The organism is Haloarcula pellucida, assembly GCF_014647235.1.
Taxonomy (GTDB): domain Archaea; phylum Halobacteriota; class Halobacteria; order Halobacteriales; family Haloarculaceae; genus Haloarcula; species Haloarcula pellucida.
This window is the reverse complement of the sequence record NZ_BMOU01000001.1, coordinates 655,832-767,968: the sequence shown is the minus strand read 5'-3', so window position 1 is coordinate 767,968 and position 112,137 is coordinate 655,832. Positions and strand designations below refer to the sequence as shown.

The following is a 112,137-nucleotide window of genomic DNA, read 5'->3' as shown; positions in this document are numbered from 1 at the left end:
ACATCGAGAACGTAGACCGGGCGGACGCCGCGTACCACGCGCGGGTCGTCGTCGACCTCGTCGAGTCGGTCGTGCCGCCGTCGGACTTCCGGCAACTCCGCGACCAACTCCCCGAGAGCGACGACGACGAAGGCTGGGGCAACCTGTTCGAAGTCGTCGACGCCGGCGGGTGGGGTGACGCACAGGAGGCCCAGACCGGCGGCGGGCCACAGGAGTAACGTGGATACTCGGGTCCATGACGCTTCGACTCGGTCTGACCGGCGACGTAATGCTCGGCCGTCTCGTCGACGAACAGCAACTGGCCCGGGTGCCGGGGGCGGTGTGGGGCGATATGCTGGACCGGCTACAGACCCTCGACGGCCTCTGTATCAATCTCGAGTGTTGTCTCTCGGCGCGCGGGCAACAGTGGCGTCGCACTCGGCGGACGTTCCACTTCCGAGCGACGCCGGACTGGGCGGTTCCCGCGCTGGAGGCCGCGGGCGTGGACTGCTGTGCGCTGGCGAACAATCACGTCCTCGACTACGAGGAACCGGCGCTCCTCGACACGCTCGACGAGCTGGACGACGCAGGTATCCCCCACGCCGGCGCCGGTCGGACCGAATCGGCTGCACTCGAACCCGCGTTCTTCCCCGTCGGTGACCGCACCGTCGCCGTCGTCTCCCTGACCGACAACACGCCCGAGTACGCAGCGACGGCGACCACGCCCGGGACGGCCTACGTCGAGATAGACGTCGACGACGCCGAGACGCGCCGGACCGTCGAGACGGCGCTCGGACAGGCGCGCTCCCGGGACCCGGACCTGCTGATTGTCTCCCTGCACTGGGGGCCGAACATGGAGACGGAGCCCCCCGAAGCGTTCCAGCAGTTCGCCCACTGGCTCGTCGACGACGGTGTCGACGTAATCCACGGCCACAGCGCCCACGTCTTCCAGGGGGTCGAGGTGTACGACGGCCGTCCGATTCTCTACGACACGGGCGACTTCGTCGACGATTACGCCGTCGACCCGTCACGGCGAAACGACCGAAGTTTCCTGTTCGAGCTATCGCTGACGCCGTCGGGGAGTCCCGCCGAACTCCGTCTGTACCCGACCGAGATAGCCGACTTCGCGGTCCACGAGGCCAGCGACGAGGCGGCGTCGTGGAGTCGCGAGCGAATGCGTTCCCTGTCCGAACCGTTCGGCACCGCCTTCGACCGGGCCGGCGAGGCGCTCGTCTGTGCGCTCGGCGGTTAGCTTCATCATCGGGGGTCGTCTATCGGTGACCATGCGTCTCCAGCTAGACACTGACGAACGCGTCACGGTGGTCGACGTCACCGACGACGTGGCCGCGGCCGTCCCGGACGACGTTGCAGAAGGCGTCTGTACGGTGTTCGTCCGCCACACGACCGCCGGTGTCTGCGTCAACGAACGCGAGCAACGACTGCTTACCGACCTCGAAGACGCGCTCGAACGCCTCGTGCCGGCAGACGAGCAGTACAGCCACGACAGACTCGACGGCAACGCCGACGCCCACCTGCGAGCGATGCTCCTCGGGTCCAGCGTCTCCGTCCCGGTGCGTGACGGTGACCTCGCACTCGGCACGTGGCAGTCCGTCCTGTTCGTGGAGTGTGACGGTCCGCGTACGCGCACAGTGGACGTGACGACGACGCCGTCGTAGCGAGCGCCGGTTGGCCGTACCTATCGCCATACGGGTGACCGCGTACGCGTCGACGGCACACGCGGCGTCGTCGAACGACTGAACGAGAGCGACCCGGAGGCGCCCGAGGCATAGACTTAGGGACGGCCCGGCCCAACTACGAGCCATGCCGACAGGTACCGTCAGGTTCGTCCACGACGAGGAGGGGTACGGATTCATCGAAACCGAGGCACGCGAGGAGGACGTTTTCTTCCATCGGTCGGCCATCGATCCGGACCTCACTGAAGGCGAGGCGGTCAAGTTCGACGTCGAACAGGGCGACCGGGGCCCGCGTGCCGCCAACCTCCGGCGCGTCTAGTCACGACACGTCGACGCGCCGTCGTCGCGTTCGCTTCCGTAGCGTCAGTCGAAGGACGCCGTCCTCGTCGTAGGAGGCCTCGACGGCGTCGTGTTCCACCTCTTCGGGGAGGTGAACGACTCTGCTTCGGCCGGGCAGTCCCCGCTCGCGCCGGAGATACGTCCCCTCTGTCACGTCGCCGTCGGCGTCGGCGACGATGCGGACCCGGTTCCGCCAGACGGTGACGTCGACGTCCTGTTTCCTGATACCGGGCAGTTCGGCGGCGACGAAGTACTCGTCGCCGTGGTCGACGACGTCTACCGGGAAGGGGACGCCGGCCGTCGGTGGTCTCGTGGTCGCCCGTCGCCGGGACGGACTGGTCTCTCGTCGTGGCGTCATGCTGGCACGTAGGTAGAGGGATCGGAGCGTCTTAACGATAAGCGTGGCGACGAAGCGGACGCTCAGTGGCCGTCCACCCGCCGTCGACGGGATGGTGCGCCCGTTCTGTAGCGTCCACGCCCCCCGACGCCGACACTCCCGACGAGTCCGCACACGGTCCGAAGTGACACCGTGCGGCCACGTGGCGAAGACGCCGTTTACCGACGTTTTCGGCCGCCGGCACGCCGGAGTCGGACCACACTGGTCCCGTGGCACTCCACGCCCGGCAAACGCCGACTTACCTCGTCAAGCGGCCTCGAACGCCGCCGATTACATTCCCTTACCGGACCTTCGAAGGAAGTAATTCGCGTATGCTCATATGAGTGACTGTACAAAGTGAATCCGTCGCAGTCCTGGTCGAGGCCTCCACTGGTCCTGACCTCGGCCACGACGCGACGATACCGACACTCGCGACCCAGGTCGGAAGCGAGTCTCGACGGCCAAAGCGGAGCGCAGTGGTGCACGTCCGAACCCAAGACCGGGCCGTGTGTCTGGGAGTCACCGGTCCGTGTGTGCCACCGCCTTCCGGGCGGCGCAGTCAGCGTGTGTACTGCACCGCCGACCCACACTCGTCCGAGCGGACGCGCCGGGGCTGGTACCGGTCGGCTGTCGGTTCACTCGTCGGCCGCGCGTTCTGCCGCCGCTTTTCCTCGCGTCGTTCCGGTGCCGCTCGTTCTTCCAGTTCCTCGTCCGGTTCCCGCTCTCGCTCGTCCTCGTCACGCCGCTCTTTGGTATCGCCCGAATACGCGGATAGAGACGCCCCAGCACCACGATGGTGGTGCGCTGTCACGGCTGTGGCCGGCGACCGTCGTGTTGTCGTGGGTACCCACCGGGAACCGTCGCGACGACTCCGTTCGCCACCTGAAAGTCCAACTTGTCGCCGACGACGACACTGTGGGACGCGGTAGCACCGCTATACTATTACCACGTCACACCGACGAACACAGCACCAGAGGTACCTCTGGTGATATCCGATGGCACACCAATATAGCTGTAGCGCCTGTGACTTCATGGTCCGGTCGGAGAGCGAGGACGAAGTCGTGGAGCTAGTACAGAACCACGCCGGCGAGAAACACGACATGACCGTCGGCGAAAACGACGTTCGGGACGGGATAGAGAACGTCGACGTCACTGCTGACGCCGGGTGACACCGACGCTACCCGTGGTGGTCGTGACCGCCGTGCGTAAACGGCCCGGCGAACGCACGCTGGACCACCTCGGGCAAGGCCGGGTGGACGTGGACTGACTCGCGGATGTCACTCACCGTCCCGGACCCGGCCTTCATCGCGACGACGACTTCCTGAATCAGCGCCGAGGCGTCCGGGCCGACGACGTGTGTCCCCAGTATCTCACCGTCCGGCGCGACGAGTGCCTTCACGAGCCCCTCGGCTTTCATCGCGTTACCGCGGGCGGTGTCCTCGTATCGGTACGTCGAGGTGGCGTACTCCCTATTCGCGGCCCGGAGGTCCGACTCACGGTCGCCGACGCCGGCCACCTCCGGCGAGGCGAACACGGCGAACGGCATCGCGGTGTAGTCGACGGGCGAGCGGTCCTCGCCGAACAGGTTGCGGATGACCGCTCGCGCCTCGTGGTTGGCGCTGTGTTTCAGGAGGTACTCGCCGACGACGTCGCCCAGCGCCCAGACGCCGTCGGCGGTGGTCCGGAGGTACTCGTCCGTCTCGACGAAGCCGTCGTCGTCCACCTCGACGCCGGCGGCGTCGACGTTCAAGATGTCCGTGTTGGGCCGCCGACCGGCCGCGAGAAGCAACGCGTCGCCGGTCGCTGTCACCGGGTCGGCGCTCTCCTCGACGCTCCCCGATTCGCCGTCGGGGCCGTACTCGAAGGGCCGGGCCGTCAGCGTCACCTCGCCGTCGGACTGTGAGACGGCCGTCGCCGCGTGACCCGTGTGGACGGTGAAGCGGTCGGCGTAGCGGTCGGTGAACCACGCTGCCACCTGTTCGTCGGCCTCCGGAAGCAGATGCGGGCGGCGGCCGACGATAGTCACGTCGCTGCCGAACGTTCCGAAGAAGTGGCCGAGTTCGGCGGCGATGTAGCCGCCGCCGACGACGAGCAGATGGTCCGGCGGCGTCTCTAGCCGGAGCGCGTCGGTACTCGTCAGGTAGTCCACGTCCTCGATACCGTCGATGGGCGGTATCGACGGTCTGGTGCCCGCGGCTAGCAGGACCGTCTCGCCCCGGAGTCGGGTCCCAGTGTCGGTCCCGTCGACTATCGCTATCGTTCGCTCGTCGACGAACCGGCCCTCGCCTTCGAACAGCGTGTGCTGGTCCGAGTGGCGCAGGCCCCGGCGGATGGCCGCCGCGTCCTCGCCGACCGTCTCGTTCACCTCCCTGACGATTGTCTCGAAGTCGACGCCGTCGACCGTCGCGTCGACGTGGAACTCGTCGGCGCGGCGGACCGTCTCCACGACGTCGGCGTGGTACAGCAGCATCTTCGAGGGGATACAGCCACGGTTGAGACAGGTCCCGCCCAGCGGTCCCTTCTCGACGACGGCGACGGACTGGCCCCGGTCGGCCGCCACGCTCGCCACGCTGAGACCGGACCCGGACCCGACGACCACGAAGTCGAACGTTTCCATACCGTTGATTGTTTGCCACACACTATCAATGTCTGTCCCGTCGGCACCGGTCGGCGCTGTCGACTATCGAGCCCGTACCTCGGGGGCGCCGTCGCCGACGTGCCAGCGGACGCGACCGTCACGTGGTCGCGCGAGGGGACTCGTCGACGCGAAGCCGACCGACGACCCGGTGACCCTGCCATCCGAACCAGCACGTCGAACCCCGGACCTGATACAGATTTTTGACGGTGGCGTCCCACGCTCGTGTATGTTCGACGACCGGTCGTCGTTGTCACGGACGCCCCACCACGCCGTCGCGCTGGACTGTCTCGAAGCGGCCATCGAGGCGGCCGCGCCGGACCGAGCGGCCCGGGAAGCGGTCGCGAGAGACGGCGAGACGCTTCGTGTCGGCGACAGCGAGTACGACCTGACTGCGTATCGCGAGGTGGTCGTCGTCGGCGGCGGAAAGGCGAGCGTCGGCGTCGCGCGGGTGATAACGGAGGTCCTCGACGACCGACTCACGGGCGGTGTGGTCGTGGCCGAACACCCCGACACGCTCGATACCGTCTCGGTCCGCGTCGGCGACCATCCCGTCCCGTCAGAGCGGACCGTCACGGCGACAGCGGCGGTCTTAGAGACGGTTCGGGCCGCCGACGCGTCGACGCTCGTCCTGTTCGTCGTGACCGGCGGGGCGAGCGCGCTGTTGACAGCGCCGGCGGGCGACCTCTCGCTTGCGGACCTCCGGGCGACGACGACCGGACTGCTCGAAAGCGGTGCGCCAATCGAGGCCGTCAACGCCGTCCGCAAGCACCTCTCGGCCATCAAGGGCGGCCAACTCGCTCGCCTCGCCGCGCCCGCGACCGTCGTCACGTTCGCGCTCAGCGACGTGGTGGGAAACGACCTGTCCGTCGTCGGGAGCGGGCCGACCGTCCCCGACGAGACGACGTACGCGGACACGCTCGACGTACTCGACCGCTACGACGTAGCCGTACCCGCTGCCGTCAGGACGCACCTGGAGGCCGGCGCGGCGGGCGACGTTCGGGAGACGCCCGGCGTCGGCGACGCGGCGTTCGACAGGGCCGAGACACACCTCGTCGGGACGAACTCGGAAGCGCTTGAATCGGCGGCAGCGGCGGCCGCGGACGCCGGTTACGATCCGCTCTTGTTGACCTCGCGGCTGCGCGGGCCCGCGCGCCACGTCGGCCCGACGGTGCTCTCGGTCGCCGAGGAGATAGCCGCGACGGGGAACCCGGTGTCACCGCCGGCCGTGGTCGTCGCCGGCGGCGAGACGACGGTCACCATCGACGGCGGGGGCGGCCGTGGCGGCCCGAACCAGGAACTCGCACTCGCCGTAGCGCTCGAACTGGACGGGCCGGCGGTGTTCGCCGCCGTCGACACGGACGGCGAAGACGGGAGTTCCGACGCCGCGGGCGCGATGGTAGACAGCGAGACGGTGCCCGACGGCGAGCGCCGCCGCGCGAACGAGGCGTTACGTGGGCACGACGCTGGGGGCTATCTCGACGGCGTCGCGGCGACGCTCTACACTGGGCCGACTGGAACAAACGTCAACGACGTTGTGGTTGTGGTAATTCCTGAGCCATGAGTGATCACGCCGGCGGCGCATCGTTCACAACCGTTCGTAAGCACCACCTACCACGAGACGGGTCGGCGATCGACCACTCCCCGCTCGGGCTTCGATACCGAGCCACAGCCATCGAGTCGACCGGTTGTAAGGAGATTTTAACAATACCGATGGCTCCCATCGCCTCTGGTGCCGGCACGATGTCGCGCCGTTGTGACGGTGCGCTATCAGTCGGCGTACCTGCAAACACCATCCGAAGGTACACCAACCCACTTGTGTCCGACGCAGACCACCGAGGGGTCGGCTAGCCTACCCGTGTACCCCATCCGACCCGTACAACCCGGCTGGCCGACCCCGTCTTCACTCCGATTCGACTGCCCGGCGAGACGCGTCTTCCCGTGTCGCCGGTTACGCTGTCAAGTGACCGACGAACCGGTCGTCGACCACCCTCTCGCGTCGACGTGTACGGCCGCTCCGATCGGAGACCGACGAGAAGTGAGTGTCCCGATGCAGTAACGAGCGGCGTCGTCAGTCGTCGGTTCGGGTGTCGACTAACCAGTGAACGCCGGAACAGAACGCGAACGTCGCCACTACCAGGCCCAGCAGCGTCAGCAACACGCCGTCGGTGAATCCCACGATGGCCGATAGTCCGAGGATGGCGATGCCGATACCGGAGACGACGGCGTAGTAGTGGTGCCAGTCGACGACGGCCTCGTCGCTCGGCCGATCCAGATACTCCATCAGGTGTTCTGCGGCCGGTGCCAGCGCCACGTGGCCGCGGTCCTGATTGAAGTCGACGACGCCCATGTCGTCCATCTTCGGGAGATGGCACTGGTAGAGACCGACGTAGACACGTTTGCGCTGGCTCGACGTCAGCGCGTCCATCGTCGTGTCGTTCTCTATCGCAGCGACGTGTTCGGCCAGTTTCCCGAGCGCGACGCGCTCGTCGGAGTCGAGATCGCGGAGGTAGTGAAGTACTTCGCGTCGCCGACTGTTCTTCAGAATCTCGAATATCAAATCCAGCGATAAGTCGTCTGGTTCGCTCTGTTCGGTCTCGGTGTCGCTCGCCGCTGTCTCCACTGATGCGGTGTCGTCGGGAGTCGGATCCTCTATGCCAGCGCCGGTGGTGGGTTGGTCCTGCGTGCTCATGTTGAAGCCCTCCTCGGTCCGGCAAACGGGCGGCGGTGTCAGCCACGCCGACGGCAGTGCGCTGGCCACACCCCCAGATGTAGCCGCGACAGTTGCGCCCGTCCGAACCCAAGAGCGTGTCAAATGACACACGCTTTTGGCACTTAATACTTTGTTACTTATTATATCTGATAGATTGTGGGGTACGTTACGCGTCGAGAACACACCCACTATACTGTGGTAGTGGCCGATTGCCAGTTCGCTGGCGAATCGCGCTACGAACGCCCGCGTCCGATGGTGTAAACGGGTATCGACGCGTTTTCGACGACGTCGCGCGTGTCGACCACGATACCGTTCTCGAACGCGTCGTACGCTATCGTGTCGTAGGCCTCGTGGGCCGTGACGAGGACGACCGCGTCGAACCGCGGTGCGGTCGATTCGATGTCGTCGTGTGCGAGCGGAGTCGCGGTTAGGTCCTGGACGTCGCCGACGTCGACCACGGGGTCTGTCGCGTAGACGGACGCACCGAGTTTCGAGAGGTAGCGCGCGATTTGACTGGCCGGTGCCTTTCGCGTCTCGTCGACGCCCGCGCGGTAGGCGACCCCGAGCAACAACACGTCGGCGTCCGCGACGTCGAGGCCGCGGTCACCGAGCAGCTGCACGACCGAACTCGTGACGAAGGCCGGCATCGCGTCGTTGACGGAGCGACTGGTCTCTATCAGCGGGAGGTCCGTCTCGACCTGCGACGTGAGAAAGTGCGGGTACAGCGGGATGCAGTGCCCGCCGACGCCGGGCCCCGGATCGTGGATGTCACAGAACGGTTGCGTGTTGGCCACCTCGATGGCCCGGCTCACGTCGACGTCGAGTGGGTCGACCACGCGTGCGAGTTCGTTCGCCAGCGCGATGTTGACGTCGCGGTAGATGCCCTCGAACACTTTCACGCACTCGGCGGTCGTCGCGTCGCCCGCCCGGACGACCTCGTTGCTCGTCACCTCGTCGTAGAGCAGACTCGCGACGCGTTCGCTCTCGGCGTCGACGCCGCCGACGACTTTCGGATACGCGCCGCGGATGTCTTCGAGCGCGCGACCGCTGGCCGTCCGTTCCGGACAGAACGCGACGCCGAACTCGCCGGGGTCCAGTCCGCTCCGCTCGGCGAGTCGCGGCGCGACCACGTCGCGAGTGGTCCCCGGGGGAACCGTCGATTCGACGACCACGAGGTCACCGTGTGAGAGCCCTTCAGCGATGGCGTCGACGGCCGCAAGCAGCGCCGAGAGGTCCGGATCCTTCGTCTCGTCCAACAGCGTCGGAACGATGACGACGTGTAACCGTGCGTCGGCGGCCGCGCCGGCAGGGTCGCTCGTCGCCCGGAGCGACCCGTCCGCGGTCGTCTCGGCGACCAACTCCGCGAGCCCCGGTTCGCCCTCGACCGGCGACTCGCCACGCTGGACGGCGGAAACGACGTCGGGGTCGATGTCGACGCCGGTGACGTTCCCGGTGAGGTCGGCGAAGACGGCCGCAAGCGGGAGCCCCATCTTCCCGAGGCCGTAGACCGCGACCGGAAACGCGCCCTCGACGAACGCCTCCTGGAGCGCCCGGTCAGCGCTGTCGGCGGCGTACAGCGGGCGCTCAGGTCGTACTGCAGTCACTGATACTCACCTCCTCCAGACCCAGACTCCGAGAGGACGCGACGTCGCTGATGTCGCGGGCTATCGACAGTGCCCGGAGCCCGTCTTCGCCGGTGATGCGCGGCGTGGTGCCGTCGCTGACGCACTCGACGAACGACCGGAGTTCCCGCTTGAGCGGTTCGTCGCTCTCGACGGCCGGCCGTTCGATGATGCTCTCCTGCGTGTACCGAACGTCGCCGTTCTCGGTGTGGTAGGAGGGATCGGAGTGGCGGTAGATGCGCATCGACTGGTCCATGAAGTCGACGGCGACGTGACACTCGCGGGTCGTCACGGAGAGGTCGCGGATGCGCTCTTGGGTGATTCGACTCGCGGTCAGCGAGCAGACGGTCCCGCCCGCGAACTCCATCTGCGCGTCGGCGTAGTCCCCGTCGCAAGCCCCGACGGCCGTCACGCCCACTACCTCGTCGTCGAACAGCGAACAGACCACGTCGATGTCGTGTATCATCAGGTCCATCACCACGTCGTCGTTCACGTCCCGGGAGACGGGGGGTCCGAGTCTGCGCGCGGAGGCGGCGATCGGTTCGACGTCCGCGAGGACGTCCTGCAACACGTCGACGACGGGATTGAAGCGCTCGATGTGGCCGACCTGTAACGTGACGCCCACCTCCGCGGCGCGGTCGATGAGTTCCTGTCCGTTCTGTAGGTCACGGACGAACGGTTTCTCGATGAGGACCGAGACGCCCGCCTCGATTGCCTCCATCGCGACGTCGTAGTGGAACCGCGTCGGGACGGCGACGGAGACGAGGTCGACGACCTGCAGCAGATCGGAGGGGTCGGCGACGGACGTACCGTACTCCGCGGCCGTCTCGGCGGCGGAGACGGGGTCGGCGTCCGCGACGCCGACGAGGTCGACGCCCGGTATCTCGTTGTACACGCGGGCGTGATGTGTCCCCATGCTTCCGACGCCGACGACGCCAGCGGCGAGTGGTTCTGTGCTGTTCATCGTGGGACCTCTCTGAGGGCGATAATCATTGTCTGAGTTCGGTGAGAGCGAGGGTGATAGCGCGAACGTCCCGTGACGACAGGCCGGGGTGTACAGGGAGCGACAGCACCTCCTCGGCGGCCCGTTCCGCCTCCGGGAGCGACGCGTCCACGTCGTCGTAGGCCGGTTCCTCGTGAATCGGCGTCGGGTAGTACACGGTAGAGGGCACGCCGTAGTCGTCGAGGTGGGCCCGCAAAGCGTCCCGGTCGGCACAGCGGACCGTGTACTGGTGATAGGAGTGTCGACAGTCGTCCGGTTCGACGGGCGCGACGAGGTCGGTGTCCTCGACAGCGTCGTCGAACGCCGCGGCGTGGTCGCGTCTCGCCGCGACGTACGCGTCGAGTTTCTCCAGTTGCACTCGCCCGATAGCCGCACACACGTCCGTCATCCGGAAGTTGTGGCCGACGGTGGCGTGGTTGCCGTCGTCGTCGCGGCCGTGGTCGATGAACTGCCGGAGGCGGTCCGCGACGGCGTCGTCGTCGGTGACCACGATACCGCCCTCCCCGGTGGTCATGTTCTTCGTCGGGTAGAAACTGAAGCAGGCGGCGTCGCCGAGGCTCCCGACGGGGTCGCCGCGGTAGGTCGCCCCGTGGGCCTGACAGGCGTCTTCGATGAGGACGGCGTCGTGTCGGTCGGCGATGGCCCGCAACTCCGCCATCGGAGCGGGACAGCCATAGAGGTGGACGGCGAGGATGGCGTCGACGCCGTCGACCGCTTCGGCCGTCGTCGCGACGCTCGCGGGGTCCAAGTTGTACGTCTGCGGGTCGACGTCGGCGAACACCGGCGTCGCTCCGACGTGTCTGACCGCGTTCGCCGTCGCGACGAACGAAAACGGCGTGGTCACGACGGTGTCGCCGTCACCGACACCGAGGGCTTCGAGGGCCGCGTGGAGCGCCGTCGTACCGTTACTCGTCGGCACGCCGTGTGCAACTGTACAGTACGTCGCGAACTCCTCGCCGAAGGCGTCTACCTCGTCGCCGCCGCTCAACTGGCCGGACTGCAACACGGACCGAATACGGCGCAACTCGGCCTCACCGACGTCCGGTGCAGCTATCGACATCCCGGTGTCGATCGATCGGGCGTCGGTCACGTCCGCTCACCGCCAACAGGCGACCAGTGCCGACGCCGCTCGGTCAGCTTCGATTGTACAGCTATCACGGTTTGCGGCAGGCAAAGTGAAGTCATTGTTATGCGCGCCCTGTGTCACGAAGGTGCAGACTTCACTCGGGCCCGGGGGTGACCGTATCCGCCGCCGAGAAGGGCTGGATACTACGTGGCTACCCACTCGTTTCGCCCGGGATACCGAGCGAACTCCGTATGATATGTGATACGTAACAAAGGTCGGTGCCTGTGATGGTCTCTCAACAGTGGCCTCACGACCCAGACGCCCGAGCCCTCGACGTCGTCAAGCCCGGAGGGAGTGATGACAGGACAGCACCAGCGGATATCACGCGATACCGTCTTCGAGGTGCTGAGCAACAGCCGTCGCCGCTTCATCCTCGCGACGCTCAGGCAGTCCGAGTCTCCCATGAAGGTAACGCGCCTCGCCCGGCTTATCGGTGCGTACGAGGACGACGTCCCGCCGTCGGAGATAAGCGCGACCGAGGAGAAACGCGTCTACGTCTCCCTGTACCAGTCACACATCCCGAAACTGGAAGCTACCGGGTTCGTCGAGTACGACGAGGAGGCGCGGTCGGTCGCCGAGACGGACGCGACAGGCGAGATCGACCGCTATCTCGGTTCGGTCCCGCCCGCGGTACACTGGCCGCGACTCAACGGCATCGTCTCGCTCGTCGCCGGGACCGCCTTCCTCGCCTCGGCCGCCGACGTCGGCGTGCTGACGGGGCTGTCGCCGCACACGCTCGGCAGCGTCGTCGTCCTCGTTTTCCTCTCGGTCACAGTCGCACAGTACGCCGACCACAGACGGCGCAGTACCGCCCGTCCCCCCGAACTCAGAGAACAGTAATGGCACGATACACCACACACCAGACCGGGTCACACGCGGCAATCGACGCGATTGGACGACCGTACGGACCCGACCGAACCAGACGAACAGCGTCCCGAGAGCACGTCCCGCCGGTTCTGCCGTCGCCGACCGGGGATCCGGTGGCGACCAACGGGGTGCGTCCCGATGACTGAGTCGGACCCGTGGGACGAGGTCAGCTACGTGATAAGCTCCCGGTACCGCGTCGAGACGCTCCGTCGATTGGCAGAGGGACCGGCGACGCCGTCGCTCATCGCAGACGAGACTGAACTCAGCATCGCACACGTCTCCCGGGCGCTTCAAGAGCTACGGGACGCCGGTCTCGTCACGCTGCTCGTCTCCGAAGACCGACGGAAGGGGCGGGTCTACGGTATCACGGACCCGGGGCTCGACGTCTGGACCACCATCGAGACAGAGAACATGCTGTGAGCGGGTCTCAGGTGGTCGTCGAATCCGACTCCTCCTCAGCGTCGGCTATCGCCTCTTTTGGGAGTAGCTGTTCCGGACGCCGCCGGTGTTTCGGGGTGTGTGCGAACTCCGTGATGCGTTGCCACTCGTCCGACGTCAGATGACCACTCATGCAGTATGCTACTGACTCGCACACACACTTCGTAATTTATCGGTTAGCCCTAGAAAGGGGAACTTTCCCCGGAGGATCCGGGTCAGTTCTGTTGGACGGTGATGCCCACCTTGGAGACGCGGACGGTGGCCCCCTCGTGTTCGAAACGGAACTCTATATCCGTGTCATCGTTCTGGAACAACGTATCGAGTGCATCCGGGTCGATAGATTCCGAGATGGGTGTCATCTCTATCGGGTTTTTTCCGATGGTCGATGCGAGCTGTCGCGCGACTGCGGTACTGACGTCCTCTTCAGGCCGAATTTCGATGGTGTCGTCGACACCCCCTGTGTCACATATCTCCATACGAAACGGCACACAGTATCGCTATTTATAATTTTTGTCGTGTTTGTAAATTATGTAACTGTTTATTCGCGCTCACGGCTCGGGAGAAACGACCGGCCCGTGTTCCACAGGTCGCGGACGAACGGGCCCGGATCGTCCCTGTCGAGGACGTCGAAGTGGGGCTGGGTGACCAGCGACGAGAGCGTCGCCGCCGCCGTCCGGCCCAGCGACGGTCTGGGGACGAACGGGTACGTCTCGGTGACGACGCTGAGGAGGTGGACCGCTTCGCCACGCAGGAGGTGTGACGCCGTTCCCGGGGTGTACTGCGGGTGGAACGGCCCGCTCACGCCGTTTGCGAGGTGCCAGTAGTACAGCGGGTAGTCGACGCCTGCGTGATGGTCACAGGGCATCGACGACCAGAACCGAGGGTTTATTTCGAGCATCTTGAACGCACCAGTCTCCTCGTGGCGGATGAATCCGACGGAGGCCGGTCCGTGCCACTCCAGTTCGTCGAGCAGCGCCAGCGCCGCCTCCCGGAGGTCCGGGATGTCGACGGCCTCGTGGTAGATGCTCGGCCCGCGCGGGTACTTGTAGCCGCGACGGAGCGCCTTCTGTGTCGTGAGAACGCAGTCGCCCTCGTCGTAGAGCGCCCGGACGGTGTACTCTGTGCCCGGGACGAACTCCTGTACGATGGGGACGTGACCCATCCGCTCGATGAGGTCCTCGACGTCGGGGGGCTCGCCCGGTTCGATGTATTGCGTGTTCGGTGTCGGATGAACCGCGTCCGGTTGCATCCCATCGACGTAGTGGTCTGTGACCAGTCCGTACCGGGCTTTCGAGATGAGCCGGCGGTCCCAGTCGCGCACCTCGTCGAGGAGCCACGTCTCTGGGACGTCGACGCCGGCGCGCCGGGCCGCTTCGACGAGTGCCACCCTGTCGTGGGCGACTGTCAGCGTCTCGAGGTCCGGCCACACCGGACGAACGTGTTCTGCGAACGCCTCCCGGTGCTTCGAGAGGACGAACACGTCTTCTTCCCGCACGGGTGCGATGGTCTTGACCGACGGGCGAGCGGCTACATCCAGCAACACGTCACGGTAGTCGTGCAGGGACGTGTGGGGGTCAGGAAGCGAGACGCGTTCGTCGACGTACTTCGAGGCGAACGTCGGCGGGGACGGACGCTCCGATGCAGCTATGGTTCTGATTCCTCGCTGACCGAGTGCTCTGACGAGACTCAGTGACGCGGCGGACGTGTTCGATACGACGACGGCCGAACCGCTTTGTCTCTCTGTCTCTTCCATAGCGATTCGACGGAACGACCAACAAATGTAAGCAACACAATATCCGGAATAAGCTCGGCTTTCACAGCGGTGGTCTCATTCGTCGGCGGCGAGTGTCAGCGAGAGTCCCTCGCGGAGGGTCACCGACGCCTCGAAGCCGAGGTGGTCGCGAGCGTCTGCCACGGCGGCCTCGCTCCGGTCGATGTCTCCCTCCCGGGGCGGGACGTGCTCTATCGGTACGGTAGCACCCACCACGTCCCGCACCGTCTCGGCGAGGTGAGTGATGGTGACGCTCTCGCCCGTCCCGACGTTGAACGGGCGGCCGACGGTGTCGGTGGTCGCCGCCCGCAGGTTCGCACGTACCACGTCCCCGACGTAGACGAAGTCCCGGGTCTGCTCGCCGTCGCCTTCGACCGTGAGGGGGTCGCCGGCCTGTGCCTGTCGGACGAAGGTACCGATGACGCCGGCGTACTCCCCGTCGAGGCCCCGCGGCCCGTAGACGTTGAAGTACCGGAGCGGCACCGTCGGCAGGCCGTACGTCTCCGCGTAGAAGGCGGCGTACTGTTCGTTGAGTCGTTTCTCGAAGCCGTACGGCGAGGCGGGGTCGACCGAGTCGTCCTCCGAGACGGGGACAGCGGCGGGGTCCCCGTAGACGGCGGCACTGGAGGCCAGTACGACACGGGCGTCGTGGCGGCGCGCGCACTCGAGGACGCCGACGGTCGCCGATCCGTTCAGGTCGTGACAGGCGACCGGCCGCTCGACGGACTCGGGGACGCTGACCATCGCGGCTTCGTGGAACACCACGTCGGCCCCGGCCATCGCCTCGTCGACGGTCGATTCGTCCCGGACGTCTCCCTCGACGACGGTGACGCCCTCGGGGAGGGAGTCGCGTGACCCCGTCGAAAAGTCGTCTAAGACGGTCACGTCGTTCGTCGGCGCGAGGGCGGCGACGAGGTGGCTCCCGACGAACCCCGCACCGCCCGTGACGAGCACCGCTCGGTCGCTGAGCGAGTCCAGTGCCATCTCGACCGATGGGTGCGTGGACTCGGCGTAAGTTATGCGGTGGCGAACCCCGCATTGGGTGTGCCTACGGGTCCAGCGCGGCGGGACGCGGGCGTCGGTCACGTCGGCGTCCGACCGCCGCTCGCCGAACGGTGAGTATAACAATGACTGTCACTCTGAAAGTCGTCGCTGATGACGGAACAGGTCCCGTTCACGGACGTCTACGTCGACCGCGACATCGTCGACAGCGTCGTCGAGACGCTCGAATCGCGACGCTACGTCAAAGGCCCGCGAGTCGAGGAACTCGAAGCACAGTTCGCAGAGACGTGTGGCGTCGACCACGCCGTCGGCGTCAGTAGCGGGACGGCCGCACTGTATCTGGCGATGAAGAGCGCCGGCATCGGCGAGGGCGACGAGGTACTGGTCCCCGGCCACACCTTCTTCGCGACGGTCAGTCCGGTCGTCGAACTCGGCGCCGACCCGGTGTTCGTCGACGTAGACCCCGAGACGTACACGATGAGCGGGACAGACCTCGCGCGTACGGCCGCCGCCGCCGAGGACCCGGCGGCCGTGGTCCCCGTCCACCTCTACGGGCACCCCGCCGAGATGCAGACCGTCCGGAGCGTCGCCGACGCCCACGACCTGACGGTCATCGAGGACGCCTGTCAGGCCCACGGGGCGACCTACTGCGGCGACCCCGTCGGGAGCCTCGGCGACGCCGCCTGCTTCAGTTTCTACCCGTCGAAGAACATGACCGTGGCCGGCGACGGCGGCATCCTCGTGACGGACGACGAAGGTCTGGCTCGGACGGCCCGGGAGCTACGCAACCACGGCCGCGACACAGACGGCAACCACGTCCGAGTCGGACTGAACCATCGACTGGACGAGGTCAGTGCCGCCGCCGGCCTCGAACAGCTATCACATCTGGCCGACTGGAACGCCGACCGGGCGGCCGCCGCGAACCGCTACCGCGACCGCCTGGCCGATGTCGACGCCGTCCAGCTTCCGGTCGAACGCGACGAGGCCACCCACGTCTATCACCTGTTCGTCGTGCAGGTACCCGACAGAGACGGTCTTCGGGCCTATCTGGACGACGAGGGGGTCCAGACCGGCATCCACTACGACCCGCCGGTCCACCTGACGCCGGCGATGCGGGACCACCTCTCCGAGGTTCCCTCCCTCCCCGAGACGGAACGGCTCTGTACGCGCATCGTCTCGCTTCCGATGCACCCCCGCATCACGGACGAGGAGATCGACCGCGTCTGCGAGGCTATTCGGGGGTACTACGCATGAGGTACGGCGTCGTCGGCACGGGCTACTGGGGGAAAAACCACGTCCGGGTCGCCCGCGAACTGCTGGACGAGGGGCGACTTGACGACGTGGTCATCTGCGATCAGGACGAGCGCCGCGTCGAGTCGCTCGCGGACTCCTACGACCTGCCCTACGTCACCGATATCGCGGAGATGGACGTCGACGCCGCGACGGTGGCGACGCCCTCGACGACCCACCGGGCCATCGGGACGGACATGCTGGAGCGTGGCATCGACCTCCTCGTCGAGAAACCGCTCGCGTTGAACGCCGCAGACGCGTGGGACCTCGTCGAGACGGCCGAGGACAACGACTGCTCGCTGGGCGTCGGGCACATCTTCCGCTACCACCCGGCGCTCCGGGCGCTGAAACGCCGCGTCGACCGCGGCGAGCTCGGCCGCATCAAGTACCTCCAGACGCGGCGGTTCTCCTTCCGTGTGCCCCGCCAGACGACCGGCGTGCTGTACTCGCTCGCCGTCCACGACGTCGACGTCTACGACTACCTGCTGGACGCGCGCCCGGACACGGTGCACGGGCGGTTCGACTCGTTCGTCCGCGAGGACATCGTCGAGACGTCGACGCTGACGCTGGGGTACGGTAACGTCACCGGCGTCATCAACTCGTCGTGGCAGATTCCCGTCTTCGATAAGACGCGTGACCTCGTCGTCGTCGGGTCGAACCGCTCGGCGTACATCGACTACCTGGAGAACACGAAACTGGAACTGTTCGACGCCGAGGTGTTCTCGGACCCCGAGGACGGCCTGAAGTCGAGAAACGACGGCGCTATCGTCCACACGACGGACGACGAGGAACCGTTAAAGACCGAGGTAGAGGCGTTCGTCGACGCCAGCGAGAGCGGCCAGCACCCACCCGCCAGCGGCGAGGTCGGGGCCCGCGCCGTCGAGACGCTGGAACACGCCGAGCGCTCGGCCGCGAAGAACGAAGTCGTCACGGTCGACCGGCCCGGACTCGCGAAGCAGTTCTGAGTGGCGCTGTGGAATCTCGTGAGTGGGTCGTCGACAGTCGGCCCGGATTCTCGGGCATTCACTGGTGTAGGCGTCGCAGAAGTCGGATGGGTCGTAGGGAACACCCGACGGAAACGAGATGGCCGCGAAGCCACTCCTACGATTCTAGCGGAAGGATTTCGATGGCGTTGATCTGCGGATTCTCGACGACGTGTGTGAAGTCGACGTCGATGGTCCCGTCACTGGTGACCGTGAAGGACTTCATCGCGCCGGTTTGGTCACCGTACGCTTCGATAATGTCGAAGTTTTCGACGGTCTGGTCCTCGACGCTGATGTCGAACACCCGGTCGCCGACGAAACTCGTTCCGCCATAGCCGTCGTAAAAGTACAGGCGAACTTCGGCCTGCTCTCCCTCTGGCACCGGGAACTCGTATTGCATCTCGTCCCCAGAGCCCGGGTCCCAGCGTTCTGTCTCCCATATCTGACTGGGCGTCCCGCTGGGGACCGAGCTATCTATCGAACTCGGCTGGCCGTGCGAAGACGTGTTATTACCCCCTGCGACCAGATAGTCCGTCAGCGGGTCCCACTGGTCTCCGTTCGAGGCAGTGAAGCCGCCGCCCGCGTTCGCCTGATACAGCGGACGAATTACTGGCGCGGTCGCACAGAACCGAATATTACCGATAGCCTTTCCATTCGACGGGGTGACCGAACCGCTCATCTTCTGGCCGACCGACGTGTGCTCGCAGTCTGGGCCGGCTTTCACCACGATATCCGTTATCGTGTACGGATAGGAGTCCCACTCGAGTGACTCTATCTCGTCGTCCTCGTCGAGCGTAATCGTGGGGAACGAGAAATTCGACGCCGGGTCCAGATCCGTATCAGTCTTCTCGAAGACGAGTTCGTTCTTCCCGTCGTCGTCGGTATCCATTGCTTCGTATTTCGCTACGAGTTGGCTCCCATCGGGATTCGAACAGGTCCCTTTCCCATTACTTTGTGTTGCCGCAGCAGTCCCAGTAAGACCAGTAACACCAATTGCCCCGGCGACGGTCCCCTTGAGGACTGCACGGCGAGACGTCTTTCGCTTTTCTGTCATGAGTTGTACGCTACACGTCCTGTGTAACGACAACCAGTCCAGTCCATCACCCGTTTGTTATAGTGCTGTTTCGACGATTATCTCGATGCTAACGGCTATGTCGCTGACTTGGAACTCGAAACCACACACGCTATCTAACGGTCCGGATCGGCCGTAGACCCGGGGACGAGGGATGCGGCAGCTCCCTTCTGTCAGTCTTGCGCCAGCGGTTGCTCCGCGGTTCGCTCGACGTCGAACTCCGGGACGGCTGCGTCGTCGAAGATGTCCGTGTACGAGGCGGCCGTCAACTGGACGCGGTGCCCGCCCAGTTCGGTATACGCCGGCTGGAACGGCGGGAAGTCGAGGGCGCGAATCTTGTCGTACACCGCTAACTGAGTCGCCTCGTCGTCGTCGGCCAGCCGTTCGGGCGGGATCAGTTTCTCGCCGTCCAGACTCTCCTTGGTGTAGAAGTACCGCTCGCCGTCGTAGGCCGCCTGCGGCGTCGCTAGCCGGCGAACGTCGCCGTCTTTGAGCGTCGGCAGGTGTTCACGGAACATCGCGACGGAGGCCTCGGTGACGCGGTCGTACAGCGTGCGGGCGGTGTCCGTCTCGCGGATGGGGACGAAGTCCCGAGCGAGGACGTCGCCGGCGTCGACCGCCGGCGCCATGACGTGGAACGTCGTCCCGTACTTCCAGTGGTCGTCCTCGCGGGCGTTCATGATGGCGTGGCTGAAGACGTTGCTCCCGCGGTAGCGGGGCAGTTCCGCCTGATGGAGGTTCAGCGGCGCGACGTTCGGGTGGTCGAGCAGGTCCTCGCCGAGGATGTTCGGGTAGTAGACGCTCACGAGGTAGTCGACGTCGTAGTCGAGGACGTCACGCTCGTCCGCGCGCGTGACCACTGTGTGTCCGAGGCGCTCGGCCCGGTCGTACAGGCACCCGTCCCACCACGTGTCCTCGTCGGGGCCGTAGGTGACGACGAGTTTCACGTCGAAGTCGTCGTCGCCGGTGAGTCGTTCGAGACATCGTTCGCCGAGTGGGTGGCTCCCCATGAACGCGACCGAAGGCATGGCCCGTCCTAGCCCAACAGCAGTCGTAGTTATAGAGTGCCTGTTAGCTCATGAACGACAGGACGGCGCGCGGTTCGAGCAGACCGCTGGCGACCGAGAGCGCGGTCCAGATGGTCCCGCCGAGGACGATAGCGCCGACGAGCGTGAACAGTCCCGTGACATACGGCATCACGGTGTAGACGACGCCGCCCATCACGACGGCGATGGCGGTGACGCGGGCGAGGTGGTTCACGACGGCCACCGCGTCGAACGGGAGTTCCTGATGGAGGTAGTAGATGTTGACCATCCCGTAGCCCGAGTACGTGATAACCGTCGCGATACCTGCCCCCAGCGCCCCCAGCGACGGGATGAGCGCGAGGTTCAGGGCGACGTTACCGACGGCGCTGGTCCCGCGAGCCACGGCCCGCACGCGGGCGAGGCCGAGGTAGTCGAGCGTGTTCGCGGTAATTTTCTCTATCGCGCGCATGATGACGAAGACGCCGTACAGTTGAATCAGCGGGACCGCACCGAGGTAGTCCGGCCCGACGACGAAGCGGACCATCGGTTCGGCGACGACGAAGAGACCGGCGGCGCCCGGGACGTACAGCAGGAGGATGTTCCGCAGCGACTGCTCGTAGATGTTCGCCGCCCGGTCGCGGTTCTCTGCGGCGGACTGCTCGCCCAGCGTCGGCGTGACGGCGTACCCCAGCGACTGTGCGGGGACGATACAGAGGTCGGCGACCTGTCGGGCGAGCGTGTAGAACGCCACGGCCACCGGCGTCGCCAACATCCCCACGAGGACGGTGTCTATCTTGCTGTCGAGGACGACGCTCGCTCGGGTGGCCGCCGTCGGGACGCTGTACCGGAGCAGTCGACGCCGGAGGCCGGTCTCGGCGGCGCCGGTCCTCGGCAGATGACGGTAAAAGCGCACGTACAAGAGAACGAGGCCCAACGCGGCCGTCAGGCCGAACCCGAGGACGTAGCCCGCCATCGCGCCGACGACGCCGTAGCCGAGGACGACTAGCGCCACCGCCGCACATAGTCGGACGACGCTGTTGGTCGCGGTGAGGACGGCGCTGTACGTGACGGCGTTAAAGGCCTGAAACACGGACCGCTCGTAGCTGATGAACGACCGACCGGCGACGTAGAGGCCGCCGACGGTCAGGACGGGCGCTACCTCGGGTCGACCGAGCAGGGACGCGAGGGGGCCACTGGCGAGGGAGATGGCCGCGGAGACGCCGAAGGCCATCGCGAGGACGCCGTAGAACGACCACCGCATGATGTGGCGGACCTGCGTGTCGTCTTTCTCTAGGTACTCGTTGACGTAGCGGGCCGTCGCCTTCGTGAGGCCCAGCGTGCCGAACAGTTCGGCCACGCCGACCACCGAGACGGCGAAGTACAGCAGTCCGTACTGCTCGGGGTCGAGCAGGTACCGCGTGAAGACGAGGAGGAGCGCCCCGTTGGCGACGGCGTGGACGACCCGAGAGAGCAGCGTCGCTTTGAACCCCTTGGCGATGCGCTCCCGGAGCGTCATCGGAGACAGTCCTCACCCCGGACGAAGTAGAGTCGGTAGTCGCCGTTCGACTGGACTCGGTAGACGTCGGGGTTCTGCCGGAACGACCGGAACGCCTCGGCGGAGTATCGGAAGCCCTCGTACAGCCCGATCTCCTTCTTGTAGTCCCTGGTGGTCAGCGGCACGTACCGGCAGTGGGAGTAGTGCGTCGACTCGTTGTTGCCGAACACCGCGAAGGGTATCTTCTCCTCTTTCCCGGGGAAGTGCTCGCCGGTCGGCGTGTAGTCGGAGTAGGTCGTCCCGTAGTAGGCGTCGACGAACCGGCGCGGGCCGCCGCGCGGCCCCGCGAACCACACCGACGGGTCGCGGTTCTCGAAGGTAGTGACGTGCCCCTCGTAGTACGTCTCCGGGACGTGGTCCGAGTCCTTGTACATGTGCGGGGACTGGTGGAGAGTCATCGCCTGTGGCACCACCATGAGGACGACGACGACGGCGACGGCGGCCCGCCAGTTCTCCGTCGAGAAGTCCAGTCCGAACGGGATACCGTCGGCGACGGCTACCGCGGCGAGGATGGTGACGAACACCATCATGAATCCGAGATAGCGGAACGGTTGACGGGTGACGCTCGTGATGAAGAAGATGCCAAAGAGGGTGAACACCGGTACGAACCCGAAGGTGAGGTAGCGCAACAGCACGTTGCGGTCGGGATATTGGTCGTCCAGTCGGTCCGACATCGCCGCGAGCATCACGAGGCCGGCGACTATCGAGAGGACAGTGCTGACGAGGAACACTTTGGCGAACAGGACGCCGATGCTGCTTCCGATGGCCGAGAGGGAACTACTGGACTGGGAGATCTCGTCGGCTGGGTTCGCCCCGTACAGCAGGCCGTTGACGACGGTTCCCATCGTCCCCGTCGCACGCTCGAACCGAGGCGTCCACAGCGCGAAGAACAGACCGACGACGACGGCTTGCGGCGCCAGCGAGCGATGGCCGGTGATGCGCTCCTCGAACCGGAAGTGGCCGTATAGCTGTGCGAGTACCTGGAGGCCTAACCCGGCGACGATGGCGAACAGGACGTTCGACCCGGCTTGTGGGTGGACGAGGATGGCCGCGATGCCGACGAGCGTCAGAATCACTCCCAACGGGGTCACGACGCGTACCCCGCGGACGGTCAGCAGCGACTCCCTATCACCGAGGTAGCGGAGGAGGACGTACAGGGCGAAGGGCGTGAAGAAGATGGCCTCGCTCGTCGGGTACGGGAAGATGTAGGTGTGGATGTTGTTGATGGGGAGAAAGAGCAGTGCGAAGAACGTCCCGACGGCGACGGCGTTCGAGCGGGCCGCGATGCGGGCGACGCACAGCGCGGTGAAGAGGACGTACAGGCCGACGAAAAAGAGGACCACCAACTGGAGCGACCGGCGCGGCGGCAGTCCGGAGACGCTCGTCAGCGTGACGGCCGTGCTGTGGATGCCCGGATAGAGGAAGTTCACGGGGTTCAGCGACCCCTCGGCGATCATCCGGGTCCAGCCGAGGTAGCTGAGGGCGTCCCCGACGCCGTAGTAGTAGTAGTCGCGAATCATCGGTAGCATCGCCGCGGAGAGGCCGACGAGCGTCCCGAGGAGGAGCGCGAGCCGGTGGCGCGCCGTCGCGACTGGTGCGTTCAGACTGACGAGGACGGCGGTGACGAAGGCGACGACGACACCGACCCAGAACGTCGTGGGCGTCGCGCTGTAGATGGATATCTCGTAGCCGGTCGGTACGGCGCCCGCGGCCACGGAGACGCCGACGGTGAAGGCGATATACCCGACGAGGAGAGCGGCGACGTGACGGCGTCGTTTCGAGGACATGACGGCTATCTGGAACCTGCTCCGGAGTGTTTTGCCATTGTTATGGTCTCTCTGTGGGCGGTATGGTCGTATTTCTGTTCATTATTCTGTCACGTCTTCGTAGACGGCGACGATGCGCTCGCCCATCCGTTCCAACGCGATAGCGTCGGCGTACTCGCGGCCGTTCGAGCGCTCGCGCCGGTCGAGGATCTCCGCGAGCGCGGCGGTCAACGCCGCGTCGTCGTCGCTGACCGCACTCGGCTCGACCGGGTCGAGGCGGGTGCGGACGTCGCCGACGTCCGTCGAGACGACGGGAAGGTTGCAGGCCATCGCTTCCTTGACCGTGTTCGGCGACCCCTCACGGCGCGAGGTCATGATCATCGCGTCGGCAGCGTTGAGGTAGTAGGGCATCCGGTGGTGCGGGACACCGGTCGCCGTCCGGAGCGACACGTCGACGCCGATGCGGTCCCGGGCGCCGTCGACGATGCGTTCGGCGCGCGGGTAGTTCTTCACGTCCCGCTTTGGTGGGTACGGAAAGAGGACGATGCGTTCGTCCTGCGGCCAGCCGAGTTCCTCCCGTGCAGTCGACTGGTCCATGGATCGGAAGACGGAGAGGTCGACGCCGTGTGGGATGACCAGACACTCCCCCTCGTATATCTCTGCCATCCCCTCGGACATGACGATGACCTCGTCACAGAAGCGAGCGAACCGCTGGGTGACCGGGCCGTACTTGCCCATGAGGTCAGACCCCCACAGCGAGAGGACGACCGGGAGCTTCGGTTGGGCGACGGCCATCGGCGCGGTGAGGCCGTAGTTGGCGTGGATGAGGTCGTAGTCGTCCAGCGAGTGTGCGAGTACCGAGGGATAGAACTTCGCGTAGTCGAGGACGGAGCGTTTCCCGTCCTCGTTGGCGTCGATAGACTCCGAGCGATTCCGGCCGGGGACCGAGAGCGTCGTCAGGTCGATCCCCCGTCGCTCTAGCTCCTGGACCTGTGCCCGGAAGAACTGGGCGTCCTCGTTCGTGACGAGGTTGAGCACCCGAATCTCGGTCACCGTGTCACCGCCGTGAAGGCCGACTTCGCGATGTTCATCGCCGCACTGTCCGTCTCGATAGCGTAGTACGGGACCAGTTCGCCGGCGAACTTGCCCTTGTAGTCACAGAGCCGTCTCGTGTTCGCCCCCATCAGGTCATACGCCGTGACGTCCTCGAAGGCCGGGTCGGTGAGGACGTCCTCGATGACCCGCCAGTGGACGAGGCTGTTGACGCTGATGCCGTCGTGGTCGGCCCGCGCACCCCCCTGCCAGAAGTACGCCGCGTCGGGCCCGTACAGGACCGTCACGCCGGAGATGAAGGAACCCTCGTCGTCCCGGGCGACGTAGGCCCGCGCCCGGTCGTCGAGGCCGGTGACGAGGTCACGGACGTAGGCCCACGTGAGGGGGAAGCCGCGGTTCTGGTCGACGTACCGCTTCCGGGTCGTCTCGAACACCTCTCTCGTGGCGCCGAGGCCCTCGACCGAGACGGTGACGTCGCTCTCTCGCCCTCGCCGGATGTCCCGACGGAGGCTCTTGCTGAACGATTCGAGGACGCTGTCGGGGTCCGTATCGGCGAGGTCGACGACGTACGTGAACTGCGTCGACAGGTCGAAGTCGGCCCACTGGAAGGGGCGAGGGTCGCCGTACTGCCGGGGTGTCAGCAGGCGAACGAGCGACAGTGCGCTCGTCGCGCCGAGGTCGTCGAGAACCGCCTCGACGAACTGTTTGTTGACCCGCTCGCGCTTGCGCTGTTTCGGGCTGGTCGGCATCACGATGGGGCCCAGTCGCGGGATGTTCATGCCGGGCGGCGGGGACATGAGCGTCCGGCCGACGGTCCGACGCGTCTCGACGATAGGAAGCAGGCCGACGGGCTCCTGCCCTTTGAACCCGCCGAAGAGGATGAGGGTTCCGTCGGCGTGTGTCTCGATAGCCGACAGCGCCGCTGGGAGATGGAAGACCTCGTACCCGCTCGACGGAAGTGCGTCCCCCCACTCTGGGAGTGTCAGTCGTTCGACTCGCATCTTGCGCTCCTGAGTCACCTGTCGACGGTATTGGTTATCTAGTTCCTACGCACGCAGTGTACAGTTCGCCGGGTGCGCCGACCCACGCACCGCGGTCGAGTGCGGCCCGCACTAACCGACGGTAGAGGCGTCCATACCCCGGGTGATCGCGGCTGAAGTATCGCGGGTGCCACAGCACCGTCATCACCGCGCCGTTCGCTTCAGCCTCGTCGAGTAAGGCCGCACAAGCGGCCCAGGCCCGGTCGAACGACGCCGCCGGGTCGGGGAGTGCGGCCTCCATCACCGTCAGCGGGAACACCACGAAATCGTCGTCGAACGGCCGGAACGGCCGGTAACCGTCGGTGAATCCGTACTCGGTGGGGCTCCCGAGCGTCGCATCGTACTGCAGACCGATGGCCCGGTAGTGTTCCCACGTCTCGGGGCGCTCCAGACGGAGGTAGTGCTGCCGGCCGCCGAGGACCGGTTCGCCCAGCACCGATTCGAGGTGTGCCTTCTCCGAGCGGAGGCGCTCTCGGTCGTCGACGGATTCGTAGGAGCCGTGGAGGCCGACCTCCCACCCGCCCGACCGCAGGGTTTCGAGGAGGTCCCGTATTCGCTCGTCCTCGATGTCGTACCGGCCGGCGTACAGTTGCCAGCCCGTCATCGTCAGCCACTCGCGCGGCGACCGGTCGGTAAAGAGCGACTGCTCGTCTAAGACGTAGAACGCCGACCTGACTCCCTGTTCTCGCTCGAAGTCGAGGAGGTCGTCGAACGTCCAGTACGGGGTCCTGCTGGGAGCGATATCGAGCAGGTGACTCGGATCACGCCGCGTGAGTGCGTAGAATAGGGACTGGTAGGTCTTGTACGGCCGGTCGATGTCGTGCGTGAGACAGAGCGCGAACTCGTGACCGTCGGGCACCCACTCGGTTCGTTCACGTTGGACGCTCATCGGCCCGCTTCCAGCGTCTCCTCGACGACGACGTCGGTGACGTCGACGCGGTCTGCGAGCAGTCGTTCCCGGCGCAGGTCCCACTGTGCCGCGGACTCCGGGTTCTCGGCGATGTCTTTCACGCGAGCCACCGCCGCTCGTTCGTCGGCCACGTTGACGATGAGGCCGCGCTCGTCCAGTTCCTTGAACATCGAGATGTCGTCGTCGCCGACAAACGAGTTCGACCGGACCGCGGGCGTTCCCAGCAACCCGGCTTCGAGCGCCATCGTCTGGGAGTCCCCGACGTAGCCGTCGGCGTAGTACAGCAGGTCGTGGATGTCCTCCGGCGGGACCGGGAGTCGGTACGCCTCGAAGTAGGGCGGGAGTTCGGACTCGCTGGTGATGTACACCCTCCCGCGCTCAGAGAGGTAGTCCACGAGGTCGCGTTTGGCCTCGCGGCTGAAGCCCGAACGACCCACGTCGTGATGGGCCGCCCACGAAACGAACCGGAGGACGTAGTACGGTTCGTCGACGGCGACGCCGTGGTCACGCAGGCTCGACGGGTCCGGATCGAAGCGGTCCGGATGGAGGTAAGCGAGTTCGTGGTAGCCGTCGTAGCGGCGGTGTTTCTCCCCGAGGTCCATCTCGAAACACGCTGGCGTGCAGATACGCGACGTGAACGGGACCGTGAACCGTCGGAGCGAACGCGTCTCCACCTCGTCGTCGGTGAACGTGACACTCGGGGTTCCGGTCAGTCGGGCCGCCTGCGCGGCGACGGGGCTGAGATGGCTTACGACGACGTCAGAGCCGAACGCGCGGATGGCCCGAATCAGTTTCAGTTCCCGGAGCGCCCACTCCAGAATGAGTCGCGGCGTCGAGTCCGCCTGCGTCGAGAGCACCCGATAGTCGATGTCGTATGCGTCCAGCAGGTCCGTCGTCACCTCCTTCTCGCGGGCGGTGACGTACGTCTCGTGGCCCCTCGCTTCCAGTTCCCAGATGGCGTGCTTGAACAGGTGGACGTGGGCCGGGTGACCAACCTCGAAGTGGACGTTCATCGCAGCAGCGTCAGCCCCCGTTTTCCGACGTTGGTGACGGCGTCTTTTGCTGCCTCTGCGACCAGTTCCGGCGTCGAGTCGGCCCATCGGTTGGGGTGTGTCAACAGACACGCCCGGTCGACCCGACGATTCCGAAGGAGCGTCTGGAGGTCCGCCGTCGAGTCGGCGCTGACGTGTTTCTTACCTTCGCCCATCGTGTGGTCCTTTATCTTGAGCGCGCCGTCGCGCCACGTCCGCCCAGTGTCCGAGAAGTAGGTCACGTCGGTGAAGTCCATCGAGAGGTACGCCTCTCCGACGATGCCGTACGGTTCGAGGTCCGCCGGGTCGTCCCACATGTCTCGGTTGTCGTGGGCCGTCAGCGGGTTGCCGTGCATACAGACGGTGTCGACGGTGACGTGTTCGCGCAGGCGAGCGAGGTGGTCGGCGAAGGACGCTCTGGCGGCCTCGACGTCGCCGTCGGCGCGGTCTAAGTCCTCGTAGTGGTAGCCCACTTCGTGGCCGAGCGCTTCCAGACGGTCGAGTATCTCGGGGTCGAACACCTTCTCGATGGTGCGGACGTAGTACGTACTCGAAACGTCCCGTTCGGCCTCGATGCGTGCGAACCGGACCGAGTTCTCGGGCTTGCGGTCCACGTCGTGGCGGAGAAGCAGGAACCGCTCTGGCAAGTCCTCGCGCAGAATGTACTCCCTGACCGTCAGGAAGTCGTATCCGGCCTCGATACCGGTGTCTAGCAACTCCGCGTAGGCATCGTCGGTGAAGTCACGCGTCATCGGTAGGCGTTCGCGGCGTCGAGGTGCTCGGGTAGCGGGCGATGTTTCGCCGGCGAACCGACCGCCAGCGTCCGGGGCGGCACGTCGTCGGTGACGACGGCACCGGCCGCGACGAACGAGCGCTCGCCGACGGTGACGCCGGGCAGGAGCGTCGCGTTCGCGCCGATAGAGACGTCGTCTTCGAGAGTCGGGCCGACGAGGTCGACGCCCATTCGGAGGGGATACGGGTCGTTCGTCAGCGTCGCTCGCGGGCCGAGGAACACCCGGTCGCCGACGACCGTCTTCGGCGGGACGTAGACGCCGGTCTGCATGCTCACTTCGTCACCGACGTCTGTCTGCCCGTCGATGACCGTCTGCGTCCCGACGACCACGTCGTGGCCGAGCGTCGTCTCCTCGCGGATGACGGCGTTGTGTCCCGTCTGTAACCCGTCACCGATGACGACGTCGGGGTATATCACCGACCCGGAGCGGACGACGCCGTCGTCGCCGATGCTGACAGGGGTCTGCTCACCCTCCGGCGGCAGGATGTGTGCCGACTCGGCGATGCGGCACCCATTCCCGAGTTGACACTTACTCATGGAATCGGCCTCCGTGAGGGCTGTCGGTACGTCTCGAATCGGTCGACGCTGTGGGACCCGGTCATCTACGCTCTGTCGGAGATTTCCGCCAGTTCCGGGCTTTGTTATGGGCGTCCTGTGAATCCGATAGCCGCTATTGGCCGCCGTCGACGTGTCGTAACCTGACGCTACAGACGGCTTACCGGCCCGTCACCGTCGCATAACCAAGGTGGGTGACCGCCACTCGGGAACAAATGGGAACTGTCGTCGTCTCCGTCGATGCGGAACTCGGTTGGGGCTTCCACGACTATCCGGCCGAGGACCGTCCGATAGCACGTATCGAGCGGGCACGCTGGGGCTGGCAGCGCCTCGTCGACCTGTTCGAGGAGTTCGACGTCCCGGCGACGTGGGCCGTCGTCGGCCACCTGTTCGAGGAGTCGTGTAACGGGGCCCACGTCGGTCACCCCTCGCCGCCGGGGTGGTTCGCACACGAGCGTGACCCGGACCCGATGCCCGAAGAATTCCGTTTCGCGCCGGACCTGATTCGCCTGCTCGTCGAGGGACCGGTCGCCCACGAGGTGGGGTGTCACACCTACTCGCACGTGCTGTTCGGCGCCGACTACGCGACGCCGGAACTCGCCGACGCGGAGTGTCGGCGGGCCGTCGAGGCCGCCGAGGCCGCCGGCGTCTCGCTCCACTCCTTCGTGTTCCCGCGCAACCGAGTCGGCCATCGGGACGCCCTCGCGAACGCCGGATTCACCGCCTATCGTGGGACGGCACCCTCGCCCGGCGTCGACGGACCCGTCGTCGGCGCCGCTCGAAAGCTGGCGCGGGCGACGGTGGTCGAGGACCCGCCGCCGCTCGTGACCCCGACTGTCGACGAGTACGGCCTCGTGAACGTCCCGGCGTCGATGTACCTCTTCGAGTTCGAGGGGGTCGCACGACAGGTGTTCTCCGCGACGGTCGGCGACCCGGTCGTCAAGCAGGCTCGCCTCGGTATCGACGCCGCGGCGAGAAAAGATGGCGTCTGTCACCTCTGGTTGCACCCGAACAACGTCACCGGGGAGAGCGACGTCGTCCGTCTCCGTGCGATACTCGATTACCTCGACCGAACGCGTGCGTCCGACGACCTCACTGTCGAGACGATGTCCGACGTCGCGCGGCGGACGTTACGGGCCGAATCGCCGCCTATCGCCGACGGCCACACGTCGTAGTACACCGCATACGCGACGTTGCGACGGCTCACTCGCTCCCGGACTGTGCGACCGACGCCGAGTCATCGTCTGCCGACCCCCCTTCTGCGGGGACCGCGTCCTCCTGTAACCGCTGTTCGGCCGCGTCGCGGTCCTCGGGATACCCCACGTCGACGCGCCAGCCGTCCATGCGGATGGCGTCGATGGTCCGGCCGGAGTGAAGCAGGAGGTCGATGGCGTCGCTGATCTCGTACTCGCCGCGGTTCGAGGGCTGGACGAGGTGACAGGCGTGGAAGATAGCCGGGGTAAAGGTGTAGAAGCCGGTCATGACGAGGTTAGAGGGTGGGTCCTCGGGTTTCTCGACGACCTCGGTTATCTCGCCGTACTTGTTGGTGTCACAGACGCCGTACCTGCTGGCTTCTTCCCACGGCACCTCCTCGACGAGGAAGGCCGCGTCGGCCCGCTCCTCGCGCTGGCGTGTTATCACGTCACAGAGGTTGGCCTCGAAGATGTTGTCCCCCAGCAGCAGCATGAAGTCGTCGTCGACGTGTTCCTCGACCGTGAGGAGGGCCCTCGCGAGGCCGTTCTGTTCGCGCTGGTGGGTGTACGTGATTGGCACGCCCTCGAACTCGTCTTCGTAGTAATCGATGATGGCCTGTTTCTTGTAGCCGACCACGACGTACAGTTCCTCGGCACCGAGGGCCAGTACCTGTTCGAAGCAGTGTGTGAGGATGGGCTTGCCCGCGACTTCGACCATCCCCTTCGGTTTGTCCTCGGTGAGCGGGCGGAGCCGCGTTCCCTGACCGGCGGCCAGTATCACAGCGTCCATCGTACCGGTGAGGCGGGGTCCCGAGAGAAAGGTATGGTGCGCCTTCGCTCGGTAAGCGGCGTTTTCAGACCTCGATGTCGTTGTCTTCCGTCTCGAGGCTAGAGAGTCCGAGCAGTCGGCGGGCCGCCGACGGGGTGGCGACGTCGCGGAGCGAGTACCGTGCCCGTTCGGCGGCCTGTCTGACGAGTTGGGCGTTGCGCTCGACCGGCGTCTCCGGGGCGACAAAGAGGTTGTCCTCCATCCCGACGACGGGGTGGGCCCCGAGGAAGAACGCCATGGCCGTCAGCGGATACTGGTTCGGGCCGGTCGCCCGCACGAGGCACGTCGCCCGCTCGGGGGCCGCATCCAGCAGCGAGACGACGGTCATCGGCGTCGCGACGGTCCCGTCCCCCGCTCCGAACAACAGCGTCAGGACCGGTGGGTCGTCGAGGGCGGACTGCTCAAGCAGTCGGAAGACCTCCTGCAGGTCGCGGCCGTTGGTCACCAGCAGATTCGGTCGGATGTCGCGTTTCACCAGTTCCTCGACGAGTCTGTCGACGTCACGACGGGACGTCTCGGAGCCGTCGCGGTAGCCGTACTGCGCCGGACCGACTCGGACGGACGCCAAATCCGGCGCCGGTCCCTCGTCTATGATTGTGAGGAAGTCGCCCGCCGAACACGCCGGTTCGACGGCGTACTCGACGAGCACGTCGTCCTGACAGAGGTCTCTGACCGCCGAGCCAAACGCCGGCAGCCGTGACGGGGCCGGGTCGCCGTCTGCGCCACGCCCGTGGAGGTGGGCCAGCGTCGCGCCGAACGAGGCGGATTCGTACACCTGTTCTGCGACGTCCTCGGGGGTCACTGGAAGCGAGTCGTTCACGTCTGTCGAATACCGGTAGCCCGTCGGCGCGACACCGAGTATCGTCTCGTGGCCGCGAATGTAGTCGTCGTATGTCATCGTCACCCACACCTATAGTGGTGTGTGTGAGCACACCACCTTCCGGTGGATAGTTATGGAGTTCTTTAATTCGGCCTCATTCGCGCAACTCCACGAGGGCGTCGGCGCTTGCGACGATGAACGCGTCCTCCAGCAGATGGGACTCCTCTGCGGGCAGGAAGACGTACTTCTCGTCGGTCTCCGACTGGATGACGGTGAGTTCCTCCATCTCGTAGTCTAAGTTCTCGTGGGGGTCGGGATCGTCGGGGACGTCGTCCCACTCGTTGTTCGAGAACATGATCAGCCGTGGTAGATGTACAGTTCACCGTCGCCCTGCACGTCGACGTCGCGGAGGCGTCCGCTGTAGTAGTAGGCATCGACGCCGTTACCGACGTGTCCGGTGACGACTCTGCAACCGATGGTGTCTTCTCTCTCGTCGGCCGCCGTCCCGCTGTTGACGACTTTCGTCCGCTCCTCGTCGACGACGACGTCGCCGGTGACGGAGAACGTGTAGGTGGCCGCTTCCTCGGCGTCGCCGGTCCCGTCTATCTCGATGCGGTTGGGGTATCCCTCCGGAGTCGAGGACTTCTCGGTGCCGGTGTCGCTTCGCGAGTCGCTCGCGTTGGACGACGACTGGCTTCGCTGCTGACTGGCTCCCTCGGTGCTGTCCGTGGTACTCGTCTCGGTGGATTCAGACGTAGCGGTCTCGGTGGGTTCGGGGGTGGCGGTCGCCGTGGGTTCAGGCGTGGCCGTCTCCGTCGGCTCTGGTGTGGCTGTCTCCGTCGGTTCCGGCGTGGCGGTCTCGGTGGGTTCGGGCGTCGCCGTCTCCGTCGGCTCTGGTGTGGCGGTCTCGGTGGGTTCTGGAGTGGCCGTTTCGGTCGCCGTGGGTTCGGGCGTGGCGGTCTCCGTGGGTTCGGGCGTGGCGGTCTCCGTGGGTTCTGGAGTGGCCGTCTCGGTCTCCGTGCTCTCCTCGGTCGAGTTCTCGGTACTCGTCTCCGTAGTGGTCGCCGTCTCGGTCTCCGTACTCGTCGTCGACTCGCTATCGTCCGTCGTGCTCGCGGATTCGCCGCCGACGGGCGTCCAGATGGCGTAGTCCGTATTCGCGGGCGTGGCCTCACTCCCGGTGACGGCCTCGAACCCGTCGGGCACGTCCGTCGGACCGCTGCCCGTGAGTTGGATGTTCTCGCCGGTCCAGTCGCCCGAGACGCCCCACTCCGTGTCGAACGGTTCGCTGTCGCCGTCGTTCGTGATGCGGCAGTTCCGGACGACCCCGGAGCCACCCTCCCCGCGCTCGTGGAAGTCGATGCAGGGACCGCCGACGTCGGTCCAGTTGAAGTCACAGTCCTCGATGACGACGTCCTGACCCGCGTCGTCGATCTTGATGCCGCGCTGGGCGCGGCCGCCGCCGGTCTCGGTGGGCGACTCCTCGGTCGCCTCGAAGTAACAGCCGCGGACGACGCTGTCGCCCGGCGCGAAGCGCACGCCGGCCGAGTTGGTGTTCCGGAAGACGCAGTCTTCGACGATTACCGTCCCGTTACCACCCGTGTAGGGGTCAGAGACGTAGCAGGCGACATTGCCGAGTTGCGCGAAGTAGCAGGCCTTTACCAGGAGCGTTCCGGCGTGGTCGGACCCGGCGTAGACGCCGGTCGAGTCCGAGTTCTCGACGGTGCCGTCGGGGACGTTGACGTTGACGACTTCCATCGTCGCCCCCTCGTCGGCGCCGACGCGCCAGCGGGACTGCTCCTCGCCGCGCTTGCCGCGGACGGTGATGTTCTCGATGCGGACGGTCCCGCTCGTCGCCCGTATGGTGGGCCTAACTGTCGTCTCGGGGTCGTCCGGGCGGTTGAAGGTGACGCCGTCGGTGGACCCGACGAGTGCCGCGTTGGCGACGTCGCCGCCGAGGCCGTCACCCGTGTATTCGTACTCGCCGGCCGGAATCAGCACTTCGTTCCCGTCGACGAAGAACTCCTCCAGATAGGGGTCGATAAGCTCCCCGTTCTGCAGGCCTTCGTCGGCGAGGTCGACGGTCGTATCGGCCGCGAACGCACCAGTGACGGCCGTACTCCCGACGGCGGCCGTCGCGGCGACGCCGACGGTCTTCATGAATGTGCGGCGATTCGTACGATGTCCTTTCTCGGCTGTGTCGTCGTCGTGGCTTCCTGCCATATCCCGGCAGGCACAACCTACCTGAAAAGGTGTTCTGACCACCTGCTGCGTAGGGTACTCCTACTTACCCGAGAATACTCACCAATTACGTTCGGTCTCCTTACCACCCGTAGTTGGTTCCTCGTAGAAAGCCGTTAATTCAGGTCGTTTCAGAACACGCGAAGAAATAGTTCGATAAGTTGAATCTACTCTTGGGTAACGTGTGTCTAGGAATCACATACCGTGGCTCGGCGGCGGTAAGACTCAGATAACAAAGCCCGCAGCCGTGAGAGTCGGCCACGATGCGGACACTGCTGTTGGGGTTGGACGGGACTTGTCGCTCCGTACTCGACCCGCTGTTCGAGGCGGACGTGACGCCGACGCTTTCGGGACTCTTCGAGGAGAGCGCCAGCGGTCCCCTGACCTCGCAACTCCCGCCGTGGACGCCGAGCGCGTGGCCGTCGCTGTACACCGGCGTCAACCCCGGGAAACACGGTGTCTACGGCTTCCTCCGCTTCGACGGCTACGACCACGACGTCGTGGACGCGACGGACGTTCGCGCCCGCGCGCTCTGGGAGCTGCTCGACCACCACGGACACAGCAGCGTCGTCGTGAACGTCCCGGTGACAGCCCCCGCGAGCGCAGTCGACGGCGCGGTAATCCCGGGTTACGTCTCCCCGGAGGACCCGCCGGGCCACCCCGAGGGAGTCCTCGACGACGTGCGTGACGCCATCGGATCGTACACCGTCTACGGACCGATGGACACGCCGGGCGAGGCCGAACTGGCAGACGTGGCCGCCCACGCGAAGACCAGAGGCGACGCCTTCGCCTACCTCGTCGACCGATTCGACCCCGATTTCGGCTTTCTGGAGTTCCAGCAGACCGACACGGTGTTTCACCGCCGACCGGAGGACACCGAGGCCGTCGAGTGCGTGTTCGGGGCCGTCGACGACGCCGTGGCGACGGCCCTCGACGCGGCGGACCCCGACAACGTACTCGTGGTCAGCGACCACGGCATCGGCCCCTACGACGGGCACGAAATCCGCGTTAACGAGTGCTTACGGGACTGGGACCTGCTGGAGACGACGACCGGCGGAGAAGGGATGCCGTCGTGGGACGCCATCGCTCGCCGCCGCCTCCAGCAGGGCGAGAGCGGCGGGACGCCCGACCCCGGCCTGTTGGAACGAGGCGTGGGCCTCCTCGCCCGCGCCGGCGTGACGAGTCAGCGCGTCGAGGCCGTCCTCGAACCGCTGGGCCTCGCCGAGGTCGTCGCTCGAATCGCACCGACCGACGCCGTCAGAGCGGGGACGGAGCAAGTCGACTTCCGGGCCTCGCAGGCGTACATGCGCGACCGCATCGAACTGGGCGTGCGTCTCAATCTCGCCGGCCGCGAACCCGATGGCGTCGTCCAGCCAGACGCGTACGAGTCGACGCGTCGGGAGGTTATCGACCGACTCGCGACCCTCGAAGACCCCGACGGGAACCCGGTCTTCGAGGAGGTGTTCCCCAGAGAGGCCGTCTTCGACGGGCCCTACGTCGAGGACGCGCCGGACGTGCTGGTCGTCCCCCGGGCGTTCGAGAACTTCCTCAACGGCTCCCTGCTCGGCGAGTGGTTCGGGACGCCGCGAGAGCCGTGGAACCACAAACGCGACGGCGTCCTCGCCGCGACGGGCCCGGCCGTCGATACGTCGGCGTCGCTCGCTGACGCACACCTGTTCGACGTGGCACCGACAGTTCTGAGTACGTTCGGGGTCCCGCGGGACGAGCGGATGGACGGGACCCCCCTCCCGATAGTCGACCCGACGCCGGTCGAGCAGTACCCCGACTACGAGACGACGGAGCGACGGGTTCGGGACGACCACGACGTGGCCGACCGACTCGCCAACCTCGGCTATCTCTCGGACGGGGAGTGACCACCGCCGCGGTCACGAGCAGTCACACACGTCGTTACTCACGCGCCCGGGACTCCCGAGCGACTGGAGCTGCAGGTCACGCCGGTCGAGTTGTGCCCGTTCGGTCACCAGTGGCGTCCCCGTGACGGTGATGGACGACCGACGGAGGGCCGAGCCGGCCGACTGGACGACGGTGACGCCGTTCCGCCCCGGACCGGTCTGGCAGACACAGAGGCCGTCGAGGAGCGTCCCGTTCCGCCCGCTTATCAGTATCGCCGTGTTCCCGGCGGCGGACCCGTCGACGGTGAGGTCCCGAATCTGCAACGGGTAGCGGCGTGCCGCGCTGGAGCCGTTCTTCGGGTCTTTCGCCCAGAGCGCCCGGACGCCGTCGGCCCGGACGGTGACGTGGGTGTTCCGAATCGTGGCCGATTCGAGCCAGTTTGCGCAGGTGATGGCACCGTCGCTGCCCGTCACTCGGTCCATCACGACGCGACAGCCATCGACGAGGACGTCCGTGCCCCCGCGGAGGCGGATGCCGCGCATGTTCGGGACGCCGCGACGGGCCTCGGTACAGCGGACGGTCACGCCCCTGACGGTCGCCGGGCCGCTCACCCGGACGTTCGAGATCCCACTGTTCTCGTAGCGACCGCCGACGACGTCGACGCGCCCCCTCGCGGGGGAGGCGTAGAGGCCGTTGTCCGGGAACCCGCTAACGACGCAGTCTTCGAACCGGAGGTGGCCGCGATGGTCCTCGCCGACGTAACAGCCGGTGTTCCGGTACTGCGGGGCACCGCCGTCCGGCATACTGAGCCGTCGGATGACGCCTGTCCCGTCGGGGTCCGTGACGCCGAACCGCATCCCGTCCTGGTTCGTATCGAACTCGCCACGCACGGAGACGTCCGAGACGTACAGGCCGTCGGCGACGGTCAGGTGGAGCGGTCGTGGCCCGGTGTTCCCCTGTCGGAAGTCGAACGTCAGCCCCTCGACGGCGAGATCGGTGGCGTCTCCGCTGCGACCCAGTCCGAACAGCGGCCCGCCGAAGTTCGGGACGGTGGTGATGGTCGCCTCCGGGCCGACGATGCCCAACTGGTGGAACTCGTCGACGTACCAGTGTTCGTCCAGCAGGTACTCGCCGGGCGGGAACCGGACCAGCGTGTGGTCGGCGTCTATCGACTGGAGCGTCGAGTGGATAGAGACGGACCCCGTCGGGTCGGCACCTTCCTCGACGACGTCGACGACCTGCTCGTAGTCCGCTGGTGCGGGCGTCGACGTTACCGGGTCGGCCGACGTCGGCGTCTCGTACGAAACTGCCGTATCGGCGGTGGTCGGCCGCGGCGTCTCTGCTGTCGGTGTCTCGGTCCTCGGCTCGCCGTCCTCGCGCGGACAGCCAGCGAGAGCGCCGAGCAGCCCCGCGGTTCCCAGCCGAGCGAGTAGCCGACGGCGCGTCCACTCCCTTGACATACCGTCCCTGACGGCGAGTATCGAATTGTTATGGTGACTGTATCCCCGGTAAGCCCTCGTTTCTCTCAGTCGTCGCCGACAGCGGTCGAGACAGGGGCCGAAGACGCCTCGCCGTCGGCCGGCGGGCTCTCGGTGACGGACGGGTCGAGGCGGTCATCGAGATGCCGTTCGTAGTCGCGGTCCACTAACAGCGCCCCGACGAGGAAGGCGGTGCCGACGAGTAGCGACCCGAGCAGCCGCGGCAGCGCTTCGCGGAGAGACCGGTCGCTCCGTATCGTATCGACGACGCCGCCGAGGACGGTCGTCGCCGCGGCGGCAAACAACGCGAGCATCGAGTACGGCCCCTCGTAGAGGTGTTTGGTCCGCAGGCGCCAGAAGTAGTTCCGCAGGAGCATCCCCGACACCTTCGGGATGTACGAGCGATAGGCGATGTGGCTCTCTTCGTCCCCGTAGTTCGCCGGCCGCGGAACGTCGACGACCCGGAGGCCCGCGACGTTCAACCTGACGAGGAGGTCGTTGCAGTAGCCGTAGTACTCGTACATGTCCTCGATACCCGCCTCCTCGAGGGCGTGCAGCGAGATGGCGGTGTAGCCGTTCTGCGGGTCGCCGATAGTCCAGTAGCCGCTCGCGATGCGAGTCAGCCACGTGAGGATGCGGTTGCCGACGTAGCGAAAGCGGGGCATCCCCCTCTGGTGGGCCTCGTTCATGAGGCGATTCCCTTTGACGTAGTCGGCCTCGCCCTCGACGACCGGACGGATGACGCCTTCGAGCAGTTCCGGTTGCATCTGTGCGTCCCCGCCCATGACCGCAGTCACGTCGATGCCGTCCTCGCGGGCGGCGAGGTACCCGGTCTTTATCGCGCCACCGACGCCGCGGTTCTCGTCGTGTCTGATGGGAACGACCCGACGAGAGAAGCCGTTTCTGGAGGCGCTCGCAGCGTTGATCCGGTCTGCTGTCCGGCAGATCTCCGCCCAGGTACCGTCGGTCGACCCGTCCTCGACGGCGTATACCCGGTCGACGTAGCCGGGGATGGTCGCTATCGTCTCGCCGACGAGGCCTTCTTCGTTGTACGCCGGCACTACGACGGCGACGGTTGCGTCACGGTACATCGTCACCACGCTCCGACTCGCCGCGGACTTTCGGGACCCATTCTCGCCGGAAACTGGTGCTGTCTCGTCCATTGTTATGCTCGGCTTGTGTCACGCGTTCGGCCGGCGCGACGGGCGTCGAGAGGAGACCGCCGTCGGTGTCCGGTAGCGTGGCCGTGTCGACGGCAGTAGCAGGCGCGTACCGCGGCACACAGCGCCTATAACAATACCGACAGCAGCGAGGGGATGTGACGATGACGCTGAACAGTGCGGTCGTCGGCGGCGGCATGGTGTCCGACGTACACCTCTCTGGCCTCCAGAAGTGTCCACTGACGGATCTGGTCGCGATCTGTGATGTAGACGAGTCCCGCGCCCGAGCGAAAGCGACCGAGTACGACATCGGCGCCTTCGCCGACTTCGAGGGGATGCTCGCCCGCGAGGACCTCGACTGGATTCACCTCTGTACGCCGGTCCAGACCCATCTCGATCTGGCACGAATGGCCATCGAAGACGGCATCGCAGTCCAGATAGAGAAACCCGTGACGACGTCTGCCGTCGAGGCGGAAGAACTGGAGGCGCTCGCAGACGAGCAAGACGTCCCGGTATCGGTCGTCCACAACCACAACTTCGCCCCTGCAGTCCGGAAGGCGTCTCGCCTCATCGACGACGGGGCTATCGGCAACGTTCGGTCGGTGAACATCCTCTATACGGGCGAGACGTATCCCGACGACGTGCGCCGGGGTGCGTGGGCGTTCGACCTCCCCGGCGGCGAGTTCGAGGAGGGGCTGCCACACCCGATCTACATCGTACTGAAACTCGGCGGCTACCCGGTCGCCGAAGACGCGATTCAGGCCCAGACCGCACTCACACGGGAGTACGAGCAGGGGTTCGACTACGACAGCGTCCAGTTCCAGTACACCAGCGAGACCGACGTCCTCTGTAACGCCACCATACTGGCGAGCGACGTCCCGCACAAGTCCATCCGAATCCACGGCGAACGCGGCAGTCTCCTCGTCGACATCGTCTCCCAGACGGTGACGGTCCTCGACAGAGACTACGACGCCTCGGTGACGGCCCGGGCGCTCACCAACGTCGACCACGTCCTCGGGCGCATCGAGGGGACGCTGGAGAACGTCGTCGCCGTCGCCCGCCGGAGTCTCACCGACGACTGGGCGGCAGAGCGCGACCTCGACTCGCACTACTACCAGTTCGACGTCGAGGCCAGGGCGATTCACAATGGCGACCCGATGCCGGTCCCCGTGGCCGAAGGGACGTGGACGCTCCGCATCATGGAGGAGATACGACGGGCCGCGGCGCGACCGGACGCCGGCGAGCAGATTCAACTGAACACTGACTCGCTGTAAGTGACCGTTACTGAAAGACGGTGCTCCATAACAAAGCCGTACTCTTCTGAAACCCGGCCATACTCAGTCGGGCACCAGCCCGTCGGACCATCATGGAACGGGAGACACTCGCAATCAGGAGCATCGCCCTGGTACTGCTCGTCGTCGGCGCCAGTATCGGCCCCTTAGGACCGGTCGGATCGGCCGCGGGAAACGTCGAGAACGTCGACGACAGGCCGACCGCCTACAGCGTCGTGCAGGGTGAGCGGTGTATCCCGCTTACCATCGTCGGCGACGCCTCACAGAACGTCTCGTCGTACTACGACTACCACGGCGGCGACGGGACCGACTACAGTTCTCACGGGACCGACGACAGACAGGTGTCGAACGTAAGCCAACTCTACGTCTATCGCGGGTCCAACGGTGACAGTCTGCTCTTCCTTCACGACGCTCGCAACGACGGTGTCGGCAACGGCTCGGTGTCGATGTCGATTACGAACGTCCCCGAGGAGGCGTCGTGGCCCGTCGAGGACGACACCTACCAGAACCGTGACGACAACTTCGAACACGGCGAGACGAGCAGTCAGATAGACTGGATGTGGACGGAGGGACGGACCGACGGGGCGGCGATGGTCGGCCTCGGACACCTGAACGAGACGGCGATCCGTATCGACCCCGCGTTCGACGAGGAGAGTTTCGCCGCACAGGACCCGGAACTCGACTGGCCGTACGACCCACTCGAGTGGCGTGCGAGGAGCGGGCCAGACGAGGAACTCGTGGCGCTCGACAAAGACAGTCCAGTCGAGGTGCAGGCGGGGACCTGTCTCGACGCGGCCGTTGAGGTGAACGCGACGACGGTGAGTAGCGGCGAGGCGGTACAGTTCGACGGCGGGAACTCCACGGTCGGCCCGTCCGCGGAGTACGACTGGTCGTTCGGCGACAACACGAGTGCGACGGGCGTCACGACGACGCACACGTACAACCAGACGGAGACGTTCACCGTCACGCTGACTGTCAGCAACCGGTTCGGTCGCTCCGACACGGCGAACGTGACTATCGAAGTCGTCGACGACAGCCCACCGGACGCCAGACTCGACGCACCGGCGACGGCCACGCCGAACGAGACGGTCGTCCTCGACGCCAGCAACTCCACCGACGACACGGGCATCAGCGAGTATCGGTGGGACGTGGACGGCGACGGCACGGTCGACCGGACGACGACGGCGGCCAGAACGGAGACGGCGTTCGACACGGTCGGGAACCAGACGGTCGCTGTCACGGCCGTCGATACGCTGGGCCAGACTGACAGCGCGAACGCGACGATCGCAGTCGAGGCCAACGAGAGCAACGACCCGACGGCGGCCATCGACGGGCCGGCGACGGCGACGGTGAACCAGGAAGTCACCTTCGACGCCTCGAACTCGACGGTACCCCGCGGCGGGGCAACCTACGAGTGGGACCTAAACGGCGACGGCACCGCCGAGAACGTGACCACGACCCCCTCGCTGACCACCTCGTTTGCCACTATCGGCAATCGGACCGTCCGCGTGACGGTGGTCGACGCCATCGGCCGGAACGATAGCGCGAACGCGACTCTCACGGTCCAGCGCAACGCGAGCAACGACCCGGTCGCCAGACTCGACGCACCCGCGACCGCACGCGTCGATACTGCGGTCACCTTCGACGCCTCGAACTCGACGGTGCCTCGCGGCGGGGCGACCTACGCGTGGGACCTAAACGGCGACGGCACCGCCGAGAACGTGACCACGACCCCCTCGCTGACGGCGACGTTCGATACCGCCGGCGACCGGACCATCCGCCTGACGGTCACCGACAGCGCGAACGTGACGGCGACGGACAGCGCGCAAGTGACCGTCGAGCGCGCTTCACAGAGCGGTGGCGGGGGCAGTGGTGGCGACGGCGGCAGCGACAGCGGCGGAGGCGGAGCGGCCCCTGCTCCGCCGCCTGAACCCGACGAGGACGAACCGGCCGCGACGGCGAGCAGCGACGGGAACACCGTCACCGTCGAGAGCAACGTCGACGCCGACGTCGTCGGTGTTGGCCTCGACGACGGGACGCTCGGAAGCGGTTCGGTGAGGGTCCAGCGCATCGCGCTGGCCGACGTGGAATCGGGGAGTGCGGTGGCGGTGACCGACGAGTGGAACGGCAGCGACGGGCCGCCACTCGGGAGCGACGAGACGATGCTGGCGCTCGGACCGAGCGTCGCGTCGGGGCCCGCCCCGTCCTCGGTCACCTACCAGTTAGCTATCGACCGGGCGGCGATCAGAAACCGCGGTGGGTCGGTCGACTCGCTCGCCGTCGCGACGTGGAACGGGTCCGGGTGGGAGACGGCCGAGACGACGCTGGTCCGAAACGACTCGACCGTCGTCATCAACGCGACGGCCGGCCCGGAGGAACCGCTGGCCGTCGGTCTCCCGACAGCGCAGGTCGTCGGCACCGACCTCGCCATCGCCGAGTCTCCGGTCGTGAACCAGTCGGTGAACGTCTCGGTGACGCTGTCCAACAACGGGCACCGGGACGGGTCCGAGACGGTGACCACCGTCCTCGGCGGCCGCGTCGTCGCCTCCGAGCGCGTGACGATTCGAGCGGGCGAGACCGAACGCCTCACGTTCACCGTCGTCCCGAGGCGGGCCGGACAGCAGCGACTCACCGTCGCCGGCCTCCAGACGACGGTCGACGTCGCGCCGGCGAGAGCCGACATCGGCCCCCCGTCGGTCGACGTCGAACGCGAGACGGTCGGCACCGGGGAGTCCGTGCAAGTGCGTGCGACGTTCCGTAACGACGGGACTGTCACCGGCACCGAGAACGCTTCCTTCGTCGTCTTCGGTGAGGTAGTCGAGCGGCAGTCCGTGACCGTCGCGCCCGGCGAGACGAAGACGGTCACCTTCGAGCAGCGAATCGAACACCCCGGTCAGTACACCGTCGGTGTCAACGGACAGAACGCGTCGGTGGCCGTCGACGGCGAAGCGAAGACCGCCCAGACCGAGTCGTGGGTCGACACCGGCACTGGCGGCGGCGGGTCGACGTCCCCGCTCCTGTTGGGTCTCCTCGCACTCGGCAGTATCGGGCTCGTCGCGGGCAGTATCGCCGTCCTCAGTCGACAGCTCTGAGACGAGGTCGGTCGCTCACTCGGCGCTGTCGAAGTGTAGGTGGGCAATCGAACGACCACGCTCACTGAGACACAGCGAGAGATCCGTCGCCGGGTCGACCCGACACACGAGAGTGCCGACCGTTTTCGACGGCGTACGCACCGATAGTTACTGACGCCGTGGTCCGCATGCCGTTGCTCTCGACGCTCAGTTCGGACGCCCCCGTCGCCTGACGCCTGCTGCGACGACTGCCGATTCGCCGGACGAGAGTGTCACCGTTTCCTCGACGACTACTGACGAGTCAGCCGACACGGTGGCGCTGACCGACTGGTCCGTCGAGGTGGTGTCGGTGACCGTCACGTCCAGCGCTGTTCCGTCGGTGGATGGCTCACGGGTCGCGTTCGACTCGGGTGGTACACATCCGGTGACAGCTACCGACTAGACCGGAGACAGCTCGCGACGAGCGCACTCGTCCATCCCAACACCTGTAGAAAGGGCGATGCGGCTCTGTTGAAACCCTATCGTCTCGACACTTTTCCCGCGAAAACAGCCGTTAGGTAGGTGTTGCAGTTCTTGCAGAACACTCCCTCGAAGGGAATGTGGCTGAAAACCTCGTGTCCACACACGGGACACCAGAGGAATTCGAACAGTGTCTCGCTGTGTCGATCGAGTATTTCGAGACTCATCGGTGGACCGACCCGGTCGAACCGGGTCACTCTCTCCAGCTCGGCCGAAAAACACCTTGCGTGCGTACTTTCGGAGGGAGTCAGCGTTCAGGGCCGCCAACGATGTGTGAGGGGGCTTCGTACCCACAGCCAGGTCGTCGAACTAGCGCTATACCGTCGCCTCAGAAGCAGCCCTCCCGCTGACGAGGATGTCGCTGGTCAGCCACTCTGGACAGTAGAGGCGACTTATAGAACGGTCAGGATAGTGTGCATCTTGTGCGGGACGGCACTCAAGAACACAGCCAGAGAAATATTCGCGATCTTGAACTAGAAAATAAATCAGATATTCCTATCTAAAACGCAAACTGTAGAGAATGAGAATTAAGTACCTCTAACTTTATATCATATTCAATGAAACGAAGAGAGTTTCTTCAAGTTTTCAGTGCATCCACGTTCGCCGCTAGTGGATGCCTCAGTAGGCCAAATAACGAAAGGGGGGAGATATATGAAAAATCAGTTACCATTGAAGAGCGTGGCTGTGGGGAAAAAGAGCATTCTGGTGTTATCAAGTGGAACAACAATAGTGGTATAGCGACTATAGATGCAACTTGGGGCGCAGCTGAGAAGTGCGGTCCGCTGGGAATAGGCACCAGTAGCTACCCAATGAATGATGGCTATAACTATCTTCTTGACATTTACCCTTCAGATCAGCACAACTGTAATACGTGTACGAAATACTTTGAATACTCTGCCAGTGTCGAGTTCCGCGACAAACCATCGAAAATTAAGTTAGTTCACTCAAATCCCGAAATAATTGGGCTTGTCACATCAATTGAAATTACAGAGAGTGGCAAAGTAGTGACGTACACAGATACACCAAAGAGGACGGACTCATCGGCTGAGGCAGCCGGTGTTTCGAATCTACTGAGTGGCTGATTCAGGTCGTCTCTCGAGACACGACCGATATTTTGAAGCGTGTCAGAAGGATCGTGTAACCAATATCCGACGGCAAACGCAACAGGTGTTGGTTAACGCGGCCTATACGGCCGCGGTCACGCGCTGGCAGACATTTTGTGACGGCGTCGGCCGACTCGGCGTCACGCGGGAGCATGGCGACGGCGCGCTCGTGGCTGTCCCGGCAGTGGGCAGCGTGGTCGACGAAGAGCGAACGATCTGCTCAACTCAGTTTCTGTATCCAAGTCTCACTAGATACCACATCGTCGTAGACTACGCTAACTGGCACAACGGGTCACGAATCCACATCTGCGACGTAGATTCCGTATCCGAGGTAGGCGAGGACCTGTGAGGCCTCCCGCCAGTGCGTGAGGTTCATCCGGATGTACCGACGAATCGCAGGGTCGGTGAGATTACGGATAAGACGTACCACGGTCTGTAGCGTCTCCGTGATGCCACGACGACGAAGCTCACTCACAAACTGAGTGCGTGGATCGACTTGTCGGACAGTTGATCTGGTGTCTCGGAGGCCGGCCTGCTCGAACCGAGTGACCCACTCTTCTGGTGGCTTAGGTGATGCCCCAGTTGCCGCTTCGAGATACGACTCCAGGGATCGTGGTGGCTCGTCAAGCCACGTTGCCTCGTTTACGCCGACGACGCCACCAGGTTGCGTTACTCGCGCGTACTCACGAAGTGCTGTTGTCGGGTCATCCACGAACCCGAGTACGGACTCGCTAATAACCGCGTCGAATGTCCCAGATGCAAAGGGGAGGCGACAGGCATCACCAACAGCAAACTGAGGACGTATGGATACCTGTTCCGAGGCAACACGTTCTCTCGCCCATGTGAGCATTGAAGGCGAGATGTCGATGCCGACCACGCGACAACCAAAGGTACGTGAAAGGAAGGGCGGCGTGATGCCGGTTCCGACGCCTACGTCAAGGACGCGGTCACCCGGCTCTATCTGGCAGGCACGAGCGAGTTCCTCCGTTGCTTCCATACCGCCAAAATGTTCAGTCGTTCCGAGAATAGACTGCAATCGGAAGTACCCACGGGCGCTGTCTGTGCTCATTATTCATCTAATACATCTATTGACCATTTAGCGATTAAGGTGCAATATGCGCTTAGTTCAAACACCGATATTCGGATCCGTCGGTTCTCCTCTCGGAGAAGCGAAAGATCTGGTCTGGGAACGGACCCCAAACAGACAGGATATCTAACGTTCAGAGTGCCTTGTCGATGTTGTGAGACAGATAGCAGCGAGTTCACGGGATCGCTTCCTCCAGTGCCGGTCACTGCGGCGCGACGTCGAGTCGCAGATAGAGGACCTTGTCGGCAGACCCGTCGTCGACGGTCTCCGGCATCGGTCCGCGGACGACGTAGTACACCAATCGGAGGTCCTGACCGGCCATCGTCGGCGTGACGGTGTGGTCGTACGTCCACGTCTCGTTCACGGCGACGCGCTGTGATTGCTGTCGTAACGTCTCGCTCGCCAGTACCGTCCCGCCGTCGACGCGCTGTAGCTTCGCGACGATAGTGTAGGTGGCCGCGCTGTCGTGGTGGTTGGTCACCTCGACGACGAGCGGTTGTGACTCGCCGACGGTGCCGTTCGTCGGGTAGCCGCCGGCGACGTACTCGCCGGACTGTGACTCGGTCAGTAGCGACGCGCTGGTGTAGGACATCGACTGCGTCGGGCCGGCCAGCGCGACGGTGAGCGACCCGAGTGCGGCCACCACGGCGACACAGAGACAGATCGTCAGCGCCCGGGTCACAGCGTCGCCGCCGAGAAACCGTTCGGTCCCGGTCTGTCGGGCGATCGCGAGCGGATCGAACCGCTCGTGGGCCGGGACGGCGAGGCGGCGAGCAGTCCCGACGACCACACCGACTCCGACGACGACCCACACCGTCGCGAGCACCGACTCCGTCGTCAGTCTGATACCTAGCGCCCCGAGCGTGACGGCCATCAGCGGAATCAGCGCCACGCTGACGCCGAACGCAAGCGCCAGTCGCTCACGCGCGAGGACGCCGTCGTGTGCCGCGGTCAGCGAGAGGCCGATAGCGCCCTCGCCAGCGTCCCGGTTCTGTGGCCTGCGGGGAAACAGGGCGGCGACCACGGCGTACCCCGGCGCGAAGAACACGAGGACGGACCCGATCAGAAAGCCGACCACCGTCCCGCCGACGCCGATAGTCACCGTCGCGCTGGCGAAGACGACGTACGTAAGTACGGCTATGAGGTCGACCGGGACCACGTCGAGTGTGGACGCCGCCAGACGGCGAGCGGTCTCGGTGACGCTCACGCCGCGGACCTCCGCCGGTCTGTCGTCCACTCACGGATTGCCAGAACGCTCGCCCCAGACATTGTTCGGTACGGGCTATCCGGTTACATCGCTTTGTTATGGCGTTCGTACCGCCGCCGTGGCGGTCTCGGACACCCGCAGGCGACGTGACTCCGTGAACAGGTAGGGCGGGTATAACTTACCCCCCGGGGTCGTCAGTACGAAGCGAGCGATGTTGGCGTCTACCGGTCTCCAGAACGGGGGTTCACGAAGAGGGACGGACGTATGAGCATGGACATAACCACGCTCGCTGCGAGCGACAGCGACGTCTGGAACGACACACTCGAACAGGCGGACGAGCGCACGCCGTTTCACCGCTTCGAGGCGCTCGAAGTGTTCGCCGACCACGCCGACGCGGAGTTACACCCCCTGATAGGGTACAAAGGCGAGGAACCCGTCGGGCTATTCCCCTTGTTCACCATCCAGAAAGGCCCGATAACGACGGCGTTCTCGCCACCGCCCGACCTCAAGGTGAGCTACCTCGGCCCGGTCATCCTGACCAGTCCCGAGATGAAGTCCAACACGGTCGAGCGCCGCCGCCGCCGGTTCGTCGAGCGGTGTCTCGACTGGCTATACCGAACACACGCACCGCGATACGTCCACGTCCGGACGTCGATCACGACGCCCGATACGCGACCGTTCGACTGGGAGATGTTCGAGGAGACGCCGCGCTTTACCTACGTGGTCGACCTCGAAACCGGTCCGGAGGTGCTGTTCGACCGGTTCAGTCGCGACGCCCGCTCGAACGTCAGGGAGGCCGAAGACGCCTGTTCGGTCTCGGAGTCCGGACAGGCGGCCGCCCGGAGTATCATCGCGCAGGTCCGCAACCGCCACGCGGAGCAGGACCTCCGATTCCCTGTGACCGTCGAACTCGTCGAGGACCTCTACGAGGCGCTTCCGGAGGGCTACCTCCGGCCGTACGTCTGTACCATCGATGGCGTGTTCGTCGGCGGGAGCCTCGTCCTCGACGACGGTCAGCGAGCCTACGGCTGGCAGGGGACCGTCAAGACAGATCTCGAGTACGACGTCAACGATCTGCTGCACTGGTACATCATCCGCGATGCGGCCGCGCGGGACGTCGTGGCGTACGACCTCGTCGGGGCGAACAACCCGCGGCTCTCCCGGTACAAGTCGAAGTTCGCCCCGACGCTGACCCGGTATCACTCCCTGGAGCGGAGCGCCCCCGGGTTCGGGACGGTGGCTCGGCTCTACCGACGGCTCAAGTGAAACAGCCGACCTAGTCGTCGTGCATGGTCGCTAACCACGTCTCGATACGGTCGCTGCCGTAGAACCGGACGGTGTTTGTCTCTCGGTCGTAGTCGAGGACGTCGGCGTCGTCCAGTCTCGGGAGGTGGACGTGGTGGAGTGAGACGCCGATGCGGTGGGTCGCGACGTCTCCGAGGTCCGTCCCTTGCTCCGTCTGTGCGACGGTCGCCGCCAACGCCTCCAGCGAGTGCTCTCGCTCCTCGGCGTCACAGAGCGCCCGGAGCAGTATCCGCCGTCGGTTCGACGAGAGCAGGTCGATACACTCGGCGTCCGGTAGCAAGCCGGTATCGCTGTCGGCGTCGGCCATGGGGGACGTATCGTCCTCACTCGTCATGGATGCGTGACGGACGCGTGGTCGAGGGCCGCCGCACGCCGCCGCTCATTGCTCGTCGTGGCCAGACCGCAGGGTCCGGTAGGCCAGACCAACCGTGAGGATGACGATGCTGATAACCAGGAACCGTTTCAGTGCGAACATCACACCAGTCAACTAGCTGTCACGCAGGTAGTTATGAACCTCCTTCGCGGTACCGCTCGGTCGATACACGGGGAATCCGGCGAACGGAACGCCCGGACGCGAACCGTCGAGCGCACTGCCTACCGCCGCTAACCACGGAATAACAATACACGGTCACGCCGTCCCGCTTGACGCGGGGAGAGCGAACACCTGCGCGTACTGGCCCACACCGGTCCATCCCTTGCCAACTCACCCACCCCACCCCCACTCAGGCCACACGAGACGGCGGCCGGCGTCGTCCCGGCTGCGCTGTTCGCTCTCCCCCAACGCGACCCTTATTCGACGTTATTAGACGATACAGGTGCTGTAAGGCAGTCTTATGGGGAAAAGCGTCCTATGTATTTAATACGTCACTCCGGGCATCGCTACGTGATATACATGAGTTCAGGTGAGTCCGCGCTCCCCCTCGAAGAACTATTGCCTTCCAGAGAGGTGACACTAAGCGCCGAAGTGTTCGTCCATTCGCTGGCGCCTGTTGGCAGCAAGCAACAGCAAGACGCGCTCGTCGAGCGGCTTTCGGGACTCGTAGAGGAGGGGCTGTTAGAGGATCTGGATCTACTGGTCTGGGGTGACAGCATCTGTACGGGGAGTTTACTCGCGAGCATCGGCAGCGGGAAACGTATCGTCTCGACTATCGGTGAGTTCTACGCGCTCGCGGCCAAGCGCGGCATCTCCATCTCGCCGTTCTTTCGAATCAGCAAAGTCACGTCCAGTTTCGCCGACGAGTCGTTCCGGCGTATCGTGCCACCGTGCCGGTGCCTGGCGCTCTATGCGGAACGAGAACTCGTCGCCGTCTTCCCGTGTCTGATCGACGGCGTCGCGTACACGCCCGAAGACGCCGTGGCGGCCCTCGAACGGACCCGCGAGTCGTCGATGTCCTCGCGCGCGCTCGCAGACGAGTCGATCTGACTCAGAGACAGGCCGGGCCGTACTGGACGAGCAACAGGCTGTTGTGCCCGACTGCGAACAGTTGTGGGAGCGAGAACGCCGTCAGCGCCGCCCGTCGATAGGTCGGTCGGACCAGTCGGTAGACGACGAACAGGGCCCCGAGCGCGGCGAGTTTCAACCCCAGCAACCCGACGCCGCCCGCTGCGTCCATCGCCGCGCGCGCCACCGGATTGGCTTCGCGGAAACACATCGAGACGCCGACGAGCGTCAGGAGGACGTCGGCCGCGGCGGCGACGACGACCACGCCCCAGAGTAAGTGATCGTAGTTGGGGCCGCTCTCCCCGACGAACGCCACCTCTGCAGTGAAATCGGACGCCACTCGTGAGACCAGCGGTCCACACACCATGGTAACGAACCGGATAACCGACAGGACACCCGAGGTAAGGACGGAATTACCGCCAGAAATCCACGCCTATGTCACGAATCATCGGTACGAGCAGTGCTAACCGGTCTTCGGGCCGTAGCCCCCTCGTACAGAGCGGGTAACTATACCATAGTCTAGTCACCTCTCGCAGTGATGCCCGAACAGACACAGCAGAACACGGTCCGTCGACGGCGGGGTGTCCGTCTGGTCGCCGTAGTGGTGGCCGTCCTCGTCGCCGTCGCCGGTCCGATCGGAGGGGTGGGTGTCGTCGCCTCGGCACCGGCGACGGACGACACCCGAGAAATCGCGTACGGCGAGACGGTGTCCGGTGCAGTCGACAGCGTCGACCCGATACGGTCGAACCCCACGGAGAACAGCCACACCGGAGACTTCTACTACGAGCCAGTCTCCTTCGAGGGCGAGGCCGGCGACCTCGTCGACGTACAGGTATTTGCCCCCACGGACACCTCGCTCGTCCTCGTTGGTCCGGACGGCCAAGAACTGGCCCACAACGAGGACGGCGGAGAGGGCAACAACTCACAGATAACGCACCGTCTCCCGTCGGACGGCACCTACACGATACAGGTGACCAGTCACTTCTCCGAGGACCACTTCGAGTACCTCCTCTCGCTGGACCAACTCGAAGAGAGCGAGGACCTAGAGATGGCCGTCGGTGACACCGTCGCCGGGACCGTCGACGAGACGAACGACGAGAGCTACCAGTACAACGGCCGGTACGAAACGGTCCAAATCGACGGAGCCGTCGGACAGGAAGTCGAATTGTCGCTGTCCTCCTCCGAGGACTCTGCCCTGTATATCATCGCGCCAAACGGGAAGATCGTCGCCGAGGAGGTCGCACCATACTCCGGGCGTGACGCCACCATCCAGTACACGTTCGGTAACGACTTACCGCACACCGTCGTCGTCGCCACCGGCGATTTCAACGACCAGTTCTCGTACATACTGACCGCCGAAGACGTCACGAACGTCACCGAAAACGAGACCGACACCGAGAGCGGGGAGAACGCCAGCAACAACTCGACGGCGTCGAGCACCGACGACGGGGACGACCAGCACGCCGGGACCAGCCACGGACAGACCGGGCCGGCCGAGTCCACCATCGAAATCCTCGATTCGGGTCTCAACCGAACGTCGGCGACGCTGGGGTCGTCGGTCGAGTACACCGTCTCCGTCGCGAACTACGGCGACAAGACGGGGACCTTCGACCGACCGGTGGTCGTCGACGGACAGCCCGTGGCGCGACTCAACGGAACGGTCGAACCCTATCAGATGCGAACGATAACGACCGAGGTGACACTCGACCGAACCGGACAGTTCCAGGTGTCGCTGGACAACGAGTCCGCAGAGACGCTGACGGCGGTTCCGCCGACCGCCCCCGAGGGCAACACCGTCGCCATCAGCGACGACACGCAGATCGGATTCGAGCCGAACGCGACCACCGGCGAGGCGGTGCAGTTCACCTTCGATACGACGAGCACTGACGCGACGCTCCGGTCGGTCTCCATCGATTCGGCCGGGTCCGGGACGCTGTGGCTCGAAGCCGTTCGGACGCAGAACCTCTCTGCCGGCGGCCCGCCGGCCGACGGCGTGACGGTAGCACATGGCTTCGTCCTCAGTCCCTCGCTCCAGACCGCCGGGAACACCACCCAGTCGCCCGTCCAGAACGGGACCGTGACCCTCGCCGTCGACCGAACCGCCCTCGGTGACACGCCCGAGGCGAGCGTCGTCCTCTACCGATACGACGAGGCGTCGAGTTCCTGGATACCGCTGCAGACGACGCGCGTGGCCTCGGCGGCCGATACCGTCACCTACCGCGCCCAGACGACGACGTTCTCGACGATAGCCGTTGGAACGGTCGACCCGGTCAGTACGACTGGGTCCCTCTCGAAGACGGCCATCAGCGCCGACGAGACGGTGACCGTCAGCGCGACGCTACGGAACGACGGCTCTGCCGCGGTCGAACGAACCGTCCCGATAACCGTCGACGGGAACACGGTGACCGAGCGGACGGTTTCGGTGCCGGCAGGTGGTGAACGAACCGTCTCCGCGTCGCTGTCCCCGGCGGCCGGGACGCACGACGTCGGCGTGGGCGGCACGTCCGTGGGCACGCTCACGGTCGAGGCCGTGACGACGGAAGCCGAGGTGACGACCAGCGAAGCGGCGACCGAAGCGACGACGACCGGTGGGAGCGGCGCAGGGTTCGGCGTCCTCGCCGCGCTACTGGCCGTGACCGCCGCGCTCCTGACGGCCATCAGACGACGAGTCTAAGCGGGCAGAGCAGGGTCGCCCCCCTCTTTTGAGAGCTGTTTCGAGCGGTCTCGCGCTCACTCGGGTGGCGTCACTTCGATGCGACCCGTACTGGAGACGAGGACACCGAACCCGTCCAGCGAGAAGCGGACCTGCACGGACGACTCCGCGGACTCGACGAGCGCGTCGAGCGCGTCGGTGTCCAACGTGTCATAGAGCGGTTCGAGGTCAGCCGTCGAACAGTGCCGGATGTCGGTCAGAGCGTCCACGATCGCGATACTCGTCGACGTCTCCGCCGGCGAAAACGTCGTTCTGTACGAGTCGGTCTTCGGGTCGTACGAAAGGCGCTGCTCGGTCGCGTTCGAGCCGTCGGCTGGCTGGTCGTCTACCTGTGCTTCGGTCGAGTGGGGGCCACCCTTACGAGCCATCTGCTAAGGATGTTAACGAGATGGCAGTATTAAAGCCTTCGTCAGACAACGGCCCAGCAGCAGCGCGAACGGACGCTCTCAGCCGTCTCCGAGGGAGTCACCGGTCAGTGGGTGACGGGCGGAGCAGTTCCAGTCCCGGGAGGCCGTCCGCGTGCCAGAGCAAGAGCGTCGCACCGAGCAGGAACGCTTCGAGAAAGAGGAATCTGAGCCCCGCCTGCGTCGAGACGACGCCGAGGAAGTCGGTGAACAGTTCGCTCACGCGGGCGACGATATCCGTCGGTGGCATCGGGTCGACCGGGACGAGCGGCCAGAGCAGGAACCCGACTCGCAGTTCCTCTCCCAGCACGACCGGGTAAAGCACGTCGCTAGGGATGTGTGCGAGATAGGCGACCGCGAAGGCGGTGCCCGTCGACGACCGGCGGTACCGAGCGACGAGGACGACGAGCGTCACGATGGGGATCGCGAACAGCAGCGAGTGTGCGAGCGACGTTCCCGATGGCAACAGCGTCGTTCCCCAGCCGAGTGGCTTATCGACGAGATCGGGAAACTGAGAACCGAGGCCGACGGCGAGGACGTCACGCCCCCGTGGCCGCGACCGACCGGTAGCCCGCACTAACAGCGAGTAGAGGAGGTAACCGACGGCGAGATGTTCCCAGGGCCACATCGGGCTAGACACTCCCCACGACGACTGCGCTGGTCTGTCTCACGGCCGTGGCTCGGGCCCTGCCCCGTATTGTTATGCTGTTCGTATCCGTTCGTGGTCGCTCGTCGTCTGGCGGTTCTGAGTCGAGGCTCGCGTCGCTATCGACCCCAGCGTTGCCGGTAGTATAAACGCCATTCTCGGAGCTATGGGCTCAATTACTAACCCCGAATAGGGGAAGGTCGTGTATGTGATGTCCCGACATATCACGGACCAGGAGTTGGAACGGATGGTCGAGTTCGCGAACACACCGACGTACCTGCGAAAACCGGAGCAACTGCTCCCCGAAGAGGAAGAGTAGTCGCCGGGGAGGGTCACTCGCTGAACTCCGACGGTGGGGGTCGCTGACGCCATCGGTAGACCGCGTGTATCGCAGTCAGTGCGACGAAGGCACCGACGACGACCACCGCGACTACCCCTTGTCCGATTCCCAAACCGAGCGCGGAGGCGACGATGAGGAGCGTACTCAGTACGGCGAGTCCGAGATAGTACAGATACCACGTCGGTTCCTCGTGGTGGTCGCCGAGGTACGGGTCTATCTCGCTCGCCTTGCGAGCGATCGACACCTCGCCGGACTCGTCGTCGTAGTTGACGAGGCCGGCGTCGGCCAGTTTGGGAAGATGCGTCTGGTACAAGGACACGTACACGCGCTTGCGCTGCTGTGTCGAGAGTTCCTCGACCGTCGTGTCGTTCTCCCAGGCGGCGACGTGTTCGGCGAGATCGGTCAACTGGATCGGATTCGGTTCGGTCCTGAGAAAGTACAGGACGTATCGACGGCGAGGGCTACTGAGGATGTCGAAGACACGGTCGCGTGAGAGTTCGGTATTGTTTTGTTCCATCGCATCCGTCGCCGCGGTTGGTGAGTAGACGGTTCATCGAGCTGCCGTCGAAGACGACACGGACGTACCGAAAGTCGGATACACATTTGTTACAGCGTCGTTACCCCCGAGACAGGGGAGATTACTGCCTTCGGCGGGGCATTGAACGATAGTTCACCGCGTTGGTGCCAGCCGTCACAGATCGGTGCGATTTCAGCGACTCAAACGGTAAGCAAACGGGAAAGAACTATATACGTCGGCTGTCAGGTTACGAATGCGACAGCATCTATACCGACCACCTCGACCACTCCCTCGGTACCGAGAGAATTCGTGAGAGACCAGCAAAACACCCGCCGAGACGCCGACCCGGACGAGCCACGGACAGACGACAGTGGGTTTCTCCAAACGTTCTGTGACGACGATAGAACAGCTACAGACCCGCCGTCCTCGTTGGGAGATGGGGTAATATTCGACGTCCTCCGTAACGACCGGCGCCGCGCAGCGCTGCGAGTTCTCCAGCCTGACACGGCGGTGACCGTTAGGTTGCTAGCCGAACAGGTCGCTGCCTGGGAGAACGACACGACGCCAGATGCACTCAGAGAGCAACAGCGCAAGCGGGTGTACGTCTCACTGCACCAGAGTCACCTCCCGAAGATGGACGACCTCGATATCGTCGAGTTCGACCGCGAGGCGGCGACTGTCTCGCTAGGCTCGGCCGGTGACGACGTCCTCCGATACGTGGACGGGAAATCGGACGGGACGAGAGCGTGGTATCGGTACTACGCCGCTATCGCACTCACGGGGGCTACCCTGCTCGCCGCACAGGTGACGCTCCTCCCGTCGGCGTCGTCGGCACCGATTACCGTGGCCGTACTCGTCGCCGTCGGCGCCTGTACGGCCCTCTACTGGGCCTGTGACAGCAGCTAGAAGAGACGATGGGAGACTCAGACCGACTGGAGCGCCGTCTCTTCGGGTTCGGCGAACAAGTCGCCGACGTCCTCGGTCATCGCGTCGCGTTCGCGCGCGTTCTCTAGAAGCACGGTCTCGCTGGGGAACAACCGCTCGCCCAGTTCGAGGTCGTGGTCTCGCGCCGTCGACCCCGTGACGGTCAGGTAGACACCGATGCCGGTGGCCGCGATGTCGGCTTCCTCCTCGTTGCCGTTTTCGGGGTACGTGAACGTGATGCCGTCTAACGCCGCCGTCCCGAGGACGGCCTCGACGAGTCGCTCGTACCGGGGCGAGATACAGAACTCGCCGTCGTAGTTGCGGACGAACTCCCGTCCGAGCGGGCGGTCCTGTGCGTCGACGACGTCCGGCGTCGCGAGCAGGGTGTGGTACACCGTGTCTCCGAGGCCCGTGACCACGCGAACGTCGGTGTCCAGCGGATCGATACGGTCGTTGATCTCCTCGATACTCGTCAGCGCGTCGTCACGGAGTTGCACGACTTCCTCCAGGACGAGGTCGGCGCTGTCGAACCCGAGCGCGAACTCGTGGGTACGGAGCGCGCGGAACGGTTCCTCGCGGCCGACCAACTGGACGTCGCCGTGGGCTGTCGGAACAGTGACGCTGTCGAAGACGACGCGTCGCGGCATCCCGTCTCTGTCGTCGCGGAGCAGGGTGTACTCCGGTTGGGTGGGGTCGTCGAGACCGGAGTACTCGGCGAGACGATGGTAAACGTCGTCCTCGGCGGTCTGGTTGCCCTTGGTGATCGCCTTCTCGTAGCGGAGGGTCGAGATGATATCGTCGGCCAGTTCGGTCGTCCCGGTTCGGGCGGCGAGCCGTTCCAGCACCGCCTCGAGGGGCCGCCCTTTCCGGGGAACGGCCACTCTGGTCGTCGTCATTAGGGATGTCCACTGGCGGGACGGATAAAACCAGTTCGATTAGTTGCCGCCGCCGATGACCGACGAAAGCTGTTCGCGCCACTCCTTGAGATCCTCGATTTCGCCCTCCAGATCGGAGAGGCGCTCGTCGATTTCGCCGTCGCCGAGTTCCTCGCGAACGTCGTCGATTTCGGCTTCGAGGTCGCCGAGGTGTGACTCCATCTCGTCTAGCTCTTCGTCCATCGAGTCGACGGTCTCTTCGACCACCTGGACCTCCTCCGTTGCCGTCTCCGCCGCGGACTTCGCGCTCCGGATGTCGTCCTCGAAGGTCGCCAGTTCGGTCTCGAAGGCGTCCAGACGCTCGCTGAAGTCCTCGATCATCTCGTCGCCGGTGCCGTTTTCTTCGAGGAACTCCTCCAGCGCGTCGGTGTAGGCTCGCAGGTCGGAGATGTCGGACTGGATGCGCTTGATGCGGGCTTCGTTGACCCCACCGGCGTCGTCGTCATCGTCCTCGGAGACGGCGTCGAGCGCTCGCTTCAACAGTTTCACGTCCTCTGCCGAGACGTTGTTCTGGCGAATCTCGTTCGCCATCGCCGCGATGACGTTGCCGGTCTCTACGTCCACCTGTTCGGCGTCGTCCGCCGTGTCTCCGCCCTCGCCGCCGGGGCTGTTGGGGTCTTTGAGGTCTAGCGTCTCGATGTCGTCGTCGGCGTCGTCCTCCAGACCCGGCACGCTGTCGCTGTCGCCGGCGATGACGTCCTTTACGGCGTCGTCACCGCTGCCGACGATGTCGGCGTCGTCGTCGAGGGGTGGGTCGACCGTCTCGATTTCCGGTTCCGTGAGGAACTTCTCGACGTCGTCGGTCCCGGTGGCCCGGATGCCGTAGACAGTCGTGTAATCGGCGTCGGGTTCTATCTCCTTCTCGAAGGCGATGCGGTCGTCGTTGATGTCCCAGTATTCGGACCCGTACTCGGGGTGGAACCCGAGATCTTCGACGGCGACGTCCTCCGGGACGGTGTCGACCAGACGGAGCGTGACCGGTTCCGAGCGCCGTGACCGGACGTTGAACGCTATCGCGGGTACCGGGAACTCGTCGGCCTCGAACCGTTTGGTAACGGTCACTCCATCCGAGGCGACGGTAACCTCCTTGTAAGCTTGCGAATCGCTCATGTATGTTACTCCATACCCCGCCAGTATTAAAGGTACTTCGTCTGCCCTACTTGACTGAAACCTAACACTACTGCGGTTCTGCTCAGAGGTCCACGCGGTCGCCGATTTCGACGATCTCCATCGAACGCGGGTACTCGAAGCTGGCGGCGTGGTTGTGGAGGACGGTCGGTTCGGTCGTCATCCCTTTCCACATGTCCCAGTGACTCGGCAGTAGTGTGTCTAGCTGGAGTTCGTTGGCGGCCTCGATTATCATGTTCTCGTCGTTGTACCACTTGGTTCGCTTTGGCTCGCCGGTGTCGCTGTCGGGAATCATCCCGACGGTCCCGAACGCGAGGACGCCGAGGTCGATGTCGTAGGCCTCACCGACCGCCTCGAAGTCGCCGGGTCGCGCGTCGCCACCGTGGAAGAACGTTCCCGACTCGTGTTCGAAGACGTACGAGACGGGGTGCTCGGCGTCGGGGTCGTTGGCCGGTTCGACGTGGATCGTGAGGTCGCCTATCTCGACGGTGTCGCCCTCCGTGACTTCGTTGAGTTGGTCGTCGGTGACCGACCAGTTCTCCAGCCACGCCTCGTCGCTGACGACGTCGTGGCCGCTGTCTGTAGTGTAGTAGTCCGCGCCGGTGCTGGCGAGGATAGGGGCCTGTGACGGCCCGTGGACGTGGTCGGTGTGTTCGTGCGTGCCGAGGACGGCGTCGGCTTCCTGCACTTCGCTCGGTTCGAACGGGACCGGCACCATCCGCACGGTCCGCGGCGGGTCGCCGATACCGAGGTACGGGTCGACGAACACCGTCGTGTCGCCGCTCGTCTTGAGCACGAAACCGTTACAGCCCAGATACCAGATCGCCAGTCCGTCCGGGTCGGCGTCTTCGACAGCGCGCAAGAGCCAATCGTCCCAGTCTGAATCGACCGTCATAGTTCGGACTGTGAGTGGACGTGGCTAAGTCGTTACGGACCGTCACGGATCCGTTCGATGCGGTCATCGCCGTACTCGACGTCGGCGACGGCCGGCAGTGAGCGGAGCGACCTCGAGAGGCCGACGTACACGGTGGCGAGGAAGTTGGCGACGCCGACGGCCAGAACGAGGGGGACGGGTCCGACGACGGCGGCGACGGCCCCGCCGACGAGCGACCCGAACGGCGTCGCCGCGCCTTCCAGCGTCGACATCGAACTGGTGACCCGACCCACCTTGTCCTCGGGAACGACCGTCTGGACGAGCGTGTCGAAGAGGACGCTGTTGCCCCCGGAGTAGACGATTGCCAACGCGAAGCACGCGACGATGGCTGGCGTCCACGTCACGAGGCCCGCGCCTATCCACGCCACCCCCGTCACCGCCGTCCCGACGAGCATGAGGTGGCCGTACGGCACCCAGTCGAGTCGGGCCGAGAGGACCGACCCGAAGAGCGCGCCCGCCGCCAGCGCGGACAGCAGGACCCCGTACAGCCCGGATCCGCCCCGCAACGCCGCGAACGCGGGGAGGACGGCCAGCATCATCCCCGTCGCGAAACTGACGAACACTCGCGGGAGGAGGACCGAGACGAAGGCCGTCCCTCGGAGATACGCGAGCCCCTCGCGGAAGTCCGAGACGTACCGCCCCGCCCGTTCGCGGACCGTCTCCGTGTCGTCGGCCGACGGTGCGTCCGCGCCGCCGTCCGTCGCCGTCGCGTCGCCCGACGTGTCTCGTTCCGGCAAGGTGAGCCCGGCGAACAGGAGGACGGCGACGCCGAACGTGGCCGCGTCGACGAGGAACGCGCCGACCGCTCCGACGGCGGCGAGGCCGACGAGGAGGCCGCCGACGGCGTTGAACGTCATGTTCACCCCCTCGTGGGCCGTGTTGAACACCGCGTTTGCGGCGGGTAGTTCGTCCCGGTCGACGGCCCGCGGGAGTGCCGACGACTGTGCCGGGTAGGTCACGAGGTTGACCAGCGACGCGAGCGGGACGACCACGAGCACGAGTTCGACGGAGAGGGCGTCGAGCCACGCCGCGAGAGGTATCGTCAGCACGAGCAGTCCCTGCACGGCCTGTGTCACCACGAGGGCCCACCGCACCTCAACGTCGTCGACGAGCGGTCCCACGAGGAACTGGAGGAGTCCCGGGACCATCATCAGGAAGGATGCCACGCCGGTGTAGAACGTCGACCCGCCGAGATCGTGGACCAACCACAGGGCGGCGACGTAGTAGATGCTGTCCCCGGCGTTGGTGACGAGACGGCCGAGGAGCAACCGCAGGAACGTCCGGTTGGAGAGCAGTTCGCGCACAGGCCGACTCTCCCCGGGCCGGTTAAATATGTGTTGTGCAAGGGAATCAAACGTTTACGCAGAGTCTACTGGAGGAGACGAACACAGAGTGCGGAGATTTCGCTGTCGATACGCTCGCTTCGAAAGTGAAAACGGTCGTTCGAGACGCGAATCCGGCTCGGCCGGTCAGTCCTCGCAGCAACCGCCGGCCTTCTGGCCGAAGTCGACGGCGAGGTCCTCGGAGACGATCTCGTTGAGTTCCTGCAGACGGAGTTCGAGTTCGTTCTGGACCGCCAGATAGTCGCTCATGACTGGGATCTCGTGGAGCTCCTCCTGTGCGTTCTGGAGTTGGCGCAGGTCCTCTTGACTCGCGCGACCGGTCTGACGGGCGAGCTGGAACTCCTCGCGGATCTGTTCGAACTCCTGGATGGCCTCCTGTGCCTCCTCGTCGTTCTCGACGGCCTCCTTTGCCTCGACGAAGCGCTGATAGACCGGGAGTTCGGCGATGGCCTCGCCGAACGCCGTCGCGAGTTCGTCGACTCGGTCGCCGGTCGTGGCTGGATCGGACGTCTCGGACTCCGGTTCGAGACTCATTGGGCGTACTATGGTCGTGAGACGCTTCAATGTGCCGGGTTCGAACGTGTGTGCCGTTACCACTGACTGCTATCAGAGGTGATACTGTGCGAAATGTACTAGTCCCTTATCGATAGAGTCTGTGGGGATGACCGTGTCAAATTCCACGGAACCGCTCGATATGATCGACGACGGCGAGTCAGACTCCCTCTGGCGAAGTGCCTTCGAGTCGCTGATCACCAACATCCCGGAGGCCGCGTTCGTCGTCGACGAGAACGGAGTTATCACGCAGTGGAACGAGTCGCTGGAGGGTCTCCTCGGGTTGCCCGCGAGCGAGGCTATCGGGATGGACGCCTACGACGTGTTCGGCACCGAAGGCGAGTCCGAGACGCTCGCCGAACGGGTGGTCCGAACAGGCAATGCGGTCCGGGAAGAACAGTTTCGCTCCGCCGAGCGGCCGGACGGTGAGCAAGCCCACGCACGGGCCGTCGCGGTCCCGATTCCGGACCAGAACGGTACCGTGGTGGGTGCGGTCGAACTCCTGCTCGACGTGACCGATATCGTCGACCAACGGGAGTCGCTCCGGGCACTCCACTCACAGATGTCCGAAGACGTGGAAGCGACGGTCCACGAACTCAGGGGTGCCACGGTCGAGGTGGCCGACCGGTCGACCGAGATACGGACGATGGCCGACGAACAGGCCGACGACCTCGAACAGGTACAGTCAGAGGTGTCCGGATTCAGTGCCACGGTCGAGGAGATAGCGTCCACCGCCGAGGAGGTCAGCCAGCGGAGCGGCGAGGCCAGAGACCTCGCCGAACAGTCCGTCGAAACCGCCGGTGAAACTATCGACCGGGTCGACGAGGTCGCCGATTCGGCCGAGACGGTCGCGGCGGAGACGCGTGCGCTTCGCGACCAGATCGACGAGATCGAGGCGTTCGTCGAGGTCATCAACGACATCGCCGACCAGACGAACATGCTGGCCCTGAACGCGAACATCGAAGCCGCCCGCAGCGACGCGAACAGCGACGGCTTCGCGGTGGTCGCCGACGAAATCAAGGAACTCGCCGACGAGTCGAAAACTCACGCCGACGAGGTCGAACAGACGGTCCGAGCGGTCCGAGAGACCGTCGTCGAGACCGCCGAGAAGGTCGAACAGACGACCGAGGCCATACAGGCCGTCGACGCCGACCTCCGCGGTGTCCAGACCAACCAAGAGGAGATTCTCCAGGTAGCCGCCGAGACCGACGACGGCATCAGCGAGGTCGCGTCCGCCACGGACGACCAGGCGGCAAGCGCCGAGGAGATAGCGAGCATGATCGACGAGGTGGCCCGACGCGCGGCAGAGATATCGACGGCGGTCGACGAGATAGCCGGCGAGAACGAGACCGTAAGCGAGTCGGTCCAAGAACTCGAATCCGAGGTCGAGCAGCTGGACCGGCGCCTCGCGACCATCATGGACTAATACTGGTGGCTGTAACAAACTGAAGTACTTCGCCACCCCGGGGTGAGGAATATCGTTACGAACTTACAGCCACCAGTATAAGCCGTCGATACCGGCGGCCCCCAAAGCGCGGAGGTTTTACCCCGCGAGCAAGTACGCAGGTCCAATGAGTCAAGAGCGTACCGAGGGTGACCTCCGAAACACGGGCCTCTCGCTGAAACACGACCGCGAGTGGGATTACGAACTCGACCGCATCGTCGACGCCGTCGACGAACGGGACGCAGAGACGGTCGGACTACAGTTCCCCGAGGGGCTGAAACGACGCGGCCCCGCCGTCGCCGACGACCTGCGCGAGGAACTCCCCGACGACGTCTCCGTGATGATCTCCGGGCAGCCGTGTTACGGTGCCTGCGACCTCGACACCTATCTGATGCGCCGCACCGACGTGTTCGTCCACTTCGGCCACTCCCCGATGAAGGAATCGGACAAGATCATCTACGTCCCCCTCTTCTCTAACGTCGACGTCTTCCCGATGATGGAACAGGCCGCCGAGGAGGAACTGGCAGACCCCGACGAGGACCCCGACGTCGGCCTCGTGACGACGGCCCAGCACATGAACAAGTTCGACGAGATGCGCTCGTGGCTGGAAGAACGCGGCTACGAGGTGCACGTCCGGAAGGGCGACGACCGACTGACCCACGAGGGGCAGGTCCTCGGGTGTAACTACGCATCTGCGGACGTCGACGCCGACACGATTCTCTACGTCGGCGGCGGCAAGTTCCACCCCCTCGGACTGGCGATGGAACACCCGGAGAAGAAGGTCATCATCGCCGACCCGGTCAACAACGCACTGACCGTTGCGGATACGGAACAGTTCATGAAACAGCGCTACGCCTCGGTCCACAAGGCGATGGACGCCGAGACGTGGGGCGTCATCTTCTGTACCAAAATCGGACAGGGCCGCTGGGATCAGGCCCAGGAGATCGTCGAGAACAACGACGACGCCTATCTCATCACGATGGACGAGGTGACACCGGACCGCCTGACGAACTTCGGGATGGACGCCTACGTCAACACCGGGTGTCCGCGTATCACCACCGACGACGGCCCGCAGTTCAAGAAGCCGATGCTCACCCCCGGCGAGTACGAGATCGCTATCGGCGAGAAACCGCTGGAGTCGCTGGAGTTCGATACCTTCCACGGCACCTGGTGACCAGCCGCCCCGGTCCGTGTCCGACGGCGACGAATTACCACCAGACATGTGCAAACCTTTTTGAATGATTCTGGCGTATTGCCACTGATGCCGACAAAGAGTGCGCTCGCCCAGCAACTCGGTGTCGTGGCGGGGTTCGACAACCCACTGGCCAGTCTCGAACAGTACCGGACGCCGCCGGACTTGGCGGCCCATCTCGTCCACACGGCCGACCTGCAAGGCGACATTCAGGACCGGACCGTGGTGGACCTCGGGTGTGGGACCGGGATGCTCGCGCTGGGCGCGGCACTCAGGGGTCCGGACACCGTCGTCGGTCTCGACATCGACCCCGCGCCGCTGTCGACGGCACGGGACAACGAGCGGAAAGTCGGGTCGACGACGTCCGTCTCGTGGGTGCGCGCGGACGCGACGCAGGCACCCCTCTGCCCGCCCGAGGACACCACTGTCGTGATGAACCCGCCGTTCGGGGCGCAGTCGGGCAACGAACACGCCGACCGGGAGTTCCTCGCGACCGCCGCCGAGGTCGCCGCCGTCTCTTACTCCGTCCACAACGAGGGAAGTCAGGCGTTCGTCGAGTCCTTCGCCGCCGACAACGGCGGCGAGGTGACCCACGCCTTCGAGACGGCGTTCGACCTCCCCAAGCAGTTTGACTTCCACGACGAGGACTCCCGAACCATCACGGCGGAAGTGTACCGTATCCGCTGGGACTGAGCCCACAGCGCCGACTCACTTCGGTGGCTGTCGCTGCTCTGCGATTTTCACGCGGGTGTCGTTGACACCGGCGTACAGTCGCGTCCTGTTTCTCTCGAACCGCAGTCCGCCGATGGTCCGTGCGGTCGCGTTCGGCGGCATCCGGTCGACGTCTATCGTCGCGTTGCCGCGACGAACCGCGATCATGAACCCGTCGTCGTCGGGCCTGAAGGTGACGTTCCGCCCGCCGATGGTGGTGTCGGCCGTCGACGGCGGCGAGGTGAAGACGGTCCGGCGCTCACCGCCCCCGCGACGGAGTTGGACGCGATAGATGGTCTTGTTGCCGAGGACGTTCCACCCCGTTCGGTTGGCGTACACCGTCTCGCGCCACCCGGGGCCGCCGACGACGACCGAGGCACGCTGGTTCAGCGCGAGTTGGCCCTTCTGGACCTGTACGATCCATATCTCCCGGTCGTCGCTGGCGACGATGACGCCGCTCTCGGTGACGTTCGTCCGGTCGCCCGCGAGGTCAAACGGCAGCGAGATGCCGGCGACGTACTCGTTGCGGACGTTCTCGTCGTAGGTGACGACGTAGTCGCGGACTTCGACGCCGTCCGCGGGCACGTCGTCCGGGCCGATGGCCGCGGTGTTCGCGGGGACGGAGGCGAGACAGAGGGCCCCGAAGGCGACGACGAGGGCGAGGCCCGCGATAGACTGCCAGTCGCGTTCGAACGTCGGAAGGAGTCCACGGTCCATCCGCGCGGTGGCGGCCGCCACGAGGAGGGCGAGGACGAACACCAGCGCCGTCCCGAGCCATCGGAACAGCGTGAACCGACCGCCACCGACCGGGACGTAGACCGCCCACAAGCCGTTCGAGACCCCGAAGACCAGCGTCGCGAAGAACACCCGCGTCGTCGCGGGGCGTTCGCGCCGTGCCCACAGGAAGACGGCACCGGAGACGACGCCCGCGAGGAGGCCGACCGCGTGGCCCTGAATCGCGATGTTCGCCCACCACGGCGTGACGAATCGGGCGCTTCCGCCGACGGTCGGTTCGGGGAACAGCAGCGCCGTGTACACCTGTTCGACGACGCGACTGCCCAGCAATGCGCCGAGAAACAGGAACGGACGGGTGACCAGCGCGAACCCCGCCAGCGCGAACACGACGCCGGAGAACCCGACGACGGGGCCGACAGCGAACAGGCCGGAGAACACGCCGACGACGGCCATCGCCGCTGGGACGGCGAGGATACGAGCGAACGGGTTCGTCGACGAGGACGAGAACGTCTGGGAACCACGGCTCCGGGGATAGTGGCCCCAGGCGTATTCGACCACGGTACCGTACGCGACGGTGCCGAGGAGGTTCCCGGTGAGGTGTGCGTCGCCGCCGTGAGTGAACGCCCCGGTCAGCATCCCGAGGGGATAAAAGTACGACCACGTCCGGAACGGCGTGACGAGGGGACGTGAATGCCACCACGCCCCCTGTACGAACAGATAGATAGCGAGGACGCCGACCGTCGTCAGGAGCGTCCCCCACGGCACACCGAGGAGGAGTCGACGGCGGAGGGCGGTCGTGAGTCGCTCGCCGGCGAGGCGGCGCACGCCGACGAGTACCACGGCGACTGTGACGACGACGGCGAGCGATCGGACCGGCACCGCGTCCAACACGCCCGGCAACGACGACTGCATCATGCACTCCTACCTCTGGACGGTGGTGGCTTATGAGTGGCGCCGAAACGTGTGCTTCTGCCGACATCGCCGCGTCTGGAGGCGGTGGCACTGCTCGCCAGTCCGGTTCGGAAAAACGGGCTTCGAACGACCGGGAAAAGAACGGTCCGTCTTCAGACGAGACCGATGCCGACGCTGTAGGGCCACGTGGTACCCGCGACGGTCAGCAGAGTGAACGCGCCGCCGGCCAGCGCGACGTTCTTCAGGAACTGCGTCAGCTCGTCCTGTCGCTGGTCCGCCGGGACGGTCCAGAAGTCGTGCATGGTGACGGCTGACGCCAGCAGGAACGTGGCGAGTGCGCCCGCCGCGACGACGGGGTACGCGCCGACGACGAGCAAGAGGCCGCTGAACACGAGGAGGCCACCACTGGCGTAGACGGACGCCGCGGGGGCCGGCAGCCCCTTCATCTCGGCGTAGGGGACCATCTGGTCGGCGTTCGTGAAGTGATTCAGGCCCGTGAAAGCGAGGACCCCACCGAAGAGAATCCGCCCGAGCAGGAACAGTTCGGCCGCACCGGCAGTGTCGAACACCATCAGGCGACCACCTCCGTCACGACGGCGGTCGTCTTGCGGGCGGGCCGGACAGCGAGTTGTAGTTTCATTACGTTACTTGGTTCGAATGCGAACCTATATATCGATTCCCGGACATAGGAGATACCAGGTATCACCGATGTCATCAGAAGTCTTCTCAGAGGCAGGCGAAACCGAGGACGAGGGCCCCTGTGCGGTCATCGAGTCGCTCGAACAGATCGGATCGAAGTGGCGACTGGTCGTCCTCCACGAACTGCAGAAAGGCGAGCACCGATTCAACGAACTCAAGCGGGCCACGGACGCCAGTTCTCGGACGCTTTCGCGCGTCCTCGATGACCTCCAGGAGATGGACTTCGTCGAGCGGCGACTGGAGGAAGACGCACCCGTCGCCACGTACTATCGTCTCACCGACAAGGGTGAATCGCTCTGTCCGGTGTTCGACGAGATAGCGTGCTGGGCCGAGGAGTGGCTCGCTTCCTGCAACGACTGAGCCGAGCAGAACACAGGATTTTCCATCCCCTAGGCCGTGACACCAACCAATGGGAGTACGGCCACCAGCCGACGACAGCGACGAGCCGGACGTCATCGAGTTCGGCATCGCGGCACTCGACGCCAGACTGAGCGAGATAGCCATCGAGTACCCCGCGGACGCTCGTACGGTCCGTGAGCGCGCCGGCCACGTCGAGGTGCCGTACGACGCAACGGGACATAGCGTGACGGTCGCCGACGCGCTTGAAGCGGCGGACGTCCGCGAGTTCGAGAACGAACAGGAACTGCTCAACGCGCTCCACCCCGTGTTCGAGCGCAAGCGGGAGGCGACGGGCGCGAGCCTCCTCTCACAACTCCGCTCGCTGGTCCCCTTCTAGCTCTGTCGGTCCCGCGCCGAGACGGTCGTCTCGGCGTCGTCCTCCGCAGGCGCGTTTCCGACGCTGTCGTCAGTCTCGACGCCCGCCGCCGGCGGTTGCTGGCCGCCGAGTCGGTGGGCGATGTCCTCCAGCCGCCGCGTCTGCTCCCGGTTGACGGTCACGATCATGTCCGAGAGGACGCCGAACATCAGCAACTGGATACCCAGTATGATGGCGACGCCGCCGACCATCGCGATGACTTCGTGTGAGATGCTGTTGACGACCCAATCGTAGACGACGAAGGCGCCGAGCGCGACGCCGACGCCGATGGTGCCGAACCCGACGCTCCCGAAGTAAAACAGCGGGTTGTTGGTCTTCGCCATGCGGTAGAGCGTGACGATGATCGTCCCGCCGTCCCGGAACGGCCGGAGGTTCGTCTCCGACTCGTCGGGCCGTGGCTCGTAGGTGATGGGGACGACTTCCGTCCGGACGCCGTGTTTGACGCATTCGACGGCCATCTCCGTCTCGATGCCGAACCCTTCCGAGGAGAGCGAGAGGCGCTCGAAGGACTCGCGGGTGAACGCCCGGTAGCCCGAGAGGATGTCGGTGAGGTAGTGACCGTGGATGACCGAGAACGCCCAGTTGATTACCTTGTTCCCGACCTGATTCAGCCGAGTCATCGCGCCGGGTTGCATGTCGGCAAAGCGGTTGCCGATGACGTGTTCGGCCCGGCCCTCGAACAGCGGTTCGAGCATCCGGTCGGCCTCGTCAGGGCGATACGTCTCGTCGGCGTCGGCCATCAGCACGAACTCGGCGTCGACGTGGCGAGAGACGGCCTCGCGGACGGCCTGTCCCTTGCCGCTGCCTCGCTGTTCGGCGATGCGAGCGCCGGCCTCGGTGGCGAGGTCCCGAGTCCCGTCGGTCGACCCGCCGTCTATCACGAGTACGTTGTCGAACCCCTGGTCGCGAAACCCCCTGACGACGCTCTCGATAGTCTCGGCCTCGTTGTAAGCGGGAAGCAACACGCAGACGTCGTCGCGGTCGGCCATTACCCGAAGTCTACCCCGCTCGCCCAAATAAATACGGGTCCGCGGTCGGCGGAGAGAGCACAGCGGTCTCCGACCGGAAGGACGAACGGAGACGAGTGCAGTCGGGTCGTCGCGAGCGAGGCGGTTACTCGTCTCGCTGCTCGCTCACGTGTTCCCACACCTCGACACAGCCACACCCGTCCGCTACGTCCGCCAGATGCGCGTCGTCACGGTCGACCTCTGTTGGCTCTTGGTTACTCACGTTAAGAGTAACTATGTGGCACGTTCGGTAAATACTTTCCGGCGCTGCTCCCGCGTGTTTTAGGTGCCCGGAAGCGAACGAGGGCCTATGACCGATGCGTCCGACGTGTTCGAAAGCGTTGGGCTGACCGAGTACGAGACGACGGCCCTAGAGGAGTTGCTGTCGCTCGGCCGGACCACGGCCCCGAACCTCGCCGAAGCGACCGGCATCCCGAAGGCGCGCATCTACGGCGTCCTCGATGCCCTCGCCGACCGCGGGTTCATCAAAGTGATACCCGGCCGGCCGAAAGAGTACCAGCCGAAAGCGCCCGAGGAGATTCTGGACCGAACGGTCGAGAACCGCCGGCAGGAGTTCGAGGGCTTTGCCAGCGACATCGAGGCCCACCGCGACGCGTTCCTCGCGGAGTATCGACCTCGATACGAGCGTGCGAGCGAGGACATCTCGCCGACGGCCGAACTGTTCTACGTGGTCGACGTGGGCGCGCCGAGCGAACGCGAGACGCGTCGTCTCTACGACGACGCCGCGGAGACGCTCCGGGTCATCACCAACAGTTTCGCGTACCTCGACAGCGTCGAGCGAGCGCTCGAAGACGCCGTCGACAGGGGTATCGACGTCGCCGTCCTCTTTCTCCATCCCGAGTTGTTACCGGCCGAGAAGGCCGCGGTGCAGGCGGACGTGGTGGAGCGCCTCGCCGCGGAGTATCCCTCGGTCGGCGTCCGGTTCAGCACGGAGAAACTGCCGTGGCGCGGCACGCTGGTCGACCCGAGCATGGACTACGAGGGCGGCGAGGCCATCCTCCTCGTCGAGGAACCCGACGTGCCCGATCACATGCGACAGGCGGCGCTCACCGAGAACGGGTCGTTCGTCGCCGGCATGAAGCGGTACTTCGATCTGGTGTGGGAGTACGAGAGCGTCGCCGACCCTCAGCGGTAGCCCAGTTCCTCTAACCGCTGTTCGACGGACTCTTTCTCGACGTCGGTCACGTCCGTATCCGGTTCCTCCGGGACGATACGTCGACGCGACCCGTTGGTCGACTCGTACCACGGGACCTCGACCAGTTGGTCGACGTAGAGACCGACGTGATGGCCGTAGTCTCTCACGGGGACCGGAGCAGTGCGGTCGCCGAGCAGTTCGCCGTGGTCTGCGGTGACGACCGTCTTCCCGTCGAGTTCCGAGAGGAGGCGCTCGACTTCCGGGAGGACCCACTCGAGGTTCTCGACGTAGGCCTGTCGGAGCGTCTCGTCGTCGATGTCGAGGTCCCCCCGCTGGATACGCTCGAAGAGGGCGTCCGATTGGTCTTCGTAGGAGGGGAAGTGCTCGTCGGCGGTCGGCCCCTTGAACGGGTGGTGTGGCGGGATGTAGTGGACAGCGAGGCGCTTGTTCGGATACTCTTCGGCGGCGTCGAGCGCCTTCTCGGTCAGCACCTCGGGGTCGCGGTCGGGGGCGTACAGCGCCGCGTGGACCTCGGCGTCTATCTCGTCTTCGAGTTCGAAGTACCACGTGTTCGCCGTGGCGTACACCACGTCGTGGCGCTGTTTGCCGGTGAAGTTCCCTCTGACGAACTCGGGGGTCGCCCCGCCACGGGAGGTGCGCGTCTCGACGCCCTCGAAGTCGGTGTGTTCACAGAAGACGTCGTAGCGACACGCGTCGAGGATAACGAGGTTGTCCCAATCGGCCTCGAAGACGTCGATACCGGCGGTGTTGTACGGCCTGGTGTAGAGCCGTCGGTGGTAGGCCCGGTTCAGTTCTCGCAGTACCAGATGGGGGTTAGAGAGCGCCTCACGGAGTTCTTCGAGGCCGTACATTCGACGTGGTGTGGTCCTCGGCAAACCGTGTTAAGTCCGTCGAACCCCGCCAGCGGTGCCGCGCGGCGATTCGACCGGCGGCATTGGCGTGTATACCAACGCTTTATTATCGCGGTGGGGAAGGGACACCCAATGTGTGGAATCGGCGGGAAGGTGTCGTTCGGCGACCGACCGTCGGCGGACCTCGGCGACCGGATGGCCGAGCAGATGACCCACCGCGGTCCCGACGCCGACGGCGTGTACGCGAACGGCCCCGCGATGCTGGCACACCGACGACTCTCGATTCTCGATCTCTCGGCGGCCGGCAGGCAACCGATGGCCAACGCCGACGGGACGGTCCACATCGTCTTCAACGGTGAGATATACAACTACCGCGAACTCCGTGACGGCCTCGACGGCTACTCGTTCCGGTCGGAGACGGACACGGAAGTGCTGCTCCACCTCTACGAGGAACACGGCCTCGACTGCCTCTCGATGCTCCGCGGGATGTTCGCGTTCGGCATCTGGGACGAACGCGAAGAGCGCCTCGTCCTCGCACGCGACAGACTCGGACAGAAGCCCCTGTTCTATCACGACGGCGACGACGGCGTCACGTTCTCCTCGACCATCTCGGCGCTGCTTACCGACGACGGCGTCCCCCGCCGACCCGACCTGCCTGCCATCCGGGCGTACCTCACCTACCAGTACGTCCCCAGTCCGGCGACCGGGTTCGACGAGATTCGGCAACTCGAACCGGGCGAGTACGCCGTCGTCGACGACGACGGGATGCGGATAGACACCTACTGGTCGCTGTCCTACCGCGACCAGTTCACCGCCGGACCGGGCGAACTGGCCGACAAACTCCGGAAGAAACTGACGGAGGCGACGCGCCTGCGAATGCGAAGCGACGTGCCACTCGGCGTGTTCCTCTCCGGCGGCGTCGACTCGACGATCGTCACCGGCCTGATGGACGAGGTGGCCGAGACGGACATCGAGACGTACTCTATCGGGTTCGGCGAGTACGACGAACTCGACTACGCACGTGCGGTGGCCCGAGAGTACGACACCGACCACACGGAGTACACCGTCACGCCGGACGCGATGGCGGTGCTGCCGGAACTGGTCAGACAGTACGAGATGCCCTTCGGCGACCCCTCGGCGATTCCGACCTACTACGTCTCGCAGGTGGCGAGCGACGACATCACCGTCGCCGTCACCGGCGACGCGGGCGACGAGAACTTCGCCGGCTACGACCGCTACACGTACGACTGGCTGACCCAGCGTGCGGGGGCCGTTCCGGAACCGGTCCGCGAGGCCGGTCGCACCGTCCTCGACGCCGTCCCCCACGAGAGCGCGGACCGCGCTATCGGGTTGCTCACGAACGCCGACGGCGACGCAGTCGAGCGATACGCGCCGTACATCTGCCATATGCAAGGCGAGGACGCCGACGAGGTGTGGACCGGTCCCGAACCGGCCGACGAACTGGCGGCGCTCCGACGGGCCTACGAGAACGCCGACGGGCCGACCCACCTGGACAGGATCCTCCACACGGACGTACAGACGTACCTCCCCGACGACCTGTTGGTGAAAGCCGACCGGGCGAGCATGGCCCACTCGCTGGAACTTCGCTCGCCGTTTCTGGACCACGAACTCGTCGAGTTCGCCGCGCGGATTCCGGCGAAGTACAAGTGGCGGCGGGGCGAGAAGAAGTGGCTCCTCAAGCGGGCCTTCGAGGACTACATCCCCGAGGCCGTACAGGGGCGGAGCAAGCAGGGCTTTGCGGTGCCCGTCAACGCGTGGTTCCGCGGGGCGTTGCGGGAGTACGCCCGCGAGAAGTTCGACGCCCTCGGGTCGCGGGACCCGTTCGACCGGCGGGGACTCGACGCGAAGTTGGACAGACACACGCGCGGCGAGGCAGATCTGGGCTACCACATCTGGGACCTCGTCCTGCTGGAACAGTGGTACGAGACCTTTATCGACCGATGAACGTCGCACTACTCGTCAAGGAGTTCCCCCCGAACGTCGTCGGCGGCACGGAGACACAGACGATGCGGATGGCCGACGCTCTGCAATCGCGGGGCCACGAGGTGACCGTCTACACGAAAGACTACGGCGAGGAGACGCCGACCGACGACCACCCGTACGACGTGGTTCGAGTCCCGAACGTCCGGTCGTCGCCGTTCGTCAGCACCCTCACGTTCGTCCTCGGCGCGACGCTGTTGCTCCTGCGGGACGCAAAGCAGTACGACGTCCTCCAGTGTATGATGGTGTACCCCAACGGCTTCGTCGGCTATCTGGTCTCCCGACTGCGTGGCCTCCCCTACTTCGCGTGGATCCGCGGCGGCGACTACTACTTCATGAAGGACACGCCCGGGAAACGGTGGAGCATCGACGCCGTCCTCCGCGATACGACGGTCCTCGTACAGGGTACGGACATCGCCGCGGACGTCGAGTCGGAGTTCGACCCGACCGACGTTCGGGTTCTCGGCAACGGCGTCGAACTGCCGTCCATGCGGGCCGACGGCGACGACGTGGTGTTCGTCGCCCGCCTCGAACGCTGGAAGGGACTCGACGTCCTGCTCGAAGCACTCGCTGGCACTGACCACTCGCTGACCGTCGTCGGCGACGGGCCGGAACGTGAGGCACTGGAGGCACGGGCCGACTCGCTGGGCGTCGACGCCGAGTTCGTCGGTCTCGTCGACCCCGAAGCGGTCGTCGAGTTCCTCGTCGACGGACGGGTGTTCGTCCAGCCGTCCCGCGAGGGCGAGGGGCTTCCGAACACCGTGCTAGAAGCGATGGCGGTTGGCCTGCCGCCAGTCGTCACCGACTCGGGTGGCCTGCCCGACCTCGTCACCGACGGTGAGACTGGCTACGTCGTCCCGATGGACGACCCAGCGGCGCTTCGTGACCGCATCGAGACGGTGTTCGACGAGGACGAGACCCACGAGCGACTGGGGGAGAGCGCCCGTGCGTACGTCGAGGAGCACCATAGCTGGGACGCCATCGTCGACTCGCTGGAGTCGGTGTACGACGACGTCCGCGCCGGAGGTGCCCGCTGATGTGTGGCATCGCCGGGGTCTACGGGTGGGTCGACGAGAACCGCTTAGACGAGATGCTCGCCTGCATCCGCCACCGCGGCCCGGACGAGGGCGGCCGGCACGTGGACGAGCGCGCGGGCGTGATGCTCGGAATGCGCCGACTCTCCATCGTGGACCTCGCAGGCGGCAGCCAGCCGATTTACAACGAGGACGACACCGTCGCCGTCGTCTTCAACGGCGAGATATACAACCGCGACTCGCTGCGGGCGGAACTGGAGTCGGCGGGCCATACGTTCACCACCGACAGCGACACCGAGGTACTGGTCCACGGGTGGGAGGAGTGGGGCCAGTCCCTCCCCGAACGCCTCAACGGCATGTTCGCCTTCGCCGTCTACGACGAGGCCGACGAGTCGGTGTTCCTCGCACGCGACCGCGTGGGAATCAAACCCCTGTACGTCGCCACCGTCGACGACGGCCTCGCCTTCGCCAGCGAACTCCGGCAGTTGCTCCGTGCCGGAGTCAGTCGGGACGTGGACCCGCGGGCGGTCCACAACTTCTTCTCTGTCCGGTACACGCCGGGGTCCGAGACGCTGCTCTCGGCCGTCGAGAAGGTCGAACCCGGCACCTCGCTGCTCGTCACCGACGACGGGGTAGAGCGTCGTCGGTACTGGGAACTCTCGCCGTCGCCGGTGACGGGGACCCGAGACGCTATCGCCGACCGTATCCGCGATCTGCTCGATACGTCCGTCCAGCGACGCCTGATGGCCGACGTGCCGGTCGGCGCGTTCCTCTCCGGTGGGCTGGACTCCTCGGCCATCGTCGGCCTCGCCAACGAACACTACGACGGCGACTTACAGACGTTCTCCGTGGGGTTCCAGCAGGCCGAGGCCGACGAGAGCGAGGAGGCCCGCTTCGTCGCCGACCACTTCGGCACGGACCACCACGAACTGACCGTCGACATCGACGACATGGACGTGTTCTCGGACCTCGTCGCCCACTACGGCGAACCGCTGGCAGACGCCGCGGCCCTGCCGACGATGCTCGTCTCGGCGTACGCCGCCGACGAGGTCAAGTGCGTCCTCACCGGCGAGGGTGCCGACGAACTGTTCGCAGGCTACCACCGACACCGACTCCTCCCGAAACACCGGCAGTACGCGCGCTATCTCCCTCGGTTCGCGTTCGACGCCGCCGGCGCCGTGAGCGAGTACACCGGCCCGCTCCGCCGGCCGGTCCGCTACGCCGCGAGTCTGGAGAGCGACCGCCGGGCCATCCTCGAATCGGCCCGGCGGTACGACGACGAACGCCCCGAGACCTACCTCGAAACCGGTCACGACACCGAGTCGAGCGGTCTGACCGAGAAAGTCGAGACGGCGACGGCGCGGGCGAACGACGACACGCTCCAGCGACTGACGGCCTACGACATCAGTTACTGGCTCCCCGACGACCTGCTGTACAAGGTCGACCGGGCGAGCATGGCCGCGTCGCTGGAGGCGCGGGTCCCGTTTTTGGACCACGAACTCGTCGAGTACGCCTACAACGTCCCCAGCGACTACAAACTGGCCGGCTACAAGCGCGCGCTCACCGACGCCGTCGACGACGTGGTCCCGGCACGTATCTTAGAGCGGGACAAACACGGCTTCAACGTCCCCGTCAGCGAGTGGTTCCGCCGGGACCACGACGCCATCGCGGGATGGTTGACCGAAGCGTACGTCGGCGCGACCCCGTACCTCGACTCCGACGCCGTCTTCGCCCTCCGACGGGCCCACCGCCGCGGGAACGCCGACCACGGGATGACCCTCTGGAAGGTGCTGACCTACGTCGCCTGGTACGACGAGTTCGTCCGAGCGGATTGAACGGCAAGTGTTTAACTGTCCGGTAGTGAACGGTACGCTGATTGGATGTCTCGCCGCCCGAACGTCATCTGGATAACGCTCGACTCGGTCCGAGCGGACCACACGACACTCGCGGGATACGACCGCGATACGACGCCGGAACTGGAACGCATCGCCCGGTCCGGAACAGCCTTCTCTACCTGTTTCGCCCACGGCAACTACACCCTCTCGTCGAGTGGCGCGATACTGACCGGAACCTACCCGCAGCACAACACCGTCGGTATAACCGGCGAGCGGTTGCCCGACGAACTCCCGACGGTGGCCGAACGCTTCGCCGACGCCGGGTATCGGACGGCCTGTCTCTCGCGTAACAGCTACCTCTCCGAGGCGACGGGGTTGGACCGAGGGTTCGACCGCTTTAGCTGGATCGCCGGGCACAACATCCACCGAGCGGCCGGCCTCCGAACCCTGCTCAAGTTCGCGCCCAACCTGTGGACCCACTCCGCGGGACTGACCACAGACACCGGGAAGCACGCGACGCCGTTCGTGATGAACGACGTCGCGAAGCGGTGGCTCGGCGACCTGCAGGGCGAGGACCCCTTTTTCTTCTATCTCCACTACAACGAACCGCACCGGCCCTACTACCCGCCGGGGATGACCCGCGACCAGTTCGCAGACGAGTTAGCCGTCGACGGCGAGACGGCCGCCGAGATAGCGATGGACTCGCACACCGACATCACCGACTACGTCGCCGGATCGAAGTCCGTCGACCCGGACGTGCTAGACGTCCTCGTCGCGATGTACGACGCGGAGGTGTCCTACACCGACTACATGGTCGGGCAGTTGTACGACCACATCCGCTCGCTCCCGCTCTCGGACACTATCGTCGTCGTCACCGCCGACCACGGCGAACTGTTCGGCGAGCGAGGGCTGTTCGCGCACAAGATCGGCCTCGACGACCCGCTGTTGCACGTCCCGCTGGTAGTCGACGGCATCGACGACTTCGCGGCCGACGCCGACGACATCGTCCAGCACATGGACGTCATGGAGACGCTCTTGGGACTCGCTGGGGCTGACCGACAGGGGACACACGGCGTCGACCTCCGCGAGGCGTCGCGGGAGTACGCGTTCGCCGGCAGAGGGCCGGCCGACTTCGAGCAGTACATCGAGCGAAACCCCGACTTCGAGACGGATCGGTACTTCGGCGGCCGCCTGACCGCGGTCAGGACCCACGACTACAAGTACCTCTCCGAGGAGGGCGGCAGCGACGCGCTCTACGCGATGGCGCCCGACGCCCACGACGGGCCGGTCGTCTACCCGGACGAGGAGACCGACGTGAGTGCTGCTTTCGAGGACGAGTACGCCGAACTCTCGGCCGTCGTCGAGGAGTTCCGTGAGACCGAGGGACTCCCGGTAGGGGAAGGTGGCTCTGCCGCCTTCGACGACGCCATGCAACGCCAGCTATCCGACCTGGGCTACCTGGACTGATGCGACTCGGTAAGACGACGATACTGCACTTCGGGACGCAGGTCCTCACCTCGGTCTCCGGGTTCGCCGCGACGTTCGTCATCGCGTATCTGCTCGGGGCCGAAGGGCTCGGGAGCTATTCGATCATCGTCGCCATCGGGTTCTTCTGGCTGGGGATTCCGGCCAACGCCGTCTCGACGGCGGTCCGCAAGCGGATGAGCGAGGGCGAGCGAGTTCGGGAGTACTTCTCTGCGGGGTTCGCCATCAACGTCGCGGGCGGGGTGCTCCTCGGAGCGCTCGTGTTGCTCGCGAGTCGCGTGCTACAGGCGACGCTGCCCCAGTCCGAACGGGAGTTCGTCGCCATCCTCTCGACGCACCCGCTGGCGATCGCGGGCCTCGTCGTCGGCGGCGTCGTCCTCCGGAGTTCGATGGCGGGACTGGACGGACAGAAGCGAGTCGCCGCTTCGGGTGGATTGCAGGCCATCGAACGGACGGGCAGGACGGTGCTACAGGTGGCTGTGCTACTGCTCGGACTCGGTGTGGCCGGACTGGCGTTCGGCCACGCCGTCTCGCTCCTCGTCGTCGGCCTCGCCGGCCTCGCACTCGTCCGCGTCCGGCCGACGATACCCCCGCTCAGTCTGGTTCGCGACCTGCTCGGGTTCGCTCGCTACGCGTGGATGGGGGCGCTCAGGTCCCGCGTCTTCGGGTGGATGGACACCATCGTCCTCTCGTTTTTCGTCACTGCGTCGCTCATCGGCATCTACGAGGCGGCGTGGGGGCTGGCGTCGCTGCTGGGCATGGTGTCCGGGTCCATCAGCAGGACGCTGTTCCCGGAGGTGAGCGACCTGAGTACCGACCGGAACTACGAACGTATCAAGCACTATCTCGACGAAGGGCTGGTGTTTGCCGGGGTGTTCGTCATCCCCGGGTTGCTCGGCGTGGCGGTCATCGGCGGCCGTGTGTTGGCCTTTTATCGGCCGGAGTTCGCGAAGGGGGCCGAAATCCTCATGATACTCATCGCGGCCTACGGCGCTGACGTGTACGCGAGCCAGTTCGTCAGCGTCATCAACGCCGTCGACGAGCCGAAGGTCGCCTACCGAATCAACCTCGCGTTCGTGACGATTAACGTCGTGCTGAACGTCGTGTTGGTCTGGCAGTTCGGGTGGTACGGGGCGGCGGTCGCGACGGCCGTCGCGTCGTGGTTCCGCGCCGTCGGCGGCTACTGGTCGCTCCGGCGGATTATCGGCGATCTGTCGGTCCCGACGCGCGAGATCGCGTTCGAGGTGCTTGCCGCACTGCTCATGGTTGCCGTACTGGTCCCGCTTCACGGGCGGGCACCGTCCGGGCGACTCTGGACGCTCTTCCTCGTGTTGGCCGGTGCCGGCGTCTACGTCACGGCGTTGCTCGCGGTGTCCACACGCGTGCGGACCAAAGCGACCGGTCTCGTCCCGGTTCTGTGACCGCAGACGGGTCGAATAGCAAACCTTACGAACGAAAGGGGGGCACATGGGCACATGCAGAACGTCCTCCTCATCACTATCGACTCTCTCAGGGCAGACCACGTCGGGTACCACGGCTACGACCGCGACGTGACGCCGAACATCGACCGCATCGCCGGGGACGGCGCCCGCTTTACGAACGCCTTCGCACACGTCGGCGGCACCGTCTTCTCGTTTCCCTCGATTCTGACCGGCGTCACGCCGCTCATGTACGGCGGCCACGACCGCGTCTCGAACCGTCAGACCATCGTCTCGGAGGTCTTCGACGACGCCGGCTACCGGACCGGCGGCTTCCACTCGAACCTCTATCTCTCCGCCCAGTTCGGCTACGATCGGGGCTGGGACGAGTTCTTCGACTCGGCACCGGACGAGTCGGCGATGACGAAAGCCCGGAAGTTCGCGAAGTCCAATCTGGAAGGGACCCCCATCTTCCCGCTCCTCCAGCGCGGGTACGACCTCCTCGAATCCAGCGGGGGCATCAACGTCGGGAACTACCACGTGCCAGCAGACGAGATAACCGACAAGGCCATCGAGTTCCTCAGGTCCGGCGGCGACGCCGACGACCCCGAGTTCCTGTGGGTCCACTACATGGACGTCCACCACCCGTTCCTGCCGCCGGAGGAGTACCAACTGGAGTTCCGTGACGAACCCATCGGCGACCGCGAGTCCATCAAACTGCGCCGGAAGTTCATCGAGGAACCCGAGAACGTCACCGAGGAGGAGTACCAGACGTTCATCGACCTCTACGACGCGGAGATACTGTTCAACGACGAAGAGATCGGCCGACTGTTCGACGTCGTCGAGGAGGAGTGGGGCGACGAGTACGTCGCAGCCCTCACCGCGGACCACGGGGAACACTTCCTCGAACACGACTACTTCAGCGGCGCAAAGCCCTACGACGTGAAGACGCACGTCCCGCTGTTCTTTACCGGCGTCGGCGAGACCGGCGAGTACGACGACATCGTCGGCCTCACGGACCTCCCGCCGACGCTCGTCGACGTCGCCGGTCTCGACCGACCCGACAGTTGGCAGGGCCACAGCCTCCGCGGCGTGCTCGAAGGCGGCGAGTACCCCCGGACAGACGTCGTCGGAGGCTGGGACGACGGCGAGAACGAGGAAGACTACGTCGTCCGCGAGGACGAATGGAAACTCATCCGGCGACACGAGGGCGGCGACGAGTTGTACGACCTCGTGACCGACCCCGAGGAGCAGACGAACGTCATCGACGACGAACCCGCGGAGGCGCGCCGCCTCCAGAAGCGCGTCGACGAGCACATCGAACTCGTCCGTGCGACGGCCGACGACGACGTCGAACGGCCGGACATGGACGAAGACGTAAAAGAGCGACTGCGCCGCCTCGGCTACTCCGAGTAGTCAGGCCGACGCCGCGAACAGGATCTGTCGGTAGCGCTCGCAGGCCGCTTCGAAACTGTATTCCGACTCAATCAGGTCCCGACCGGTCTCGCTGACAGTGGCTAAGTCGTCCCGGCCGAGGATGGCCTCGATGCCGTCGGCGAGCGCCGCCGGGTCACGAGAGTCGATGAGGAATCCCGTCTCACCCTCGCGAACCACGTCGGGGACGCCCGACACCGGCGAGGCGTACACGGGCGTCCCGCAGGCAAGCGCCTCCAGAATCGTCGTCGGCAGACCCTCAGTCGGTTGCGAGGGGAGGACCAGCAGGGACAGGTCGTTCAACTGCGCGGGCACGTCGTCGTGGTCGACCCACCCGGTGAGTTCGACGCGGCCGGCGTCGATGTCGTCCGCGAGTTCGGCTTCGAGCCACCCCCGAAGGTCGCCGTCGCCGATGAACCGGAACGTCACGTCCTCGGGGAGTCGCTTCGCCACCTCGGCCAGTTCGCGGATACCCTTCTCCTCGTCGAGGCGGCCGAGAAAGCCGACGACTCTCTCCCGGTCCTCGTAGGGTCGGGAGACGGCGAACTCGTCGGTACGGACGTATCGGGCACCGGTCGGGTAGACGGTCGGGGCCTCCGGGTGCAGGTCCAGTTGCCGAGCCATCTCGGGGGTGTAGGTGACGACGCCGTCGGCGACGGAAAAGCCCGCGCGTTCGAGCGCGCGGACGAGACCCGCGAGGCCGCTGGCGAGCGGGGCTGGCATCTGCTGTTCCCAGTTGAGACGGAGCGTCAGCGGCACGTCGCCGCGCGGTTCGACGAGGACCGTCTTGCCGAGCAGTCGAGCGGCGACAATCGGCAGGACGTACGACGTCGCCCCGTAGAACAGGACGACGTCCTCGTCACGCTCTGCCAGCACGCGACACATTCGCAGTTGGTTCAGCAGGAATCTGGCGGCGGCGACGGCCACCGAGTCGCCGGCCCCTTTCCGCGTGAGTTCGACGAGTTCCCGGCGCTCGCGTATCTCCGAGTCCGTCGGGAGGTCGGCCGTCACCAGCGCCACGTTGGTGACCGCCGCGAGGATGTCGAGCAGGCTCCGTGTGGCGTTCTCCCCCGCCGCGGCGAGGGGGTGCGTGACGACACAGACGTCGGGAAGTTCTGTCTCCGTCATCTGTTCACCCCCAGACGTACATCCCGTAGAGGTACCCGACACCGACGGCCCCGGTCAGGACGAACAGGAAGACCAGTTGGAGGACGCCAGCGACCGAGGGCGACCGGACGAGGCCGCCGAGTCGGTCGGGCGCGAACGAGAACAGGAGGTCGCGGAGGAAGTCGGACTCCGCGCCGGTCGACTCGGGGACGAACACCTCCATCCCGCGTTTCGAATAGCCCTGCCAGAACGCTCGGTCGACGAGCCATCCCGGGTCCGTCCGGTAGTCGAATATCTTGTGTGCGACGAGCGCGTCGGGGACGTAGTAGACGCCGGTGTCGTACTCGCTCTGGAGCCGGGCACAGAGTTCCGTTTCGCCGCCCTGTAGGTTCTTTTCTCCCTGCCGGCCGCCGATGTCGTCCTCGAACCCGCCCAGTTCGAGAAACACGTCGCGCCGGAACGAGATGTTCGACCCGAACGTGTTGCGGACCTCGCCGGCCTCGTCGGGGTCGCCGTCGGGGCCGAACCCGCGGTTGGTGACGCCGACGAGCCAGTAGAACTCCTCGGGGAGGAACGAGGGCTTGCCGGCCACCCACGCGGGGACCATCCGACCACCGACCGCGAGGCGGTCGTCGTCGGCCTCGTAGGCCGCGACGAGTTTCTCGACCCACTCCGCGTCGGCGACGGCGTCGTCGTCGAGGAACGCGACCACGTCGCCGGTCGCGATCTCGGCGCCGTTGTTCCGGCTTTCGAGCAGCCCGACGTTCTCGTCGTTACAGTAGGTCAGAACGTCGTCACGATCACCGAACGCCGCCTCGTACTGTTCGTATACGTCCTCGTCACCGTCGGAGACGAGGACGAGTTCGACGCTATCGTACGACTGGTCGAGGACGCTCTCGGCCGCCGCCCGACAGTCGTCGTAGCGTTCCATCGTATGCGTACACAGGACGACCGAGACGCGCATGCACGCAGGTCCAGCACGGGTGCTGTTAGGCGTTTCCATCCTGCGGTCGAGGAGAGGTCAAAAGGCTTATGCGCGCGTTGGCAGTGGTTCGGACCAATGAGTCAATCGCGGGGCTATCTCGACGACAACCCCGAACTCGAGTCCGCCCTGGACTGGGTACAGGAGTGGTACCATATCCCCACACTCCTGGTACTACTCGGGTTCATGCTGTGGAACAGAGTCAGAAACGTCTCGAACTTCGTCGTCGACGGCGAGGTGCTGTTCAGCGGGCAGGACCCGTGGTACCACTTCCGTTCGACGATGTACGTGGTCGAGAACTGGCCGGCGACGATGCCGTTCGACCCGTGGACGTACTTCCCGAACGGGACCGCCTCGGGGCAGTTCGGGACGCTGTTCGACCAAGTGTTTGCGACGGTCGCGCTCATCGTCGGTCTGGGGTCACCCTCCGAACAGACCGTCGGGATGGTCGCACTCGTCGCCCCCGCCGTCCTCGGGACGGTCGCGGCGATTCCGACGTACTTCGTGGGGCGTCGCCTCAGCGGCCGACTCGGGGGCGTCACGGCCGTCGTCGTCCTCGCGCTCTCGGCCGGGACGTTCCTCCAGCGAAGCCTCGTCGGCACGTACGACCACCAGGTCGCAGAGGGGCTCCTGCAGGTGACGGCCGTCTTCGCCGTGATGGTGGCCATCAGCGTCGCCGAGCGCGACAAACCAGTCTACGAGCAGTTCGGCGAACGAGACGTCGCCGCGCTCCGAGACACGGTCGGATACTCCGTGCTCGCCGGCGTGGCCATTGCGCTGTACCTCTGGACGTGGCCGCCCGCCGTACTCCTACTCGGCATCCTCGGCGTCTTCTTCCTCCTCTGGCTCACTATCGAGTTCGTCCGGGGGAAGAGCCCCGAACACGTCGCCATCGCTGGCGCCGTGATGATGGGGTCGGTCACCGTCTTCGAACTCGCCGTCATCAACACGCTCTCGATTACGGCGACCGACCACTCGCTGCTCCAGCCGTTGCTCGCGCTCTCTATCGGTGCGGGCACCGTTTTCATGGCGTGGCTCGCCCGCTACATGGAGTCGGAAGGGTACGACCGCAACCTCTATCCGGTCACCGTCGGCGGTATCATCGCCGTCGTCGCGGTCCTGATGGCGATTCTCACGCCGGACCTTCTGAACTACTTCGTCGATCAGGTGCTCCGCGTCGTCGGATTCACGTCCAGCCCTTCGGCGACCCAGACTTCCGTCGGTGAGGCGACGCCGCTCCGAAATCCCGGCATACTCTACCGATACTACGGGCTCGCGCTGTTCGTCGCTATCGCCGGGGCGCTGTACATCGTCGGTAAGCAACTGTTCGACCGAGACGCCCCCGCAGAGCAGTTCCTCATGCTCGTCTGGGGCGCGTTCATCCTCGCGGCGTCGTTCACCCAGATTCGGTTCGGCGTCTATCTGGTGTTCCCGGTGGCCGCACTGACCGCCTTCGTCGTCGGCCGCGTCGTCAAGTGGGTCGACTTCTCTGCAGACGACGGCGTGGAAGTCTATCAGGTTCTCACCGTCATCGTGTTGATATTCACCATCGTCGGCCCGCTCGTCTTCGTCTCACCGTCCGCGGCCGCCGTCGGCGCGAGCGCAGCACCCGGCGGCGAAGCACAAGGGTGGAACGACGGCCTGGACTGGATGCAGGAGAACACGCCCGCCGAAGGAGCGTACGGAACCGGCGGCGACGGCAGTCTAGAGTACTACGGAACCTACGAGAACCGCGACAACTACGACTACCAGCCCGGTGAGTACGGCGTGATGTCGTGGTGGGACTACGGGCACCTCATCACTGTCGAAGGGGAACGCATCCCGAACGCCAACCCGTTCCAGCAGGGGGCAACGAGCGCCGCGAACTTCCTGTTGGCGCCCAACGAGAGTCAGGCGAACGACGTACTCCAGAGCATCGACGAGGACGACGCACACACCCGGTACGTAGCCGTCGACTGGAAGATGACGAACGTCTACGGCGGATACAACGGGAAGTTCTTCGCCCCGCCCCGGTTCTACGACGTCTCGAACGTCTCGGCTACCGACTACTACCGCACTATCTACACCAACCCACAGACGGGTCAGCGATTCAAGTACCGCACGCAGGAGTACTACAACACCACGGTCGTCAGACTCTACGAGTTCCACGGGAGCGCCGTCGAACCGAAACCGGTCGTACTCGACTGGCGAATCGCCCAGCAGAACGGCCAGCAGTACCGTGCCCCGCCGTCCGACGGACAAACGATCAAGTCGTTCAACACGATGGAGCAGGCACGCGCCTACGTCGAGAACGACAGCACCGCGCAGGTCGGTGGCTTCGGCACCGTTCCGAGCCAACGGGTGCCCGCGATGGAGCAGTACCGCTATGTCGGCTCTAGCGAGCGCTCCGCCTACGAATCGAATTCCCACAACCGAGGGATGCTCGTAGAGTCACAGAGCATCGGTGCTCGGTTCCGACCGGCGACGAACGGAACCTGTTCGGCCAACGCGACCACCCTGCCGCTCAACGGGCAGACGTTCTGTATGCCCGAGGCATCGGCCGACCTGATGAGTCAGAACAACCCCGCGTGGACGAAGATATTCGAACGGGTCCCCGGCGCGACTATCGAAGGCACCGGACCCGCGAACACGACGGTCACCGCGTCCGTCCGGATGCGCAACCACCAGACCAACGAGACGTTCGTCTACCGCCAGCAGGCCCAGACGGACGCGAACGGGGACTTCGAGATGACGGTCCCGTACTCCACTACCGGCTACGATAAGTGGGGGACCGAGGAAGGGTACACGAACGTCAGTGTTCGCGCTGACTCGCAGTATCAACTGACCGCGAGGGGAACACAGAACGGTAGTCCGATGGTGTTTACGGGGACGACGGCCGTCTCCGAAGGACAGGTCATCGGCGAGAACGAGACGGCGTCGACTGTGGACCTAACGCCGCTCTTCGAGCGCCAGCCGAACAACCAGACGACCACCAACGAGTCCTCGGCAGACGACGCCCTGACCAACGAGACGGCGACGAACGAAACGTCGAACGGGGAGTCGACCAACGAGACGGCGACGGCGACCAGTACGGAGACGGCCACGAGTACGCCCGGCGCACTCACAGAGCCGACACAGGTTCAGGCACGTCCCTGACCGCTCCGCGTTCTCACTCCGCCCCGTCCGAACCGACGGCGTCAGCGCGCCAGTCACCGAAGTTTTCGGTCACCGCCGTCTCGTCGAATCGTTCGATACACGGCACCTCGTACGGGTGGAGTTCGTCGACGCGGTCGGCGAGCACGGCATATCGCGCGTCGGTCGTCTTCGCAAGCAGTATCACCTCGTCGTCTTCGTGTACGTCACCGTCCCATCGGTAGACAGACGTACAGTCGACTCGGTTGACACAGGCCGCGAGGCCGTCGTCGACCAGTGTTCTGGCGAGGTCACTCGCGGTGTCTGGCGGTGCAGTGATGAACGCAGTCGGCATGCACTCACGGATTGTCGCCGCCGGGAAGAACGTTCGGTCGGTTACTCCGCGAGCGGATTGAACGTGCCGTTGATGTCCCACTCGTGGAGGCAGTGGGGATTGCCCGAGCGCTTTTCGCCGTCTTCGACGCTGATGCGCCAGGTGTTCATGTCCTCGTCCCATACGTCACGTCGGCCACAGCGTTCACACTCCCGTTCGCTGGGCGAGACGATAGCTACCATACCCGAGGGATGTACGTGAGCGGTTATCAGCGTGCCGGTCCCGTACGGGGGTGAGTGTTTTGACGCTCGGTCTACTACGACGACCAGATGGGATTCCACACCTTCGACGTCGACCGTGCCGAGGAACTCGAAGACCCGAGTCGCTACGAGTACGTCTCCGTCGACGAGTTACTCGCGCTGTTCGACCCCGGTCCCGACGACGTGGTCGTGGACCTCGGGAGCGGGACCGGGTTCTACACGGACGACGTGGCCGCCGCCGCGGGGACAGTGTACGCGCTGGACGTTCAAGAGGAGATGCACGACCTGTACCGCGAGAAGGGGATGCCCGACAACGTGGTCCCGGTCACCGGTGACGTCGAGTCGATGCCGGTCGAAGGACCGGTCGACGCCGTCGTCTCGACGATGACGTTCCACGAGTTCGCGACGCCGGCCGCGATGGAGGCCGTGGCAGACGTGCTTGCACCCGGCGGCCGGGTCGGGTTCGCAGACTGGACGCGGGCCGGGGCCGGTACGGACGGCCCGCCGGTCGACGAACGGTACGCCGCGGCCGACGCCGCCGAGATGTGCGAGGCCGTCGGTATCGAGGTCCACCGTTCCGAGGACCGTCGCGAGACGTTCGTCCTCGAAGGGTCGATCTAGAAGTCGGGGAGGTCGCCGGCGTCGACCTCGTCGGGTTCCCAGTCGACGTACTCGTCTTTGATGACGTCACAGACGACCTGTCCGAGTTCCGTGAGTCCCGCATTGATAGAGGACACCGTCTCCCACGATTCGATGTCCCGATGAACCTCTCGCTCGCGCCAGTTCTCGGGCAGGCCCGGGGCGTGATAGCCGACACGGCCCGCAAAGGAGTCCCAGAAGAAGTCGAACTCCGCTATCAGGTCGAGGTCCGTGACGATGTCCCAGGCCGATTCGTCCAGCGAGGTGTCGACCGCCCAGCGTTCGAACGCGTCGGCCCACGCGCCCTCGTCCAGTACCTCTGCCAGTTCGTCACGCCGGTACTCGTCTCCCTGTACCTCCACGTCCTCGTAGTCCGCCGTGTCCACCGAACCGGAGAGCGCCGGGCGGTCGGGGACTGGTACGTCCAGTGCCATAGGCCGTCTTCGACACGGAGGGGGATAAACGTCAACGCTCGCCGTCGAGGGCGGCCGACCGTAGCTCCCGACCGCGCTCCGAGTCCACCGTCAAGTCGGGAACGGGACGTGGGTCGCCGTCGTCGTCGACCGCGACGTAGACAGAGTAGGACTCGGTCGTCGGTTCGCGCTCGCCGGTCCGAGGGTTCTCACGGGCCGCTTTCAGACGAGTCTTGATACTCGTCGTTCCGGCGTCGTAGACGTACGCTTCGACGACGGCCGTGTCACCGACTGGAATCGGCCGCTTGAAGTTGACTTGGTCCATACGGGCGGTGACACAGCTCTCGCCGGCGAAGCGCATCGCGGCCATCGCCCCCAGTTCGTCCATCCACTTTAGCACGTTCCCGCCGTGCGTGGTGCCGAGGTGGTTGGCGTGGTTCGGCTGGACCATCCAGCGGTTCTCCAGACGCGTCTCTAGAAGGTCGACCATACGAACTGTCCCCTGCCCAGTCAGTTCAGTGTACCGGCGTCCACCAGTTCTCAGGCCGTGACGTACTGCGACTCCCAGTCCTGTCGGGCGTCGAGTTCGCGCTGGCCACGGCGTGTCAGTGTATAGAAGTTCGTCCGTCGGTCGCGTTCGCCCTTCTCTACGAGCCCCTTCTCTACGAGCGTATCGAGGTTGGGGTAGAGTCGGCCGTGGTTGACCTCGCTCTCGTAGTAGTCTTCGAGTTCGTCTTTGATCGCGAGGCCGTGCGGTTCGTCCAGTCCTGCAATCACGTACAGCAAGTCGCGCTGAAACCCAGTCAAGTCGTGCATGTTTCCCGATAGTTTAGTCGAACCCGAGACGTATCATTATTGCTGATTAAAGAGTGAGTAGATTACTATCAAGTAAGTCGCTCGTGTCGGGTATTTACACGCAAGATGTCGTCGGAAGTTACCAAAGAACTCATAGATAGTTGAGATGTGTCGTTTGCATATCTGTTTCTACAGCTACATTCGATGGCCCCGGTCGTGCGGTCCCCTCGGTGACCCGACAAGGGTAAAGGAAGCGACTGTGTAACGCGGGTGATGACCGAACACGCGGCGTCGGCGGGGGACGACCCGCCGGACCAGTCCGGTGACGGATCCGTCACCGTCGTCGGGACGGCGCACGTCTCTGAACACAGCGTCGAAGAGGTCCAGTCGACGATAGCGGAACGACGGCCGGACATGGTGGCCGTCGAACTGGACGAAGGTCGCTACCAGCAGATGAAGGGCGAGACGCCCGACGACCTCGACGCGAGCGACCTCCTCCGTGGGAACACCGTCTTCCAGTTTCTCGCCTACTGGATGCTGTCGTACGTGCAGACGCGTCTCGGCGAGCGATTCGACATCGAACCCGGGGCGGACATGAAGGCGGCTATCGACACCGCCGAGGAACTGGGTTTGGGGGTCGCACTGGTCGACCGAGACATCCAGACCACCGTCCAGCGGTTCTGGGCCCGGCTGACGCTCCGCGAGAAACTCACGCTCGTCGGGAGCCTGTTGGCCGAACTCGGACCGCCGCTCACCGTCGGCTTCACCGTCGGGTCCGTCTTCGGCTTGCTCGGTGCCGTCCTCGCGACGACGCTCGGCGGCCCGTTCATCGTCCCCGCCGGCATCCTCGCCGGGGCCATCGGTGGCACCGTCGTGGGCGTCCTGGACGCAGTCCTCGTCGGCGTCGTCGTCACGTCACTCGTCGGGTTGCCGATTGCGGCGCTGCTGACCCGAATCAGGGCCGGCGGCGAGGACGTCGAGGCGTTCGATCTGGAAGAACTGACCGACACCGACGTCGTCGGCGCGATGATGGAGGAGTTCCGTCGGTTCTCCCCCGGCGGCGCGGAGGCGCTCATCGACGAGCGAGACGCCTACATCGCCCACCGTCTGGTCGGCCTCCGTGAGGCGGGCTACGACGTGGTGGCCGTCGTCGGCGCGGGCCATCGGGCCGGCATCGAGCGCTACCTCGAACACCCCGAGGAACTCCCGCCGCTCGACTCCCTCACCGGGAAAGAGACCGGCAGTCGGTTCTCGCTGTACAAACTCGTCGGCTACCTCATCACGCTGGGCTTTCTGGCCTTCTTCGTGTTGCTGGCGATGGCGGGCGTGCGCGATACCTTCCTCCTGCAGGTCTTCGCTGCGTGGTTCCTCATGAACGGCATCGCCGCCGCGGGCCTCGCTCGACTCGCGGGCGCTCACTGGAGCAGTTCGCTCGTCGGCGGCGGCATCGCGTGGATGACCAGCGTCAACCCGCTCTTAGCGCCCGGATGGTTCGCCGGGTACGTCGAGTTGCGCTACATCTCGGTCAACGTCGGCGACATCGGCAAACTCAACGAGATACTCGCCGACGAGGAGGCACCGATTCTGGACCTCGTCAAGCGCCTGCGGGCCGTCCCGCTGTTCCGACTCATCCTCATCGTCGCCATGACCAACGTCGGGAGTATGATAGCGAGTTTCGCGTTCCCCGTCGTGGCGTTGCCGTATCTGGCCACGCAGGACCGCGACATGGCCTGGGTCGTCTCGAAGATGGTCGAGGGCGCACAGAACAGTGCCGACCTCGTCTGGGGGCTCGTGGTATGAACCTCACGTTCAGTCGGGACGAGGTGCAGGATCTCCTGATAGCGTGGCTCGCGCTCGGAGTGGCCTTCACGCTCCTCTTAGAACGCGAGTTACGGTCCGCACTGCTCGGGCAAGTCGGCGGACTGACGCTTTCGGGCGTCTCCCAGACGCTCGTCGTCTCCCTGTTGACCGTCGGCGTCGGCTTCCTCCTGCACGAACTCGCCCACAAGGTCGTCGCAGTCAGGTTCGGACAGGTCGCGGCGTTCAAAGCCGACTACCGGATGCTCGGGTTCGCTATCGTCGGTGCCCTCGTCGGATTCCTCTTTGCGGCACCCGGTGCCGTCGTCCACCGTGGCCGCATCTCGAAGCGAGAGAACGGCCTCATCGCCTTGGCCGGACCGGTGACGAACATCCTTCTCGCCGTCGTGTTCGTGGTGCCGTTTGCCGTCGCCTTCTTCGGGTACACCGGAGGTATCGTCTGGGAAATCGCCCGCCGCGGCCTCCAGATCAATCTCCTGCTCGCAGGGTTCAACATGCTCCCGTTCGGACCGCTCGACGGACGGAAAGTCCGCGCGTGGAGCAACGTCGTCTTCTTTGCGGTTGCCATCCCGTCGGTGCTACTCGGCGTCGGTGCGCTCGTCCTCCTCTGAAAGCGGGGAACGATGGTCTTTTGCCCGACCCACGCACCCTCTCGGATATGACCGACGACGCGAGCGAGGGCGACGATTCGGAGAGCGAGGGACTGACCTACGCCGAGACGGGCGTCGACATCGACGCGAGCGAGGCCGCGACGAAGGCGCTCATCGGTGCCGCCGGCGAGTTCGAAGGCGACTACGCCGGCCTCGTCGACATCGGCGACCAGTACCTCGCGCTGGCCACCGACGGCGTCGGGACGAAACTACTCGTCGCCGAGGCCATCGGCGACTACTCCACCATCGGCATCGACTGCATGGCGATGAACGCGAACGACCTGCTTGCGGCCGGCGTCGAACCGGTGGCGTTCGTCGACTACCTCGCCGTCGAGAACCCCGACGAGGAGACCAGCGAGGAGATCGGCGCGGGCCTCCGAGAGGGAGCGAAACGGGCAGGCGTCGCCCTCGTCGGCGGCGAGACGGCGGTGATGCCAGACGTCATCAAAGGGCTGGACATCGCCGGCACCTGTGCCGGTCTCGCACCGAAAGACGCCGTCTTCCCCGGCGAAGCCGAGGTCGGCGACGTACTCGTCGGGTGGCCCTCCTCTGGCATCCACTCGAACGGGCTGACACTCGCCCGAGAGGCCGTGACGCGAAATCACGAGTACACCGACGCGTTCCCGCCGAACCCGGAGGTGACCATCGCCGAGGAACTGCTGACGCCGACGCGCATCTACAGCGAGGTACTGGGTCCGCTTCGGGACGCAGAGACGCACGCGGCGGCCCACGTCACCGGCGGTGGCTGGACCAACCTCGCGCGGATGGGCGACCTGCACTTCGAGATTACGGACCCGTTCGACCCGCAAGCGGTCTTCGAGTTCGTACAGGAGGCGGGGAACGTCGGCGACGAGGAGATGCACCGGACGTTCAACATGGGAACGGGGTTCGTCGCTGCGCTCCCCGAAGCGGACGCTGAGGAAGTCGTCGAGGCATCTGAGGATGCACAGGTAATCGGCCACGTCGAGGAAGGAGACGGCGTCGTCGCCGTGCGAGGACTGGAACTGCGGGAATAATTCGTTCGGCCCCGAGGTATCGAGGGGCCGTTTTTTCGCCCACGTTTTTCGAGGAGCGGGTCGCGAACGGAGTGAGCGCGCCCCGACGACGAAAAAGGTGGATGCGGCATCGGGTTCGTCGCGGCACTGCCGGAGAGCGACGCCGAAGCGGTCGTCGACGCCTCCGAGGACGCGCGGGTCATCGGCCATGTCGAGGACGGCGACGGCGTCGTCGCCGTGCGCGGACTGGAACTGAGCGAGTGACTACTTAGACCGAGATACGGTCGGAATCCGTCTCTTTCTCTGCGATGCGTAACTGGAGCGCTTGTCGGAGGTGGTACCGAGTAGTGTCGTCGTCGGCCGCTTCGAGCGCCGCTTCGAGATGCGAATCGAGGGCGTCCTGCGTTGGTTCCATGGGTGTGTTGCTCGTGAGTGCAGCCAGCATAGACATATAATGGTACGACCGTTTTACCGACGTACACCGTTCTTAGGCGCCGTATAATCTCACCAGACGGGGTTTCAGGGTCGCGATGGAGCGCAAAACGCGGCCGACTCGGCAGTCATCAGCTAACCGTACGGGCGATATCGGCTTCCGTGATGACACCGACCGTCTCGCCGTCCTCGACGACCATCACGGCGGCGTTGTGGTTGAGATAGGCGTCCACCTCGTCGATAGTCGCGTCTGGTTCCACCGTGGCGATAGACTCGTGCATCACCTCGGCGACGGGGAGGTCGCCGACGTTCTCCTCGGGTCGCTGGCGGATGTCGGAGTTGCCGATGAGGCCTTGCGGAGACCCGTCGCGGATGACCGGGACCTGCGAGTACCCCTTCTCGTCCATCAATTGCTTGCTCTCGTGGACGGAGTCGTCGGGTTCGACGCTGACCACCGGCGAGTTCATCACGTCACGCGCCCGGACGATCCCCCCCTCGGCCTCGTCGAGTGCGTTGACGATGCGCCGTAGGGTCGACAGTCGCGGGTCGACGTCTTCGCCTTCGATGCGTGCGATGAGCGGTTGCGAGACGTCCGCTCGCTCGGCGAGTTCGCTCTGGGTCAACTCCAGTTCGTTGCGCCGTTCCCGCAAGTCCTCGGGCGTCGGTAACTCCATGCACTGCTATAACTAGAGGTTATACAAAAAGCCACCGCCTCTCCGACCCGATCAGGCCTCGGCTTCGCTCTCGTCGCCTTCCTCGGTCTCGAACACTTCGATGACCTTCAGCGGGACGTCACGGAGCGCGCCACCGATTTCGCTCTTCGCGATGCGCTGGGCGTGCTCCATGGACTCGGCGTTGAACACGTCCATCTCGAGCACCAACCCGACGAGCGCGGTGTCGGCGGCGATGAACGCGGAGTCGAACGGTTCGCCGCAGGCGGGACAGCCAGTCGCACCCACCTCCACCTCGACGTAGTCCATCTCTGCCTCGTTGAGGCGCTTTCCTGCTTCGCTCACCGCGACGCCGATGGCGTCGTCGATGTCGTCTACGTCACGGACCAGCCAGGCTGCTTCCATCGCAACGAGGTAGTTCATACACGTACTCAGGCGACCCGACTATTCGGTAGTTTTGGTTCGCGCTCGGCGCGCACCTCACCGTTACTATCGCGATAAGTTATGCGAACGTCGAGTCGTTCCAACGCACCTGTTACGGTCGACCGGTCGATTCGACCACATATAGTTGCCTCTCGTACAAGTTGGCTTTAATCGCCATACTGCGGCCCATCGATCTGTCACGAACGATACGACGGCCTCGTGAGTTGGTCCGAAGAGTTATATATCGGCTGCTACCTGCCATTTGGCGAGGGACGATGGAATCCCGACTGTACACCGCAACGCTGCTCGCACTGTATCAACTCGCGCTGATAGCCGGCATCCTGCTGCTGCCGGTCGCGATGGTCACCGAACGGGTCGGACTCAGCCTCCCGATCGACCGGGCCGTGGAGGGGCTCAACGACGCGTACGAACGGGCGAGCGCGTAAGCGTACTCGGTGACGGTGGCCCTCGGAGGCGGTCAGCCTCACCACAAAAAGAGGTTTTATCAGCGGCGGAGTGGTATCGGGCGGTAATGAGAGACACGACTCCCGACTTCTCACGCCCCCCGACGGCAGACGAGTTCCAGACCGACCCCTACGAACCGGAGGTCGGGTCCTTGCCCCAGCAGTCCGGGCAGGACGAGGAGAAGGTCAACAAGACGGGGACGACTACCATCGGCATCTCGACGAGCGAAGGCGTCGTCATCGCGACGGACATGCGCGCGTCCCTCGGCGGCCGCTTCGTCTCCAACAAGAACGTCCAGAAGGTAGAGCAGATTCACCCCAACGCCGCGCTCACCCTCGTCGGCAGCGTCGGCGGCGCGCAGTCGTTCATCCGGTCGCTCCGTGCCGAAGTCAACCTCTATGAGGCCCGCCGTGGCGAGGACATGAGCATGCAGGCGCTCTCGACGCTCGCGGGTAACTTCGCCCGCGGCGGTCCGTTCTTCGCTATCAACCCCATCCTCGGCGGCGTCGACGACGACGGCCACCACGTCTACTCTATCGACCCGGCCGGTGGCGTCATGAAAGACGACTACACCGTCACCGGATCGGGCCTCACCGTCGCCTACGGGACGCTCGAAGACCGTTACGAGGACGACATGACCAACGAGGAAGCCCGCGAAGTGGCCGCCGCGTCCATCAAGGCCGCCGCAGAGCGCGACACTGGCTCCGGCAACGGCATCTTCCTCGCCGACGTGACCAGCGAGGGCGTCGACATTCAGGGCTACGACTTCGACGAACTCCTCTAGACGCACCCGTTCCTTTCTCGAGGCCCGGCGGCCGTCAGAGAGCGGGAGAACTATACACGGACCGGACGCAGTGACCGATATGGAGCTGTTCGGGACCGCCGGAATCCGAGGTGACGTCGTCGAGCGAGTGACGCCCGAACTCGCCCTCGCGGTGGGCCGGGCCGCGGGGCGAGACGTCGACGAGTTCGCCCTCGGACACGATGGACGGGTGAGTTCACCGGCGCTCGCCGACGCCCTCGCGTCGGGACTGGCGAGTGCTGGTGCAGACGTGGTCCGTCTCGGAGCGGTCCCGACGCCGGCGCTGGCCTACGCGTCGCGAGGCCGCCGGGGAGCGATGGTGACCGCGAGCCACAACCCGCCGAGTGACAACGGTATCAAACTGTTCGACGACGGCGAGGAGTACGACGGCGACGCGGAGGGCGCTATCGAACGCCGGGTCGACGCGGCCGAGAGCGCTGCTCAGTGGGGCGAGTGGGGGCGGTCGACAGCGGCCGACGTCCTGCCGGAGTACCGAACCGCCGTAGCCGAGTACGCTCGCGGCCACGGAGCGGCGCCCGACGGACTGACCGTCGCCGTGGACTGTGGCAACGGGATGGCGGGCGTCGCGACGCCACAGGTGCTCCGGGAACTCGGTGCGAACGTGGTCGCGACGGAGGCCAACGTCGACGGCTACTTCCCCGGCCGCGAGAGCAAACCGACGCCGGAGTCACTCGCGAACTTCCGGTCGTTCGTCGGCGCGACGGACGCCGCGTTCGGCATCGGGCACGACGGGGACGCCGACCGCATCGTCGTCGTCGACGGCGACGGCGACGTGGTCCACGAGGACACGATCCTGGCGATACTGGCCGAACACTACACGCGGGACTCGGCGGCTGCCGACCCCGTCGTGGTCACCACGCCGAACGCGTCGGGCCGCATCGACGAACGCGTCGCGGACGCCGGCGGCCGCGTCGAGCGAGTCCACCTCGGTGCACTCCACGAAGGCGTCGCACGAGAGCGGGCGGCCGGCGATGCGGAGACGGCCGTCGTCTTCGCGGCGGAGCCCTGGAAGCACATCCACACCGCGTTCAGCGGGTGGATAGACGGCGTCGCCAGCGCGGCCGTGCTCACTCGACTGTTCGCCGCCGAGGGCCTCACGGAGCGCAGAGCAACAGTCACCGAGCGCCCGTACCGAAAGGTGAGCGTGGAGTGCCCCGACGAACGCAAGGCCGAAGCGATGGCGACGCTGGGCCAGACGCTGCCCGACGCCTTCCCGGACGCCGAGGTGTCGACGGAGTACGGCGTCCGCCTCACTTTCCCCGACGACTCCTGGACGCTCGTTCGCCCGAGCGGTACCGAACCGTACGTCCGCATCTACGCCGAGAGCGACGACGTCGACACGCTCGTCGACGAGGTTCGGGACGTCGTCGCGTCGGCCGTCGATGCCGTGTCGGCGGAGTGAGCGCGCCGCCGGTGGCTATTTGCCCGGGCCACCCGACCCGTCGGTATGGACGACCTGATGGACGCAGCGCGAGAGGCGGTCGAGGCCTCCTACGCCCCGTACTCGGAGTACCGCGTCGGCGCCGCCATCGAGACGGTAGACGGCACCGTCTACACCGGGTGTAACATCGAGAACGCGAACTACAGCAACAGCCTCCACGCCGAGGAGGTGGCTATCGGGTCGGCGGTCAGGGACGGCCACCGCGAGTTCACCCGTCTCGCCGTCTCCTCGGACAAGCGCGACGGCGTGACTCCCTGCGGGATGTGCCGACAGACGCTCGCGGAGTTCTGTGACGACGACCTGCCTATCTACACCGACGGCGAGGCGGGGGCGGAGTACACGTTGGGTGAACTGCTCCCGACGACGATTACCCCGGGCCACCTCGACAGATGACGGGCGACAGCGAGGACCCGAACGACGACGAGCAGTACCACCTCGCCGTCGGTCCCGACGACGTGGCAGACAGCGTGCTCTTACCGGGCAACCCGGAACGCGTCGAGAAGGTCGTCGCCGACTGGGACGACTACGAGGTGACCGGCGAGCACCGGGAGTACCGGACCGCGACCGGAACGCACGACGGGACGCCCATCTCCGTGACTTCGACCGGTATCGGGTCGCCGTCGGCGGCTATCGCCGTCGAGGAACTGGCTCGCGTCGGCGTCGACACCCTGCTTCGGGTCGGGTCCTGCGGGAGCATCCAACCGGAGGCCAGCGTCGGGGATTTGGTCATCACCACGGGTGCCGTCAGACAAGAGGGAACGAGCAAGGAGTACGTCCGCGAGGACTACCCCGCGAGCGCCGACCACCGCGTCGTCTCGGCGCTGGTCGCCGCTGCCGAGGAACTGGGCTACGACTACCACCTCGGCGTCACCTGCTCGACCGACAGCTTCTACGCCGGCCAGTCACGCCCCGGGTTCGACGGCTTCGAGGCCCGCGACAGCGACGCCAAACTCGACGAACTCCGGCAGGCCGGCGTCGTCAACTTCGAGATGGAGGCGGCGAGCATCCTCACACTCGCCAGCATCTACGGGCTCCGGGCCGGCGCTGTCTGTACGGTCTACGCCAACCGCGAGACGGGGGAGTTCCGAACCGAAGGCGAGCGCAAAGCGACGAAGTGTGCGAGTCTCGCCGTCACCTACCTCGAACGGATGGACGAGGCCGTCGAAGAAGCGGACGCCGACGGGTGGCACGCCGGTCTCTCTATCGAGCGGTAGCCCCGGTGGTACGCGTTCGCACGCTACCCGAACGCTCATTTTCGAGCCCGCTGGTACGACCCGTATGGGGAATTCGGACCGGGAGAACCGGAAACTGTGGGACGCGTGGAGCGACGATCATCAGGCGCTGTGGAACGCGGCTACTGCCGAGGGCGGGCTTCCACCGGTGTACTCGCCGTTGCCCGATCCAGCGTCGATGGCGGACTGGCAGGCCGACCGGTTACCGGCCCGCGAAGACACCGCGTTCGTCGAACTGGGCTGTGGCGGTGGGCAGGGAACGGTCGGCGTCGCCCGCGACGGCGTCGAGAGGGCCGTCGGTGTCGACTTCTCTATCGAGCAACTCCGCCACGCGGTTCGCCTCCGAGACCTATACGGCGTCGACGCGCGGTTCGTCACGGGCGACGTGACGGACGTACCGCTCGCCGACGACGCGTTCGACGTGGCGTACTCGGGGTTCGTCTACTTCATGGTCGAAGACCTCGACGCGGCACTCGGGGAGGCCCACCGTCTGCTCCGGGACGGGGGCGTACTCACCTTCGACGTACCCCACCCCTTCCACGAACTGTTCGACCCCGAGACGCTGGCCCTCGAACGGAGCTACCACGTCACCGGTCCTCGACGCGACAAGCACGACGACGTACTCCACGACGACATCGTCGTGTTCGACCGAACTGTGGGTGACCTCCACGCGGCACTCGTCGACGCGGGATTCACCGTGAAGGAAGTGTACGAAGTCCCGCAGAGCGACGACCCGGACGACTACGACGAGGACCCCGGCGGCAGTTCGTCGCCGGAGCTACGAGCGAAGGTGCCGCGAACGCTTGGCTTCTGGGCCGTCGCGGACTGAGTCACCGGCGGTGGGCCGGGAGCGGCCTCCGTGCCGCGACGACGGGGGAGGGCAGGCCGCGAGCAGACAGAGAGCAGAATACGGGGCGGCCAGCATCCGGCGGCGACGCCGCCGGTTCACGGCCACGAACGGAGTGAGTGGCCGCCTTTTTGGCCCACGTTTTTCGAGGAGCGGTTCGTGCGAAGCGCGAACCCGACGCCGAAAAAGGTGGTCGCTACATGTCCGGCCACGCCTTCGCGGCGCGACCGATGCCGGTGACGTCGGCGATCCAGCGGGCGGCGATGCCCTTCTTCAGCATCTTCGCCGGGAAGCCACCGAAGGTGTCGATGGGCATGCCCATCACGTCGTGGGCGACGGCTTCCTCGCCGACGGAGATGACGGTCCCCTTGTCCTTGTGGGTCCACGTCTTCAGCGGCTGGCCGCGGACCGCACGGGCGAGGTTCTGCCCGGCGACCTCGGCGGCCTGCCACGCGGCCTGTGCCGTCGGCGGGGCGGGCTGTTCGCCCGGCTGGTCGATGAGGGCGCAGTCGCCGATGGCGAAGACGCGCTCGTCCTCGGTCTGGAAGTCGCCCTCGGAGTGGATGCGGTGGTTGCGCTCGTCTTTCTCTAAGTCGACGTCGCGCACGCAGTCGCGACCGGTGATACCGCCGGTCCAGATGAGCGTGTCGTAGTCGAGTTCCTCGTCGTCGCCGATGTACACCGTCTCCTCGTCGACCTCGCCGATGAAGTCGCCGGTCAGGATGTTCACGTCGGCGTCTTCCAGCCGCTTACGCAGGGCACCCTGTAGTTCGGGGTCGTTGCCGGGGAAAATCTCGTCGAGGCCTTCGACGAGGTGGATGTCGATGGGGGCGCGGTGGTTGTCGCGGAACTCGGCGATTTCGCCGGCCGTCTGGATGCCAGAGAGGCCGGCACCGCCGACGATGACCTGTGCCGGGTCGCTCTGGGAGGCGTCGCGGGCGGCCTGCTGAATCGCGTCGTGGATGCCCAGCGCATCGTCTAAGCTCTTTAGGGTGTGGGCGTACTCTTCGAGGCCGTCGATACCGAAGAAAGCCGTCTGAGAACCCAAGCCGACGAGGAGGTAGTCGTACTCGACGTCGTCGCCGGATTCGAGTTCGACGAGTCGGTCCTCGGTGTCGATGTCGACGACGGTATCCTGACGGAAGTTGGTCGTCGGCTGCTTGATCTCGTGGATCGGGATGGCGATCTTCTCCTGAACGGACGGGTCCCGAATACACCGGTGGGACTCGTGCAAGACGAGGTGGTAGTCCGTGTCGGAGATCCAGGTGACGTCGGCTTCACCGTTCAGTTCGTCTTCGAGGCTCTTGATGGCGCCTGCACCGGCATACCCCGCACCGAGTACGACGACCTTGTCGCTCATACTGGCGAGTCGGGGACCGGGTGATACAAAGGCTACGAAATCGCCGTCAGAGAACTGTCCACCTCAGTAATCAATCCTTGACGACGCTTCGGGAGAGCCGCTGCTTACGGGGTGGTCGGGAAACGCCGACAGACAGAGATGACCGTAAAAAGAACCGGCTGCCGAGTCAGTGCTCGGGTTCGCCGGCCGGGGCTCGCATGTCGTCGATAGCGAGGATGAGCTTGTTGTTCGTGTCGTCTTTGCCCTCGAGTGTCCCGATGATCTGGAGTTTCGAGAGCGGCGTCGGGCCGACGGTGACCGAGTCGCCCTCGTGGAACTCCGAGAGTGACCCCTGAAGCTGAATCTCGGCGCGACACTCTTCGGGGTGGTGGACACTCGTGAGGTCGATCTCCTCGACGTTCGCGTGCTCGACGAGGTCGCCGTTGTGCCGAAGGGGCACCTCGGCGGCCTGGTCCATGTCCTGAATCTGGAGCGCGTCGTAGGCCGTCGCGGTCGGCTTGTAGCCGCCCTTCGGTCCGGGGACGCCCTCGACCAGTTGCAGGGCCTTCAGGCTCTGCATCTGGTTCCGGATGGTACCGGGGTTGCGGTCGACCTTCTCTGCGATATCTTCACCTTTGACTGCGCTCTCGCTCTCCCTGTACAGGTTTACGAGTTCCTGCAGAATATTTTTCTGACTGGGTGTCAGCTCGATTGAAGACATAATAGGTCGTTCGGTACAGCCGTTCTTAAAAGCGACGGTGCTGCATACCGTTCCCGGCCCTCGTCCCCGAATTTTTGTTCACGACTGAGAAGAATAAAACGACACCCATTTACTGGTTGGTGGGCCTGCCAAAGGTATGGACGGACAACGTGTTCTCGTGACCGGCGGCGGCGGGTTCATCGGGTCGAACCTCGCGAACGCGCTCGCGGCCGACAACGACGTCGTCGCGCTCGACGACGGCTATCTCGGCACCGAGGAAAACGTCGACGACGCGGTCGAGTACGTCGACCGGAGCGTCCTCGAAGACGACCTGCCGACAGACGTCGACGTGGTGTTCCACCTCGCAGCGTTGTCCTCGTACGCGATGCACGAAGACGACCCGACCCACGGCGCCCGCATCAACGTCGAAGGGTTCGTCAACGTCGTCGAACAAGCCCGTGACGACGGGTGTGATACCGTCGTCTATGCCTCGACCTCTTCTATCTACGGCGACCGAACGGAACCGTCGCCCGAGGACATGGACGTGACCGCGAACAGCGGGTACGAGGCGTCGAAGCTCGCCCGGGAGGCGTACGCCGAGTACTTCCACAACCACTACGACATGTCGATGGCCGGTATGCGCTTTTTCTCGGTGTATCAGGGCATGGAAGAGGGCGCCGAAGAGCACAAGGGCGAGTACGCGAACCTCATCGCCCAGTTCGCCGACGACATCGCCAACGGGCGACGACCGGTCATCTGGGGCGATGGTAGTCACACGCGTGATTTCACTCACGTCGACGACGTCGTGCGCGGCCTCGAACTGGCCGCCGACCACGAACTCACCGGCGTCTACAACCTCGGGACCGGCAAGCAGTACAGTATCACCCATCTCGTCGAGCAACTCAACGAGGCGTTGGGGGCCGACGTCGAACCGGTGTACGAGGGGAACCCGATCCCCGAGGACGTCTTCGTCCACGACACCTGTGCCGACGCCTCGAAGATGCGAGCGGCGACGGGGTGGGAACCGGCGATCTCCTTCGACGAGGGCGTCGAACTCGTCTGTGCACAGTACGAGTAGGCACCGACACGCCGACCGCTACGAGTCCGGGCGCTCGACGCCGGTGAATTCGATGCGGGCGCCGCCGTCCGTCCCGTTCGTGGCCGACACCATCCAGTCGTGGGCCGCTGCGATCTCACGGACGATAGAGAGTCCAAACCCCGTTCCGTCCGAAGACGTGGTGTACCCGGCATCGAACAGGTCGTCGCCGCCGGCATCCGGAAACCCGGGCCCGTCGTCCTCGACGTAGAACCCGGTGGCGCTGGTCAGGGGACCGACCCGAACGGTGACCGACGCGCCGCCGTGTTCGATGGCGTTTCTAAAGACGTTGGCCATCAACTGTCTGAGGCGGCTCTCGTCACCGAGTATCGTCCCGAGTGCGCCGTCGCGTTCGACGGTCGCATCGGGTGCGTCGACCGACGACCACGTCACGTTCACGACGTCGTCTAAATCGACGGGCGACTTCGTCACGACCTGCGCCCCCTGTCTGGCGAGCGTCAACACGTCGTCGATGAGTTCGTCGATTCGTTCGAGGGCACGCTCGATGCTGTCGAGGTTCTCGGCGACCGCCTCGAAGTCGTCGGCGTCTCGGGCGAGTTCGAGGCGCAACAACGCCAACTGGAGCGGGTTTCGAAGGTCGTGGCTCACCATGTTAGCAAAGCGATGCAACCGTTCGTTCTGCCGTCTGACCTGCTCTTGGCGTGCCTTCCGTTCGGATATGTCGCGCGTGACGCCGATGAGGCCGACCACGTCGCCGTCCGGACCTCGCCACGGCACCTTCGACGTGAGGTTCCACTGGTCGAGCATCGGGAGGTACTCGACCTTGTCGATGACCGACTCGTCCTCCTCGATGACGTGCATATCCTCGACGTAGGCCCGCCGGGCGTGACGATTGGCTACCATGCCGATTTCGGGGTCCGTCTTGCCGAGGAACTCGTCCAGTGTGTCTCCGAAGTAGCCGGCACTGACGTACCGGTGGCGGGCCTGTTCGTCTTTGACGTAGAGGTGGACGGGGATGGAGTCGAAAATCGAGTCGAACAGCCTGCTCTTGTGGAGAAGTTCCTCTAGCCGGGCACGGTCGATACCGTCCCGGAGCAACCGATCGACTGTCGCCGCGTCGACGTTCGCGACGAACGGTCCCTCGGGGTCCGCCGTGTGTACGTCGCCGATATCGTCGTCGAAGCTCAGGTCCGATATCACAGTCGCCAAGGTGTCGAAGGCCTCGGGACCCTCGTGGACGACGAACTCGTCGACGGCGGTTCCGACCGCACGTGTGGCCGCCGACTCACTGTCGGGACTCGCGAACAAAATCACGGGGAGACAGGGATGGGTCTCACAGACCCGCTCAGCGGCCTCGATACCGTCGAACTGGTCGGTTCGGTGAGCGACGACCAGACAGTCGATGTCGGGCCACGCCAGCCGTTCGAGTGCGTCCTCGGTCGACGTGGTGGCGTAGACAGTCACGTCCGCTCGCGATTCGAGTTCCCGTTCCACGGTGTTGGTACGGGACTCGACGGCGCCCAGATAGAGGACGTGGGAAGTCGCAGCGTTTTCGTCGTGCCCCATTGATGAGTACAGTTTGTCGTAGTGGTAACTTAACCGTGCCCCTGTCCTTTATTCGTTGGACCGACAACGGCCTGTATGGACAGAACAGTTCGTGTGCTCGGGGTCCCGATGGACCTCGGGGCGGACCGGCGGGGCGTCGATATGGGCCCGTCGGCGATCAGATACGGCGGTCTGGCGGACCAATTCGAGAAGCTGGGAACGTCCTGCATCGACAGCGGCGACCTCGCAGTCCCACGGCCCGAGGAGCGCGACCCCGACGCCGACGAGCCAAGCGGCGGGCGGGCGAAGTTCCGCCGGGAGACCGAAGAGGTCTGTGAGGACGTCCGGACCGCCGTCCGAGGGACTATCGACGACGGCGAATTTCCGCTCGTCCTCGGTGGCGACCACTCCATCGCCATCGGGACCGTCGCCGGCGCCGCCGACCCCGACGAGTCGCTGGGCATCGTCTGGTTCGACGCCCACGGTGATTTCAATACGCCGCAGACGACGCCGAGTGGCAACATCCACGGGATGTCCCTCGCCGGCATTCTCGGGAAGGGATCGTTCGGGGACGAACCGTGGGCGCACACGCCCGCGGTCAGTGAGGAGAACGTCGTGTTGGTCGGGCTGCGCGACGTCGACGACGAGGAGCGCGAACTGATCAACGAGAGCGACGTGACCGCCTACACGATGTCGGACATCGACGCGAGAAGCGTCCCGACAGTGGTCGACGAAGCGATCGACATCGCCACGGACGGGACCGACGCCATCCACGTCTCGCTGGACCTCGACTGGTTAGACCCGACGGAAGCGCCGGGCGTCGGAACGCCGGTTCGGGGCGGGGTCTCCTACCGCGAGGCCCACATCGCGATGGAGTACGTCGCGGAACGACGCGACCAGTTGCGCTCGATGGAGATGGTCGAGGTCAATCCGATCCTCGATGACCACAATCGAACGGCGGAACTCGCCTGCGAACTGGCCGCGAGCGCCTTCGGGAAAGTCGTCCTCTAGATGCACGCGAAGGTATCGAGGTTGGCGTAGTCGGCGATGATACCGTCCGCGCCGCTATCGAGCGCTCGACGGGCGTCCTGCCAGTCGCAGACGGTCCAGCAGTAAAGCGGTGCGTCGACGTCGGCAGCGGTGGCGGCCAACCGCTCGCTACCGTCCTCGCTGAGCGTCGATACCGGGACGTTGACCCCGTCGACGTCGTAGCGCCGGGCGACCGTCACGCCGGCGTCGACACACTCCGGTGCGACGAGGACGGCCACCGAAGCATCGGGTGCCTGCTCTACCGCGGTCGCGAGGGCCCCCTCGTAAAACGACGAGTAGACCACGTCGTTCTGGAACTGGTCGACGACCCGGTACACCGACTCGACGAACGGGAGCCAGCGCTGTTTGGCCCGTTCTCGCTCCTCGCTGTTGAGCGCCTGTCCCGGCCGAACCGCGTCGCTGCCGGGGTTCTTCAGTTCGACGTTGACGGTGACGTGGTCCGGGACTGCGGCCAGCACTGTCTCCAGTAACGGCACCCGCTCCTCGGTTCCGAGAACCCGCGCGGTGGTGACGACGTCCGTCGACTGCTTCCAGACGACGCCCTCGCCGTCCGTGATGCCGCGACTCTCGCCTCGGCCGTCGAGTCGCCGGTCGTGGAAGACGACCACGTCGCCGTCGGCCGTCGGTTGGACGTCTATCTCGACGGCGTCGACGCCACTCTCGGCGGCCGCCCGCACTGCTGCGACGGTGTTCTCCGGATTCTGCCCGGCGAAGCCGCGATGAGCGACGACGGTCGGAGTCGTCACGGTGTCGCTCCGTCAGGATACCGGTCTCTGTGCTGTCGCATGGTCGTCGTTCTCGTCCACCGACCGTGAAAGTATGGGGCCGAAAAGGTCGCTCGCGACGCCCGTGGGCCGACTACTCGTCTGTCACCGCCGGGACGACGGTGACACTCGCCACGCTGTCGGCACCCTCGACATCCATGATGGTGACACCTTTCGTGTTCCGGCCGACCTGCGAGACGTCGCCGGCGCGGATACGCATTATCTGCCCGTTCTCGGACATGATGACGAGGTGGTCGTCGTCGCGGACCGCCTTGGCCGTCGACACCGGGCCGTTACGGTCGTCGGTCTTGATGTCGATGAGGCCCTGTCCGTAGCGGGACTGCGGCCGGTACTCCGTCAGTGGCGTCCGTTTGCCGTAGCCGTTCTTGGTGACTGTCAGCAGCGACCGGTCGTCGTCGTCCGTCGTCGCGACCATCGCGGCGACGCGGTCGTCGTCCTGCAGTTTGATGCCGTGGACGCCGCGGGCCGAGCGCCCCATCTCGCTGACCTCGTTCTCGTCGAAGCGGATGGTCATCCCCTGCTCGGTGGCGATGACGAGGTCACCGGTGCCGTCGGTGACGTCCACGTCGACGAGTTCGTCGCCCGCTTCGAGTTTCGCGGCCCGGATACCCGTCGAGAGGATGTTCTCGAACTGGTCACAGCAGGTCCGCTTGACGTAGCCGTTCCGGGTGACCATCGTGATGCACTCGTCGGCCTCGAACTCGTCGGTCGAGACGACGGCGGTGATCTCCTCGCCGTCGTCCAACGAGAGGAGGTTGATGGCCGACTTCCCGCGGGCGGTGCGTGACATCTCGGGCACCTCGTAGGTCTTCAGGCGGTAGACCTGTCCCTGATTGGTGAAACAGAGCAGGTAGTCGTGGCTGTTGGCTCTGAACACCTTCGAGACGCGGTCGCCCTCCTTGGGGTCGGCCCCGATGATGCCCTTCCCGCCGCGGTTCTGCGGGTCGAACTGCTCGACGGGCATCCGCTTGATGTAGTCGTCCTCCGTGACGACGACGACGCAGTCTTCCTCGGGGATGAGGTCCTCGTGGGTGACCTGCCCTTCGTCCTCGATAATGCTGGTCCGTCGGTCGTCGTCGTACTCGTCTTTGATCTCGCGGAGTTCGTCTTTGATGACGCCGTCGAGTTTCTCCGAACTCGCGAGGACGGCTTCGAGGTACTCGATGGTCTCTTGGACCTCCTCGTACTCGGCCTCTATCTCGGCCGACTCCATCGAGGTGAGCGAGCCCAGTTGCATCCGGACGATGTGGGCCGCCTGCGCCTCCGAGAAGTCGAACGACTCCTGTAGGCCGGCGCGGGCGGCGTCCCGGTCCTCGCTGTTGCGGATGAGTTCGACCACGTTCTCGACGTTCTCCAGCGCTTTCAGACGCCCTTCGAGGATGTGGGCGCGGTCCTCGGCCTCTTCGAGGTCGTGTTCGGAGCGTCGGCGAACGACCTCGCGGCGGTGTTCGACGTAGTATTCGAGCGTCTCCTTCAGGGAGAGGACCTTCGGTTGGCCGTCGACCAGCGAGAGGTTGATGACGCCGAAGGTGGATTCGAGGTGGTGGTCCAGCAGTCGGTTCTCGACGACGTCGACGTTCGCGCCGCGTTTGAGTTCGACCACGATGCGGACGCCGTTGCGGTCCGATTCGTCGCGCAGGTCAGAGATGCCCTCTATCTTCCCCTCGTTGACGTCGTCGGCGATTCGCTCGACGACGCGGGCCTTGTTCTCCTGGTAGGGGAGTTCGCTGATGACGATGCGGCCCGCCTCGCGGTCGACTTCGTACTCGGCGCGGACTCGCAGGCGGCCTCGGCCGGTCGTGTACGCCGAGTAGATGGCGTCGCGGCCGACGATGTTCCCGCCGGTCGGGAAGTCAGGCCCCTTGACGTGTTCCATCAGGTCCTCGACGGTGCAGTCGGGGTTGTCGATGAGGTGTCTCGTCGCGTCGACGAGTTCGCCGAGGTTGTGCGGCGGGATGTTGGTCGACATCCCGACGGCGATGCCCGAAGACCCGTTGAGCAGGAGACTCGGCACTTTCGCCGGGAGGACGTCCGGTTCCTGTAGTCGGTCGTCGTAGTTGCTGGAGAAGTCGACGGTGTCTTTCTCGATGTCTGCGAGCAGTTCCTCGGCGATAGGGGCCATGCGGGCCTCCGTGTATCGCATCGCGGCGGCCGGGTCGCCGTCCATCGACCCGAAGTTCCCCTGCCCGTCGACGAGCGGGTACCGCATCGAGAAGTCCTGTGCCATCCGGACGAGCGTGTCGTAGATGGCGCTGTCACCGTGGGGGTGGTAGTCACCCATCGTCTCGCCGACGATGGACGAGGACTTCCGGTGGCTAGAGCCGGAGGAGACGCCCATCTCGTGCATCGCGTAGAGGATGCGTCGGTGGACGGGTTTCAGCCCGTCGCGGACGTCCGGGAGCGCCCGACCCGCGATGACCGACATCGCGTAGTCGATGTAGGACTGCTCCATCTCGTCTTCGATGCGGACGTGTTTGATCTGCTCTGCCGGCGCGTTGGCGTCGTCGGATACGTCTGAACTCATATGTCGACCCACTCCGCTTCAGGCGAGTGTTCCTTGATGAACTCCTTCCGTGGCTCGACGGCGTCGCCCATCAGGATGTTGAACATCCGGTCGGCGGCCGCCGCGTCCTCGATAGTTATCTGCTTCAGGATGCGGTGCTCCGGGTCCATCGTCGTCTCCCATAGCTGTTCGGGGTTCATCTCCCCGAGACCCTTGAACCGCTGGACCTGCGTCGGGTTGCCGTCGCACTTCTCCTCGACGATGCGGTCCCGTTCCTCTTCGGTCATCGCGTCGTACGTCTCACCCCGGTATCGAACGCGGTACAGCGGCGGTTGGGAGGCGTAGACGTAGCCCGCCTCGATGAGCGGCTTCATGTGCCGATAGAGAAGCGTCAACAACAGCGTGCGGATGTGGGCGCCGTCGACGTCGGCGTCCGTCATCATGATTATCTTCTCGTAACGGAGGTCCTCGATGTCGAACTCGTCGCCGATGCCGGTACCCAGCGCCGTGATGAGGTTCCGAATCTCGTCGTTCTCCAGAATGCGGTCGAGGCGGTGTTTCTCGACGTTCAGAATCTTCCCTTTGATGGGGAGGATGGCCTGGAACTCGGGATTCCGTCCCTGTTTGGCACTGCCGCCGGCGGAGTCGCCCTCCACGACGAACAGTTCGGCCTCCTCAGGGTCCCGCGTCTGGCAGTCGGCCAGCTTTCCGGGTAAGGCCGTCGAGTCCAGCGCGGACTTCCGGCGGGTGAGTTCCTCGGCCTTCTTCGCGGCTTTGCGGGCCTTCGCCGCCTCGACGGCCTTTCCGATGATAGCTTCGGCGGTGTCGGGGTTCTCCTCGAAGAAGGTCGAGAGGCCGTCGTGCATGGCCGACTCGACGATGCCGCGGACCTCGCTGTTGCCGAGTTTCGTCTTCGTCTGGCCCTCGAACTGCGGGTCCGGGTGTTTCACGGAGATGACCGCCGTGAGTCCCTCGCGGATGTCGTCGCCTTTCAGCGTGTCGTCTAGATCTTTCAGCAGATTGTTGTCCGTGGCGTAGTCGTTGACCACGCGCGTCAGCGACGTTTTGAACCCGGTAAGGTGGCTCCCGCCCTCGCGCGTGTTGATGTTGTTCGCGAAAGCGTGAATCGAGCCTTGCAGGTCCGCGGTCCCTTGCATCGCGATCTCGACCTGCACGACGCCGTCGGCTATCTCCTCCTCGTCCTCGAAGTAGACGACGTCCCGATGAAGCGGGTCTTTCGTCTCGTTGAGGAACTCGACGAACTCCTTGATACCGCCCTGGTACTCGAAGGTCTCCTCGTTCCCGTCGCGTTCGTCGTCGATGGTGATCGCCACGCCGGAGTTGAGGAAGGCGAGTTCGCGAAGCCGGGATTCGAGCGTGGAGAAAGTGAACTCGCCCGTCTCGAAGATGTCGTCGTCGGGCCAGAACCGGACCGTCGTTCCGGTCTCCTCGTCGGGTTCGAGGTCACGGACGCGTTTCAGTTCGTACTCGGGTTCGCCGTGGTCGAAGCGCTGGCGCCACAGCGCGCCGTCGCGCTTGACGTCGACTTCCAGCCACTTCGAGAGGGCGTTGACGACGCTCACCCCGACGCCGTGGAGGCCGCCGGAGACCTGATAGGACTTGTTGTCGAACTTCCCGCCCGCGTGGAGGATGGTCATCACGACTTCGACGGCCGGGCGGCCGTGTTCTTCGTGTTCGTCGACGGGGATACCGCGTCCGTCGTCGCTGACGGAGACGGACCCGTCGTCGTGTATCGTTACCTCGATCGTGTCACAGTAGCCCGCGAGGGCCTCGTCGATGGCGTTGTCGACGACCTCGTAGACGAGATGGTGGAGACCACGGGCGTCCGTGGACCCGATGTACATCGCAGGCCGTTTGCGTACGGCCTCCAGCCCTTCTAAGGTCTGGATAGACTTTGCGCCGTACTCATCAGACTCTCCTGACATAGGAATTGATTCACCCTAGCAGGCCACCCTTCATAAAACTCCCGCACGCGCGTGTGCGCGCCGGCCGTAACACGTTTAATCCACCCCTACCACCGGGGTCGAAACGCGCTCTCGCGCCCCTTCACTTTCACCGTGGTGGCGATTACCTTTTAACCCCGACGGCGGTACCTACCGCACGACATGACCTCGTATCAGTCGCGACTCGGTGAAGGCGAGGGCATCGCCGAGGAGTTGGCCGAATCACAGCGGGCCATCTCCATCGCCGAGTTCTTCGAGAAGAACAAGCACATGCTGGGCTTCGACTCGGAGGCCCGGGCGCTGGTCACCGCCGTCAAGGAGGCGGTGGACAACGCGCTCGACGCCTGCGAGGAAGCCGGCATCAAGCCCGACATCTACGTCGAGATACAGGAGGCCGGCGACTACTACAAACTGGTCGTCGAGGACAACGGCCCCGGCATCACGAAAGAGCAGTTGCCGAAGATTTTCGGGAAGCTACTGTACGGCTCTCGGTTCCACGCGCGCGAGCAGAACCGCGGGCAGCAGGGTATCGGTATCTCCGCCGCCGTTCTCTACTCTCAGCTCACCTCCGGGAAGCCCGCGAAGATCACGTCTCGACCGAAGGGGCAGGCAGACGCCCAGTACTTCGAACTCATCGTCGACACCGACACCAACGAACCCGAAATCAGCGTCGACGAGACCACCTCGTGGGAGCGCCCACACGGGACACGCATCGAACTGGAGATGGAGGCCAACATGCGCGCACGCAACAGCCTCCACGACTACATCCAGGACACCGCCGTCGTCAATCCGCACGCCCGCATCGAGTTCGACGAACCCGGTCTCGACGAACCGCTGAAGTTCGAACGCGTCGAGGGCGCACAACTCCCCGACGAGACGGAGGAGATTCGCCCGCACCCCCACGGCGTCGAACTCGGGACGCTCCTGAAGATGCTCGAAGCCACCGATTCGTACTCTATCTCCGGCTTCGTCCAGGAGGAGTTCACCCGCGTCGGCGGGAAGACGGCGGACAGCATCATCGCCAACTTCAACGACCGACACTTCGGCCGTGGGATGGCGTGGAAACCGCCCCAGGTTCAGGAAGACGTCGACGTCGAGACGGCAGTCGAGGACGCCGTCGCCAACAAGGACGCCACCGCGACGGCCGAGTTCGCCGCCGCCGTCAACGAGGCCATCCACGACCGTGACCGCGTCGCCCATCACGAGATAGCGGCTATCGTCGACGAGGCTGCGGAGACAGTCGAGGCGAACCACGACACGACGTTCGGGTCGACGGTCCGGGAGAACGCCGTCGAGGCCGCGTGGCACTGCGTCACCGCCGAGCGGTCCAGTGACCTCTACGAACTGGTCGACGCCGCGACCACCGTCAGAAAAGACGACGCGGCCGTCGAGGGACTGGCGAGCAGACTCGCAGATAAATTCGACGACGGTCATCACCGACTCACCCGGGACGAGTTCCGTGCGTACGTCGACCGCGCCGCTGATATGACCGAAGACCACGACGACGCCACCTTCGGCGAGACGGCCCGCGAGAACGTCGTCGACGAACTGTGGAACGCGGCAGTCCCGATTCCGGACGACCCACCGAACGTCTCCGAAGTCGCCGACGACCGGGACACCGCCAGCCGACTGCTGGAGGCGATGCGCGAGACGGACATCATCGCGCCGCCGACGGACTGTCTGGCTCCCATCGGTGCGGAACTGGTCGAGGAGGGCCTGCGCAAGGAGTTCGACGCGGACTTCTATGCGGCCTCCACGCGCGATGCGTCGGTCCACGGCGGCGACCCGTTCATCGTCGAGGCCGGCATCGCCTACGGCGGCGACCTGCCCGCCGAGGGGAGCGTCGACGTGATGCGCTTTGCCAACCGGGTGCCGCTGGTCTACCAGCGCGGGGCCTGTGCGACCACGGACGTGGTCAAGACCATCAACTGGCGCAACTACAATCTGGACCAGCCCGGCGGCTCTGGCATCCCGAACGGCCCGGCGGTCATCATGGTCCACGTCGCCTCGACGAACGTCCCCTTCACGAGCGAGTCCAAAGACGCCATCGCGAACGTCCCCGAGATGGAAGACGAGATAGAACTCGCTATCCGGGAAGCCGCCCGCGAACTCAAGAGCTACCTCAACAAGCGCCGCTCGCTGCAACAGCGCCGGGAGAAGCAGGACAAACTCGCGACCATCCTCCCGGAGATGGCCGAGAAGTTGACCGAAGTGACCGCAAACGAGGAACTGGACATCGACGACTCGCTGGCCCGTATCATGAACAACGTCCTCGTCGAGCGAGAGGTCGAGGACGGCACCGTTCGACTCGCCGTCGAGAACAACGACGATACGAACGCAGACGTCGACCTGACCGACATCGTCACCGCCGAACCGGAGGTCACCAACGGCGCGACGGTGGTCGAGATGGACGGCGAGTGGTTCGTGAAGTGGTCGCCGACGGTGGCGGCCGGCGAGCGATCGGTCTTAGAGTACAGCGTGGCAGACGACGCCGAATTCACCGTCTCCGTCGACGGTGTCGAGGACGAGAAACTGACGGTGGACGCCTGATATGAGCACTGATAGCGACGATACACCCGACACTGAGGTAGCCCGCGAGAAACTCATCGACCTCGCGGCGGAGTTCTACGACCAGTTCGCCGAGGGCGACGTCCCGACGATGACGATTCCCACCCGGACGAAGTCCAACATCGAGTACGACGAGGACAAGGACGTCTGGGTGTACGGCGACCGTACCTCGACCCGGTCGGCCAAGACCGTCTCCGGTGCCGAGAAACTCCTGAAGGCGACCTACACCATCGACTTCCTCGCAAGGCAACTCGACGAGGACCGTTCGTCTACCCTGCGTGAACTGTACTACCTCTCGGAGTCGTGGGACGTAGAGGAAGCGCAGTTCAACAGTCAAGACGAGTCCAACGACCTCGTCGAGGACTTAGAAATCGTCTCGGACGTCACCCGCGAGGACTTCCACATGCGCCCCGAGGAGTCCGGGGCGACCATCATGGGGCCGCTGAAACTGCGCGAACAGACCCGACGGGGCGAACGCGAGATTCACTGTCAGAAAGACGTCGGCGAAGGCGGCTACCAGATTCCGAACAACCCCGACACCATCGAGTTCTTAGAGAACGACGCCGACTTCGTCCTCTGCGTGGAGACCGGTGGGATGCGGGACCGCCTCGTCGAGAACGGGTTCGACGAGGAGTACAACGTCATCGTCGTCCACCTCAAGGGCCAACCGGCACGGGCGACCCGCCGCATCACGAAGCGACTCCACGACGAACTCGACCTGCCGGTCGTGGTGTTCACTGACGGTGACCCGTGGTCGTATCGCATCTACGGGTCCGTCGCGTACGGCTCTATCAAGTCGGCCCACCTCTCAGAGTATCTGGCGACCCCGGCGGCGCAGTTCGTCGGCATCCGCCCGGAAGACATCGTGGAGTACGACCTGCCGACGGACCCGCTCAGCGACTCTGACATCAACGCGTTAGAGTCCGAACTGGAGGACCCGCGCTTCCAGACCGAGTTCTGGAAAGAACAGATCGAACTCCAGCTAGACATCGGGAAGAAGGCCGAACAGCAGGCGCTCGCCTCGCGCGGCCTCGACTTCGTCACCGACACCTACCTGCCCGAGCGACTGAGCGAGATGGACGTCATCTGAGGACCGCTGACACCGTGTGAAACGGAACTGTCAGCCGGTTTCGGAGGGCTCTCGCTCGTCGTCGAACACCGACCGTCCGGACGCGCGGGGCGGCAGGTCGACGCTCGTGCCGAGCAAGTCGGCGAGCGACGGTGCGACGGCGCGGGCGTCGACGGGGTCCCCGACCGACGCCGTCTGTGCAGCGGGCCCACCGAGAGCGAAGAGCCCCATCGTCTCCGGGTCGACGCGCCCGTGGGACCCGCCGACGACAGTGGGGTCGAGCGAGACCATCCCGTCCTCGCCGAGGAACAATTCGCACGGGTCGAACCCCGGTTTGTCGTGGATGTCGACGTCGGTCGCGTACGGCGGGAGTCGGCCGTCAGGCTCCCACCAGTAGTACTGGAACCACGCCGACTCGTCGGCGACGAGGACGAAGTCGCCGGCGTCGGGATGGTCGATACACCGGGCGCTTTTCCCCGCGTCACCGAGGACGACGTCGACGCCGTCGAGCGCTTCGAGTTCCTCCCGAACCTCGGTTCGGATTCGCTGGTCGGCGTACACGTGGGCGACCTGATGGTCTACGACGGCGAACGCGTCGGAGTTCGAGAGGTCGACGTCGCCGTCCTCGCCGACAGTCAGATGTCCCTCCCGGGCCAGTCGTCTGTTCGGGAACACGGGGCTGTCGACGTCGTGAAAGCCGTACTCGCTCAGGACGGCGACCGCCGTCTCCGCCCATCGGTCGGTCGCTCGGAGGTCGGCGAGGAACGACCCGACCATCTCGTCCACCGTTTCGACGGCCGCAGTCAGCTCGGTGGAGGACGGGCCGTGACGCTGTGCATCGTAGTCCAGATGGGGGAGATACACCCAGAGCAAGTCCGGGTCGTACCGGTCGACGGCCTCGGTGGCGGCCGTCAGTATCCACTCGCTGCTCTCAGCGTTCGCTCCGGGTCCCCAGTAGCGATGCAGAGGGAAGTGACCATGCTCTGCTTCGAGCGCGTCGTAGAACCCGTCGGGATTCGTCCAGCAGTTCATCTCCAGCATGTCGTTGTTCTCGTCCTCGATAGGCGAGGGCGTCACGGCGACGTCCGCGTTCGTCCCGACGAGGTGCTGGAAGAACAGGACGCCAGTCGTCGCGCCGGCGTCGCTGGCCGACTCCCAGAGCCGTGTCCGGTCACCCCGCTCCCGACCCCAGAACGTCACCGTGTCGCGCTCGCGGTCGTAGCGACCGTTCGCCACGTCGCCGTGGTCGGCGGGAGAAAGCCCGGTTCCGAGCGTCGTCTGACTCGTGACGGTGACGGCCGGGAACGGCGGACGGAGACGAGCGGTGGAGGGGGCGTCCGGGCCGCCGACGAGTCGGCTGATGTTCGGTGCAGCATCGAGATGAGACGGCTGGAGACCGACCACGTCCAGTACGATGACTCGACCGGCCGCCGTGGAGGCAGTCACGACAGAACCCCTCCGTCGACGACCGATAGTACCGCGATAGTCGCTCCGGTCGATTCGACGGAGTGTCGGCCACAGCGGGCCCTGATGACGGTCTCGTGCATACTGTATAGAACGTCGGTACCGTCGGGTGAGCGTTGCTTAGTTAGTGTGTCTATTCTGTAAGTAGATGGGTCGTAGACGGGGAATAACTTCGTGTGGGTGTGCCGTCTCGCCCAGCGATGCGAATCATCGACCCACACATGCACATGGTCTCGCGCTCGACCGACGACTACGAGCGCGCCAGACGAGC

General features: G+C 65.3%; 107 protein-coding genes and 1 pseudogene (2 of these 108 only partly in view). 47 read left to right on the top strand and 61 right to left on the bottom strand.

The genetic code is table 11. The features are described from left to right. The 4 genes from IEY28_RS04070 to IEY28_RS04055 form a co-directional block, all read left to right on the top strand. Positions 1 to 218, top strand: the 3' portion of a protein-coding gene (locus tag IEY28_RS04070) for a DUF2267 domain-containing protein (RefSeq protein WP_188994764.1). Its footprint begins 235 nt before the window's first position; the window shows 218 of its 453 coding nt (coding positions 236-453); its start codon lies off the left edge, out of view; it ends in the stop codon at positions 216 to 218. A 17-nt stretch (positions 219 to 235) separates the two neighbouring features. Next, positions 236 to 1,231 (top strand): CapA family protein, encoded by a 996-nt coding sequence (locus tag IEY28_RS04065; protein WP_188994762.1) that lies wholly within the window; start codon positions 236 to 238, stop codon positions 1,229 to 1,231. A gap of 31 nt (positions 1,232 to 1,262) precedes the next feature. Further along, positions 1,263 to 1,655 (top strand): secondary thiamine-phosphate synthase enzyme YjbQ, encoded by a 393-nt coding sequence (locus IEY28_RS04060; RefSeq protein ID WP_188994760.1) that lies wholly within the window; start codon positions 1,263 to 1,265, stop codon positions 1,653 to 1,655. A gap of 145 nt (positions 1,656 to 1,800) precedes the next feature. Next, complete coding sequence (locus IEY28_RS04055) at positions 1,801 to 1,992, top strand: cold-shock protein (RefSeq protein ID WP_188994758.1); 192 nt, start codon at positions 1,801 to 1,803, stop codon at positions 1,990 to 1,992. Here IEY28_RS04055 and IEY28_RS04050 read toward each other — a convergent pair whose 3' ends face one another. Then, the gene (locus IEY28_RS04050; RefSeq protein ID WP_188994756.1) at positions 1,993 to 2,370 is read right to left on the bottom strand and encodes an Hsp20/alpha crystallin family protein; all 378 of its coding nucleotides are present in this window, start codon (positions 2,368 to 2,370) and stop codon (positions 1,993 to 1,995) included. It abuts the gene before it with no gap. Between the two features lie 577 nt (positions 2,371 to 2,947). Beyond that, a complete protein-coding gene (locus tag IEY28_RS04045) occupies positions 2,948 to 3,199 on the bottom strand; it encodes a hypothetical protein (protein WP_188994754.1) in 252 nt (83 codons plus the stop codon). Between the two features lie 184 nt (positions 3,200 to 3,383). Here IEY28_RS04045 and IEY28_RS04040 point away from each other — a divergent pair, with 184 nt between their 5' ends. Then, complete coding sequence (locus IEY28_RS04040; protein ID WP_188994752.1) at positions 3,384 to 3,557, top strand: DUF1059 domain-containing protein; 174 nt, start codon at positions 3,384 to 3,386, stop codon at positions 3,555 to 3,557. Between the two features lie 8 nt (positions 3,558 to 3,565). On the opposite strand, the gene IEY28_RS04035 is transcribed toward IEY28_RS04040, so the two are convergent. Continuing rightward, positions 3,566 to 5,005, bottom strand: coding sequence for a dihydrolipoyl dehydrogenase (locus IEY28_RS04035; protein WP_188994750.1), 1,440 nt, complete (start codon positions 5,003 to 5,005; stop codon positions 3,566 to 3,568). A gap of 247 nt (positions 5,006 to 5,252) precedes the next feature. Between IEY28_RS04035 and IEY28_RS04030 the strand changes: the two genes are divergently transcribed. Continuing rightward, positions 5,253 to 6,587 (top strand): glycerate kinase type-2 family protein, encoded by a 1,335-nt coding sequence (locus IEY28_RS04030; protein ID WP_188994747.1) that lies wholly within the window; start codon positions 5,253 to 5,255, stop codon positions 6,585 to 6,587. Positions 6,588 to 7,094: 507 nt separating this feature from the next. Here the strand turns inward: IEY28_RS04030 and IEY28_RS04025 are convergent. The 4 genes from IEY28_RS04025 to IEY28_RS04010 all read right to left on the bottom strand — a co-directional run bounded on the left by IEY28_RS04025 (position 7,095) and on the right by IEY28_RS04010 (position 11,421). After that, positions 7,095 to 7,715 (bottom strand): DUF7344 domain-containing protein, encoded by a 621-nt coding sequence (locus tag IEY28_RS04025; protein WP_188994746.1) that lies wholly within the window; start codon positions 7,713 to 7,715, stop codon positions 7,095 to 7,097. A gap of 254 nt (positions 7,716 to 7,969) precedes the next feature. Continuing rightward, on the bottom strand, positions 7,970 to 9,340 hold the full coding sequence (locus tag IEY28_RS04020) for a nucleotide sugar dehydrogenase (RefSeq protein ID WP_188994744.1): 1,371 nt from the start codon (positions 9,338 to 9,340) through the stop codon (positions 7,970 to 7,972). Then, complete coding sequence (locus tag IEY28_RS04015; protein ID WP_188994741.1) at positions 9,321 to 10,322, bottom strand: Gfo/Idh/MocA family protein; 1,002 nt, start codon at positions 10,320 to 10,322, stop codon at positions 9,321 to 9,323. Before IEY28_RS04015 ends, IEY28_RS04020 begins: the two co-directional genes overlap by 20 nt. A gap of 25 nt (positions 10,323 to 10,347) precedes the next feature. Then, positions 10,348 to 11,421: a DegT/DnrJ/EryC1/StrS family aminotransferase gene (locus IEY28_RS04010; RefSeq protein ID WP_188995695.1), complete on the bottom strand. Its 1,074-nt coding sequence runs from the start codon at positions 11,419 to 11,421 to the stop codon at positions 10,348 to 10,350. A gap of 363 nt (positions 11,422 to 11,784) precedes the next feature. On the opposite strand from IEY28_RS04010, the gene IEY28_RS04005 reads away from it, so the two are divergent. Both IEY28_RS04005 and IEY28_RS04000 read left to right on the top strand, forming a co-directional pair. After that, positions 11,785 to 12,327, top strand: a complete 543-nt coding sequence (locus IEY28_RS04005) for a DUF7344 domain-containing protein (RefSeq protein ID WP_188994739.1) — start codon at positions 11,785 to 11,787, stop codon at positions 12,325 to 12,327. Positions 12,328 to 12,492: 165 nt separating this feature from the next. After that, positions 12,493 to 12,774, top strand: coding sequence for a MarR family transcriptional regulator (locus tag IEY28_RS04000; RefSeq protein ID WP_188994738.1), 282 nt, complete (start codon positions 12,493 to 12,495; stop codon positions 12,772 to 12,774). 7 nt (positions 12,775 to 12,781) lie between these two features. Here the strand turns inward: IEY28_RS04000 and IEY28_RS03995 are convergent, their stop codons facing one another. From IEY28_RS03995 to IEY28_RS03980, 4 genes are all read right to left on the bottom strand, one after another. After that, a complete protein-coding gene (locus IEY28_RS03995; RefSeq protein ID WP_188994736.1) occupies positions 12,782 to 12,925 on the bottom strand; it encodes a hypothetical protein in 144 nt (47 codons plus the stop codon). Positions 12,926 to 13,007: 82 nt separating this feature from the next. Then, complete coding sequence (locus IEY28_RS03990; RefSeq protein WP_188994734.1) at positions 13,008 to 13,268, bottom strand: HalOD1 output domain-containing protein; 261 nt, start codon at positions 13,266 to 13,268, stop codon at positions 13,008 to 13,010. Between the two features lie 62 nt (positions 13,269 to 13,330). Further along, positions 13,331 to 14,545: a carboxylate--amine ligase gene (locus tag IEY28_RS03985; RefSeq protein ID WP_188994732.1), complete on the bottom strand. Its 1,215-nt coding sequence runs from the start codon at positions 14,543 to 14,545 to the stop codon at positions 13,331 to 13,333. Positions 14,546 to 14,620: 75 nt separating this feature from the next. Further along, complete coding sequence (locus IEY28_RS03980) at positions 14,621 to 15,547, bottom strand: NAD-dependent epimerase/dehydratase family protein (protein ID WP_188994730.1); 927 nt, start codon at positions 15,545 to 15,547, stop codon at positions 14,621 to 14,623. Positions 15,548 to 15,718: 171 nt separating this feature from the next. Between IEY28_RS03980 and IEY28_RS03975 the strand changes: the two genes are divergently transcribed. Together IEY28_RS03975 and IEY28_RS03970 are read left to right on the top strand one after the other, a co-directional pair. Continuing rightward, a complete protein-coding gene (locus IEY28_RS03975) occupies positions 15,719 to 16,819 on the top strand; it encodes a DegT/DnrJ/EryC1/StrS family aminotransferase (RefSeq protein WP_188994728.1) in 1,101 nt (366 codons plus the stop codon). Then, on the top strand, positions 16,816 to 17,820 hold the full coding sequence (locus IEY28_RS03970; RefSeq protein WP_188994726.1) for a Gfo/Idh/MocA family protein: 1,005 nt from the start codon (positions 16,816 to 16,818) through the stop codon (positions 17,818 to 17,820). The genes IEY28_RS03975 and IEY28_RS03970 overlap by 4 nt, the downstream gene beginning before the upstream one ends. Positions 17,821 to 17,956: 136 nt before the next feature. Here the strand turns inward: IEY28_RS03970 and IEY28_RS03965 are convergent, their stop codons facing one another. The 10 genes from IEY28_RS03965 to IEY28_RS03920 form a co-directional block, all read right to left on the bottom strand. Next, positions 17,957 to 18,727, bottom strand: a complete 771-nt coding sequence (locus IEY28_RS03965; RefSeq protein WP_188994725.1) for a malectin domain-containing carbohydrate-binding protein — start codon at positions 18,725 to 18,727, stop codon at positions 17,957 to 17,959. Positions 18,728 to 19,083: 356 nt separating this feature from the next. Beyond that, positions 19,084 to 19,938: a methionyl-tRNA formyltransferase gene (locus IEY28_RS03960; protein WP_188994723.1), complete on the bottom strand. Its 855-nt coding sequence runs from the start codon at positions 19,936 to 19,938 to the stop codon at positions 19,084 to 19,086. A 43-nt stretch (positions 19,939 to 19,981) separates the two neighbouring features. Next, positions 19,982 to 21,451, bottom strand: a complete 1,470-nt coding sequence (locus IEY28_RS03955; RefSeq protein ID WP_188994721.1) for a flippase — start codon at positions 21,449 to 21,451, stop codon at positions 19,982 to 19,984. Then, complete coding sequence (locus IEY28_RS03950) at positions 21,448 to 23,277, bottom strand: hypothetical protein (protein WP_188994719.1); 1,830 nt, start codon at positions 23,275 to 23,277, stop codon at positions 21,448 to 21,450. Before IEY28_RS03950 ends, IEY28_RS03955 begins: the two co-directional genes overlap by 4 nt. Positions 23,278 to 23,358: 81 nt before the next feature. Beyond that, entirely contained in the window at positions 23,359 to 24,300 is a 942-nt protein-coding gene (locus IEY28_RS03945) for a glycosyltransferase family 4 protein (RefSeq protein WP_188995693.1), read from the bottom strand. Positions 24,301 to 24,305: 5 nt separating this feature from the next. Further along, positions 24,306 to 25,310 carry a GNAT family N-acetyltransferase gene (locus tag IEY28_RS03940; RefSeq protein WP_188994717.1) on the bottom strand — a complete coding sequence of 335 codons (1,005 nt, stop codon included), beginning with the start codon at positions 25,308 to 25,310 and terminating at the stop codon, positions 24,306 to 24,308. Positions 25,311 to 25,344: 34 nt separating this feature from the next. Continuing rightward, complete coding sequence (locus IEY28_RS03935; RefSeq protein WP_188994715.1) at positions 25,345 to 26,238, bottom strand: polysaccharide deacetylase family protein; 894 nt, start codon at positions 26,236 to 26,238, stop codon at positions 25,345 to 25,347. Beyond that, complete coding sequence (locus tag IEY28_RS03930; protein WP_188994713.1) at positions 26,235 to 27,272, bottom strand: DUF354 domain-containing protein; 1,038 nt, start codon at positions 27,270 to 27,272, stop codon at positions 26,235 to 26,237. Before IEY28_RS03930 ends, IEY28_RS03935 begins: the two co-directional genes overlap by 4 nt. Continuing rightward, positions 27,269 to 28,042: a polysaccharide deacetylase family protein gene (locus IEY28_RS03925; protein ID WP_188994711.1), complete on the bottom strand. Its 774-nt coding sequence runs from the start codon at positions 28,040 to 28,042 to the stop codon at positions 27,269 to 27,271. Before IEY28_RS03925 ends, IEY28_RS03930 begins: the two co-directional genes overlap by 4 nt. Beyond that, positions 28,039 to 28,620 carry an acyltransferase gene (locus IEY28_RS03920; RefSeq protein ID WP_188994709.1) on the bottom strand — a complete coding sequence of 194 codons (582 nt, stop codon included), beginning with the start codon at positions 28,618 to 28,620 and terminating at the stop codon, positions 28,039 to 28,041. The genes IEY28_RS03925 and IEY28_RS03920 overlap by 4 nt, the downstream gene beginning before the upstream one ends. 233 nt (positions 28,621 to 28,853) lie before the next feature. Between IEY28_RS03920 and IEY28_RS03915 the strand changes: the two genes are divergently transcribed. After that, positions 28,854 to 29,813 (top strand): polysaccharide deacetylase family protein, encoded by a 960-nt coding sequence (locus IEY28_RS03915; RefSeq protein ID WP_188994707.1) that lies wholly within the window; start codon positions 28,854 to 28,856, stop codon positions 29,811 to 29,813. Between the two features lie 28 nt (positions 29,814 to 29,841). On the opposite strand, the gene aglF is transcribed toward IEY28_RS03915, so the two are convergent. The 4 genes from aglF to IEY28_RS03895 form a co-directional block, all read right to left on the bottom strand. Next, entirely contained in the window at positions 29,842 to 30,621 is a 780-nt protein-coding gene (aglF, locus tag IEY28_RS03910; RefSeq protein WP_188994705.1) for a UTP--glucose-1-phosphate uridylyltransferase AglF, read from the bottom strand. 64 nt (positions 30,622 to 30,685) lie between these two features. Further along, entirely contained in the window at positions 30,686 to 31,558 is an 873-nt protein-coding gene (locus tag IEY28_RS03905; protein ID WP_188994703.1) for a 3-keto-5-aminohexanoate cleavage protein, read from the bottom strand. Positions 31,559 to 31,634: 76 nt separating this feature from the next. Next, positions 31,635 to 31,835 carry a hypothetical protein gene (locus tag IEY28_RS03900; RefSeq protein ID WP_188994701.1) on the bottom strand — a complete coding sequence of 67 codons (201 nt, stop codon included), beginning with the start codon at positions 31,833 to 31,835 and terminating at the stop codon, positions 31,635 to 31,637. 2 nt (positions 31,836 to 31,837) lie between these two features. Continuing rightward, positions 31,838 to 33,703: a right-handed parallel beta-helix repeat-containing protein gene (locus tag IEY28_RS03895; RefSeq protein ID WP_188994699.1), complete on the bottom strand. Its 1,866-nt coding sequence runs from the start codon at positions 33,701 to 33,703 to the stop codon at positions 31,838 to 31,840. 281 nt (positions 33,704 to 33,984) lie between these two features. Between IEY28_RS03895 and IEY28_RS03890 the strand changes: the two genes are divergently transcribed. Next, positions 33,985 to 35,595: an alkaline phosphatase family protein gene (locus tag IEY28_RS03890; RefSeq protein WP_188994697.1), complete on the top strand. Its 1,611-nt coding sequence runs from the start codon at positions 33,985 to 33,987 to the stop codon at positions 35,593 to 35,595. A gap of 12 nt (positions 35,596 to 35,607) precedes the next feature. On the opposite strand, the gene IEY28_RS03885 is transcribed toward IEY28_RS03890, so the two are convergent. Together IEY28_RS03885 and IEY28_RS03880 are read right to left on the bottom strand one after the other, a co-directional pair. Further along, complete coding sequence (locus tag IEY28_RS03885) at positions 35,608 to 37,035, bottom strand: hypothetical protein (protein WP_188994695.1); 1,428 nt, start codon at positions 37,033 to 37,035, stop codon at positions 35,608 to 35,610. A 65-nt stretch (positions 37,036 to 37,100) separates the two neighbouring features. Next, positions 37,101 to 38,144, bottom strand: coding sequence for a glycosyltransferase family 2 protein (locus IEY28_RS03880; protein WP_188994693.1), 1,044 nt, complete (start codon positions 38,142 to 38,144; stop codon positions 37,101 to 37,103). Positions 38,145 to 38,377: 233 nt separating this feature from the next. Between IEY28_RS03880 and IEY28_RS03875 the strand changes: the two genes are divergently transcribed. After that, positions 38,378 to 39,487 (top strand): Gfo/Idh/MocA family protein, encoded by a 1,110-nt coding sequence (locus tag IEY28_RS03875; protein ID WP_188994691.1) that lies wholly within the window; start codon positions 38,378 to 38,380, stop codon positions 39,485 to 39,487. 92 nt (positions 39,488 to 39,579) lie between these two features. Then, positions 39,580 to 42,597, top strand: coding sequence for a PKD domain-containing protein (locus tag IEY28_RS03870; RefSeq protein ID WP_188994689.1), 3,018 nt, complete (start codon positions 39,580 to 39,582; stop codon positions 42,595 to 42,597). A 539-nt stretch (positions 42,598 to 43,136) separates the two neighbouring features. Here IEY28_RS03870 and IEY28_RS20895 read toward each other — a convergent pair. Then, positions 43,137 to 43,262: pseudogene (locus IEY28_RS20895) on the bottom strand (DUF7567 family protein); the annotation flags it as partial. 390 nt (positions 43,263 to 43,652) lie between these two features. Here IEY28_RS20895 and IEY28_RS03865 point away from each other — a divergent pair. Continuing rightward, complete coding sequence (locus IEY28_RS03865; protein WP_188994687.1) at positions 43,653 to 44,177, top strand: hypothetical protein; 525 nt, start codon at positions 43,653 to 43,655, stop codon at positions 44,175 to 44,177. 313 nt (positions 44,178 to 44,490) lie between these two features. On the opposite strand, the gene IEY28_RS03860 is transcribed toward IEY28_RS03865, so the two are convergent. Beyond that, entirely contained in the window at positions 44,491 to 45,267 is a 777-nt protein-coding gene (locus IEY28_RS03860; protein WP_188994685.1) for a class I SAM-dependent methyltransferase, read from the bottom strand. A gap of 220 nt (positions 45,268 to 45,487) precedes the next feature. Continuing rightward, on the bottom strand, positions 45,488 to 46,492 hold the full coding sequence (locus IEY28_RS03855) for a DUF1616 domain-containing protein (protein WP_188994683.1): 1,005 nt from the start codon (positions 46,490 to 46,492) through the stop codon (positions 45,488 to 45,490). A 264-nt stretch (positions 46,493 to 46,756) separates the two neighbouring features. On the opposite strand from IEY28_RS03855, the gene IEY28_RS03850 reads away from it, so the two are divergent. After that, positions 46,757 to 47,758, top strand: coding sequence for a GNAT family N-acetyltransferase (locus IEY28_RS03850; protein ID WP_188994681.1), 1,002 nt, complete (start codon positions 46,757 to 46,759; stop codon positions 47,756 to 47,758). A 10-nt stretch (positions 47,759 to 47,768) separates the two neighbouring features. Here IEY28_RS03850 and IEY28_RS03845 read toward each other — a convergent pair whose 3' ends face one another. Further along, positions 47,769 to 48,131, bottom strand: coding sequence for a DUF7344 domain-containing protein (locus IEY28_RS03845; RefSeq protein WP_188994679.1), 363 nt, complete (start codon positions 48,129 to 48,131; stop codon positions 47,769 to 47,771). Positions 48,132 to 48,689: 558 nt separating this feature from the next. On the opposite strand from IEY28_RS03845, the gene IEY28_RS03840 reads away from it, so the two are divergent. Further along, on the top strand, positions 48,690 to 49,220 hold the full coding sequence (locus IEY28_RS03840) for an HTH domain-containing protein (protein ID WP_188994677.1): 531 nt from the start codon (positions 48,690 to 48,692) through the stop codon (positions 49,218 to 49,220). Between the two features lies 1 nt (position 49,221). On the opposite strand, the gene IEY28_RS03835 is transcribed toward IEY28_RS03840, so the two are convergent. Continuing rightward, a complete protein-coding gene (locus IEY28_RS03835; RefSeq protein WP_188994674.1) occupies positions 49,222 to 49,578 on the bottom strand; it encodes a DUF5658 family protein in 357 nt (118 codons plus the stop codon). Between the two features lie 198 nt (positions 49,579 to 49,776). On the opposite strand from IEY28_RS03835, the gene IEY28_RS03830 reads away from it, so the two are divergent. Next, positions 49,777 to 51,912, top strand: coding sequence for a pre-peptidase C-terminal domain-containing protein (locus IEY28_RS03830; protein ID WP_188994672.1), 2,136 nt, complete (start codon positions 49,777 to 49,779; stop codon positions 51,910 to 51,912). Positions 51,913 to 51,968: 56 nt separating this feature from the next. On the opposite strand, the gene IEY28_RS03825 is transcribed toward IEY28_RS03830, so the two are convergent. The 3 genes from IEY28_RS03825 to IEY28_RS03815 all read right to left on the bottom strand — a co-directional run bounded on the left by IEY28_RS03825 (position 51,969) and on the right by IEY28_RS03815 (position 53,858). Next, complete coding sequence (locus tag IEY28_RS03825; RefSeq protein ID WP_188994670.1) at positions 51,969 to 52,319, bottom strand: HalOD1 output domain-containing protein; 351 nt, start codon at positions 52,317 to 52,319, stop codon at positions 51,969 to 51,971. Positions 52,320 to 52,416: 97 nt separating this feature from the next. Next, entirely contained in the window at positions 52,417 to 52,983 is a 567-nt protein-coding gene (locus IEY28_RS03820; RefSeq protein ID WP_188994668.1) for a metal-dependent hydrolase, read from the bottom strand. A 350-nt stretch (positions 52,984 to 53,333) separates the two neighbouring features. Continuing rightward, positions 53,334 to 53,858 (bottom strand): DUF7344 domain-containing protein, encoded by a 525-nt coding sequence (locus tag IEY28_RS03815; protein ID WP_188994666.1) that lies wholly within the window; start codon positions 53,856 to 53,858, stop codon positions 53,334 to 53,336. A gap of 309 nt (positions 53,859 to 54,167) precedes the next feature. Between IEY28_RS03815 and IEY28_RS03810 the strand changes: the two genes are divergently transcribed. Then, the gene (locus IEY28_RS03810; protein ID WP_188994664.1) at positions 54,168 to 54,764 is read left to right on the top strand and encodes a DUF7344 domain-containing protein; all 597 of its coding nucleotides are present in this window, start codon (positions 54,168 to 54,170) and stop codon (positions 54,762 to 54,764) included. Positions 54,765 to 54,781: 17 nt separating this feature from the next. Here IEY28_RS03810 and IEY28_RS03805 read toward each other — a convergent pair whose 3' ends face one another. From IEY28_RS03805 to IEY28_RS03785, 5 genes are all read right to left on the bottom strand, one after another. Further along, a complete protein-coding gene (locus IEY28_RS03805) occupies positions 54,782 to 55,678 on the bottom strand; it encodes a phosphoribosyltransferase HisG-related protein (RefSeq protein ID WP_188994662.1) in 897 nt (298 codons plus the stop codon). 39 nt (positions 55,679 to 55,717) lie between these two features. Next, complete coding sequence (locus IEY28_RS03800; protein ID WP_188994660.1) at positions 55,718 to 56,827, bottom strand: hypothetical protein; 1,110 nt, start codon at positions 56,825 to 56,827, stop codon at positions 55,718 to 55,720. An 82-nt stretch (positions 56,828 to 56,909) separates the two neighbouring features. After that, positions 56,910 to 57,740 carry an MBL fold metallo-hydrolase gene (locus tag IEY28_RS03795; RefSeq protein ID WP_188994658.1) on the bottom strand — a complete coding sequence of 277 codons (831 nt, stop codon included), beginning with the start codon at positions 57,738 to 57,740 and terminating at the stop codon, positions 56,910 to 56,912. 32 nt (positions 57,741 to 57,772) lie between these two features. Then, positions 57,773 to 59,083, bottom strand: coding sequence for an MFS transporter (locus IEY28_RS03790; RefSeq protein WP_188994656.1), 1,311 nt, complete (start codon positions 59,081 to 59,083; stop codon positions 57,773 to 57,775). 165 nt (positions 59,084 to 59,248) lie between these two features. Further along, on the bottom strand, positions 59,249 to 59,656 hold the full coding sequence (locus IEY28_RS03785; protein WP_188994654.1) for a YlbF/YmcA family competence regulator: 408 nt from the start codon (positions 59,654 to 59,656) through the stop codon (positions 59,249 to 59,251). Between the two features lie 127 nt (positions 59,657 to 59,783). On the opposite strand from IEY28_RS03785, the gene IEY28_RS03780 reads away from it, so the two are divergent. The 3 genes from IEY28_RS03780 to IEY28_RS03770 all read left to right on the top strand — a co-directional run bounded on the left by IEY28_RS03780 (position 59,784) and on the right by IEY28_RS03770 (position 63,003). Then, positions 59,784 to 61,100 (top strand): methyl-accepting chemotaxis protein, encoded by a 1,317-nt coding sequence (locus tag IEY28_RS03780; RefSeq protein WP_229783070.1) that lies wholly within the window; start codon positions 59,784 to 59,786, stop codon positions 61,098 to 61,100. Positions 61,101 to 61,245: 145 nt separating this feature from the next. Beyond that, complete coding sequence (gene dph2, locus IEY28_RS03775) at positions 61,246 to 62,292, top strand: diphthamide biosynthesis enzyme Dph2 (protein WP_188994652.1); 1,047 nt, start codon at positions 61,246 to 61,248, stop codon at positions 62,290 to 62,292. Positions 62,293 to 62,379: 87 nt separating this feature from the next. Further along, a complete protein-coding gene (locus IEY28_RS03770; protein WP_188994650.1) occupies positions 62,380 to 63,003 on the top strand; it encodes an METTL5 family protein in 624 nt (207 codons plus the stop codon). Between the two features lie 15 nt (positions 63,004 to 63,018). Here IEY28_RS03770 and IEY28_RS03765 read toward each other — a convergent pair whose 3' ends face one another. Together IEY28_RS03765 and IEY28_RS03760 are read right to left on the bottom strand one after the other, a co-directional pair. Continuing rightward, on the bottom strand, positions 63,019 to 64,671 hold the full coding sequence (locus tag IEY28_RS03765; protein ID WP_188994648.1) for a rhomboid family intramembrane serine protease: 1,653 nt from the start codon (positions 64,669 to 64,671) through the stop codon (positions 63,019 to 63,021). 149 nt (positions 64,672 to 64,820) lie between these two features. Beyond that, positions 64,821 to 65,240, bottom strand: coding sequence for a DoxX family protein (locus IEY28_RS03760; RefSeq protein ID WP_188994646.1), 420 nt, complete (start codon positions 65,238 to 65,240; stop codon positions 64,821 to 64,823). Positions 65,241 to 65,376: 136 nt separating this feature from the next. Here IEY28_RS03760 and IEY28_RS03755 point away from each other — a divergent pair, with 136 nt between their 5' ends. Together IEY28_RS03755 and IEY28_RS03750 are read left to right on the top strand one after the other, a co-directional pair. Then, complete coding sequence (locus IEY28_RS03755; protein ID WP_188994644.1) at positions 65,377 to 65,727, top strand: winged helix-turn-helix transcriptional regulator; 351 nt, start codon at positions 65,377 to 65,379, stop codon at positions 65,725 to 65,727. A gap of 49 nt (positions 65,728 to 65,776) precedes the next feature. Beyond that, positions 65,777 to 66,103 (top strand): DUF5789 family protein, encoded by a 327-nt coding sequence (locus tag IEY28_RS03750; protein WP_188994641.1) that lies wholly within the window; start codon positions 65,777 to 65,779, stop codon positions 66,101 to 66,103. On the opposite strand, the gene aglJ is transcribed toward IEY28_RS03750, so the two are convergent. Then, positions 66,100 to 67,131 (bottom strand): S-layer glycoprotein N-glycosyltransferase AglJ, encoded by a 1,032-nt coding sequence (gene aglJ, locus IEY28_RS03745; RefSeq protein ID WP_188994638.1) that lies wholly within the window; start codon positions 67,129 to 67,131, stop codon positions 66,100 to 66,102. The two genes, IEY28_RS03750 and aglJ, sit on opposite strands and share 4 nt — an antisense overlap. Before the next feature lie 328 nt (positions 67,132 to 67,459). Between aglJ and IEY28_RS03740 the strand changes: the two genes are divergently transcribed. Further along, positions 67,460 to 68,305 (top strand): TrmB family transcriptional regulator, encoded by an 846-nt coding sequence (locus IEY28_RS03740; protein WP_188994636.1) that lies wholly within the window; start codon positions 67,460 to 67,462, stop codon positions 68,303 to 68,305. Here IEY28_RS03740 and IEY28_RS03735 read toward each other — a convergent pair. After that, positions 68,296 to 69,177: an alkaline phosphatase family protein gene (locus IEY28_RS03735; RefSeq protein ID WP_188994634.1), complete on the bottom strand. Its 882-nt coding sequence runs from the start codon at positions 69,175 to 69,177 to the stop codon at positions 68,296 to 68,298. The two genes, IEY28_RS03740 and IEY28_RS03735, sit on opposite strands and share 10 nt — an antisense overlap. A gap of 132 nt (positions 69,178 to 69,309) precedes the next feature. On the opposite strand from IEY28_RS03735, the gene asnB (IEY28_RS03730) reads away from it, so the two are divergent. From asnB (IEY28_RS03730) to IEY28_RS03705, 6 genes are read left to right on the top strand one after another with little or no spacing between them, the layout of a single operon-like run. After that, positions 69,310 to 71,142, top strand: coding sequence for an asparagine synthase (glutamine-hydrolyzing) (asnB, locus tag IEY28_RS03730; protein ID WP_188994632.1), 1,833 nt, complete (start codon positions 69,310 to 69,312; stop codon positions 71,140 to 71,142). After that, a complete protein-coding gene (locus tag IEY28_RS03725; protein ID WP_188994629.1) occupies positions 71,139 to 72,215 on the top strand; it encodes a glycosyltransferase family 4 protein in 1,077 nt (358 codons plus the stop codon). The genes asnB (IEY28_RS03730) and IEY28_RS03725 overlap by 4 nt, the downstream gene beginning before the upstream one ends. Further along, positions 72,215 to 74,047, top strand: a complete 1,833-nt coding sequence (asnB, locus tag IEY28_RS03720; protein WP_188994627.1) for an asparagine synthase (glutamine-hydrolyzing) — start codon at positions 72,215 to 72,217, stop codon at positions 74,045 to 74,047. Before IEY28_RS03725 ends, asnB (IEY28_RS03720) begins: the two co-directional genes overlap by 1 nt. A gap of 45 nt (positions 74,048 to 74,092) precedes the next feature. Next, entirely contained in the window at positions 74,093 to 75,514 is a 1,422-nt protein-coding gene (locus IEY28_RS03715; RefSeq protein WP_188994625.1) for a sulfatase, read from the top strand. Further along, positions 75,514 to 76,953 (top strand): oligosaccharide flippase family protein, encoded by a 1,440-nt coding sequence (locus IEY28_RS03710; protein WP_188994623.1) that lies wholly within the window; start codon positions 75,514 to 75,516, stop codon positions 76,951 to 76,953. Before IEY28_RS03715 ends, IEY28_RS03710 begins: the two co-directional genes overlap by 1 nt. 54 nt (positions 76,954 to 77,007) lie before the next feature. Next, the gene (locus tag IEY28_RS03705; protein ID WP_188994621.1) at positions 77,008 to 78,366 is read left to right on the top strand and encodes a sulfatase family protein; all 1,359 of its coding nucleotides are present in this window, start codon (positions 77,008 to 77,010) and stop codon (positions 78,364 to 78,366) included. Here IEY28_RS03705 and IEY28_RS03700 read toward each other — a convergent pair whose 3' ends face one another. Continuing rightward, on the bottom strand, positions 78,367 to 79,512 hold the full coding sequence (locus IEY28_RS03700) for a glycosyltransferase family 4 protein (RefSeq protein ID WP_188994619.1): 1,146 nt from the start codon (positions 79,510 to 79,512) through the stop codon (positions 78,367 to 78,369). A 4-nt stretch (positions 79,513 to 79,516) separates the two neighbouring features. Further along, a complete protein-coding gene (gene aglG, locus IEY28_RS03695) occupies positions 79,517 to 80,455 on the bottom strand; it encodes a glucosyl-dolichyl phosphate glucuronosyltransferase (protein WP_188994617.1) in 939 nt (312 codons plus the stop codon). 96 nt (positions 80,456 to 80,551) lie between these two features. On the opposite strand from aglG, the gene IEY28_RS03690 reads away from it, so the two are divergent. Beyond that, complete coding sequence (locus IEY28_RS03690) at positions 80,552 to 83,608, top strand: oligosaccharyl transferase, archaeosortase A system-associated (RefSeq protein ID WP_188994615.1); 3,057 nt, start codon at positions 80,552 to 80,554, stop codon at positions 83,606 to 83,608. Positions 83,609 to 83,621: 13 nt separating this feature from the next. Here the strand turns inward: IEY28_RS03690 and cutA are convergent, their stop codons facing one another. Both cutA and IEY28_RS03680 read right to left on the bottom strand, forming a co-directional pair. Beyond that, positions 83,622 to 83,939: a divalent-cation tolerance protein CutA gene (cutA, locus tag IEY28_RS03685; protein WP_188994613.1), complete on the bottom strand. Its 318-nt coding sequence runs from the start codon at positions 83,937 to 83,939 to the stop codon at positions 83,622 to 83,624. A gap of 41 nt (positions 83,940 to 83,980) precedes the next feature. Further along, positions 83,981 to 84,160 (bottom strand): HEWD family protein, encoded by a 180-nt coding sequence (locus IEY28_RS03680; protein WP_166969713.1) that lies wholly within the window; start codon positions 84,158 to 84,160, stop codon positions 83,981 to 83,983. A gap of 87 nt (positions 84,161 to 84,247) precedes the next feature. Here IEY28_RS03680 and IEY28_RS03675 point away from each other — a divergent pair, with 87 nt between their 5' ends. Then, the gene (locus IEY28_RS03675; protein ID WP_188994611.1) at positions 84,248 to 84,799 is read left to right on the top strand and encodes a class I SAM-dependent methyltransferase; all 552 of its coding nucleotides are present in this window, start codon (positions 84,248 to 84,250) and stop codon (positions 84,797 to 84,799) included. Here IEY28_RS03675 and IEY28_RS03670 read toward each other — a convergent pair. From IEY28_RS03670 to IEY28_RS03660, 3 genes are read right to left on the bottom strand one after another with little or no spacing between them, the layout of a single operon-like run. After that, positions 84,796 to 85,251: a DUF7992 family protein gene (locus tag IEY28_RS03670; RefSeq protein WP_188994609.1), complete on the bottom strand. Its 456-nt coding sequence runs from the start codon at positions 85,249 to 85,251 to the stop codon at positions 84,796 to 84,798. The genes IEY28_RS03675 and IEY28_RS03670 overlap by 4 nt on opposite strands. 31 nt (positions 85,252 to 85,282) lie before the next feature. Continuing rightward, positions 85,283 to 85,720: an acyl-CoA thioesterase gene (locus IEY28_RS03665; RefSeq protein ID WP_188994607.1), complete on the bottom strand. Its 438-nt coding sequence runs from the start codon at positions 85,718 to 85,720 to the stop codon at positions 85,283 to 85,285. Positions 85,721 to 85,770: 50 nt separating this feature from the next. Next, positions 85,771 to 86,046: a PadR family transcriptional regulator gene (locus tag IEY28_RS03660; protein ID WP_166969704.1), complete on the bottom strand. Its 276-nt coding sequence runs from the start codon at positions 86,044 to 86,046 to the stop codon at positions 85,771 to 85,773. 252 nt (positions 86,047 to 86,298) lie between these two features. On the opposite strand from IEY28_RS03660, the gene IEY28_RS03655 reads away from it, so the two are divergent. From IEY28_RS03655 to purM, 3 genes are read left to right on the top strand one after another with little or no spacing between them, the layout of a single operon-like run. Continuing rightward, positions 86,299 to 87,825, top strand: a complete 1,527-nt coding sequence (locus tag IEY28_RS03655) for a TraB/GumN family protein (protein WP_188994605.1) — start codon at positions 86,299 to 86,301, stop codon at positions 87,823 to 87,825. Beyond that, positions 87,822 to 88,454 (top strand): zinc metalloprotease, encoded by a 633-nt coding sequence (locus tag IEY28_RS03650; RefSeq protein ID WP_188994603.1) that lies wholly within the window; start codon positions 87,822 to 87,824, stop codon positions 88,452 to 88,454. The genes IEY28_RS03655 and IEY28_RS03650 overlap by 4 nt, the downstream gene beginning before the upstream one ends. Positions 88,455 to 88,501: 47 nt before the next feature. Continuing rightward, a complete protein-coding gene (gene purM, locus IEY28_RS03645) occupies positions 88,502 to 89,509 on the top strand; it encodes a phosphoribosylformylglycinamidine cyclo-ligase (protein ID WP_188994601.1) in 1,008 nt (335 codons plus the stop codon). Between the two features lie 247 nt (positions 89,510 to 89,756). On the opposite strand, the gene IEY28_RS03640 is transcribed toward purM, so the two are convergent. From IEY28_RS03640 to IEY28_RS03630, 3 genes are all read right to left on the bottom strand, one after another. Then, a complete protein-coding gene (locus tag IEY28_RS03640; protein ID WP_166969696.1) occupies positions 89,757 to 89,903 on the bottom strand; it encodes a hypothetical protein in 147 nt (48 codons plus the stop codon). 148 nt (positions 89,904 to 90,051) lie between these two features. Then, complete coding sequence (locus IEY28_RS03635) at positions 90,052 to 90,594, bottom strand: CBS domain-containing protein (protein WP_166969694.1); 543 nt, start codon at positions 90,592 to 90,594, stop codon at positions 90,052 to 90,054. A 51-nt stretch (positions 90,595 to 90,645) separates the two neighbouring features. After that, positions 90,646 to 91,014: a DUF555 domain-containing protein gene (locus tag IEY28_RS03630; protein ID WP_166969692.1), complete on the bottom strand. Its 369-nt coding sequence runs from the start codon at positions 91,012 to 91,014 to the stop codon at positions 90,646 to 90,648. Between the two features lie 275 nt (positions 91,015 to 91,289). Here IEY28_RS03630 and IEY28_RS03625 point away from each other — a divergent pair, with 275 nt between their 5' ends. The 6 genes from IEY28_RS03625 (at position 91,290) to IEY28_RS03600 (ending at position 95,804) form a co-directional block, all read left to right on the top strand. Next, positions 91,290 to 91,460, top strand: coding sequence for a hypothetical protein (locus IEY28_RS03625; protein ID WP_166969690.1), 171 nt, complete (start codon positions 91,290 to 91,292; stop codon positions 91,458 to 91,460). 86 nt (positions 91,461 to 91,546) lie between these two features. Beyond that, on the top strand, positions 91,547 to 92,263 hold the full coding sequence (psmB, locus tag IEY28_RS03620; RefSeq protein ID WP_188994599.1) for an archaeal proteasome endopeptidase complex subunit beta: 717 nt from the start codon (positions 91,547 to 91,549) through the stop codon (positions 92,261 to 92,263). A gap of 79 nt (positions 92,264 to 92,342) precedes the next feature. Continuing rightward, a complete protein-coding gene (locus IEY28_RS03615; protein WP_188994597.1) occupies positions 92,343 to 93,704 on the top strand; it encodes a phosphohexomutase domain-containing protein in 1,362 nt (453 codons plus the stop codon). Between the two features lie 45 nt (positions 93,705 to 93,749). Beyond that, positions 93,750 to 94,136 (top strand): cytidine deaminase, encoded by a 387-nt coding sequence (cdd, locus tag IEY28_RS03610; protein ID WP_188994595.1) that lies wholly within the window; start codon positions 93,750 to 93,752, stop codon positions 94,134 to 94,136. Then, complete coding sequence (locus IEY28_RS03605; protein ID WP_188994593.1) at positions 94,133 to 94,957, top strand: nucleoside phosphorylase; 825 nt, start codon at positions 94,133 to 94,135, stop codon at positions 94,955 to 94,957. Before cdd ends, IEY28_RS03605 begins: the two co-directional genes overlap by 4 nt. Before the next feature lie 64 nt (positions 94,958 to 95,021). After that, positions 95,022 to 95,804 (top strand): class I SAM-dependent methyltransferase, encoded by a 783-nt coding sequence (locus IEY28_RS03600; protein WP_188994591.1) that lies wholly within the window; start codon positions 95,022 to 95,024, stop codon positions 95,802 to 95,804. 214 nt (positions 95,805 to 96,018) lie between these two features. Here the strand turns inward: IEY28_RS03600 and IEY28_RS03595 are convergent, their stop codons facing one another. Together IEY28_RS03595 and IEY28_RS03590 are read right to left on the bottom strand one after the other, a co-directional pair. Then, positions 96,019 to 97,182, bottom strand: a complete 1,164-nt coding sequence (locus IEY28_RS03595) for an NAD(P)/FAD-dependent oxidoreductase (protein ID WP_188994588.1) — start codon at positions 97,180 to 97,182, stop codon at positions 96,019 to 96,021. Positions 97,183 to 97,348: 166 nt separating this feature from the next. Further along, a complete protein-coding gene (locus IEY28_RS03590) occupies positions 97,349 to 97,882 on the bottom strand; it encodes an HTH domain-containing protein (protein WP_166969675.1) in 534 nt (177 codons plus the stop codon). A 136-nt stretch (positions 97,883 to 98,018) separates the two neighbouring features. On the opposite strand from IEY28_RS03590, the gene IEY28_RS03585 reads away from it, so the two are divergent. Further along, positions 98,019 to 98,939, top strand: a complete 921-nt coding sequence (locus IEY28_RS03585) for an NAD-dependent epimerase/dehydratase family protein (RefSeq protein WP_188994586.1) — start codon at positions 98,019 to 98,021, stop codon at positions 98,937 to 98,939. 18 nt (positions 98,940 to 98,957) lie between these two features. Here the strand turns inward: IEY28_RS03585 and IEY28_RS03580 are convergent, their stop codons facing one another. Beyond that, positions 98,958 to 100,484, bottom strand: coding sequence for a receiver/sensor box histidine kinase (locus IEY28_RS03580; RefSeq protein WP_188994584.1), 1,527 nt, complete (start codon positions 100,482 to 100,484; stop codon positions 98,958 to 98,960). Positions 100,485 to 100,559: 75 nt separating this feature from the next. Between IEY28_RS03580 and rocF the strand changes: the two genes are divergently transcribed. Continuing rightward, the gene (gene rocF, locus IEY28_RS03575; protein ID WP_188994581.1) at positions 100,560 to 101,474 is read left to right on the top strand and encodes an arginase; all 915 of its coding nucleotides are present in this window, start codon (positions 100,560 to 100,562) and stop codon (positions 101,472 to 101,474) included. Here rocF and IEY28_RS03570 read toward each other — a convergent pair. From IEY28_RS03570 to gyrB, 3 genes are all read right to left on the bottom strand, one after another. After that, positions 101,471 to 102,259, bottom strand: a complete 789-nt coding sequence (locus tag IEY28_RS03570; RefSeq protein WP_188994579.1) for a glycerophosphodiester phosphodiesterase — start codon at positions 102,257 to 102,259, stop codon at positions 101,471 to 101,473. The genes rocF and IEY28_RS03570 overlap by 4 nt on opposite strands. A 112-nt stretch (positions 102,260 to 102,371) precedes the next feature. After that, positions 102,372 to 104,822 carry a DNA gyrase subunit A gene (gyrA, locus tag IEY28_RS03565; RefSeq protein ID WP_188994577.1) on the bottom strand — a complete coding sequence of 817 codons (2,451 nt, stop codon included), beginning with the start codon at positions 104,820 to 104,822 and terminating at the stop codon, positions 102,372 to 102,374. After that, positions 104,819 to 106,747 (bottom strand): DNA topoisomerase (ATP-hydrolyzing) subunit B, encoded by a 1,929-nt coding sequence (gyrB, locus tag IEY28_RS03560; protein WP_188994575.1) that lies wholly within the window; start codon positions 106,745 to 106,747, stop codon positions 104,819 to 104,821. Before gyrB ends, gyrA begins: the two co-directional genes overlap by 4 nt. A gap of 180 nt (positions 106,748 to 106,927) precedes the next feature. On the opposite strand from gyrB, the gene IEY28_RS03555 reads away from it, so the two are divergent. Together IEY28_RS03555 and IEY28_RS03550 are read left to right on the top strand one after the other, a co-directional pair. Further along, positions 106,928 to 109,315, top strand: coding sequence for a DNA topoisomerase VI subunit B (locus IEY28_RS03555; protein WP_188994573.1), 2,388 nt, complete (start codon positions 106,928 to 106,930; stop codon positions 109,313 to 109,315). Between the two features lies 1 nt (position 109,316). Next, positions 109,317 to 110,423, top strand: coding sequence for a DNA topoisomerase IV subunit A (locus IEY28_RS03550; protein WP_188994571.1), 1,107 nt, complete (start codon positions 109,317 to 109,319; stop codon positions 110,421 to 110,423). A 30-nt stretch (positions 110,424 to 110,453) separates the two neighbouring features. On the opposite strand, the gene IEY28_RS03545 is transcribed toward IEY28_RS03550, so the two are convergent. Further along, positions 110,454 to 111,848 carry an alkaline phosphatase family protein gene (locus IEY28_RS03545; protein WP_220639371.1) on the bottom strand — a complete coding sequence of 465 codons (1,395 nt, stop codon included), beginning with the start codon at positions 111,846 to 111,848 and terminating at the stop codon, positions 110,454 to 110,456. Positions 111,849 to 112,066: 218 nt separating this feature from the next. Here IEY28_RS03545 and IEY28_RS03540 point away from each other — a divergent pair, with 218 nt between their 5' ends. Continuing rightward, positions 112,067 to 112,137, top strand: the start of a protein-coding gene (locus tag IEY28_RS03540) for a TatD family hydrolase (protein ID WP_188994569.1). Its footprint extends 730 nt past the window's final position; 71 of the gene's 801 nt are visible here — the first part of the coding sequence; it begins with the start codon at positions 112,067 to 112,069; its stop codon lies beyond the right edge, outside the window.

Excerpts from the sequence above, each read along its gene's own strand:
- gyrA (WP_188994577.1), bottom strand. The coding sequence starts at position 104,822 with ATGAGTTCAGACGTATCCGACGACGCCAACGCGCCGGCAGAGCAGATC.
- IEY28_RS03985 (WP_188994732.1), bottom strand. The coding sequence starts at position 14,545 with ATGGAAGAGACAGAGAGACAAAGCGGTTCGGCCGTCGTCGTATCGAAC.
- IEY28_RS03590 (WP_166969675.1), bottom strand. The coding sequence starts at position 97,882 with ATGTCTTCAATCGAGCTGACACCCAGTCAGAAAAATATTCTGCAGGAA.
- IEY28_RS03675 (WP_188994611.1), top strand. The coding sequence starts at position 84,248 with ATGGGATTCCACACCTTCGACGTCGACCGTGCCGAGGAACTCGAAGAC.
- dph2 (WP_188994652.1), top strand. The coding sequence starts at position 61,246 with ATGAGTCAAGAGCGTACCGAGGGTGACCTCCGAAACACGGGCCTCTCG.
- IEY28_RS04065 (WP_188994762.1), top strand. The coding sequence starts at position 236 with ATGACGCTTCGACTCGGTCTGACCGGCGACGTAATGCTCGGCCGTCTC.
- IEY28_RS04025 (WP_188994746.1), bottom strand. The coding sequence starts at position 7,715 with ATGAGCACGCAGGACCAACCCACCACCGGCGCTGGCATAGAGGATCCG.
- IEY28_RS03635 (WP_166969694.1), bottom strand. The coding sequence starts at position 90,594 with ATGGAGTTACCGACGCCCGAGGACTTGCGGGAACGGCGCAACGAACTG.
- IEY28_RS03630 (WP_166969692.1), bottom strand. The coding sequence starts at position 91,014 with ATGAACTACCTCGTTGCGATGGAAGCAGCCTGGCTGGTCCGTGACGTA.
- IEY28_RS03650 (WP_188994603.1), top strand. The coding sequence starts at position 87,822 with ATGAACCTCACGTTCAGTCGGGACGAGGTGCAGGATCTCCTGATAGCG.
- IEY28_RS04015 (WP_188994741.1), bottom strand. The coding sequence starts at position 10,322 with ATGAACAGCACAGAACCACTCGCCGCTGGCGTCGTCGGCGTCGGAAGC.
- IEY28_RS03920 (WP_188994709.1), bottom strand. The coding sequence starts at position 28,620 with ATGAGTAAGTGTCAACTCGGGAATGGGTGCCGCATCGCCGAGTCGGCA.
- IEY28_RS03865 (WP_188994687.1), top strand. The coding sequence starts at position 43,653 with ATGAAACGAAGAGAGTTTCTTCAAGTTTTCAGTGCATCCACGTTCGCC.
- asnB (WP_188994627.1), top strand. The coding sequence starts at position 72,215 with ATGTGTGGCATCGCCGGGGTCTACGGGTGGGTCGACGAGAACCGCTTA.
- IEY28_RS03850 (WP_188994681.1), top strand. The coding sequence starts at position 46,757 with ATGAGCATGGACATAACCACGCTCGCTGCGAGCGACAGCGACGTCTGG.
- IEY28_RS03615 (WP_188994597.1), top strand. The coding sequence starts at position 92,343 with ATGGAGCTGTTCGGGACCGCCGGAATCCGAGGTGACGTCGTCGAGCGA.
- IEY28_RS03935 (WP_188994715.1), bottom strand. The coding sequence starts at position 26,238 with ATGAGCGTCCAACGTGAACGAACCGAGTGGGTGCCCGACGGTCACGAG.
- asnB (WP_188994632.1), top strand. The coding sequence starts at position 69,310 with ATGTGTGGAATCGGCGGGAAGGTGTCGTTCGGCGACCGACCGTCGGCG.
- aglF (WP_188994705.1), bottom strand. The coding sequence starts at position 30,621 with ATGGACGCTGTGATACTGGCCGCCGGTCAGGGAACGCGGCTCCGCCCG.
- IEY28_RS03955 (WP_188994721.1), bottom strand. The coding sequence starts at position 21,451 with ATGACGCTCCGGGAGCGCATCGCCAAGGGGTTCAAAGCGACGCTGCTC.
- IEY28_RS03740 (WP_188994636.1), top strand. The coding sequence starts at position 67,460 with ATGACCGATGCGTCCGACGTGTTCGAAAGCGTTGGGCTGACCGAGTAC.
- IEY28_RS03760 (WP_188994646.1), bottom strand. The coding sequence starts at position 65,240 with ATGGTGTTCGACACTGCCGGTGCGGCCGAACTGTTCCTGCTCGGGCGG.
- IEY28_RS03960 (WP_188994723.1), bottom strand. The coding sequence starts at position 19,938 with ATGCCTTCGGTCGCGTTCATGGGGAGCCACCCACTCGGCGAACGATGT.
- IEY28_RS03925 (WP_188994711.1), bottom strand. The coding sequence starts at position 28,042 with ATGACGCGTGACTTCACCGACGATGCCTACGCGGAGTTGCTAGACACC.
- IEY28_RS03975 (WP_188994728.1), top strand. The coding sequence starts at position 15,719 with ATGACGGAACAGGTCCCGTTCACGGACGTCTACGTCGACCGCGACATC.
- IEY28_RS03840 (WP_188994677.1), top strand. The coding sequence starts at position 48,690 with ATGAGTTCAGGTGAGTCCGCGCTCCCCCTCGAAGAACTATTGCCTTCC.
- IEY28_RS03555 (WP_188994573.1), top strand. The coding sequence starts at position 106,928 with ATGACCTCGTATCAGTCGCGACTCGGTGAAGGCGAGGGCATCGCCGAG.
- IEY28_RS03970 (WP_188994726.1), top strand. The coding sequence starts at position 16,816 with ATGAGGTACGGCGTCGTCGGCACGGGCTACTGGGGGAAAAACCACGTC.
- IEY28_RS03580 (WP_188994584.1), bottom strand. The coding sequence starts at position 100,484 with ATGGGGCACGACGAAAACGCTGCGACTTCCCACGTCCTCTATCTGGGC.
- IEY28_RS03900 (WP_188994701.1), bottom strand. The coding sequence starts at position 31,835 with ATGTTCTCGAACAACGAGTGGGACGACGTCCCCGACGATCCCGACCCC.
- IEY28_RS03715 (WP_188994625.1), top strand. The coding sequence starts at position 74,093 with ATGTCTCGCCGCCCGAACGTCATCTGGATAACGCTCGACTCGGTCCGA.
- IEY28_RS03550 (WP_188994571.1), top strand. The coding sequence starts at position 109,317 with ATGAGCACTGATAGCGACGATACACCCGACACTGAGGTAGCCCGCGAG.
- IEY28_RS03770 (WP_188994650.1), top strand. The coding sequence starts at position 62,380 with ATGCCGACAAAGAGTGCGCTCGCCCAGCAACTCGGTGTCGTGGCGGGG.
- IEY28_RS03880 (WP_188994693.1), bottom strand. The coding sequence starts at position 38,144 with ATGTACCGTGACGCAACCGTCGCCGTCGTAGTGCCGGCGTACAACGAA.
- IEY28_RS03705 (WP_188994621.1), top strand. The coding sequence starts at position 77,008 with ATGCAGAACGTCCTCCTCATCACTATCGACTCTCTCAGGGCAGACCAC.
- IEY28_RS03605 (WP_188994593.1), top strand. The coding sequence starts at position 94,133 with ATGACGGGCGACAGCGAGGACCCGAACGACGACGAGCAGTACCACCTC.
- IEY28_RS03750 (WP_188994641.1), top strand. The coding sequence starts at position 65,777 with ATGGGAGTACGGCCACCAGCCGACGACAGCGACGAGCCGGACGTCATC.
- IEY28_RS03670 (WP_188994609.1), bottom strand. The coding sequence starts at position 85,251 with ATGGCACTGGACGTACCAGTCCCCGACCGCCCGGCGCTCTCCGGTTCG.
- IEY28_RS04050 (WP_188994756.1), bottom strand. The coding sequence starts at position 2,370 with ATGACGCCACGACGAGAGACCAGTCCGTCCCGGCGACGGGCGACCACG.
- IEY28_RS03655 (WP_188994605.1), top strand. The coding sequence starts at position 86,299 with ATGACCGAACACGCGGCGTCGGCGGGGGACGACCCGCCGGACCAGTCC.
- IEY28_RS03990 (WP_188994734.1), bottom strand. The coding sequence starts at position 13,268 with ATGGAGATATGTGACACAGGGGGTGTCGACGACACCATCGAAATTCGG.
- IEY28_RS03915 (WP_188994707.1), top strand. The coding sequence starts at position 28,854 with ATGGGAACTGTCGTCGTCTCCGTCGATGCGGAACTCGGTTGGGGCTTC.
- IEY28_RS04035 (WP_188994750.1), bottom strand. The coding sequence starts at position 5,005 with ATGGAAACGTTCGACTTCGTGGTCGTCGGGTCCGGGTCCGGTCTCAGC.
- aglG (WP_188994617.1), bottom strand. The coding sequence starts at position 80,455 with ATGCGCGTCTCGGTCGTCCTGTGTACGCATACGATGGAACGCTACGAC.
- IEY28_RS03875 (WP_188994691.1), top strand. The coding sequence starts at position 38,378 with ATGACGCTGAACAGTGCGGTCGTCGGCGGCGGCATGGTGTCCGACGTA.
- IEY28_RS03700 (WP_188994619.1), bottom strand. The coding sequence starts at position 79,512 with ATGACGGAGACAGAACTTCCCGACGTCTGTGTCGTCACGCACCCCCTC.
- IEY28_RS03965 (WP_188994725.1), bottom strand. The coding sequence starts at position 18,727 with ATGGATACCGACGACGACGGGAAGAACGAACTCGTCTTCGAGAAGACT.
- IEY28_RS03860 (WP_188994685.1), bottom strand. The coding sequence starts at position 45,267 with ATGAGCACAGACAGCGCCCGTGGGTACTTCCGATTGCAGTCTATTCTC.
- IEY28_RS03585 (WP_188994586.1), top strand. The coding sequence starts at position 98,019 with ATGGACGGACAACGTGTTCTCGTGACCGGCGGCGGCGGGTTCATCGGG.
- IEY28_RS04000 (WP_188994738.1), top strand. The coding sequence starts at position 12,493 with ATGACTGAGTCGGACCCGTGGGACGAGGTCAGCTACGTGATAAGCTCC.
- IEY28_RS03980 (WP_188994730.1), bottom strand. The coding sequence starts at position 15,547 with ATGGCACTGGACTCGCTCAGCGACCGAGCGGTGCTCGTCACGGGCGGT.
- IEY28_RS04005 (WP_188994739.1), top strand. The coding sequence starts at position 11,785 with ATGACAGGACAGCACCAGCGGATATCACGCGATACCGTCTTCGAGGTG.
- IEY28_RS03820 (WP_188994668.1), bottom strand. The coding sequence starts at position 52,983 with ATGTGGCCCTGGGAACATCTCGCCGTCGGTTACCTCCTCTACTCGCTG.
- IEY28_RS03895 (WP_188994699.1), bottom strand. The coding sequence starts at position 33,703 with ATGGCAGGAAGCCACGACGACGACACAGCCGAGAAAGGACATCGTACG.
- IEY28_RS03710 (WP_188994623.1), top strand. The coding sequence starts at position 75,514 with ATGCGACTCGGTAAGACGACGATACTGCACTTCGGGACGCAGGTCCTC.
- IEY28_RS03660 (WP_166969704.1), bottom strand. The coding sequence starts at position 86,046 with ATGCACGACTTGACTGGGTTTCAGCGCGACTTGCTGTACGTGATTGCA.
- IEY28_RS03950 (WP_188994719.1), bottom strand. The coding sequence starts at position 23,277 with ATGTCCTCGAAACGACGCCGTCACGTCGCCGCTCTCCTCGTCGGGTAT.
- IEY28_RS03845 (WP_188994679.1), bottom strand. The coding sequence starts at position 48,131 with ATGACGAGTGAGGACGATACGTCCCCCATGGCCGACGCCGACAGCGAT.
- IEY28_RS04040 (WP_188994752.1), top strand. The coding sequence starts at position 3,384 with ATGGCACACCAATATAGCTGTAGCGCCTGTGACTTCATGGTCCGGTCG.
- IEY28_RS04030 (WP_188994747.1), top strand. The coding sequence starts at position 5,253 with ATGTTCGACGACCGGTCGTCGTTGTCACGGACGCCCCACCACGCCGTC.
- IEY28_RS03780 (WP_229783070.1), top strand. The coding sequence starts at position 59,784 with ATGACCGTGTCAAATTCCACGGAACCGCTCGATATGATCGACGACGGC.
- IEY28_RS03690 (WP_188994615.1), top strand. The coding sequence starts at position 80,552 with ATGAGTCAATCGCGGGGCTATCTCGACGACAACCCCGAACTCGAGTCC.
- IEY28_RS03600 (WP_188994591.1), top strand. The coding sequence starts at position 95,022 with ATGGGGAATTCGGACCGGGAGAACCGGAAACTGTGGGACGCGTGGAGC.
- IEY28_RS03785 (WP_188994654.1), bottom strand. The coding sequence starts at position 59,656 with ATGAGTCTCGAACCGGAGTCCGAGACGTCCGATCCAGCCACGACCGGC.
- cdd (WP_188994595.1), top strand. The coding sequence starts at position 93,750 with ATGGACGACCTGATGGACGCAGCGCGAGAGGCGGTCGAGGCCTCCTAC.
- gyrB (WP_188994575.1), bottom strand. The coding sequence starts at position 106,747 with ATGTCAGGAGAGTCTGATGAGTACGGCGCAAAGTCTATCCAGACCTTA.
- IEY28_RS03885 (WP_188994695.1), bottom strand. The coding sequence starts at position 37,035 with ATGTCAAGGGAGTGGACGCGCCGTCGGCTACTCGCTCGGCTGGGAACC.
- IEY28_RS04010 (WP_188995695.1), bottom strand. The coding sequence starts at position 11,421 with ATGTCGATAGCTGCACCGGACGTCGGTGAGGCCGAGTTGCGCCGTATT.
- IEY28_RS04055 (WP_188994758.1), top strand. The coding sequence starts at position 1,801 with ATGCCGACAGGTACCGTCAGGTTCGTCCACGACGAGGAGGGGTACGGA.
- IEY28_RS04060 (WP_188994760.1), top strand. The coding sequence starts at position 1,263 with ATGCGTCTCCAGCTAGACACTGACGAACGCGTCACGGTGGTCGACGTC.
- IEY28_RS03795 (WP_188994658.1), bottom strand. The coding sequence starts at position 57,740 with ATGACGGTCGATTCAGACTGGGACGATTGGCTCTTGCGCGCTGTCGAA.
- IEY28_RS03680 (WP_166969713.1), bottom strand. The coding sequence starts at position 84,160 with ATGGTAGCTATCGTCTCGCCCAGCGAACGGGAGTGTGAACGCTGTGGC.
- IEY28_RS03765 (WP_188994648.1), bottom strand. The coding sequence starts at position 64,671 with ATGATGCAGTCGTCGTTGCCGGGCGTGTTGGACGCGGTGCCGGTCCGA.
- IEY28_RS03735 (WP_188994634.1), bottom strand. The coding sequence starts at position 69,177 with ATGTACGGCCTCGAAGAACTCCGTGAGGCGCTCTCTAACCCCCATCTG.
- purM (WP_188994601.1), top strand. The coding sequence starts at position 88,502 with ATGACCGACGACGCGAGCGAGGGCGACGATTCGGAGAGCGAGGGACTG.
- IEY28_RS03825 (WP_188994670.1), bottom strand. The coding sequence starts at position 52,319 with ATGGCTCGTAAGGGTGGCCCCCACTCGACCGAAGCACAGGTAGACGAC.
- IEY28_RS03640 (WP_166969696.1), bottom strand. The coding sequence starts at position 89,903 with ATGGAACCAACGCAGGACGCCCTCGATTCGCATCTCGAAGCGGCGCTC.
- IEY28_RS03625 (WP_166969690.1), top strand. The coding sequence starts at position 91,290 with ATGGAATCCCGACTGTACACCGCAACGCTGCTCGCACTGTATCAACTC.
- IEY28_RS03755 (WP_188994644.1), top strand. The coding sequence starts at position 65,377 with ATGTCATCAGAAGTCTTCTCAGAGGCAGGCGAAACCGAGGACGAGGGC.
- IEY28_RS03800 (WP_188994660.1), bottom strand. The coding sequence starts at position 56,827 with ATGAGCGATTCGCAAGCTTACAAGGAGGTTACCGTCGCCTCGGATGGA.
- cutA (WP_188994613.1), bottom strand. The coding sequence starts at position 83,939 with ATGCCGACTGCGTTCATCACTGCACCGCCAGACACCGCGAGTGACCTC.
- aglJ (WP_188994638.1), bottom strand. The coding sequence starts at position 67,131 with ATGGCCGACCGCGACGACGTCTGCGTGTTGCTTCCCGCTTACAACGAG.
- psmB (WP_188994599.1), top strand. The coding sequence starts at position 91,547 with ATGAGAGACACGACTCCCGACTTCTCACGCCCCCCGACGGCAGACGAG.
- IEY28_RS03940 (WP_188994717.1), bottom strand. The coding sequence starts at position 25,310 with ATGCGAGTCGAACGACTGACACTCCCAGAGTGGGGGGACGCACTTCCG.
- IEY28_RS03930 (WP_188994713.1), bottom strand. The coding sequence starts at position 27,272 with ATGAACGTCCACTTCGAGGTTGGTCACCCGGCCCACGTCCACCTGTTC.
- IEY28_RS03870 (WP_188994689.1), top strand. The coding sequence starts at position 39,580 with ATGGAACGGGAGACACTCGCAATCAGGAGCATCGCCCTGGTACTGCTC.
- IEY28_RS03595 (WP_188994588.1), bottom strand. The coding sequence starts at position 97,182 with ATGAGCGACAAGGTCGTCGTACTCGGTGCGGGGTATGCCGGTGCAGGC.
- IEY28_RS03805 (WP_188994662.1), bottom strand. The coding sequence starts at position 55,678 with ATGACGACGACCAGAGTGGCCGTTCCCCGGAAAGGGCGGCCCCTCGAG.
- IEY28_RS03830 (WP_188994672.1), top strand. The coding sequence starts at position 49,777 with ATGCCCGAACAGACACAGCAGAACACGGTCCGTCGACGGCGGGGTGTC.
- IEY28_RS03890 (WP_188994697.1), top strand. The coding sequence starts at position 33,985 with ATGCGGACACTGCTGTTGGGGTTGGACGGGACTTGTCGCTCCGTACTC.
- IEY28_RS03905 (WP_188994703.1), bottom strand. The coding sequence starts at position 31,558 with ATGACATACGACGACTACATTCGCGGCCACGAGACGATACTCGGTGTC.
- IEY28_RS03995 (WP_188994736.1), bottom strand. The coding sequence starts at position 12,925 with ATGAGTGGTCATCTGACGTCGGACGAGTGGCAACGCATCACGGAGTTC.
- IEY28_RS03725 (WP_188994629.1), top strand. The coding sequence starts at position 71,139 with ATGAACGTCGCACTACTCGTCAAGGAGTTCCCCCCGAACGTCGTCGGC.
- IEY28_RS03665 (WP_188994607.1), bottom strand. The coding sequence starts at position 85,720 with ATGGTCGACCTTCTAGAGACGCGTCTGGAGAACCGCTGGATGGTCCAG.
- rocF (WP_188994581.1), top strand. The coding sequence starts at position 100,560 with ATGGACAGAACAGTTCGTGTGCTCGGGGTCCCGATGGACCTCGGGGCG.
- IEY28_RS03815 (WP_188994666.1), bottom strand. The coding sequence starts at position 53,858 with ATGGAACAAAACAATACCGAACTCTCACGCGACCGTGTCTTCGACATC.